Annotated in this window: 108 protein-coding genes, 1 tRNA gene and 1 pseudogene (1 of these 110 only partly in view); 64 read left to right on the forward strand and 46 right to left on the reverse strand. The window is 66.1% G+C overall.

The genetic code is table 11. The features are described 5' to 3' along the window. From QX048_RS05185 to QX048_RS05205, 5 genes are all read right to left on the reverse strand, one after another. Window positions 1-450, reverse strand: the 5' portion of a protein-coding gene (locus tag QX048_RS05185) for a sulfite exporter TauE/SafE family protein (RefSeq protein WP_315827299.1). It extends 312 nt beyond the left edge of the window; 450 of the gene's 762 nt are visible here — the first part of the coding sequence; its start codon is at window positions 448-450; its stop codon lies off the left edge, out of view. Between the two features lie 5 nt (window positions 451-455). Then, a complete protein-coding gene (locus QX048_RS05190) occupies window positions 456-1,883 on the reverse strand; it encodes an MFS transporter (protein ID WP_315827298.1) in 1,428 nt (475 codons plus the stop codon). Between the two features lie 99 nt (window positions 1,884-1,982). Then, on the reverse strand, window positions 1,983-2,321 hold the full coding sequence (locus QX048_RS05195) for a cytochrome c (protein ID WP_315827274.1): 339 nt from the start codon (window positions 2,319-2,321) through the stop codon (window positions 1,983-1,985). A gap of 27 nt (window positions 2,322-2,348) precedes the next feature. Continuing rightward, window positions 2,349-2,510 (reverse strand): hypothetical protein, encoded by a 162-nt coding sequence (locus tag QX048_RS05200; RefSeq protein ID WP_315804132.1) that lies wholly within the window; start codon window positions 2,508-2,510, stop codon window positions 2,349-2,351. Between the two features lie 53 nt (window positions 2,511-2,563). After that, window positions 2,564-3,520, reverse strand: coding sequence for a helix-turn-helix domain-containing protein (locus tag QX048_RS05205; RefSeq protein ID WP_315827273.1), 957 nt, complete (start codon window positions 3,518-3,520; stop codon window positions 2,564-2,566). 193 nt (window positions 3,521-3,713) lie between these two features. Between QX048_RS05205 and QX048_RS05210 the strand changes: the two genes are divergently transcribed. Further along, on the forward strand, window positions 3,714-4,730 hold the full coding sequence (locus tag QX048_RS05210) for a carbon-nitrogen hydrolase family protein (RefSeq protein WP_315827272.1): 1,017 nt from the start codon (window positions 3,714-3,716) through the stop codon (window positions 4,728-4,730). Between the two features lie 15 nt (window positions 4,731-4,745). Here the strand turns inward: QX048_RS05210 and QX048_RS05215 are convergent, their stop codons facing one another. Continuing rightward, window positions 4,746-5,207: a PEGA domain-containing protein gene (locus QX048_RS05215; RefSeq protein ID WP_315718380.1), complete on the reverse strand. Its 462-nt coding sequence runs from the start codon at window positions 5,205-5,207 to the stop codon at window positions 4,746-4,748. A gap of 114 nt (window positions 5,208-5,321) precedes the next feature. Further along, window positions 5,322-6,257, reverse strand: coding sequence for a glycine reductase (locus tag QX048_RS05220; RefSeq protein ID WP_315827271.1), 936 nt, complete (start codon window positions 6,255-6,257; stop codon window positions 5,322-5,324). Between the two features lie 192 nt (window positions 6,258-6,449). On the opposite strand from QX048_RS05220, the gene QX048_RS05225 reads away from it, so the two are divergent. The 8 genes from QX048_RS05225 to nadC all read left to right on the forward strand — a co-directional run bounded on the left by QX048_RS05225 (window position 6,450) and on the right by nadC (window position 13,610). Then, on the forward strand, window positions 6,450-7,415 hold the full coding sequence (locus QX048_RS05225) for a transglycosylase SLT domain-containing protein (RefSeq protein ID WP_409999256.1): 966 nt from the start codon (window positions 6,450-6,452) through the stop codon (window positions 7,413-7,415). A 121-nt stretch (window positions 7,416-7,536) separates the two neighbouring features. Next, window positions 7,537-8,283: an AzlC family ABC transporter permease gene (locus tag QX048_RS05230; RefSeq protein ID WP_315827269.1), complete on the forward strand. Its 747-nt coding sequence runs from the start codon at window positions 7,537-7,539 to the stop codon at window positions 8,281-8,283. Beyond that, on the forward strand, window positions 8,280-8,624 hold the full coding sequence (locus tag QX048_RS05235) for an AzlD domain-containing protein (protein ID WP_315718383.1): 345 nt from the start codon (window positions 8,280-8,282) through the stop codon (window positions 8,622-8,624). Before QX048_RS05230 ends, QX048_RS05235 begins: the two co-directional genes overlap by 4 nt. 78 nt (window positions 8,625-8,702) lie before the next feature. Next, on the forward strand, window positions 8,703-9,185 hold the full coding sequence (gene tsaA, locus QX048_RS05240; RefSeq protein WP_315827268.1) for a tRNA (N6-threonylcarbamoyladenosine(37)-N6)-methyltransferase TrmO: 483 nt from the start codon (window positions 8,703-8,705) through the stop codon (window positions 9,183-9,185). 15 nt (window positions 9,186-9,200) lie between these two features. Next, window positions 9,201-10,160 (forward strand): NrtR DNA-binding winged helix domain-containing protein, encoded by a 960-nt coding sequence (locus QX048_RS05245; RefSeq protein WP_315827267.1) that lies wholly within the window; start codon window positions 9,201-9,203, stop codon window positions 10,158-10,160. Window positions 10,161-10,228: 68 nt separating this feature from the next. Beyond that, window positions 10,229-11,215, forward strand: a complete 987-nt coding sequence (gene nadA / locus QX048_RS05250; protein ID WP_315827266.1) for a quinolinate synthase NadA — start codon at window positions 10,229-10,231, stop codon at window positions 11,213-11,215. Continuing rightward, entirely contained in the window at window positions 11,212-12,765 is a 1,554-nt protein-coding gene (locus tag QX048_RS05255; RefSeq protein WP_315827265.1) for an L-aspartate oxidase, read from the forward strand. Before nadA ends, QX048_RS05255 begins: the two co-directional genes overlap by 4 nt. Beyond that, window positions 12,762-13,610, forward strand: coding sequence for a carboxylating nicotinate-nucleotide diphosphorylase (gene nadC / locus QX048_RS05260; protein ID WP_315827264.1), 849 nt, complete (start codon window positions 12,762-12,764; stop codon window positions 13,608-13,610). The genes QX048_RS05255 and nadC overlap by 4 nt, the downstream gene beginning before the upstream one ends. On the opposite strand, the gene QX048_RS05265 is transcribed toward nadC, so the two are convergent. The 4 genes from QX048_RS05265 to QX048_RS05280 form a co-directional block, all read right to left on the reverse strand. After that, window positions 13,611-14,036 (reverse strand): HIT family protein, encoded by a 426-nt coding sequence (locus QX048_RS05265; protein ID WP_315752984.1) that lies wholly within the window; start codon window positions 14,034-14,036, stop codon window positions 13,611-13,613. A gap of 60 nt (window positions 14,037-14,096) precedes the next feature. Next, a complete protein-coding gene (locus QX048_RS05270) occupies window positions 14,097-15,305 on the reverse strand; it encodes a GNAT family N-acetyltransferase (protein WP_315827263.1) in 1,209 nt (402 codons plus the stop codon). A gap of 102 nt (window positions 15,306-15,407) precedes the next feature. After that, window positions 15,408-16,160, reverse strand: coding sequence for a glycerophosphodiester phosphodiesterase (locus tag QX048_RS05275; RefSeq protein ID WP_315827262.1), 753 nt, complete (start codon window positions 16,158-16,160; stop codon window positions 15,408-15,410). 75 nt (window positions 16,161-16,235) lie between these two features. Continuing rightward, window positions 16,236-16,703, reverse strand: a complete 468-nt coding sequence (locus QX048_RS05280) for a RidA family protein (RefSeq protein ID WP_315827261.1) — start codon at window positions 16,701-16,703, stop codon at window positions 16,236-16,238. A 205-nt stretch (window positions 16,704-16,908) separates the two neighbouring features. Between QX048_RS05280 and QX048_RS05285 the strand changes: the two genes are divergently transcribed. Further along, entirely contained in the window at window positions 16,909-17,766 is an 858-nt protein-coding gene (locus QX048_RS05285) for a cell envelope integrity EipB family protein (protein WP_315718393.1), read from the forward strand. Between the two features lie 8 nt (window positions 17,767-17,774). Here the strand turns inward: QX048_RS05285 and QX048_RS05290 are convergent, their stop codons facing one another. Then, on the reverse strand, window positions 17,775-19,082 hold the full coding sequence (locus tag QX048_RS05290) for a DNA polymerase IV (RefSeq protein WP_316200379.1): 1,308 nt from the start codon (window positions 19,080-19,082) through the stop codon (window positions 17,775-17,777). Continuing rightward, the gene (locus tag QX048_RS05295) at window positions 19,079-19,378 is read right to left on the reverse strand and encodes a DUF3572 domain-containing protein (protein ID WP_316165120.1); all 300 of its coding nucleotides are present in this window, start codon (window positions 19,376-19,378) and stop codon (window positions 19,079-19,081) included. Before QX048_RS05295 ends, QX048_RS05290 begins: the two co-directional genes overlap by 4 nt. 217 nt (window positions 19,379-19,595) lie before the next feature. On the opposite strand from QX048_RS05295, the gene QX048_RS05300 reads away from it, so the two are divergent. From QX048_RS05300 to QX048_RS05330, 7 genes are all read left to right on the forward strand, one after another. Beyond that, entirely contained in the window at window positions 19,596-19,961 is a 366-nt protein-coding gene (locus QX048_RS05300; RefSeq protein WP_008964019.1) for a response regulator, read from the forward strand. A 12-nt stretch (window positions 19,962-19,973) separates the two neighbouring features. Continuing rightward, window positions 19,974-21,395 carry a PleD family two-component system response regulator gene (locus QX048_RS05305; protein ID WP_315718396.1) on the forward strand — a complete coding sequence of 474 codons (1,422 nt, stop codon included), beginning with the start codon at window positions 19,974-19,976 and terminating at the stop codon, window positions 21,393-21,395. A gap of 878 nt (window positions 21,396-22,273) precedes the next feature. Then, window positions 22,274-22,444 (forward strand): hypothetical protein, encoded by a 171-nt coding sequence (locus QX048_RS05310; protein ID WP_315740306.1) that lies wholly within the window; start codon window positions 22,274-22,276, stop codon window positions 22,442-22,444. 465 nt (window positions 22,445-22,909) lie between these two features. Further along, window positions 22,910-23,317 (forward strand): DUF1127 domain-containing protein, encoded by a 408-nt coding sequence (locus QX048_RS05315; RefSeq protein ID WP_315752977.1) that lies wholly within the window; start codon window positions 22,910-22,912, stop codon window positions 23,315-23,317. Window positions 23,318-23,784: 467 nt separating this feature from the next. After that, on the forward strand, window positions 23,785-24,186 hold the full coding sequence (locus QX048_RS05320) for a DUF1127 domain-containing protein (protein WP_315827259.1): 402 nt from the start codon (window positions 23,785-23,787) through the stop codon (window positions 24,184-24,186). 254 nt (window positions 24,187-24,440) lie between these two features. After that, window positions 24,441-25,139: an aspartate/glutamate racemase family protein gene (locus QX048_RS05325; protein WP_316187310.1), complete on the forward strand. Its 699-nt coding sequence runs from the start codon at window positions 24,441-24,443 to the stop codon at window positions 25,137-25,139. A gap of 146 nt (window positions 25,140-25,285) precedes the next feature. Next, window positions 25,286-25,516 carry a hypothetical protein gene (locus QX048_RS05330; RefSeq protein WP_315827257.1) on the forward strand — a complete coding sequence of 77 codons (231 nt, stop codon included), beginning with the start codon at window positions 25,286-25,288 and terminating at the stop codon, window positions 25,514-25,516. Window positions 25,517-25,580: 64 nt separating this feature from the next. Here the strand turns inward: QX048_RS05330 and QX048_RS05335 are convergent, their stop codons facing one another. The 8 genes from QX048_RS05335 to topA form a co-directional block, all read right to left on the reverse strand. Next, window positions 25,581-26,933: a globin-coupled sensor protein gene (locus QX048_RS05335; protein WP_315827256.1), complete on the reverse strand. Its 1,353-nt coding sequence runs from the start codon at window positions 26,931-26,933 to the stop codon at window positions 25,581-25,583. A 222-nt stretch (window positions 26,934-27,155) separates the two neighbouring features. After that, entirely contained in the window at window positions 27,156-27,323 is a 168-nt protein-coding gene (rpmG, locus tag QX048_RS05340; RefSeq protein WP_006611239.1) for a 50S ribosomal protein L33, read from the reverse strand. Between the two features lie 120 nt (window positions 27,324-27,443). Then, window positions 27,444-28,769, reverse strand: a complete 1,326-nt coding sequence (locus QX048_RS05345) for an LLM class flavin-dependent oxidoreductase (protein WP_315827255.1) — start codon at window positions 28,767-28,769, stop codon at window positions 27,444-27,446. A gap of 324 nt (window positions 28,770-29,093) precedes the next feature. Further along, window positions 29,094-30,431: an amidohydrolase gene (locus QX048_RS05350; protein ID WP_315827254.1), complete on the reverse strand. Its 1,338-nt coding sequence runs from the start codon at window positions 30,429-30,431 to the stop codon at window positions 29,094-29,096. 44 nt (window positions 30,432-30,475) lie between these two features. Then, complete coding sequence (locus tag QX048_RS05355; RefSeq protein WP_315827253.1) at window positions 30,476-31,234, reverse strand: NUDIX hydrolase; 759 nt, start codon at window positions 31,232-31,234, stop codon at window positions 30,476-30,478. Window positions 31,235-31,274: 40 nt separating this feature from the next. Beyond that, window positions 31,275-31,721, reverse strand: coding sequence for a DUF983 domain-containing protein (locus tag QX048_RS05360; RefSeq protein ID WP_315711344.1), 447 nt, complete (start codon window positions 31,719-31,721; stop codon window positions 31,275-31,277). Beyond that, the gene (gene rnr, locus QX048_RS05365) at window positions 31,718-34,099 is read right to left on the reverse strand and encodes a ribonuclease R (protein WP_315827252.1); all 2,382 of its coding nucleotides are present in this window, start codon (window positions 34,097-34,099) and stop codon (window positions 31,718-31,720) included. The genes QX048_RS05360 and rnr overlap by 4 nt, the downstream gene beginning before the upstream one ends. Window positions 34,100-34,103: 4 nt before the next feature. Continuing rightward, on the reverse strand, window positions 34,104-36,875 hold the full coding sequence (gene topA, locus QX048_RS05370) for a type I DNA topoisomerase (RefSeq protein ID WP_315827251.1): 2,772 nt from the start codon (window positions 36,873-36,875) through the stop codon (window positions 34,104-34,106). 225 nt (window positions 36,876-37,100) lie between these two features. On the opposite strand from topA, the gene QX048_RS05375 reads away from it, so the two are divergent. Continuing rightward, the gene (locus tag QX048_RS05375; RefSeq protein ID WP_315712655.1) at window positions 37,101-37,310 is read left to right on the forward strand and encodes a hypothetical protein; all 210 of its coding nucleotides are present in this window, start codon (window positions 37,101-37,103) and stop codon (window positions 37,308-37,310) included. 336 nt (window positions 37,311-37,646) lie between these two features. Here QX048_RS05375 and QX048_RS05380 read toward each other — a convergent pair whose 3' ends face one another. Further along, entirely contained in the window at window positions 37,647-38,258 is a 612-nt protein-coding gene (locus tag QX048_RS05380; RefSeq protein ID WP_315827250.1) for an FMN-dependent NADH-azoreductase, read from the reverse strand. 97 nt (window positions 38,259-38,355) lie between these two features. Between QX048_RS05380 and QX048_RS05385 the strand changes: the two genes are divergently transcribed. Then, on the forward strand, window positions 38,356-38,754 hold the full coding sequence (locus tag QX048_RS05385) for a helix-turn-helix domain-containing protein (RefSeq protein ID WP_315711348.1): 399 nt from the start codon (window positions 38,356-38,358) through the stop codon (window positions 38,752-38,754). A 3-nt stretch (window positions 38,755-38,757) separates the two neighbouring features. Here the strand turns inward: QX048_RS05385 and dprA are convergent, their stop codons facing one another. The 5 genes from dprA to QX048_RS05410 all read right to left on the reverse strand — a co-directional run bounded on the left by dprA (window position 38,758) and on the right by QX048_RS05410 (window position 44,385). Next, window positions 38,758-39,876 carry a DNA-processing protein DprA gene (gene dprA, locus QX048_RS05390; RefSeq protein WP_315827249.1) on the reverse strand — a complete coding sequence of 373 codons (1,119 nt, stop codon included), beginning with the start codon at window positions 39,874-39,876 and terminating at the stop codon, window positions 38,758-38,760. Between the two features lie 62 nt (window positions 39,877-39,938). Next, entirely contained in the window at window positions 39,939-41,333 is a 1,395-nt protein-coding gene (locus tag QX048_RS05395) for a patatin-like phospholipase family protein (protein WP_315827248.1), read from the reverse strand. Between the two features lie 146 nt (window positions 41,334-41,479). Next, window positions 41,480-42,076, reverse strand: a complete 597-nt coding sequence (plsY, locus tag QX048_RS05400; protein ID WP_316200380.1) for a glycerol-3-phosphate 1-O-acyltransferase PlsY — start codon at window positions 42,074-42,076, stop codon at window positions 41,480-41,482. A gap of 30 nt (window positions 42,077-42,106) precedes the next feature. Next, complete coding sequence (locus QX048_RS05405; protein WP_315827246.1) at window positions 42,107-43,408, reverse strand: dihydroorotase; 1,302 nt, start codon at window positions 43,406-43,408, stop codon at window positions 42,107-42,109. A gap of 23 nt (window positions 43,409-43,431) precedes the next feature. Beyond that, complete coding sequence (locus QX048_RS05410) at window positions 43,432-44,385, reverse strand: aspartate carbamoyltransferase catalytic subunit (protein WP_231325127.1); 954 nt, start codon at window positions 44,383-44,385, stop codon at window positions 43,432-43,434. 151 nt (window positions 44,386-44,536) lie between these two features. Here QX048_RS05410 and QX048_RS05415 point away from each other — a divergent pair, with 151 nt between their 5' ends. Genes QX048_RS05415 through QX048_RS05425 form a run of 3 tightly spaced genes read left to right on the forward strand, consistent with a single transcriptional unit; the run spans window position 44,537 to window position 47,749 of the window. Next, entirely contained in the window at window positions 44,537-45,262 is a 726-nt protein-coding gene (locus tag QX048_RS05415; protein ID WP_315729364.1) for a M15 family metallopeptidase, read from the forward strand. A gap of 22 nt (window positions 45,263-45,284) precedes the next feature. Beyond that, window positions 45,285-46,928, forward strand: a complete 1,644-nt coding sequence (locus QX048_RS05420; protein ID WP_315827245.1) for an acyl-CoA dehydrogenase family protein — start codon at window positions 45,285-45,287, stop codon at window positions 46,926-46,928. Next, window positions 46,925-47,749: a CPBP family intramembrane glutamic endopeptidase gene (locus QX048_RS05425; RefSeq protein WP_315827244.1), complete on the forward strand. Its 825-nt coding sequence runs from the start codon at window positions 46,925-46,927 to the stop codon at window positions 47,747-47,749. The genes QX048_RS05420 and QX048_RS05425 overlap by 4 nt, the downstream gene beginning before the upstream one ends. Window positions 47,750-47,759: 10 nt before the next feature. Here the strand turns inward: QX048_RS05425 and QX048_RS05430 are convergent, their stop codons facing one another. The 3 genes from QX048_RS05430 to QX048_RS05440 all read right to left on the reverse strand — a co-directional run bounded on the left by QX048_RS05430 (window position 47,760) and on the right by QX048_RS05440 (window position 50,162). Continuing rightward, complete coding sequence (locus QX048_RS05430; protein WP_315827243.1) at window positions 47,760-48,683, reverse strand: AEC family transporter; 924 nt, start codon at window positions 48,681-48,683, stop codon at window positions 47,760-47,762. Between the two features lie 3 nt (window positions 48,684-48,686). Beyond that, window positions 48,687-49,172 (reverse strand): Holliday junction resolvase RuvX, encoded by a 486-nt coding sequence (gene ruvX / locus QX048_RS05435; protein WP_315711358.1) that lies wholly within the window; start codon window positions 49,170-49,172, stop codon window positions 48,687-48,689. A gap of 147 nt (window positions 49,173-49,319) precedes the next feature. Next, a complete protein-coding gene (locus QX048_RS05440; RefSeq protein ID WP_315711360.1) occupies window positions 49,320-50,162 on the reverse strand; it encodes an oxidoreductase in 843 nt (280 codons plus the stop codon). A 49-nt stretch (window positions 50,163-50,211) separates the two neighbouring features. On the opposite strand from QX048_RS05440, the gene QX048_RS05445 reads away from it, so the two are divergent. Next, window positions 50,212-50,811, forward strand: coding sequence for a helix-turn-helix domain-containing protein (locus QX048_RS05445; protein ID WP_316200381.1), 600 nt, complete (start codon window positions 50,212-50,214; stop codon window positions 50,809-50,811). A gap of 178 nt (window positions 50,812-50,989) precedes the next feature. On the opposite strand, the gene QX048_RS05450 is transcribed toward QX048_RS05445, so the two are convergent. Both QX048_RS05450 and QX048_RS05455 read right to left on the reverse strand, forming a co-directional pair. Further along, on the reverse strand, window positions 50,990-51,937 hold the full coding sequence (locus QX048_RS05450) for a cyclase family protein (RefSeq protein WP_315711362.1): 948 nt from the start codon (window positions 51,935-51,937) through the stop codon (window positions 50,990-50,992). Window positions 51,938-52,165: 228 nt separating this feature from the next. Then, entirely contained in the window at window positions 52,166-53,056 is an 891-nt protein-coding gene (locus tag QX048_RS05455; protein WP_315827239.1) for a LysR family transcriptional regulator, read from the reverse strand. A gap of 94 nt (window positions 53,057-53,150) precedes the next feature. On the opposite strand from QX048_RS05455, the pseudogene QX048_RS05460 reads away from it, so the two are divergent. The 11 genes and pseudogenes from QX048_RS05460 to QX048_RS05510 all read left to right on the forward strand — a co-directional run. Then, a pseudogene (locus QX048_RS05460) lies at window positions 53,151-54,146 on the forward strand (NAD(P)H-dependent flavin oxidoreductase); the annotation flags it as partial. Between the two features lie 9 nt (window positions 54,147-54,155). After that, the gene (locus QX048_RS05465; RefSeq protein WP_316171407.1) at window positions 54,156-55,232 is read left to right on the forward strand and encodes a nitronate monooxygenase family protein; all 1,077 of its coding nucleotides are present in this window, start codon (window positions 54,156-54,158) and stop codon (window positions 55,230-55,232) included. 107 nt (window positions 55,233-55,339) lie between these two features. Continuing rightward, window positions 55,340-55,627, forward strand: a complete 288-nt coding sequence (gatC, locus tag QX048_RS05470) for an Asp-tRNA(Asn)/Glu-tRNA(Gln) amidotransferase subunit GatC (RefSeq protein WP_315711367.1) — start codon at window positions 55,340-55,342, stop codon at window positions 55,625-55,627. Between the two features lie 64 nt (window positions 55,628-55,691). Beyond that, window positions 55,692-55,928 carry a hypothetical protein gene (locus tag QX048_RS05475; protein WP_315711368.1) on the forward strand — a complete coding sequence of 79 codons (237 nt, stop codon included), beginning with the start codon at window positions 55,692-55,694 and terminating at the stop codon, window positions 55,926-55,928. Further along, window positions 55,925-57,400, forward strand: a complete 1,476-nt coding sequence (gatA, locus tag QX048_RS05480; RefSeq protein ID WP_316194870.1) for an Asp-tRNA(Asn)/Glu-tRNA(Gln) amidotransferase subunit GatA — start codon at window positions 55,925-55,927, stop codon at window positions 57,398-57,400. Before QX048_RS05475 ends, gatA begins: the two co-directional genes overlap by 4 nt. Beyond that, window positions 57,391-57,687: a hypothetical protein gene (locus tag QX048_RS05485; RefSeq protein ID WP_316194871.1), complete on the forward strand. Its 297-nt coding sequence runs from the start codon at window positions 57,391-57,393 to the stop codon at window positions 57,685-57,687. Before gatA ends, QX048_RS05485 begins: the two co-directional genes overlap by 10 nt. A 5-nt stretch (window positions 57,688-57,692) precedes the next feature. Further along, window positions 57,693-59,171: an Asp-tRNA(Asn)/Glu-tRNA(Gln) amidotransferase subunit GatB gene (gatB, locus tag QX048_RS05490; RefSeq protein ID WP_315827234.1), complete on the forward strand. Its 1,479-nt coding sequence runs from the start codon at window positions 57,693-57,695 to the stop codon at window positions 59,169-59,171. A gap of 1,397 nt (window positions 59,172-60,568) precedes the next feature. Further along, a complete protein-coding gene (locus tag QX048_RS05495; protein ID WP_315711373.1) occupies window positions 60,569-60,835 on the forward strand; it encodes a hypothetical protein in 267 nt (88 codons plus the stop codon). Window positions 60,836-60,992: 157 nt separating this feature from the next. Continuing rightward, window positions 60,993-61,151 (forward strand): hypothetical protein, encoded by a 159-nt coding sequence (locus tag QX048_RS05500; protein WP_316159567.1) that lies wholly within the window; start codon window positions 60,993-60,995, stop codon window positions 61,149-61,151. Window positions 61,152-61,196: 45 nt separating this feature from the next. Beyond that, window positions 61,197-61,472 carry a hypothetical protein gene (locus QX048_RS05505; protein WP_316159555.1) on the forward strand — a complete coding sequence of 92 codons (276 nt, stop codon included), beginning with the start codon at window positions 61,197-61,199 and terminating at the stop codon, window positions 61,470-61,472. Between the two features lie 195 nt (window positions 61,473-61,667). Beyond that, on the forward strand, window positions 61,668-62,021 hold the full coding sequence (locus QX048_RS05510) for a hypothetical protein (protein ID WP_315752952.1): 354 nt from the start codon (window positions 61,668-61,670) through the stop codon (window positions 62,019-62,021). 130 nt (window positions 62,022-62,151) lie between these two features. Here QX048_RS05510 and QX048_RS05515 read toward each other — a convergent pair. Next, window positions 62,152-62,245: transfer RNA gene (locus tag QX048_RS05515), tRNA-Ser, on the reverse strand. Window positions 62,246-62,989: 744 nt separating this feature from the next. On the opposite strand from QX048_RS05515, the gene QX048_RS05520 reads away from it, so the two are divergent. Both QX048_RS05520 and QX048_RS05525 read left to right on the forward strand, forming a co-directional pair. Beyond that, complete coding sequence (locus QX048_RS05520; RefSeq protein WP_315711375.1) at window positions 62,990-64,519, forward strand: porin; 1,530 nt, start codon at window positions 62,990-62,992, stop codon at window positions 64,517-64,519. Window positions 64,520-65,087: 568 nt separating this feature from the next. Beyond that, on the forward strand, window positions 65,088-66,182 hold the full coding sequence (locus tag QX048_RS05525; protein ID WP_315827233.1) for a hypothetical protein: 1,095 nt from the start codon (window positions 65,088-65,090) through the stop codon (window positions 66,180-66,182). 65 nt (window positions 66,183-66,247) lie between these two features. Here QX048_RS05525 and QX048_RS05530 read toward each other — a convergent pair whose 3' ends face one another. Beyond that, window positions 66,248-66,787: a MarR family transcriptional regulator gene (locus QX048_RS05530; protein ID WP_315729363.1), complete on the reverse strand. Its 540-nt coding sequence runs from the start codon at window positions 66,785-66,787 to the stop codon at window positions 66,248-66,250. A gap of 382 nt (window positions 66,788-67,169) precedes the next feature. Between QX048_RS05530 and QX048_RS05535 the strand changes: the two genes are divergently transcribed. Both QX048_RS05535 and QX048_RS05540 read left to right on the forward strand, forming a co-directional pair. Continuing rightward, the gene (locus QX048_RS05535; protein WP_315752949.1) at window positions 67,170-68,699 is read left to right on the forward strand and encodes a porin; all 1,530 of its coding nucleotides are present in this window, start codon (window positions 67,170-67,172) and stop codon (window positions 68,697-68,699) included. 674 nt (window positions 68,700-69,373) lie between these two features. Continuing rightward, on the forward strand, window positions 69,374-70,903 hold the full coding sequence (locus QX048_RS05540) for a porin (RefSeq protein ID WP_315827232.1): 1,530 nt from the start codon (window positions 69,374-69,376) through the stop codon (window positions 70,901-70,903). A gap of 129 nt (window positions 70,904-71,032) precedes the next feature. On the opposite strand, the gene QX048_RS05545 is transcribed toward QX048_RS05540, so the two are convergent. Continuing rightward, entirely contained in the window at window positions 71,033-73,384 is a 2,352-nt protein-coding gene (locus QX048_RS05545; protein ID WP_315827231.1) for a lytic transglycosylase domain-containing protein, read from the reverse strand. Window positions 73,385-73,694: 310 nt separating this feature from the next. On the opposite strand from QX048_RS05545, the gene dapA reads away from it, so the two are divergent. Genes dapA through QX048_RS05565 form a run of 4 tightly spaced genes read left to right on the forward strand, consistent with a single transcriptional unit; the run spans window position 73,695 to window position 76,143 of the window. Then, window positions 73,695-74,585 carry a 4-hydroxy-tetrahydrodipicolinate synthase gene (dapA, locus tag QX048_RS05550; RefSeq protein ID WP_315711383.1) on the forward strand — a complete coding sequence of 297 codons (891 nt, stop codon included), beginning with the start codon at window positions 73,695-73,697 and terminating at the stop codon, window positions 74,583-74,585. Window positions 74,586-74,612: 27 nt separating this feature from the next. Continuing rightward, window positions 74,613-75,029, forward strand: a complete 417-nt coding sequence (gene mscL / locus QX048_RS05555) for a large conductance mechanosensitive channel protein MscL (RefSeq protein ID WP_315827230.1) — start codon at window positions 74,613-74,615, stop codon at window positions 75,027-75,029. Further along, a complete protein-coding gene (gene smpB / locus QX048_RS05560) occupies window positions 75,029-75,502 on the forward strand; it encodes an SsrA-binding protein SmpB (protein ID WP_315711387.1) in 474 nt (157 codons plus the stop codon). Before mscL ends, smpB begins: the two co-directional genes overlap by 1 nt. A 56-nt stretch (window positions 75,503-75,558) precedes the next feature. Further along, window positions 75,559-76,143, forward strand: a complete 585-nt coding sequence (locus tag QX048_RS05565; RefSeq protein ID WP_315827229.1) for a peroxiredoxin — start codon at window positions 75,559-75,561, stop codon at window positions 76,141-76,143. Window positions 76,144-76,159: 16 nt separating this feature from the next. Here the strand turns inward: QX048_RS05565 and QX048_RS05570 are convergent, their stop codons facing one another. Both QX048_RS05570 and QX048_RS05575 read right to left on the reverse strand, forming a co-directional pair. Then, complete coding sequence (locus tag QX048_RS05570) at window positions 76,160-76,843, reverse strand: uracil-DNA glycosylase (RefSeq protein ID WP_315827228.1); 684 nt, start codon at window positions 76,841-76,843, stop codon at window positions 76,160-76,162. Then, the gene (locus QX048_RS05575; protein WP_315827227.1) at window positions 76,824-77,477 is read right to left on the reverse strand and encodes an NYN domain-containing protein; all 654 of its coding nucleotides are present in this window, start codon (window positions 77,475-77,477) and stop codon (window positions 76,824-76,826) included. The genes QX048_RS05570 and QX048_RS05575 overlap by 20 nt, the downstream gene beginning before the upstream one ends. Window positions 77,478-77,824: 347 nt before the next feature. Between QX048_RS05575 and rpoZ the strand changes: the two genes are divergently transcribed. The 13 genes from rpoZ (at window position 77,825) to QX048_RS05640 (ending at window position 91,053) form a co-directional block, all read left to right on the forward strand. Further along, window positions 77,825-78,217, forward strand: a complete 393-nt coding sequence (rpoZ, locus tag QX048_RS05580) for a DNA-directed RNA polymerase subunit omega (RefSeq protein ID WP_006612728.1) — start codon at window positions 77,825-77,827, stop codon at window positions 78,215-78,217. Window positions 78,218-78,386: 169 nt separating this feature from the next. After that, window positions 78,387-80,687 carry a bifunctional (p)ppGpp synthetase/guanosine-3',5'-bis(diphosphate) 3'-pyrophosphohydrolase gene (locus QX048_RS05585; RefSeq protein WP_315711393.1) on the forward strand — a complete coding sequence of 767 codons (2,301 nt, stop codon included), beginning with the start codon at window positions 78,387-78,389 and terminating at the stop codon, window positions 80,685-80,687. An 81-nt stretch (window positions 80,688-80,768) separates the two neighbouring features. Next, window positions 80,769-81,551, forward strand: a complete 783-nt coding sequence (locus QX048_RS05590; protein WP_315827226.1) for a pyridoxine 5'-phosphate synthase — start codon at window positions 80,769-80,771, stop codon at window positions 81,549-81,551. Next, complete coding sequence (gene acpS / locus QX048_RS05595) at window positions 81,548-81,967, forward strand: holo-ACP synthase (protein WP_315711397.1); 420 nt, start codon at window positions 81,548-81,550, stop codon at window positions 81,965-81,967. Before QX048_RS05590 ends, acpS begins: the two co-directional genes overlap by 4 nt. Window positions 81,968-82,252: 285 nt before the next feature. Then, complete coding sequence (lepB, locus tag QX048_RS05600; RefSeq protein WP_315711399.1) at window positions 82,253-83,014, forward strand: signal peptidase I; 762 nt, start codon at window positions 82,253-82,255, stop codon at window positions 83,012-83,014. Beyond that, window positions 83,011-84,096 (forward strand): ribonuclease III, encoded by a 1,086-nt coding sequence (gene rnc, locus QX048_RS05605; protein WP_315827225.1) that lies wholly within the window; start codon window positions 83,011-83,013, stop codon window positions 84,094-84,096. Before lepB ends, rnc begins: the two co-directional genes overlap by 4 nt. Then, window positions 84,086-85,012, forward strand: coding sequence for a GTPase Era (gene era / locus QX048_RS05610; protein ID WP_316159549.1), 927 nt, complete (start codon window positions 84,086-84,088; stop codon window positions 85,010-85,012). Before rnc ends, era begins: the two co-directional genes overlap by 11 nt. A gap of 2 nt (window positions 85,013-85,014) precedes the next feature. Continuing rightward, on the forward strand, window positions 85,015-85,395 hold the full coding sequence (locus QX048_RS05615) for a hypothetical protein (protein ID WP_315711402.1): 381 nt from the start codon (window positions 85,015-85,017) through the stop codon (window positions 85,393-85,395). Window positions 85,396-85,638: 243 nt separating this feature from the next. Beyond that, complete coding sequence (recO, locus tag QX048_RS05620; RefSeq protein WP_315827223.1) at window positions 85,639-86,379, forward strand: DNA repair protein RecO; 741 nt, start codon at window positions 85,639-85,641, stop codon at window positions 86,377-86,379. Window positions 86,380-86,672: 293 nt separating this feature from the next. Next, entirely contained in the window at window positions 86,673-88,421 is a 1,749-nt protein-coding gene (locus QX048_RS05625) for a phospholipase D-like domain-containing protein (protein ID WP_315827222.1), read from the forward strand. A 30-nt stretch (window positions 88,422-88,451) separates the two neighbouring features. Beyond that, on the forward strand, window positions 88,452-89,498 hold the full coding sequence (locus tag QX048_RS05630) for a DUF2278 family protein (protein WP_315827221.1): 1,047 nt from the start codon (window positions 88,452-88,454) through the stop codon (window positions 89,496-89,498). 148 nt (window positions 89,499-89,646) lie between these two features. After that, a complete protein-coding gene (locus QX048_RS05635; RefSeq protein ID WP_315827220.1) occupies window positions 89,647-90,633 on the forward strand; it encodes a glutathione S-transferase family protein in 987 nt (328 codons plus the stop codon). Window positions 90,634-90,642: 9 nt separating this feature from the next. Next, window positions 90,643-91,053 carry an ACT domain-containing protein gene (locus QX048_RS05640; protein ID WP_315827219.1) on the forward strand — a complete coding sequence of 137 codons (411 nt, stop codon included), beginning with the start codon at window positions 90,643-90,645 and terminating at the stop codon, window positions 91,051-91,053. 21 nt (window positions 91,054-91,074) lie between these two features. Here the strand turns inward: QX048_RS05640 and QX048_RS05645 are convergent, their stop codons facing one another. Then, window positions 91,075-92,133, reverse strand: coding sequence for a LysR family transcriptional regulator (locus QX048_RS05645; protein ID WP_315827218.1), 1,059 nt, complete (start codon window positions 92,131-92,133; stop codon window positions 91,075-91,077). Window positions 92,134-92,288: 155 nt separating this feature from the next. Here QX048_RS05645 and QX048_RS05650 point away from each other — a divergent pair, with 155 nt between their 5' ends. The 3 genes from QX048_RS05650 to QX048_RS05660 all read left to right on the forward strand — a co-directional run bounded on the left by QX048_RS05650 (window position 92,289) and on the right by QX048_RS05660 (window position 96,288). Next, the gene (locus tag QX048_RS05650) at window positions 92,289-93,950 is read left to right on the forward strand and encodes an acetolactate synthase large subunit (protein ID WP_315711412.1); all 1,662 of its coding nucleotides are present in this window, start codon (window positions 92,289-92,291) and stop codon (window positions 93,948-93,950) included. Between the two features lies 1 nt (window position 93,951). Next, window positions 93,952-95,553, forward strand: coding sequence for an FAD-binding protein (locus tag QX048_RS05655; protein ID WP_316159548.1), 1,602 nt, complete (start codon window positions 93,952-93,954; stop codon window positions 95,551-95,553). Window positions 95,554-95,664: 111 nt separating this feature from the next. Beyond that, window positions 95,665-96,288: a glutathione S-transferase family protein gene (locus QX048_RS05660; protein WP_315827216.1), complete on the forward strand. Its 624-nt coding sequence runs from the start codon at window positions 95,665-95,667 to the stop codon at window positions 96,286-96,288. A 3-nt stretch (window positions 96,289-96,291) separates the two neighbouring features. Here QX048_RS05660 and QX048_RS05665 read toward each other — a convergent pair whose 3' ends face one another. The 6 genes from QX048_RS05665 to QX048_RS05690 all read right to left on the reverse strand — a co-directional run bounded on the left by QX048_RS05665 (window position 96,292) and on the right by QX048_RS05690 (window position 102,979). Beyond that, the gene (locus QX048_RS05665) at window positions 96,292-97,080 is read right to left on the reverse strand and encodes an IclR family transcriptional regulator (protein WP_315827215.1); all 789 of its coding nucleotides are present in this window, start codon (window positions 97,078-97,080) and stop codon (window positions 96,292-96,294) included. A 32-nt stretch (window positions 97,081-97,112) separates the two neighbouring features. Further along, window positions 97,113-97,874, reverse strand: coding sequence for a glucose 1-dehydrogenase (locus QX048_RS05670; protein WP_315752933.1), 762 nt, complete (start codon window positions 97,872-97,874; stop codon window positions 97,113-97,115). Next, window positions 97,871-99,604: an FAD-dependent oxidoreductase gene (locus QX048_RS05675; protein ID WP_315827214.1), complete on the reverse strand. Its 1,734-nt coding sequence runs from the start codon at window positions 99,602-99,604 to the stop codon at window positions 97,871-97,873. The genes QX048_RS05670 and QX048_RS05675 overlap by 4 nt, the downstream gene beginning before the upstream one ends. Before the next feature lie 10 nt (window positions 99,605-99,614). Beyond that, a complete protein-coding gene (locus QX048_RS05680) occupies window positions 99,615-100,826 on the reverse strand; it encodes an ABC transporter substrate-binding protein (protein ID WP_315752931.1) in 1,212 nt (403 codons plus the stop codon). A 254-nt stretch (window positions 100,827-101,080) separates the two neighbouring features. Further along, entirely contained in the window at window positions 101,081-101,536 is a 456-nt protein-coding gene (locus QX048_RS35215) for a hypothetical protein (protein WP_409999253.1), read from the reverse strand. A gap of 612 nt (window positions 101,537-102,148) precedes the next feature. Next, the gene (locus tag QX048_RS05690) at window positions 102,149-102,979 is read right to left on the reverse strand and encodes an alpha/beta hydrolase (RefSeq protein WP_315827213.1); all 831 of its coding nucleotides are present in this window, start codon (window positions 102,977-102,979) and stop codon (window positions 102,149-102,151) included. Window positions 102,980-103,376: 397 nt separating this feature from the next. On the opposite strand from QX048_RS05690, the gene parC reads away from it, so the two are divergent. From parC to QX048_RS05715, 5 genes are all read left to right on the forward strand, one after another. Further along, a complete protein-coding gene (gene parC, locus QX048_RS05695) occupies window positions 103,377-105,629 on the forward strand; it encodes a DNA topoisomerase IV subunit A (protein ID WP_315752929.1) in 2,253 nt (750 codons plus the stop codon). Between the two features lie 83 nt (window positions 105,630-105,712). Further along, window positions 105,713-106,675, forward strand: coding sequence for a cation diffusion facilitator family transporter (locus QX048_RS05700; RefSeq protein ID WP_315752928.1), 963 nt, complete (start codon window positions 105,713-105,715; stop codon window positions 106,673-106,675). 206 nt (window positions 106,676-106,881) lie between these two features. Beyond that, window positions 106,882-107,286 carry an arsenate reductase (glutaredoxin) gene (gene arsC / locus QX048_RS05705; RefSeq protein WP_315752927.1) on the forward strand — a complete coding sequence of 135 codons (405 nt, stop codon included), beginning with the start codon at window positions 106,882-106,884 and terminating at the stop codon, window positions 107,284-107,286. A 37-nt stretch (window positions 107,287-107,323) separates the two neighbouring features. Then, on the forward strand, window positions 107,324-108,598 hold the full coding sequence (locus tag QX048_RS05710) for an adenylate/guanylate cyclase domain-containing protein (RefSeq protein ID WP_315827212.1): 1,275 nt from the start codon (window positions 107,324-107,326) through the stop codon (window positions 108,596-108,598). A 63-nt stretch (window positions 108,599-108,661) separates the two neighbouring features. Further along, the gene (locus QX048_RS05715; protein ID WP_315711427.1) at window positions 108,662-109,096 is read left to right on the forward strand and encodes a universal stress protein; all 435 of its coding nucleotides are present in this window, start codon (window positions 108,662-108,664) and stop codon (window positions 109,094-109,096) included. Here QX048_RS05715 and QX048_RS05720 read toward each other — a convergent pair. Beyond that, a complete protein-coding gene (locus QX048_RS05720; protein ID WP_315711428.1) occupies window positions 109,093-110,319 on the reverse strand; it encodes an MFS transporter in 1,227 nt (408 codons plus the stop codon). The genes QX048_RS05715 and QX048_RS05720 overlap by 4 nt on opposite strands. Before the next feature lie 102 nt (window positions 110,320-110,421). Then, complete coding sequence (locus tag QX048_RS05725) at window positions 110,422-111,213, reverse strand: class I SAM-dependent methyltransferase (RefSeq protein WP_315827211.1); 792 nt, start codon at window positions 111,211-111,213, stop codon at window positions 110,422-110,424. A gap of 202 nt (window positions 111,214-111,415) precedes the next feature. Between QX048_RS05725 and QX048_RS05730 the strand changes: the two genes are divergently transcribed. Next, window positions 111,416-112,795, forward strand: a complete 1,380-nt coding sequence (locus QX048_RS05730) for an Nramp family divalent metal transporter (RefSeq protein WP_315827210.1) — start codon at window positions 111,416-111,418, stop codon at window positions 112,793-112,795. The last annotated feature ends 61 nt before the right edge of the window (window positions 112,796-112,856 follow it).

Consider the following 112,856-nt stretch of genomic DNA (forward strand, 5'->3'; position numbering starts at 1 on the left):
ATAGATCGCGATCACGAACTGCACCGCCTGGATGGTCCGCGGCCCGAACCAGCGCGCGCCATCCTTGGGCGTAAAACGCATGCCGAATGCAAACACGATCGTGGCGAACAGCAACAGCCAGGGCACCAGCCGGCTGAAGGCGGCTGACGGTGTGACCAAGAGCAGCACGGCGCCGAGCGTGCCACCGAGCAGGCTGATGATCGACAGCCGCACGAGGTCGTGGCGCCAGGGCGCCTTTGCGTCGTTCAAGATCTCACGGGAGGCCCAAGCGCTGACGAACTGGCCGGGGCAGAGCGCGACGGTGCTGGAAGCGTTGGCGTCAATCGCGGGAATGCCGGCGGCGAGCAGCGTCGGGAAGGTCAGGAACGCGCCGCCGCCGGCCAGCGCATTGACGATGCCCGAGCCGAAGGCGGCGAGGGCGAGCAGGGCCAGCATCGTCCAGTCCGTCATCGCTGTCACGACTCGCCCTTCAGCCGCTGGCCGTCCTGGACGCGGACGCGCTCGGCGCCGCGCGCGCCGGCCGGCGACAGCCTGAGCATGCTCAGGAACGCGCCGACCAGCGCGAAACCGACCCCGGTCAAGAGCGACAGCCGCGTGCCGTCGGTCGCGTCGATCGCGAGAAACATCGCGACCAGGGCCGCGCCCGTGGTCTGGCCGAGCAGGCGCGCCGTGCCGAGCATGCCGCTGGCGCCGCCGGCGCGCTCGCGTGGCGCAGCGGCGATCATGGTGCGGTTGTTCGGCGTCTGGAACAGGCCGAAGCCGCAGCCGGCCAGCGCCATGCGCCAGACGACATCCCATGCCGACGGCTCGCGCGGCAGCAGGCCGAGCGCACCGAGCCCGCATGCGAAGATCACGAGACCGATGCCACCGAGCAGCCCGGCCGGCACGCGCTCGACCAGCCGCCCCGCAATCGGCGCCGTCAGGCCGACCGCGATCGGCCACGGCGTGATCAGCAGGCCCATCTGCACCGGCGAATAGCCGAAATGGCTTTCGAGATAGAAGGGGATCGCGACGAAGGCGAGCATCTGGCCGCAGAACGACGAGATCGAGGTCGCGATCGACAGGGCGAACACCGGAATGCGCAGCAGGTCGACCGGCAGCAGCGGCGAGGCCATGTGGGTCTGGCGCCAGACCAGCCACACGCCGGCCGTGACGGCGACGACGAACTCGATCGCGCAGGTCACCAGCGCCTCGCCATGGCCGAGGCTGTCCACGGCGGCGATCAGGAAGCCGAAGGCGACCGCGCTCAGCGCCGCGCTCTGCCAATCGAACATGTGCGGCGCGCGCGGCGTATGCGGCAGGAAGCGGAAGCCGAAGACGAAGGTGACGATGCCGAGCGGCACGTTGATCGCGAACAGCCACGGCCAGCTACCGACGGCGAGGATGCCGGCGGCGATGGTCGGACCGAGTGCGGCGGAGACCGCGACCACCATCGCATTGATGCCGATGCCGCGGCCGAGCAGAGCGTGCGGATAGGTGAAACGCACCAGCGCCGAGTTGACGCTGAGGATGCCGGCGGCGCCGAAGCCCTGCAGGATGCGCGCGAGCGTCAGCAGTAGCAGGCTGTCGGCCAGCGCACAGAAGGCGGAGGCAGCCGTGAACAGCATGAGGCCGGCGAGATAGACCCGCCGATAGCCGATGATCTCGCCGAGCGAGGCCAGTGGCAGCAGCGAGATCGTCACCGCGAGCTGATAGCCGTTGACGATCCAGATCGAAAAAGCAGGACTCGCATGGAGGTCGCGGGCGATCGTCGGCAGCGCCACATTGGCGATGGCGCCGTCGATCACGGCCAGCACGATGCCGAGGGCGATCGTCACGATCGCCCAGGTGCGCTGCGGCAGCGGCAGTCCGTCGGCGTGCAGACCCGTGGTCGTCGGCGTCATCATGCGGGCTCCGGCCGCAGTCGGGCCGCGGACCATGAACGGGAACGGGCAACCGGGCCGTACAAGTCCCGTTCCATGCCAGAGGAGCGCGCCGGTGTGTCACCGCCGTTTGGGGCGGACCTGGATCGCCTTGAGGTAATTGACCGCGGCCTCTGCCTCGGCGCGATCGAACTGGAAGCTCGGCATGTCCTTGTGAATGGTCGACAGGCCGGCCTGCAGCCGTTGGGCGAAATCCTCGTCGTAGAGCTTGCTGTCACCGAAGGTCCTGAACGGGGGCGCGTCGGGGTGCCGGCTGGCGCCCGTGAGACCTACCGCATGGCATCGGCTGCAAAGGCTTTGCAAGAGCGCTTTTCCACGCTTCTGCTCGCTGTCCAGCGCATGGCTTGAGCCTGTGAGCAGGCACGTCAAAGCCAACCCGAGCCCCGCTCGCATGATCATGTCACGTCCACCCGACCTTATCCGGCCTTACCAGCGGCCAGTGGCCTTTCCATAGGCGTAAAGCCCGATCAGGCCAATGCTCACGATCGTCGAGCCGATCAGGATGATCAGATCCCAACGGGGAGGATCGTCATCATCCCGGTTCAGCGTCAGCAGGGTAAACAGAGCCTTCAAGGCAAAACGGCGCATCGCAGATCCGGTCCGGCCGGCCAGCGCATGCGGCCGGCGCGTTGCAAGGGAGTTTAGCGCTTCGAGGTGCTGCGCCGCCACTCGCGTGGCGACAGGCCGAACTGCTCGCGGAACACGCGGCCGAAATGCGAGAGGTCATTGAAGCCCCAGCAAAACGCGATCTCGCTGATCTGACGATGCGCCAGCATCGGCGAGCCGAGATCGCGCCGGCACTGCTTGAGCCGCTCGGCCAGCACGAAGCGTTGGAACGACGTCTCCTCGTCCGAGAACAGATCATTGACGTAGCGCGTCGATAGCCCGACCTCGCGTGCGATCTCCGGCAGTGAGAGGCCGGCGTCGGATAGTCGGGTGCGGATGTGCGCCTTGATCCGATAGAGCAGCGTTGCGCGATGGCTCGAGGCGGGCAGGGGTTGTGCGCGCAGCCGCTCGGCCAAGGTCATGGCGAGCAGGTCGGCGGCCTGGTTGGCCAGAGGTTCGGCATGCTCGGGGCCGATGTGCTCGGCGCGTTCGCAGAGCCTGACGATGAACTCATGGGCAAGGGGCTGGAGCGGGCTGTCGGGGCCGAAGCTGATCGCCGTCACGGTCTCCGTCGGGCCGATCCGGCGCTGCAGCATCTCGCGCGGGAGCTTGAACACGATCTGCTTGAACGCGGCGTCGAACTGCAGCTCATAGGGGCGGGTCGTGTCGTAGATCGCGAACTCGCCGGGCCGGATCACGGTGTCGCGGCCATCCTGGACGACGCCGCCGATTCCCTCACGTCCGAATGCGACGAGAACGAAGTCGGCATCCGCCCGGGAGATCCGCTGCGAGGTCCGGTGCACGCGCTGCCGGTCCGAGGCAACCTCGGAGCAGACAGCCCGTCCCAACGCGGTGTGGGTCACCGAGCCGCGAAACGCGCTGCCGAGATCGGACGTACAGTCGAGCCCGACATAGACGTCGCAGACGATGTCCTGCCACCGCGCCAGCCGGCGGTGGTCCGGGCTTCCGTCGGTGGTGAACAGGATCGGCATCGCTCCGTCTCCCCCTGCACCTGTGCCGGCTTGATCTGTGGCAATGCAGCAAATTCCGGGCCCGGCCGGGGTCTTCGCCTCGGCCGTAGTCGAATTTTCGTTCCGTGGGAGACGAGCGCGAAAGCCGGCTGGCGTCAATAGTTGGCCCGGTCGCGGCGCCACCGCCGCGCACGGGCATCAGGGAGCAGCAGCGATGGGACTGGCACATCCGAAATACAAGGTGGCGGTGGTGCAGGCGGCGCCGGCCTGGCTCGACCTGGACGCCTCGATCAAGAAGACCATCGCCCTGATCGAGGACGCGGCCAACAAGGGCGCCAAGCTGATCGCGTTTCCGGAGGTCTTCATCCCCGGCTATCCCTGGCACATCTGGATGGACTCGCCGGCCTGGTGCATCGGCCGTGGCTTCGTGCAGCGCTATTTCGACAATTCGCTGGCCTACGACAGCCCGCAGGCCGAGGCGCTGCGCGCCGCCGTGCGCAAGGCCAGGCTCACGGCCGTGCTGGGACTGTCCGAGCGCGACGGCGGCAGCCTGTACATCGCGCAATGGCTGATCGGCCCGGACGGCGAGACCATCGCCAGGCGCCGCAAGCTGCGGCCGACCCATGCTGAGCGCACCGTCTATGGCGAGGGCGACGGCAGCGATCTCGCCGTGCACGACCGGCCTGACATCGGCCGGATCGGTGCGCTGTGCTGCTGGGAGCATCTGCAGCCGCTGTCGAAATACGCGATGTACGCGCAGAACGAGCAGGTGCACGTCGCGGCGTGGCCGAGCTTCTCGCTGTACGATCCGTTCGCGCCGGCGCTCGGCGCCGAGGTCAACAACGCCGCCTCGCGCGTCTATGCGGTCGAGGGCTCGTGCTTCGTGCTGGCGCCGTGCGCCACCGTCTCGCAGGCGATGATCGACGAACTGTGTGACCGGCCCGACAAGCACGCGCTGCTGCATGTCGGCGGCGGCCACGCCGCGATCTTTGGTCCGGACGGCTCTTCGCTCGCCGAGAAGCTGCCGCCGGAGCAGGAAGGCCTGCTGATCGCCGAGATCGATTTGGGCATGATCGGCATCGCCAAGAATGCCGCCGATCCGGCGGGACACTATTCGCGCCCCGACGTCACCCGGCTGCTGCTCAACAAGAAGCCGCTCAACCGGGTCGAGCAGTTTGCGTTGCCGGTCGACACGGTCACTCCCGGCGAGGCGCCATCGGCGGCTGGCTGACAGGCTTGGCGGGCGCTAGGTCCCGGCCTCCGGTTGTGCCGGCGGCGGGGCCGACCGCCGCGGCGGCCGCTGCGGACGGCCTGCCGGCGCCGCCATGCGCGGCTGCAAGGTGACGATCACCGGGTTCGGCTTGTGGTCGGTCGCCGCGCCCGTCGCTGCGTCCACACCCATGCCGATCAGGCCGCCCGCCAGGATGTTGCCGGCGAAGCCGGCCGCGCCGGTCGCCGGGATGTCCTTGGTCAACGGGATGATCTGGGTCTCGTAGCCCGGTTTTTCGATGGTGACGGAGATGTCGGCATTGCGTTTGGCGACGAACGAGCAGGGCGTCGTGCAGGTCATCGGCGCTTCGAGACCGGCGATCGTGGCTTCGGCCCCGGACGGCGTCGACGCGACACTGATCGTCTCGGTTGTACCCCGCGTTACGGACGCGCAGCCTCCCAGCGCGGCGCACAGCGCCACCAACGCTACAACTCTCATTTGGTACTGCCCCCTTCAAACCCGGGGGAACTCAAGCGCAACTGGAGCGGGACGGCAAGCGCAATCAGCATTATCCGAAGAAATTCCCGGGCGAGTTTCGCGCGAGTGTGGCTTTCACACCTGCTTTCCACGAACCTGCCGCGCGATCGCCTTCTGCGCATCGAACTCGGCGCGCCGCCGCGCCAGCTCGTCCGGCGCGAGCATGGCCGGATTGCTGTAGTCGCGCTTCCAGCCGTGATCGTCGCTCCAGTGCAAAGGCGATTGCACGGTCGTGCGTGCGGCTGGTGAACTCTCGAGGACACGCAAAGCCAACTCGAGCGTGAAGGCCTGTGAGGCCGCGTCGTGCGGCTTGCCGGCGGAATTGCCCAGCGGAAAATCCGAGAACAGGAAGCGCGGCGCGGCGGCGTGCTCGACGATGTCCTTGGCGCAGCCCATGACGACGGTTGCGACGCCGTTCGCTTCGAGATGCCGTGCCACCAGGCTCACGGTCTGGTGGCACACCGGACAGTTCGGCACCAGCACGACGGCGTCGATCTCGTCGGCGCGGCAGCGCGCGAGAATCTCCGGCGCATCGGTCTCGATCGTGACGCGGTGGCTGCGATTGGTCGGCGCGCCGAAGAAGCGCGGTCCGACCGCGCCGATGCGGCCTTCACCTGCCAGCCTTAGGAGCTGTGGCAGCGGAAACCAGGTGCCGGAATCCTCGGCCGAGGTGTGCGCGCGATCATAGGCGATGTGGGAAATGCGCAGGTCGTGCTGCGCCGACGTGTCGCCGTCATAGACGGCGTAGAACTTGGCGCCGCCATTATAGGGCGCGCCGGGGCCTTGATCGCCTTTGGCGGGATCGAAAGGCGCGGCCGTGGTGACGACGGTGACGCGCGACTGCGCGAGCGGCTTGCGCAAGGGATGGAACGGCGCCGACGTGTAGTGAGCCCAGCGATAGGGCGTGTCATAGCCGATCGCGAGATAGTAGTCGCGCGTGCGCGCCATGTAGGACAATGGCGCATCGCTTTCGGGCGCGAAGCCGAGTCTGTCGTCGGTCGGTGCGGTCATCCGTCGCGCTCCCTGCGGCACTCGGGGATTGCTAGCCGGCTCGTTCGCTGTGTCAAGGCGCCGCGCGGTGGAACCCCGCATGGTCCTGGGCTTTGTCTGTCGGCAGAATTCAACCATTGCACCGCGCTCACGATGCTTTCCATGGTTTCGGTTGCTCGCATTGCCTGTCTCGGCCTTGCCTTGATGCTGACCATGCCCTTGTCCGGCGTGGCGGCGGAGCAGGCCTCCGACCGTGACGCTGCCGTGCCGGCTGATCCGAAGGACGGCGCCCGGCAGGATTCGCCGCAGGAGGCTGCCAAGCCGGCAGACGCTGCGGCAGAGAGCTCGGAGAACAAGTCCGAGGAGCCCAAGGAGAGCGGTACGCGCGAGGCAATCTGCCTGATGATCGAATCCGCAGCCAAGGCGAATGATCTGCCGCTCGAATTCTTCGCTCGCGTGATCTGGCAGGAGAGCCGCTTCCAGAGCGATGCAGTCGGGCCGGTCACGCGCAACGGCCAGCGCGCGCAGGGAATCGCGCAGTTCATGCCGGGCACGGCGAACGAGCGCCAGTTGCTCGATCCGTTCGATCCGGTTCAGGCGCTGCCGAAGTCGGCGCAGTTCCTGGCCGAGCTGCGCGACCAGTTCGGCAATCTCGGGCTCGCGGCGGCGGCCTACAATGCGGGGCCGCGCCGGGTGCAGGACTGGCTCGCCGGCAAGGGGCAGATGCCCTGGGAGACCCGCAACTACGTCTCGGCCATCACGGGAGCCACGATCGATGAGTGGGCGGCCGCCGGTAACGGCGGCAAGACGCCGCCAAGCCCGCCGCCGACCTCGTGTCGTCAGCTGATGGCGATGTTGAAGCGCGCGCCGAATCCGTTCGTCACGGAGCTCGAGCAGCATGTGGCGCTGTCGGCCGCGAAACCCTGGGGCGTCCAACTGGCTGCAGGCTTCGACCGCAACAAGGCGCTCGCGATGTATTCGCGGGCGATCAAGGGGCTTGGCCCGGTCATCGGCGACCGCGACCCGAGCCTGCTGTCGTCGGTGATGCGCTCGCGCGGCAACCGCGCCTTCTACCAGGTGCGGATCGGCGCCGAGACACGGGCCGAGGCCGACGCGCTCTGCAGTCGGATCCGCGAGGCCGGCGGTGCCTGCTTCGTGCTGCGCAATCGCTCCGGATAGAGCTGCCTCAGCGCTGCGTGTGGGGGATGGCTGCGCCGGACGCAGACCCGCGCGCGCCTGATGGCGGTTGACGCGAGCGGCTTTCACCAGCCTTATCGCGGTTCGTTCCGCTGGGCCGCCCGTGACACTTCCTCCGCTCGATTCGCCGCAATGGCATGGTTCACTGCGCGCCTTCGGCTGGGGGCTGCGCGCGACGTCAGCGACCATCCTGTCACTGGTGCTGTTCGTCACCTTCATCGGCATCGGCGCGCTCGCCCACGATACCCGTTTCAGCATGCTCTGGGCGATCCTGAGCACGGTGCTGGTTTGGGCCGGTCCAGCGCAGATCATCCTGGTCTCCACGCTCGGCTCCGGCCAGACCATTCTGCAATCTGCGATCGCGGTCACGATGAGCGCGATCCGGCTGTTTCCGATGGTGGTGGCGGTGCTGCCGCTGATCCGCTCGCCGCAGACCAAGCGGCGGCACCTGGTGCTGATCGCGCATTTCACCGCCGTGACCCTGTGGGTCGAATGCTATCGCTTCCTGCCGCATGTGCCGCGCGAGCGCCGCATCGCCTTCGTGCATGGGCTCGGCACCGGCCTGATGGGGATCGCGCTGATCGCGACCATCATCGGGTATCTTCTCGCCGCCAATCTGTCGCAGACATTCGGCGCCGCGGTGCTCTTGCTGACGCCGCTGGCCTTCCTGTTCTCGACCCTGCGCAACGCCAGGGAGCTTGCCGACGTGCTCGCGCTCGGTCTCGGCCTCGTGCTGTATCCTCTGGCCGCCCAGCTCGACAGCGGCGTCGACATCCTGGTCAGCGGCGTCGTCGCCGGAACGCTCGCGTTCGGGGCGCACAAATGGCGCGAGCGGCGGGGGCTGGCATGAGCGACTTCATCGGCGATTGGCATGCGCTCGTGGTGCTGCTGGTGGCGGGCGTGATCCCCAACCAGATCTGGCGCCTGCTCGGACTTTGGTTCGGCAGCGGGCTCGACGAGGGCTCGGACCTGCTGATGTGGGTCAAGGCGGTCGCGACCGCCATCTTGGCGGGGGTCATCGCCCAGATCCTGGTGCAGCCGCCGGGCGCGCTCGCCAGCGTGCCTTGGGGGCTGCGCTACGGTGCCGTCGTTGCCGGCCTTGCGGCCTTCATGGCGAGCCGCCGCTCGATCTTTGCCGGTGTCGTCTGCGGCGAAGCCGCGATGCTGGCCGGCAAATGGTGGCTCGGCTGAGTTGCGCGATCTTGCGCGACCGCAATTGCGGTGAGCCGAGGTTCGGATAGATTGCCGGGAGGATCCAAGGACTCCGCAATGACCACTGATTCCGATCTCCGTCCGGGAGAAGTTGCCGTCGACGCGCCCCAGCCGCGCGACGCCACGCTGTATTTCATCGGCCGCATCTGCACGCCCTGGACCTCGCGGCTCGAGACGCCGCGGCAGGGCAGCTTCGAGGGGCCGGTGTGCCGACTCGAGATCTTCGAGCCCTGGGTGCCGGCGCTGCAGGGCATCGACGCCTTCAGCCACCTCCAGGTGCTGTACTGGCTCAACCGGGCGCGCCGTGATCTCGTCAAGCAGAGCCCGCGGCATCATGACGGCGAAACCCGGGGCACCTTCGCGCTGCGCTCGCCGGTGCGTCCCAATCCGATCGGCGTGTCGACCGTCCGCTTCGTCGCGTTGGAAGGCAACACCGTGCTGGTGCGCGGTCTCGACTGCCTCGACGAGACGCCGCTGATCGACCTGAAGCCGGATCATTGCGCGTTCACGCCGGCGGCGGCGGGTGAGGATGACAAATAGGACCGACGGATCCGGATGTCGAAGGTGAACAAGCGGCCGCAGAAGACGGTGACGGCTCTGGATGCGATCACGGCGGACCTCGTCGCCGTGCTGGTGGCGGTGACCGACGGACACCCGAAGATCATGACGATCGAGCATGCTGCGGCGCTGCCGAGCGGACCGTTTCAGTTCGCGCACCGCTCACTGCAGATGGGGCTGCGCGCCTGGGTCGAGGCGCAGACCGGTCATCCCCTCGGCTATGTCGAGCAGCTCTACACCTTCGCCGACCGCGGTCGCGGCGGCGATCCCGACGCGCCGCACCGCATCTCCATCAGCTATCTCGGCCTGACCCGCGAGGAAGAGGGGCGTGAGGGCGCGGATGCGCAATGGTCGTCGTGGTACGACTACTTCCCGTGGGAGGATCATCGCGACGGACCGCCGACGATCCTGGCCAAGATCATCGCGCCGGAGCTGAAGGCCTGGGCGCGAGCCGCCGACGAGCCGGCGCTGCAAAAGACGAGGTGGCAGCGCGCCGCCATCACCTTCGGTCTCGATGGCCGCGAGTGGAACGAGGAACTGACGCTGCAGCGCTATGAGTTGCTGTATGAGGCGGCGCTGATCCCCGAGAGCGTGCGCGAGAAGGGGGCCAGCCAGCCGATGCTGCCCGGGCGCGCCATGATCGGTGATCACCGTCGGATTCTCGCCACCGGCATTGCCCGCCTGCGCGCCAAGATCAAATACCGGCCGGTCGTGTTCGAGTTGATGCCGGAAGAATTTACACTGCTGCAATTGCAGCGCAGCGTCGAGGCTCTCGCCGGCCGGCTCGTGCACAAGCAGAACTTCCGCCGCCTCATCGAGCAGCAGGAACTGGTTGAAGAGACAGGCGCAATTGCTGCCGACACGATTGGCCGGCCGGCCAAGCTGTTCCGCTTCCGGCAGGGCGTGCTGGCCGAGCGGGCGGTGGTCGGAACCAAGCTGCCGCTCTCGCGATCTTGATCTCCCGCTCTTGACACAGCTTATGCTCAGGATAAGTATAAGCCATCTTATGCTCACGGAGAGTATAAATGGTCGATCTTGTCCTGCCCGCCGTCGCGCCGAATGCATCGCTTGCTGAGCGTCTGAGCCGGGTGATCCCGCCGCCGGAATGGGCTGTCTTCGAGGACGATGTCGAAGCCATTCTGGCGCTGAAGCGCCGGCGCAATGCCGTGGTGCTGGCGCACAACTATCAGACGCCCGAAATCTATCACGGCGTCGCCGACATCGTCGGCGACAGCCTGCTGCTGGCGCGCGAAGCGACCAAGGTCGATGCCGAGGTGATCGTGCTCGCCGGCGTCCACTTCATGGCCGAGACCGCCAAGCTGCTCAATCCCGACAAGACGGTGTTGATCCCCGACGTAGAGGCGGGCTGCTCATTGGCGGAGTCGATCACCGCCGACGACGTGCGGCTGATGCGCGCGCGCCACCCGGGCGTGCCCGTGGTCGCCTATGTCAACACGTCGGTGGCGGTGAAGGCCGAGTCCGACGTCTGCTGCACCTCCGGCAACGCGCGCGCGGTGGTCGAGTCGCTCGGTGTCGATCACGTCATCATGCTGCCGGATGAATATCTCGCGCGGAACGTCGCCGCACAGACGAAGGTCAGGATCACGGCTTGGAAAGGGCATTGCGAGGTGCATGAGCGCTTCAGCGCCGAGGACGTCCGCACGCTGCGCGACAACCATCCTGGTGTCACCGTGCTCGCGCATCCGGAATGTCCTCCAGAGGTCGTGGCGGAGGCGGACTTCGCCGGCTCCACCGCGGCGATGTCGGACTTCGTCGGAGCAAGAAGGCCGGCCCGGGTGGTGCTGCTGACAGAATGTTCGATGAGCGACAATGTCGCCGTGCTCCATCCCGACATCGAGTTCATCCGCCCCTGCAATCTGTGCCCGCACATGAAGCGGATCACCCTGAAGAACATCCGCCACGCGCTCGAGACCAACACGCACGAGGTCACGATCGATCCCGCGATGGCCGAGCGCGCGCGGCGCGCAGTGGAAAGGATGCTGGCATCATGAGCATCGATGTTTCGAAGTTGATCGGCCGTCCCGTGATCATCGGCGGCGGTGCCGCAGGTCTGATGACGGCGCTGCAGCTTGCGCCCGAGCCGGTCGTGCTGTTGTCGAAGTCGCCGCTCGGCGCCGAGGCGTCGAGCATGTGGGCGCAGGGTGGACTGGCCGCCGCGGTTGGCGATGACGATGATCCGGGGCTGCATCTGAAGGACACGCTCGCCGCCGGAGCCGGATTGTGCGACGAGCCCGCCGCGCGCCGCATCATCGATGCGGCGCCGGCCGCGGTCGAGCGCCTCGCGCAGCTTGGCGTTGCGTTCGACCGAGGTGCGGATGGACGTTGGCGTCTGGGCCTGGAGGCCGCACACAGCCGCAACCGGATCGTGCATGCGACGGGCGACGGCACGGGACGCGAGATCATGCGCGCGCTGATCGCGGCTGTGCGGCGTTGTGCTTCGGTGACCTTGCTCGAAGGCGTCGAGGCGCGCCGGCTGATCGTCAATGACAACGCGATCCAGGGCGTGGCTGCGGCGCGCGGCGATCAGGCTCTGATCCTCGCCACGACACGCGTCGTGATCGCAACCGGCGGCATCGGCGGCCTGTTCCTCGACAGCACCAATCCGGCCGGCTGTTTCGGCCAGGGCCTCGCGCTGGCGGCGCGGGCCGGGGCCGTGCTGTCCGATCTCGAATTCGTGCAGTTTCACCCCACCGCGTTCGACGGACCGTCGCGGCCGCTGCCGCTGCTCACCGAGGCGATCCGCGGCGATGGCGCCGTCCTGATCGACGACACCGGCACGCGCTTCATGGCCGACGAGCCCGGCGCTGAGCTGGCGCCGCGCGACGTGGTGGCGCGGGCGGTATGGCGCCGCCGTGCGCAAGGCCGCCGCGTGTTCCTCGATGCGCGCAACAAGCCGGGCAAGGATTTCGCCGCGCGCTATCCCGTGATCAGCGCGTTCTGCCGCATGGCGGGCATCGACCCCGCGCGCGATCCGATCCCGGTGCGGCCGGCCGTGCACTATCATATGGGCGGCATCGCTGTTGACACGATGGGACGCAGCACGGTCGAGGGCTTGTGGGCCTGTGGCGAGGTCAGCCGCACCGGCCTGCACGGCGCCAACAGGCTCGCCAGCAACTCGCTGATGGAAGCGATCGTCTGCGCGCAATGGGTGGCCGAAAGCGTGGCAGGCGCGCCGCAGCGTGCGGGCAAGCCGTGCGCGGTGGCTGCCATTCCGCCGGCGTCCGATCCGTCGGCCGCACGGCCGCTGCTGTCGCATGCGCTCGGCGTGATGCGCGAGCGTCGCACGATCGCGGCTGCCGTCAGCGGCCTGCTTCCGCTGGCAGAGCAGGCCGGGTCCATGGCTGACCCGGCGGTGGTCGGCCTGATGCTCGCGGTCGCGGCCCATGCGCGGGAGGAGAGCCGCGGCGCGCATTTCCGCAGCGATCATCCGGGCACGCTGCCCGTCGCGCAGCCATCCAGCCTCACTCTGCCCGAGGCGATCGCGGTTGCCCGCGACATTGTCGACGCCGAGCAGACGCCGTCCAGGAGCGCAGTGCCATGAGTCTCAATCCTCTCTCGCCCTTGCTCTACGAGCCGCTGGTGCGCATGGCGCTGCTCGAGGATCTCGGCCGCGCCGGCGACATCACCACCGATGCCATCGTCCCCGCCGAGCAGCGCGCATCGCTGAAGCTGCGGGCGCGCCAGCACGGCGTGATCGCAGGCCTCGATGTGGCGCGCTGCGCCTTCCAGGTCGTCTCGCCGGACGTGCGCATGGAGATCGTGCGGCCCGACGGCAGCCCCGTGGCGCCGGGAGACGCGATCGCGACCATCAGCGGCCCGGCACGGGCGCTCCTGACCGGCGAGCGCGTGGCGCTCAACTTCCTCTGCCGCTTGAGCGGGGTCGCCAGCGCGACGGCGTCCCTGGTATCGGCGGTGAAGGGGACGAAGGCGCAGATCGTCTGCACCCGCAAGACCACGCCGGGCCTGCGCGCGCTGGAGAAATATGCGGTGCGCGCGGGGGGCGGCGGCAATCACCGGTTCGGGCTCGATGACGCCGTCCTGATCAAGGACAACCACATCGCCATCGCCGGCGGCATCCAGGCTGCCATCACGCGCGCAAAGGCCCATGCCGGCCATCTCGTCAAGATCGAGGTCGAGGTCGACACTCTGGCTCAGCTCGAGCAGGCGCTGACGCTGGGCGTCGATGCGGTGCTGCTCGACAACATGACGCCGGCGGAGCTCGAAACCGCGGTCGGCATGATCAGCGGCAAGGCCATCTCCGAAGCCTCGGGCCGGATCACCGTGGAGACCGCGCCCGCGATCGCCGCGGCCGGCGTCGACCTGATCTCGGTCGGCTGGATCACGCATTCGTCGGCCGCGCTCGACATCGGGCTCGACGAGGCCTGATCAGCCCTTCAGCGCCGCAATCAGCTTGGCGGCGTTCTCCTCCAGCACCTTCGGATCTTCCTTGCGGCTCGCCGGCGGCAGCAGGGAATCGCCGTTGCGGCGAGGCATGATGTGGACGTGCAGGTGGAACACCATCTGGCCGCCGGCATGCTCGTTGAACTGCTGCACCGTGATGCCGTCGGCGGCGAACGCGGTCTTGGCGGCACGGGCGATGGTGCGCACGGCACGGCCGACGTGGAGATAGTCCTCCTCGGTGATGTCGAGGATGTTGCGTGCAGCGGCCTTCGGGATCACCAGGGTGTGGCCGGGCACGCGCGGCATGATGTCGAGGAACGCCAGCACGTGGTCGTTCTCATAGACCTTGGTGCAGGGGAATTCGCCGCGCAGGATCTTCGCGAACGGATTGTTGGGATCGTAGGCGGTCATGGGCAGTCCCTTAAGCGGTTCCTCTTGGTGCGCCTTACTCTCACCGGCACGTGTCGCCGGTCAAGACGGCTCGTCCATGCCTTTCCGGAACGGGGCGGATTCGGCGAGTTCGCGGCCGGCTTCCTCGACATAGGCGCGCTCGCGCTTGAGATAGTCGTCAATGGCCCGGCGCAGGCCGCGGTCGGCGATGTAGTGCGCGGAGTAGGTGGTCTGCGGCAGGTAGCCGCGCGCGATCTTGTGCTCGCCCTGAGCGCCAGCTTCGACGACTTGGAGCTTGTGCTGGATCGCAAAGTCGATCGCCTGGTAGTAGCAGACCTCGAAATGCAGGAACGGGTGGTGCTCGATGGCGCCCCAGTTGCGCCCGAACAGTGTGTCCGAGCCGATGAAGTTGATCGCGCCGGCGATCCAGCGGCCCTCGCGCTTGGCCATGACCAGCAGCACGTCGTCGGCCATGCTCTCGCCGATCAGCGAGAAGAACTTGCGGTTGAGATACGGCCGGCCCCACTTGCGTGAGCCGGTCTCCATGTAGAATTCGAAGAATGCGTCCCAGGCGTCCTCGGTGATGTCCTTGCCGGTCAGCCAATGGATGGTGATGCCGGCGGCCAATGCGTCGCGCCGCTCGCGCTTGATCGCCTTGCGGTGGCGCGAATTCATCGTCGCCAGGAAATCGTCGAAGGTGGAAAAACCCTGATTGTGCCAGTGGAACTGCTGATCGGTGCGCTGCAGGAAGCCCTGCGCGGCGAGCCGCTCCCATTCGGCCTGCCGGGCGAAGGTGACGTGGACCGAGGACGCCTCGCTGATCCCGCACAGCGCCTTCAGTCCCTGGGCGAGGGCATTGCCGATCATGTCCCGGTCCTGGTCGGCGCGGATCAGCAGCCGCGGCCCTGTGGCCGGTGTGAACGGCACCGAGACCTGCAGCTTCGGATAGTAGCGCCCGCCGGCCCGCTCATAGGCATCGGCCCAGCCGCGGTCGAAGACATATTCGCCCTGGGAGTGGGACTTGAGGTAGCACGGCACGACGCCGAGGACCTCGTCACCCATCTTCGCCACCAGATGGCGCGGCGCCCAGCCGGTGCGCAGGGTGGCCGAGCCGGAGGCTTCGAGCGCCGAGAAAAACGCGTGTGAGATGAAAGGATTGTAGCCGCGCCCGCAGGCGGAAGATGAGCCGGGACTGACGCGGCCCTCGGGATTGGCACAGGCGTCCCATGCTGCGGCCGGGACCTCGTTGATCCCGGGAACGGCTTCGAGCGTGATCTCAGGCGATGCCATCGAATCCTTGTCAAACGGGCCGGCACGGCACGCCCCGGCCGGGACGCCCCAGATGCCACGCCCTGAAGATCGTGCATCGCAGCAGCGAGTTCAAGGCCGGCGTCACGTCTCCGGCGTAAACCCCTCGAAGATCATCTGATCCGCATAGCGGGCTGCGGCGGCGCGCTGCTCGGGGGTGCGGACGGTCCAAGTCAGCAGCGGGCAGCCGAACACGTTGCGCGCGATCCAGGGGGCAGGCGCAGGCAGCTGCTCGACCCAATAGGCGACGAAATGCGGCTGGCTGCTGAAGCCATGCTTGAGATGCAGCATGCTGTCGCGCTGCGCCTGGGTCAGCTTGGCCCAGTAGCCGTCCTCGTAGCTGCGCTGCGCGACGATGCCGCGCGTCAGCGTCGGCATGGTCTCGCGCAAGGCGCGGACCTGGTCCGGATCGAACGACATCCCGACCACCGGGCCGGAGTAGGACGCCAGCACCTCGGCCATGCGCCGGACCAGCCGGCGATCGCCCTGGAACGTGCTCTTGACCTCGATGACCAGCGGCACGCGCCCGGCGATCAGGTTGCAGAGGTCGCCGAGCGTCATCATCTGCTCGTCGGTCTGCTTGAACTTGATCGCTTTCAGCTCTGCCGCGGTCTTCTCGATCAGCGGGCCGGTGCCCTCGGTGAGGCGGCCGAGATCATAGTCGTGATGCACCATGGCCTCGCCATCGGCCGACAGCTGGATGTCGCATTCGATGGCGAAGTTGCCGGCCACGGCGCCGCGTGCGGCGGCCGGCATGTTCTCGATGATGCCGCGATCAGCATCGTGCAGGCCGCGATGGGCGACGGGGCGGGCCGTCAGCCAGTCAGGTGCGCGCATTCGCCCCGTCCGTTTTGCTGGCGCATGATCTCGTCGGAAAACCGCCGCGCACTATTCCGGATCATGCGCTCTCTCTCACTCAACCTCGAACACACCTTCGACTTCCACCGCCGCGTCCGACGGCAGCGCCGACACGCCGACGGTGGTGCGGGCGTGCCGGCCCTTGTCGCCGAACGCTGCGACCATCAGGTCGGAGGCGCCGTTGAGCACCTTGGGCCCGTCGAGGAAATCGGGCGCCGAATTGACGAAGCCGCCGAGCCGGACCACGCGCACGACCTTGTCGAGATCGCCGACCGCCGCCTTGACCTGGGCGAGCAGGTTGATCCCGCAGCCCTCCGCGGCCGCATAGCCGTCCTCGATCGACACGCCGCCGCCGAGCTTGCCGGAGGCGATCATCTTGCCGTCGGCGCCGAGGCAGACCTGGCCCGACACGAACAGCAGGTTGCCGGTGCGCACGAACGGGACGTAATTGGCCACCGGCGCCTTTGGTGCCGGCAGTGTGATGCCCTGTGCCGCCAGATTCTGTTCAACCGTACCCGCCATCTCGAATCCCCGTTCTGTCGCCTGAAAGCCGGTCCCGTGCCGGACCGAGGCCCTGTTTGGCGCAGTTGCCAGTGACATGCAAGCAGCCAGCACCGACGCGATTCCGGCGCTTTAAGCGCACGTTTCCGTGAGACAGCCGCAGTTGCGACGCAATGCAGCGATCTCTAATGTGACGGTTCAGCGATACGTCCTCCGAGGAAAACTCATGGCTCATTCGTTCCGACTGTCGATGGGAGCGCTCGCCGTCGCGGCGATCACGTTCGGTCCGGCGCAGGCCGGGGCGGCGGTGCCGTTCCTGCCGCATCAGGCGCTCTATGACCTGAGCCTGGTCAAGTCGCGCGGCTCGAGCCCCGTCAACAGCGCGCGCGGCCGCATCCTCTACAATTTCTCCGGCAACGCCTGCAACGGCTACACTTCGGAATTCCGCCAGGTCTCCGAACTCGATCTCGGTGAGGGCAAGGTGACCCTGAGCGACCTGCGCTCCACCGCGTGGGAGGACGGCGCCGGCAAGAGCTACCGCTTCAAGATCGACTCGCGCATGAACGAGCAGGCCTCCAGCCCGGTCGACGGTATCGCCGAGCGCACCGGCGATCACATCACCGTCAAGCTCAAGCAGCCCGAGGCGAAGACCTTCACGCTCGACGGCTCGACCGTGTTTCCGACCGAGCAGATTCATCGCATCATCGCCGCCGCGCGCGAGGGCAAGTCGCTGCTCGAGCTGACGGTCTATGACGGCTCGGACAATGGCGAGAAGGTCTACAACACGCTGACCGTGATCGGTGCGCCCGTGCCGGCCGACAAGGCCGCCGCCAAGCCCGACGCCTCGACCGACAATGACGAGATGAAGAAGATGACGCGCTGGCCGGTGACGGTCAGCTATTATGACCGCGACGCCAAGCGGGCCGAGGGCGAGCAGACGCCGGTCTACGCGATGTCGTTCGAGCTCTACGAGAACGGCGTCTCGCGCGCGCTCGTGCTCGACTACAATGATTTCGTCATCGCCGGCGCGCTCGGCAAGTTCGACGTCAAGGACGTGAAGGACGGCAAGCCCTGCAGCAATTGACCGGGGCATCATTCCGTCTGCTCCGGGCCGTCATAGGCGATGCCGCGGATGACCGCGGCCTGGCCGAACTTCTTGCGTAGCGCATCGATCGCGCGCTCGGCCGAGGCCGAGCGGCGGTCGAGCATGTCGGTGTCGGAGGCCTCCGAGCCCGGGCGCAGCGCGCTGACGCCTGCGCCCATCAGCCGGAACGCCGTGCCGTCGGTCTCGCGCGCCAGCATCTCCTTGCAGATTGCGAAGATCTTGCCGGCGAGCTGCGTCGGCGCCGCGATCGAATGCGAGCGCGTTCGTTGGCGGAAGTCCGCGGTCTTCAGCTTCAGCGTGATGGTCGACCCGGCGAGCTGGCTCGCCTTCAGCCGTGCCGACACCTTCTCCGACAGCCGCCACAGGGTCTTTTCCAGGGTCGCGTAGTCGCGGATGTCGGTGTCGAAGGTGGTCTCGCTGGAGATCGTCTTGGCGCCGCGATCAGCCACGACCTTGCGGTCGTCGATGCCGCGCGCCAGCCGCCACAGCCTGCGGCCGTCACCGCCGAACTGCTTCATCAGCTCGATCTCGTCGGCACGCTGCAGGTCGGCGATGGTGCGGAAGCCCTGGTTCGCCAGTCGCTGCTGCGTGGCGGGGCCGACGCCGAAGATGAAGCCGACCGGCTTGTCGGCCAGCATCGCCGGCGCCTCGTCCTGGCCGAGCGCGGCGAAGCCGCGGGGCTTGTCGAGATCGGAGGCGATCTTGGCGAGGAACTTGTTGCAGGACAGCCCGACCGAGACGGTGATCCCGATGCGCTGCTCGATCTCGCGGGCGAAGCGCGCCAGCACCTTTGCCGGGATCATGCCGTGGACGCGCTCGGTCCCGGAGAGATCCAGGAACGCCTCGTCGATCGACAGCGGCTCGACCAGCGGCGTCAGCGCCTGCATGGCCTGCCGGACCTCGCGGCCGACGCGGACATATTTCGCCATGTCCGGGGGAATCACGACCGCCGCGGGACACAGCTCCAGCGCCTTGAACATCGGCATCGCCGAGCGCACGCCATAGGTGCGGGCGATGTAGCAGGCGGCCGACACCACGCCGCGCTTGCCGCCGCCGATGATGACGGGCCGGTCGGCGACCTCGGGATTGTCGCGCTTCTCGACGGTCGCATAGAACGCGTCGCAGTCGATATGGGCCAGCGTCAGCGCGGGCAGGGCGCGATGGCGGACGAGGCGCGGCGAGCCGCAGACCGTACAGCGGCGCGCGCCATCATCGAGGTCCGTCAGGCAGTCGCGGCAGAAGCAGGCCGGCCCGGCGACCGCGCGCGACCCGCTCGCTGGCGCCCGCTCGGTCACGGCACGTCGCGCTCCCACTGCCGGTCGCCCAATACCTGCCGTGCTGCCATGATATTGGTCGGATGTAACTTGGAGTGGGCGGCAAAAGCCTTTACCGTCTCGTCGTCGCGCAGCATGAAATCGAGCACGCTGACCAGGAAATTGGGGTCGGCCGCCGAGGATCGCAGCGTCTCCGGCCCAATCCCGGTCTCGGCCAGGAAGCGGCCCAGCCGCTCCGGTTCGCCGGCCAGGAAGCCGAGGGCCTGAACTGCAACGATTTCAGCGACTTCGCGCGGATTTCGAACGGGCTTTTTCAACGGCGGATTTGCCTTTCCGTTAACTTGTCGGCTCTACTTTGCGCCCATCATGCCCGAGTCTTCGGAATGGGTTCAAGCAAGTGGAAACCATCTCGGGGAAAGATCGAATACCGACTTAACGGCTTAGAACGAATCTGGGGCTAGTTTGAATTAGATGAGTAGCGGTGGACAGGCGTCCGCCAGAGGACATGCCGGTGTCAGTGATTCGGAGGGGCGGATGGGCAAGACCGTCCTGATCGTGGAAGACAATGAGCTCAACATGAAGCTCTTCCGCGATCTGTTGGAAGCCCACGGGTACCAGACGTCCGGTACGTCCAGCGGCGTGGAGGCGCTCGACATCGTGCGCCGGACCCGCCCCGATCTGATCCTGATGGACATCCAGCTGCCGCAGGTCTCGGGCCTGGAAGTGACGAAATGGATCAAGGACGATCCGGATTTGCGTGCCATCCCGGTGGTGGCAGTGACGGCCTTTGCCATGAAGGGCGACGAGGAGCGCATCCGCGAGGGTGGCTGCGAAGCCTATCTTTCCAAGCCGATCTCGGTCGGAAAATTCATTGAAACGGTACGCCGCTTTATCGGCTAAGGAGTTTCTGCAGTGTCCGCGCGTATCCTCGTCGTCGACGACGTCCCGGCCAACGTCAAGCTGTTGGAGGCGCGGCTGTCGGCCGAATATTTCGACGTGCTGACCGCCGCGAACGGCGCCGAGGCGCTGCAGATCTGCCAGCGCGCCGAATGCGACATCATCCTGCTCGACGTCATGATGCCGGACATGGACGGCTTCGAGGTCTGCCGCCGGCTGAAGTCGAATCCGGCCACGCATTTCATTCCGGTTGTCATGGTGACGGCGCTCGACAGCCCGTCCGACCGCGTGCGCGGCCTGGAGGCCGGTGCCGACGACTTCCTGACCAAGCCCGTCTCCGACGTCGTGCTGATCGCGCGCGTGCGCTCGCTGACGCGGCTGAAGATGATGACGGACGAGCTGCGCATGCGCGCGCTGACCTCGCTCGAGATCGGCGTGCAGGCGCCCGAGCGCAACGCGGTTGCCGACGCCGGCAAGGGCGGGCGGGTGCTGCTGGTCGACGACCGGCCGTCGTCCTACGAGCGGCTCGGGCCGATGCTGGCGACCGAGCATGCCATCGACGTCGAGACCAATCCCGCCGAGGCCGTGTTCAACGCCGCCGAAGGCAATTACGACCTCGTCATCGTCTCGCTCGACCTGAACGATTACGACGGCCTGCGGCTGTGCAGCCAGCTGCGCTCGCTGGAACGCACCCGGCAGGTGCCGATCCTCGCGATTGCGGAAGCCGAGAACAATTCGCGGCTGCTGCGCGGCCTGGAGATCGGCGTCAACGATTATCTGCTGCGTCCCGTCGACAAGAACGAGCTGCTGGCGCGCGCCCGCACCCAGATCCGCAAGCGCCGCTACACCGACCATCTGCGCGACAACGTCCAGAACTCGATCGAGATGGCGATCACCGACGCGCTGACGGGCCTGCACAATCGCCGCTACATGGAGACGCATCTTTCGACGCTCGCCGACCAGGCCGCGAGCCGTGGCAAGCCGCTGGCGCTGATGATGCTCGACATCGACTACTTCAAGTCGATCAACGACAATTACGGCCATGATGCCGGCGATGACGTGCTGCGCGAGTTCGCCATGCGCGTGCGCAAGTCGATCCGCGGCATCGATCTCGCCTGCCGCTATGGCGGCGAGGAGTTCGTCATCGTGATGCCCGAAACCGACCTGCACGTCGCCGGCATGGTCGCCGAGCGCTTGCGGCGCTCGGTCGCCAACGAGCCGTTCTCGGTGCACAAGGGCGAGAAGCGCATCGAGGTCACGACCTCGATCGGGCTGTCGACCCTGGAGCAGAAGGGCGAGCCGATCGCCGACGTCATGAAGCGCGCCGACAATGCGCTCTACCGCGCCAAGAACGAGGGCCGCAACCGCGCGGTGGCGATCGCCCCCGTGCATCAGCCGGCGCCGTTCCTGCCGCAAGCCGCCGGCCGCGGCCGCTAGAGGGGCAGGGCGGCGGTCCCGTGTGACCGCCGCTGAGCATCCGTTGCTGGCGAATAGCGTCATCTTTCTCCACATCGTCATTCCGGGGCGCGCGGAGCGCGAGCCCGGAATCCATAACCACGATCGGGAGTATGGATTCCGGGCTCGCCCTCCGGGCGCCCCGGAATGACGGCGAGTGCGGAGCCGATTGTTTCCACACATCACTCTTCATCCTCGCCGCGCCTCCGCGCCCGAGTTGTGCCATTCAAAGCCCTCTTCGAGAACAGAGGGCGCAGGGAAGGCCGGGTGCTGGTCGCACCCATGGTCCGCGTGCAGAAAGAAAGCACGCGGCAGAACCACAGGTACGAGCCGGACATCCGGCCCTCCCTGCGCGATGGCTTTACGGCTTACTCCGCGCTCTCCCCGGGGACCGGCGTTCTTGCCCCCGTCGCGAGCGCGCTTCGTCGCAGCGCCCGCTTGGCCTCAGCATCGGGAGGCCAGGACCACACGGCTTCACCGTGCGCATCAGGATGTTCGTCGGCGCGGACAAGCCACGCTGCAACCCGACACGCCCACCGCAGCCCACCTCACGCTCGTGACGATCGCGATGCGCCCCTCTTGGCGAGGTGGGATGTGCAGGGGGATAGCATGAATTCTGGAAAAGCGAAAGTAAAAAAATGCGATCTGGATAGCCGGCGAGAGCGATCTCGTTGAAAGCGTTCGAAAAGTTAGTCTTCGGCGCAGGACCGTCTCGGGGGCGCTCGATGGGGAGATCGCTTCCTCATCTCAATGCTTCAGGATGGACCCCTGATGATCAGGCCGACGCTGATCGGCCCTACGAACTTCAGGCGTCTCATGTTAGCTTGGTTGCGGCGTTGCTCTCTTGTTAGGGAAAAGGCATGAAGCCGCTTCGCATGGGTGTTTTGGCCGGCGTGCTGATGTTGTGTGGAGTCTTGGTCCTCGAAGCGCTCGGTGTGCAGACCAACCTTTTGGTTTTCATGGTCTTGGGAGGCGTTTCGGGCTCGCTGGCTGACATCTTGGATCGGTTCATGGCGGGGCGCGGTACGTAGCGCTGGTCAGCGCGCAAGGCCGGATGGTTGTGGACTCATTCCGACGTATCTCGGACGAGAGAGCGTCTGATGTTTGTGGAGTGTGCCCGATGTGGACATTTCAGCTGGTAGTCCGCACTCCGTAGGGCGGATCAGCGCGCCGCTTCACGTTCGCCGCAAATCGGCAGATTGAGCTGACGCCAATCCGCCCGCCGTGCTCGCGCGGTCGATCTACAACAACTCGCCGCCAGGATGTGGGGCGCCCAAATATCCCTTGATGTTGCGTGCGTGCCATGATACCTTATGTGATATGAGCAAATCGGTCCGCATCGTCAACTTCTATCACATGACCCGCTTCGGCTGGGCCGTGGAAGGAGTCGCGCGCTAGGAATTGGACGTTGCGATCGTTTCACCAGGCCCCGCCGGCATCGGACGGGGCCTTTTGTTTGGCCACGCTCCCTGCCGGCATAACAGCAGGAGCAGAGGATGCCACCCCATCAGACCAACGCGACGATCGACGCTGCGCACGTGTCGGCGCTCAACGTCGATCTCTCGATCGCGTCAATCACCGACGCGATCGACAGCGTGCAGCCATCGATGCAGTCCGAAGCGTCGATCGCAGCGTTGCGAGACGTGTCGCCAGAAAAGGACGCGGCCGGTCCGCCGGCAACGCCGACCTGGCCGATCATCCGCTTGATCGGCTGGTGCTGGCGCGCGATCCAAGAATGGCAACGCCGCGAGAGCGTGCGGGACTGCCTGCATGACCTGAGCGAACGCGAGCTCACAGATATCGGCATCACGCGCGCCGAGATCGAGCACATCGCCGCGCTGCGGACGCTCGACAGGTTGAGGGATGATCCATATCCGGGCGGCGTCTCGCGTCGGGGAATGTAGTTGGTCGTTGAAAGTGGCGACGCAGGGATAACCGACCAACAGCGCGAGATGGTCGCCGCGACGTCATTGCGAGCGTCAGCGAAGCAATCCAGGGTCCCGCACACGACTCTGGATTGCTTCGCTGCGCTCGCAACGACGGAGGTGAGATCGCGCTTATCTATGGACACTATCCTGCCGGAGACGTCGTCTGCGGGAGTTCGGCGGGACACGAGCCTCGCATAGGTGCTCATCTGCGAGCGCAGGAACTACATGCCTTGATCTGGCGCAATCATCGTGGTACCGACAAACCATGATCAACGTCGTGCGCAACTCCAACCGCAAACATGCGGCCCGCCGCAGCTGGGCCGTGGGAGGAGTCGTGCGCTAGGATTTCGACGACACGATCATTCCACTAGGCCCCGCCGGCATCGGACGGGGCCTTTTGTTTGGCCACGCTCCCTGCCGGCATCACGCAGCAGGAGCGACCGATGCCACCTCAGACCCATCTCACAGACGAGATCGCGCGCAATGCCGCCACGCGCGATCGCCCCCTCTCATTGGTGAAGAACGCGGTGCACCAGGCGCCAGCCGCGCCGCGACCCAACGCATCCGTCACGGTGCTGCGTGACGCGTTGTCGGAAAAGAATGCGGCCGGGCCGCCGGGCATCTCGGCTCCGGGGCTGTTCGGCCTGCTCGCGGGCTATTGGCTGGTGTTTCAGGAAGGCCGTCGGCTCAGGCGGATGAGAGTCCAGCTATGCGACCTGAGCGAGGCGCAACTGGTGGATATCGGCCTGACGCAAGGCGATCTCGACCATATCGCAGCCCACCGCGCGCTCGAGCGCCTGAGATTCGACATAGCGAACACCATGATGTCCCGCGGCGTGATGTAGCTGCGAACAGGCCAGTGCGAACAAATGTCTCGGCAGGGCGGATCAGCGTGTGATCGGCCCTGGCGATGTCGTGCGCGCGATCTGTTGCAACCGCGTCATTGCGAGCACAGCGAAGCAAGCCAGGGCTCAGCAAGGACTCTGGATTGCTTCGCTGTGCGCGCAATGGCAGAGGATGGTGCGCGGTGGGGTGATGTTCACCCTCGGCCGCTTTTCGCGCTATCATCGTCGGCAACGTTGATGGAATGGAACGACGAATGGCAAAACATATCGGCATCGTCGGCTGCTCCGCCGAGGGCGCGGCGCTCTGCTATCGCACGATCTGCAAGGAGGGCGCCGACCTGCTCGGGCCGCATGGCCATCCCGAGGTGTCGATGCACACGCCGTCGCTCGCCGACTACGTGGCCTGCCTCGATCGCGGCGATCTCGCTGGAGTCGCCGAGCTGATGCTGACCTCGGCGCGCAAGCTCGCCGCGGCCGGCGCGGATTTCCTGATCTGCCCGGACAACACCATCCACCAGGCCCTGCCGCTGGTGCTGCCGCGCTCTCCGCTGCCGTGGCTGCACATCGCCGACGTGGTCGCGACGGAAGCGGTCAGGAGAGGCTACAGGCGTATCGGCATCACCGGCACCAAATGGCTCGTCGACAGCAATGTCTATCCGGATAGCTTGACCGCACACGGGCTGGCGTTCGCGCGTCCGGAAGAAGCCGATCGCGTCGAAGCCAACCGCATCATCATGGATGAGCTGGTCTACGGGCGGTTCGAGCCGCCCTCCGTCGCCGCGTTTCAGGCGATCATCACGCGGCTGAAGGAGGAAGGTTGCGACGCCGTCGCGCTCGGCTGCACCGAGATTCCGCTGATCATCGACGATGCCAACTCGCCTCTGCCGACGTTGGATTCGACGCGTCTGCTCGCGCGTGCTGCGCTGGCGCGGGCCACGTCCTGCGCCGGCTGAGAATTGCGGCAAGGCGCTGACCGTTCAGAGCGGGATGTGCAGGCAGCATTGGCTGCGACGCTCGCCATCCGGCCTTCGGACGCGCAGTTCCGTCGGAACCCCCTTGGGTGGGAAACGTTTTGTTTCAGCCCAAGGAGGAGCGCCCAATGAAGAAGCTGATGTTCGCGGTTGCCGTGTCGCTGTCCGTTCTGCCGTCGTTCGCCATGGCTCAGGGCCATATGGGGACGCCGCAGGAGCAGAAGGCGTGCGCGCCCGACGCCAAGCGTTTCTGCCGCGCTCAGCTCGGCGACGACTTCGGGGTCCAGAACTGTCTGACGCAGAACCGGGCCAAGCTGAGCAAGCGCTGCTCGGCGGTGTTCCTGAGCCACGGAATGTAAGCCGGCGCGCAGCGTCGCGACGTCGCAGGGCGGACGGCCAACGCCGATCCGCCCTTCTTTGTAGTCAGGCCGCACGGACCCTGCGCAAGAATTTCTCCAGCTCATCCTTGAGGTGATCGCTCTCGCGCGACAGCGAGTGCGCGGATGACAGCACCTGCGCGGAGGCGGTGCCGGTGGCGCTGGCGCCCTTGCTGACGTCGCCGATGTTGCCGACGACGCGCGCGGTGCCGCCGGCGACCTCCTGCACGTTGCGCGAGATCTGCCCCGTCGCGGCGCCTTGCTGCTCGACGGCGGCGGCGATGCCGGCGGCGATCTCCGAGATCTGCTGGATGGTGCCGCCGATCTGCTTGATCGAGGCGACCGAGGACTGCGTCGCGCTCTGAATGCCTTCGATCTGCTGGCCGATTTCCTCGGTGGCCTTGGCGGTCTGCGACGCCAGCGCCTTGACCTCGGAGGCCACCACCGCGAAACCGCGGCCGGCGTCGCCGGCGCGCGCCGCCTCGATGGTCGCGTTCAGCGCCAGCAGGTTGGTCTGGGCGGCGATCGAGGTGATCAGCTTGAGCACGTCGCCGATGCGCTCGGCGGTGCGCGACAGCTCGCTGATGCCGACATCGGTCTGCTCGATCTGGCGAACGGCCTCCTTGGCAATGGTGGTCGATTCCCTGACCTGCCGCCCGATCTCATGGACCGAGGAGGTCATCTCCTCGGCGGCCGAGGCGACCGACTGCACGTTGGTCGAGACCTGGCCCGAGGCCGAGGCCGCGCTGGCCGACAGCTGCTGGGTCTGCTCGGCGGTCTTGCTCAGCGTGTTGGCCGAGACCTCGAGCGTGCGCGCGTCCGCATGGACCTTGTTGATGATCTGGCCGACGGTGGCTTCGAACTCGTCGGCCATGCGTTGCATGGCGACGTGCTGCTCGGTCTTGGCCGCATCGAGATAGACCGAGATGGCGAGATCCATGTCGATCATTGCCGCCTTGGTGATCGCAGCCTGCAGCGCGGCCTTCTTCTCGCGGGCCGCCTGGCCGCCGAACCAGCCGTCCGCGATCTCCGTCTCGATCGCCTTCTGCAGCCCGGTCACGATCAGCGAATAGCCGGCGATGTACCAGCGCGGCTCCAGCCCCATCCGGTTGTGCGCCTGGCCGATCCTCGTCACGGACTTCACATAGGCATCGTCGAACTTCGCGGTCGCCAGCGACATCCAATGGTCGAGCTGGGCCTTCGAGGCGTGCCGCATCGCGGCCTGGCTGGAGAACATCTTGGCGAGATGCGGGACCTTGCCGACATGGGCGTAGAACTGCTCCAGCAGGCCGGGCAGCACCTTGCCGATCAGCGGCCGGAGCTCCCGCAGCGCCTCTCGGGTCGCATTGTCGATGCCGATGAAATCGAGACGGGACTGCAAAGTCTGAGGATCGGTCATCACTGGTCTGCCGGTAAGATAAGGAGGGAGACGCTACGGGGGTGCGCCGCTACCCCAAATCGCATGGGTTTGGTTGATGGCTCCTTAAGTCGGGAACCAGATTCAGCCGCAGCCAATGGACCGATCAGATGGGGGACGGCCCGTGCCACAGGAGTGGCAGCATCGCGCGCAATAAAAAACGGGGCCGAAACGGCCCCGTTGAAGTCGCAGCAGACCGCGATCTTACTTGATCTTGGCTTCGCGGAATTCGACGTGCTTGCGCGCGACCGGGTCATACTTCTTCTTGACCATCTTGTCGGTCATGGTGCGCGAGTTCTTCTTGGCAACGTAATAGAAGCCGGTGTCGGCCGACGACACGAGCTTGACCTTGATGGTGACCGCTTTGGCCATGTCTTGAACCTCTGGAATCGGGATCGGGGGTGGGCACCGGCCAAAGAGGGGGCGCCGTTGGCCGGCAACCTACCCAGCCAGCCCCCAAAGTCAAGGTTTGAGGGCCAGATTCTGGGGTCCCTAGGCCGCGAAGAAGCGGTTTTTCGGTCGGGGCAGGCCGAGATTGTCCCGCAGGGTCGGCCCCTCATACTCCGTCCGGAAGATCCCGCGGCGCTGCAGCTCGGGAATCACCTTGTCGACGACGTCGTCGAGCCCTGCGGGGAGGAACGGGAACATGATGTTGAAACCGTCCGACCCACGGCTTTCCAGCCACTCCTGCATCTGGTCGGCGATCGTCGTGGCGGTGCCGACGAAGGACAGACCGCCGTAGCCGCCGACCCGCTGCGCCAGTTGCCGCACCGTGAGCTTGTCGCGTGCGGCGACATCGACCAGGCGCTGGCGGCCGCTCTTGGAGGCGTTGGTCTCGGGGATATCAGGCAGCGGACCGTCGGGATCGAAGCCGGACGCGTCGGTGCCGAGGATGACCGAGAGCGAGGCGATGGCGCTGTCGTAATGCACCTTGCTGTCGAGCAGCGCGCGCTTCTCCTTCGCCTCGTCGACGCTGTCGCCGACCACCACGAAGGCGCCGGGCAGGATCTTTAGATGCTCAGGATCACGGCCGATCTTGTCCATGCGGCCCTTGATGTCGGCATAGAGCTTCTGTCCATCCGCGAGACTGCCGCCGCCGGTGAACACGGCCTCGGCGGTTTCCGCCGCGAGCTGCTTGCCGTCCTCCGAGGCGCCGGCCTGTACGATCACCGGCCAGCCCTGCACGGGGCGTGCGATGTTGAGCGGGCCGCGGACCTTCAGATATTTGCCCTTGTGGTCGAGCACGTGCATCTTGTCGGGATCGAAGAACAGCCCGCTCTCGACGTCGCGCACGAAGGCATCGTCGGCGAACGAATCCCACAGGCCCGTGACGACGTCGTAGAACTCGCGGGCCCGCTTGTAGCGCTCGGCGTGCTCCATGTGATCGTCGAGCCCGAAATTCAGCGCGGCATCCGGATTCGACGTGGTGACGATGTTCCAGCCGGCGCGGCCGCCGGAGATGTGGTCGAGCGAAGCGAAGCGGCGGGCGAGGTGATAGGGCTCGTCGAAGGTGGTCGATCCCGTCGCGATCAGGCCGATATTCTCGGTCACCGCCGACAGCGCCGAGAGCAGCGTGAAGGGCTCGAACGAAGTCACGGTGTGGCTGCGCTTGAGCGCATTGATCGGCATGTTCAGGACCGCGAGATGGTCGGCCATGAAGAAGGCGTCGAACTTGCCGGCCTCCAATTTCCGGATGAGCTGCTTGAGATGCGCGAAGTTGAAATTGGCGTCCGGCCAGGCGCCGGGATAGCGCCACGCGCCGGTGTGGATGGAGACCGGGCGCATGAAGGCGCCGAGCTTGAGTTGACGGGGAGCCATGGGGTGTCCGTGGATGGTTGATCTCTTGAGCAGATAGGAACTCGCCCGATCCGCGTCAGCAACCCACGGCAGAACACGATTTCGTTTTTGCGGTCGTGCGCAGCACGCTCATTCTGTCGTGAGGCAATACAGGTTACGCAGCAAATGGTGTCGTCCCGGCCTTGAGCCGGGACCCATGCTCCGTGAACTACGCCATGTGAGCACAGTCTCGACCACCGGGGCCCACGACAGATTCCGCGGTATGGGTCCCGGCGTTCGCCGGGACGACACTTTTTGGTGGCGTAGGGCTGCCCGTCTCATGGCAAGTCATTCGTGGCCGGACAACTAATGCCTCCGTGCGCGTGCATCGAACGCCGACAGCACGGCGAGCGTCATCGCGGTGACGCCGGTCTCGATGGTCGGCTTGGGCACTGGCGCGAATTGCGGGGAATGGTTCGGCGGCAGCGGCGGGCCGCTGCCGTCGCGCGCGGCGGCGACGCGCTCGGGCTCGTAGACGCCGATGCCGAAGAACATCGAGGGCACGCCGGCTGACACGAACTCAGAATAGTCCTCGCTGGTCGTGCTCGGCGGCACCAACATCAGCTTGTCGCCGAAGGCGGCGCGCAGCACCTTCTCGCCGGTCGCGACGACGCCCGGATCATTCATGACGGCCTTCGCGCCCTCGCTAATCTCGATCTGCGGCGGCGGCGCATCGGCCATGGCGGCCACGGCCTTCGCGGTGCGCTCGATGCCCGCCACGAGCTTGGCGCGGACCTCAGGCTTGAAGCTTCTGATGGTGCCGACCACGAGCGCGTTGTCGGGGACGATGTTGCCGGCGGTCCCGCCATGGATCGCGCCGATGCTGACGATGCCGAATTCGGTCGGGTCTTTCTCGCGGCTGATCACGCTCTGCACATCGATCACGAAGCGCGCCGCCATCATCACCGGATCGATCGTCTGATGGGGAGCTGCGCCGTGCCCGCCACGGCCGTGGAAACGAACGAACAGTCCATCCACGCTGGAAGAGCCGATTGCCGTGCGATAGGTCAGCGAACCGTAGGCGAAGCCGCCGTCGTGGAGCGCGAAGCCGACATCGGGCTTCGGAAACCGCGTGAACAGGCCGTCGGCCAGCATCGCCTTTGCGCCCGCAACTTCTTCCTCCGCGGGCTGCGCGATGAACATCAGCGTGCCCTTCCATGTGTCTCTCAGGCCGACGAGCGTCTTGGCCGTGCCGACCCAGCTAGCCATGTGCACGTCGTGGCCGCAACTATGCGCGACGAAGGTCTCGCGTCCGTTCCAATTGGCCTTGTCGCGGCTGGCATAGGGCAGGGCGGTCTTCTCCTCCATCGGCAGCGCATCGAGCTCGGTGCGCACCATGACCGTCGGTCCCTCGCCATTGCGATAGAGCGCGACCAGACCCGTCTTGCCGACCTTCTCCGTCACCTCGAAGCCGAGCGCCCGCATCTGCTCCGCGAGCTTTGCGGCGGTCTTGACCTCCTGGAAGGCCAGCTCGGGATGGGCGTGCAGATCCTTGTAGAGCGCGTCGAGCGCGGGATAGTCGCGCTCGAGCGAGGCGGCAATCGTGCTTTTCAGTCCTGAGACATCGAGCTCGGCCCGCGCGGGTGCCGCGGCGAGGGCGATCAGGGCGGCGGAGGCGAGCAGAAGGCGGCGAGGCTGCGTCATGGATCGGCTCTCCGATGAACGCAGCCAGTCTAGCCCCGTTCAGCTCACGCGCCCAGGACGTCCTTCTGCATCTTGCCGCCGTAGAAATGGAAGAACGGCACGTCAGCGTCATGGCGCAGCGGGCCGGTGGCGAGGCGGCGGTCGAGCTCGTGGAGCACGTTCTTGGTCATCGGGTGCAGATCGGCGAGCGGCTTGGAGCCGAGCTCGACCCAGACCAGCTCGACCAGCTCCGCATCGGCGTGGATCACGCCGTCGACGCGATGGGTGATGGCGGAGGCATCGGCGGTGAAGAAGCGCGTGTCGAAGCGCTTGATGCGGCCGGGCGGGGTGATGGCGCGGGCGATCAGGAACAGGCCGGAGGGATCGGGCAGCAGGCCGGCGTCAGCGAACGGCGCCCATGGCCCGTCCAGTTTCGGCGCGGAGCCGCCGACCTTGCGTCCGAGACAGAGACCGGTTTCCTCACAGGCCTCGCGGATCGCGGCGACGGCGAGCGACTTCGCGCGCGAGGCCGTCGTCTGCGGCTTGCCCTTGAACAGATTGGCTTCGAGCTCGGCCGGCATCGGCGCTGCGACGGGGATGCGATGATCTGACTTGTCGACGCGGCCGCCCGGGAAGACGAACTTGCCGGGCATGAACACGACCTTGTCGTGGCGCTTGCCGACCAGCACCTTCGGCACCGTGCCGCTGCGATCCACCAGGATCAACGTCGCAGCATCCTTCGGCTTGGTGTAGGGATGATGGTCGGCTTCCTTCTCGGCCGGCTTGCCCGCCGCTGCGCCCGTGGCCTGTGCCGTCTCGCTCATGTCCTCCCCGCTTTTTCTTATTCGTTGATTGTCTGGTCGCTCAGACCGGCGGAATGCCTTCCACCGGATTGTCGTCGAAGCCGTGCATGCGGAACGCCCATTGCAGCCCGACGACGGCGCCCTTGACCGGCTGAATCAAGGCGAGCGCGGCGACCAAGGTCACCGGCAGATAGATCGCGAGCTGCAGCGCCACCGGCGGCGCGTAGTTGGTCTCGATCGAGAGCACCAGCGGCACGATGATGTGGCCGACGATGACGATCACGAGATAGGCTGGAAGATCGTCGGCGCGATGCCCGGAGAAATCCTGGCCGCAGCGGTCGCAGTTGTCCGCGACCTTCAGGAAGGCGCGGAACAGCTTGCCCTCGCCGCAGCGCGGGCAGCGGCCGCGCAGGCCGCGCTTCATCGCTGTCCAGACGTCGCGCTTCTCGGCGAGGCCGGTGTCGCGCGTCCACGTCTGCGGGGGCAATGTGCTGGGCGTTGAGGTCATGGCGTCCACGATCTGCCTTTCTTCGATGTGCCGGGCTTGCGTTTTGCCCCTGCCGTTTGACTTTCCTTGCGGTTCTTCTCTTTGTGCTTCGGCCGCGCCTCGGCCTTGGCGCGCTTCGTTGCCTTGCTCTTGGCCCTTGCCTTGATCCCGGCCTTGCCCTTCGGCCGCTCGCGGCGGCCGTGGCGCGAGACAAGCACGTCGGCCTGCGTCAAGAGTTCGAAGCGCAGCGCGCCGGCCACCGGCTGAGCTTCTACCAGACGCACGTCGACGACGTCACCCAGCCGGTGCATGGCACCGCTGCGCTGGCCGATCAGCGCATGCCGCGTCTCATCATAGTCGAAATATTCCGTGCCGAGGGTCCGGATCGGAACCAGGCCGTCAGCGCCGGTCTCGTCGAGCTTGATGAACAGGCCGGCGCGGGTGACGCCGGAAATGCGGCCCTGGAAGGTGGCGCCGACGCGGTCGGCGAGATGATGGGCGATCAGCCGGTCGGCGGTCTCGCGCTCGGCCTTCATCGCGCGCCGCTCGGTCACCGAGATCTGCGCCGCGACCTCGGCGAGATGATCCGGCGTCTCGCTGTCGGGCAGGGCGCCGTCGCCGAGGTTCAGCGCGCGCAGCAGGCCGCGGTGCACGACGAGGTCGGCATAGCGGCGGATCGGCGAGGTGAAATGCGCGTAGCGGCGCAGGTTCAGGCCGAAATGTCCGTAATTGTCGGTCGAATATTCCGCCTGCGCCTGCGAGCGCAGCACGACCTCGTTGACGAGATGCTCGTAGTCCTGGCCGGCCACCAGCGTCAGCACGCGGTTGAACAGCGATGGCCTCAGCGCGCCGCTCTTCGCAAAGGGCACGTCGAGCGTCTTCAGGAATTCCTGCAGCGCATGGATCTTCTCCACCGTCGGCTCGTCATGCACGCGGTAGATCAGCGGCAGTGCCTTCTTCTCCAGCAGTTCGGCCGCGGCGACGTTGGCCGAGATCATGAACTCCTCGATCAGTCTGTGGGCGTCGAGGCGCTCCGGCACGACGACGCGATCGACCGTGCCGTCTTTCTTGAGCAGGATCTTGCGTTCGGGAATGTCGAGGTCGAGCGGATCGCGCGCGTCCCGGCCGCGCTTGGCGACCTCATAGGCGGCATAAAGCGGCTTCAGGATCGGCTCGAGCAGGGGACCGGTGACGTCGTCCGGCTTGCCATCGATGGCGGCCTGCGCCTGTGCGTAGGATAGTTTGGCGGCCGAGCGCATCAGCACGCGGTGGAACGAGTGCGAGCGCTTGCGGCCGTCGGCCCCGAGCACCATGCGCACGGCGAGCGCGCCGCGCGCTTCGCCCGGCACCAGCGAGCACAGGTTGTTGGAGATGCGCTCCGGCAGCATCGGCACGACACGGTCGGGGAAATACACCGAGTTGCCGCGGATGAGCGCGTCGCGATCGAGCGCCGAGCCCGGCCGCACATAGTAGGCGACGTCGGCGATGGCGACATGGACAATGAAGCCGCCGACATTGCTCGGATCGGGATCCGGCTCGGCATGAACCGCGTCGTCGTGGTCCTTGGCATCGGGCGGATCGATCGTGACCAGCGGCAGCTCGCGCCAGTCCTCGCGGCCTTTCAAGGTCGCGGGCTGCGCGGCTTCGGCTTCCGCCACCGCCGCGGCCGAGAAGTCCATCGGGATCTCGTGGGCATGGATCGCGATCAGGCTGATCGCCTTCTCGGTCGCGACCGAGCCGTAACGCTCCTTCACCCGGCCCGAGGGCAGGCCGTAGCCGCGGCCGCGCAGCAGGTCGATGCTGATGAGATCGCCGTCCTTGGCGTCCTTGGTGTCGGCGGGGGCGATGGAGAGCTCGCGTCCGGCCTGCTTCTTGTCGACCGGAATCAGGCGGCCGCCGCCGCCGGGGTTGCTGCGGAAAATGCCGAGCACGCGCGGCCGCGCCTGATCCAGCACCTTGAGGACGCGGCCGCGATAGGACACGCCGCCATCATCCTTGATCGGCTCGACCCGCAGCAGCGCGCGGTCGCCGACGCCGGCCACCGAGCCCGGCCCGGCATGACGCGGCGTGTGGATGCGGATGCGCGGCGGCTCGGACTGCTCGGCCTCGTCCCACTCGGCCGGCTTGGCGATCAATTCGCCGTCGCTGTCGCGCCCGGTGATGTCGGCGACCAGCGTGGCCGGCAGGGTCGCGGTCTCGACGACTTTCTTGCGGCCGCTCTTCTTCACCGTGCCGTCGGCGACGAGCTCGCGCAGCAACTGCTTGAGCGCGACGCGATCGGCGTTCTTCAGGCCGAACGCGCGGGCGATGTCCTTGGTGCCAACCTTGCCCGGATTGGCGCGGATGAAGGCGACGATGGCCTCCCGCGAAGGGAAGCCGATGTCGCGCTTTTGGGTCATTTTCTCATCCGCGGGCCTTGCCGGCGCTTTTCTTGGGGGTCGCCTTGGTCGCAGGCTTGGCCGAGGTCTTGGCGGCCTTGGCGACCGGCGCACGCGCCTTGCTGGTGGAGTCTGATTTCGGTTTGGCGGCCGCCTTCTTCGCCACGGCCTTTTTCGCCGGCTTCGGCGTGTCGTCGTCGCCGCCGGTCTTCGGCTTGGCCTTGCTGGCAGCCGCTTTGCTGGCAGCCTTGGCCGGCTTCGCCGCAGCCTTGCCCTTGGCCTTCTTGCCGCCGCCCTTGGCGGCGCGCTCGTCGAGCAGGGCGATCGCCTCGGCGAGCGTGATCGTATCCTTTTCCTTGTCGCCGGGAATGGTGGCGTTGACGCCGCCGGCGGTGACATAGGCGCCGTAGCGGCCGGCCTTGACGGCGACGGGGCCGAGCGAGGGATGGTCGCCGAGCGCCTTGCCGGGATCGGCGCCGAACCGCTTGCTCGGGCCCTTGGCGATCTTCTCGGCGATCAGGGTGACGGCGCGGTTGAGGCCGATGTCGAACACCTCGTCGCCGGCCTCCAGGCTCGCATACGTCTTGTCGTGCTTCACGAACGGCCCGAAGCGGCCGAGATTGGCGATGATCGGCAGACCCGTCTCCGGATGGATGCCCACCTCACGCGGCAGCGACAGCAGCTTCAGCGCATAGTCGAGCTCGAGGCTCGCGGGCGACGTCCCTTTCGGGATGCCGGCGCGCTTCGGCTTCTCGCCCTCGGCGTAATCCTTCTGCTCGCCGAGCTGGATGTAGGGGCCGAAGCGGCCGGCCTTGACGACGACGTCGAGGCCGGTGTCCGGATCCTGGCCGAGCACGCGGTCGGCCGCGGCCTCGCTGTCGGCGGCGAGCGGGCGGGTGTAGCGGCATTCCGGATAGTTCGAGCAGCCGACGAAGGCGCCGAACTTGCCGGCCTTGAGGTTGAGCCGTCCGGTGCCGCAGGTCGGGCACTGCCGGACGTCGCCGCCATCGTCGCGCGGCGGGTAGATGTGCGGCCCCAGCATCTCGTCGAGCGCGTCGAGCACCTGCGCCACGCGCAGATCCTTGATGTCGTCGACGGCGCCGATGAAGCCGGTCCAGAAATCCTTCAGCACCTGCTGCCAGGCGATCTCGTTGTTGGAGATGCGGTCGAGCTGCTCCTCGAGATCCGCCGTGAAATCGTACTCGACGTAGCGGCGGAAGAAGTTCTCCAGGAAGGCAATGACGACGCGGCCCTTGTCCTCGCCGTGCAGCCGCTTCTTTTCGAGCTTCACATAGCCGCGGTCCTTCAGCACCTGCAGGATCGAGGCATAGGTCGAGGGCCGGCCGATGCCGAGCTCCTCCATGCGCTTGACCAGCGAGGCCTCCGAGAAGCGCGGCGGCGGCTCGGTGAAATGCTGGGTGACCGCGAGATCCTGCCGCTTCAGCGGCTCGTTCGGGCTCATCTGCGGCAGGCGGCGGCCGTCCTCGTCCTCCTCGTCGTCGCGGCCTTCCTGATAGAGGGCGAGGAAGCCGTCGAACTTGATGACCTGGCCAGTGGCGCGCAGCTCCAGGGTACGGGCGCCGGCCTTGGCGACGATGTCGACGGTGGTGCGCTCCAGCTCGGCGGATTCCATCTGGCTCGCGATCGTGCGGGTCCAGATCAGCTCGTAGAGCTTGGCCTGGTCGTCATCGAGCCGCTTGCGTAGCTCGGCCGGCTTGCGCGACAGGTCGGTCGGGCGGATCGCTTCGTGCGCTTCCTGGGCGTTCTTGGCCTTGGCCTGGTACTGGCGCGGGCTCTCCGGCACATATTTGTTGCCGTAGATCTCGCCGATCACCTTGCGGGCCTGGGTGATCGCCGAGCCGTCGATCTGCACGCCGTCGGTTCGCATATAGGTGATGAGACCGGTGGTCTCGCCGCCGATGTCGATGCCTTCATAGAGACGCTGCGCGATGCGCATCGTGTGCGCCGGCGCGAAGCCGAGCTTGCGGCTCGCCTCCTGCTGCAGGGTCGACGTCGTGAAGGGCGCCTGCGGGTTGCGGCGCGCCGGCTTGGCGTCGACGGTCGCGACCGTGTAGCTCGCCGTGTTGAGCGCGGTCTTGAAATCCTCGGCCTCCGCGCCGGTGCCGATGTCGAGCCGCTGGATCTTCTTGCCATCGGCGCCGACGAGACGCGCCTCGAAGGTGTCGCCGCGCGGCGTCGCCAGGGTTGCGATCAGCGACCAGTATTCGCGCGGCACGAACTTCTCGATCTCCAGCTCGCGATCGCAGACGAGGCGCAGCGCGACCGACTGCACGCGTCCGGCCGAGCGGGCGCCCGGCAGCTTGCGCCACAGCACGGGAGAGAGAGTGAAGCCCACGAGGTAATCGAGTGCGCGGCGCGCCATGTAGGCGTCGACCAGCGCACCGTCGATCTGCCGTGGGTGCTTCATCGCCTCCGAGACGGCCTGCTTGGTAATGGCGTTGAAGACGACGCGCTCGATCTTCTGATCCTTGAGCGCGCGCTTCTCCTTCAACACCTCCAGCACATGCCAGGAAATCGCTTCGCCCTCGCGATCAGGGTCGGTGGCGAGAATCAGCCGGTCAGCGCCCTTCAGCGATTTGGCGATGTCGTTGAGTCGGCCCGCCGCCTTGGGATCGACCTCCCAGATCATGCGGAAATTCTCGTCCGGATCGACGGAACCGTTCTTGGCCGGAAGGTCGCGGACATGACCGAAAGAGGCCAGAACCTCGTAGGAGGAGCCCAGATACTTATTGATCGTCTTGGCCTTGGCAGGCGACTCCACGATAACGATATTCATGTATTTCCAATGGCTTAGTGGAAGGGTTGAAGCTGGTTTCGCGGGATTCGCGCACGCCTCGTTGACCCGAACATGGGTGGTGAGGGGGTTCCTGTCAAATCGAGGGATGTTGAAAGGCGATTGCGTTGGACCGGCGAAGTACCTATCAGGTTGTACGGAGCACGATGAGAACCGCGCGCTCTTGAGGTTGTTTTTCGTCAAATTCCTTATGCTGGGTGACGGTTGTTGGCCAAGGCAGCGGACAAAAGCGACCCGGACGTCGAGGCGATGGTGGAGGATCCCGACGCCGCGGCGGCGCTGATCGCCGAGGTGACGGCCAGCCTGTCGCATCTGGCGCAGCGCCATCGTCTCGACATGCTCGATTACCTCCTGCGCATGGCGAACCTTGAGGCCGAGGAGCATCTGAGGCTGCGCAGCCGCCGCAGGCTCTGCTGACGGCCGCCCGCGCTCACCGCCGCGGGGCGAGGGCGGTTTCTCCGGCGCCAGCACCCGGCCGTCCTCAGCAGTCAGCAGCAGCTTGCGAACCGGCCTGCGGGTCGCGCGGTCGACGAGCGCGGTGGCGATCTCGTCGGGGTGCTCGTCGAATTCCTCGCTCCACTGCCGCAGCGCGACCAGGATCGGAAACAGGCCGCGGCCCTTCGGCGATGGCGGTGCCACGAGCTCGCCGGCCGGAGCGCCGATCTTTCGGAGCTAACCGGCCGGGTCGGTGGCGGTTTGAGACCTGCCCCCGGGATTGAAAGCGGTGGCTGCCGGCGGCAGCCACCGCGGGATTCAAGCGGCGAGACCGCCGGCCGTCTGAATCGCCTTCGCCAGCGCCTGCTCGCGATGCTCCGGGCCGATCTGGACACCGTCGGCCGCAACGAATTCGAGATCCGTGACGCCGATGAAGCTGAAGACACTGCGCAAATAGGTCTCCAGGTGTTCGAATGCCGCCATCGGCGTGTCCGCGCCGTAATGGCCGCCGCGCGAGACCGCCACGATAATACGCTTGCCGCCGGCCAGGCCTTGCGGGCCGTTCGGGCCATAGCTGAAAGTCTTGCCCCTGACAGCGATGCGGTCGACCCAGGCCTTGAGCTGGCTCGGGATGGAGAAGTTGTACATAGGGGCGCCGATCACGACGATATCGGCGGCCAGGAACTCCTCCAGCACGGCCTGTCCGGCCGCGACATCAGCTTTCACTGCGGGATCCTCAACGGGCGCACCGTATGCGACGGCGACATGCGTTCCGGACAGATGCGATAGCGGCTCGGCTGCGACATCTCGGTAAGTCACCTCCAGCCCCGGCGTGATCTGGCGCAACCGTGCGACGATCGCGGCGGACACCTGACGGCTGACGGAGTTGGGGCCGAGCACGCTGGAGTCGATGTGGAGGAGTTGGGTCATTGGTCAGTTACCTCGGTATTGGTTTGTAACTGGCGCACTATGAGTGACTGTGCTGTAACCCCACAAGAACGCACATTTTTGAAACCCGGGCACAGCCATGACCCCTGCTGACAGCGATGATCCCGACCTCCCGACGCAGCCAAATCATAATGATTGCCGGGGCGTGGCCTCGATCCTGGCGCGTGTCGGCGACAAATGGAGTGTGTTCGTCATCATGATGCTTCAGGACGGGCCGAAGCGCTTCAATGAGCTGAAGCGGCTCGTCGGCGGCATCTCCCAGCGGATGCTGACCTTGACCCTGCGCGGCCTCGAGCGCGACGGGCTGGTGACGCGGACGGTGTTTCCGACCATCCCGCCGCGGGTGGATTATGAGCTGACCGATCTCGGCCGCGGGCTGTCGCAGCCGGTGCAGGCGCTCGGACAGTGGGCCATGCAGCACCAGGAGCTGATCGAGCAGGCGCGCTCGCGCTTCGACGCGCGCAGGGATGCTGACTGAGCGTCAGGTCAGCGACACCATCCCGCCGCCGTGGCGCTCCAGGCGGCCGGCCAGCTCGAGCTCGAGCAGCACCATGCGCAGCACGGCGGGTGACAGGCCGCTGATCCGGATCAGGTCGTCGATCGACACCGGGGTCGGGCCGAGCAGGGCTGTGATCTGCGCGCGGTCGTGGCTTTCGGGATCGGGGGCGAACAACTCCTCCTCCGGCTCGCGCAGCGAAAAGGGCAGCGGCCGCTCCATGATCGGGCCGACGGCCTGAATGATGTCTGCGGCTTCGGTGACGAGCGCGGCGCCCTGCTTGATGAGATCGTTGGTGCCCGCGCAGCGGGGATCGAGCGGCGAGCCCGGGACGGCGAAGACCTCGCGGCCCTGTTCGCCGGCCATGCGCGCCGTGATCAGCGAGCCCGATCGATGCGCGGCCTCGACGACGACGACGCCGAGCGAGGCGCCTGATATCAGCCGGTTGCGGCGGGGAAAGTCGCGGGCGCGCGGCTCGTGTCCGAGCGGCATCTCGGAGATTGCGGCGCCGCTGCCACTGATGATGGCGCCGAGCAGGTCGACGTGCTCCGGCGGATAGATCCGGTCATGGCCGCCGGCGAGCACCGCGACCGTGCCGCTGCCGAGGCTCGCGCGATGCGCAGCCTGATCGATGCCGCGGGCGAGGCCGGAGATGACGACGAAGCCGGCCTGGCCGAGCTCATGAGCGATCTGGCCGGCGAATTTCAGCCCGGCGGCCGAGGCGTTGCGCGAGCCGACGATGGCGATCATCGGGCGCATCAACGTCTCGCGGGCGCCACGCACCGCGAGCAGCGGAGGCGCATCCTCGCAGGTGGCGAGGCGGGGCGGATAGCCGTCTTCGTCTGGCGCCCGCAGTTCGACACCTTGCCGTTTGCAGGCTTCGAGTTCGGCCTCGGCTTCGCCGACCGTGCAGATCCGGCCGGCTCCGGCCGCGCCGCCGCGGCGTGCCAGATCGGGCAGCCGGTCGAGCGCTACGCGCGCGGTGCCGAAATGGTCGAGCAGCGAGCGGAAGGTGCGCGGGCCGACATTGTCGGACCGGATCAGGCGCAGCCGGTCGCGCCGCTCGGTGTCGCTCAGCTCGATCGTCGTGTTGATGGCATCCACGCAAAGCCCCCTTTACCGGGGACTAGAATGGAGCAACCCGAGGACGCAGGGAAGAGGGCGCGCTACGCCGGCGCGACGTCGCGCACATCCTCGGACTCGGACACCGGAGACGATAGCACCGGCTGTTCGCCCTGGATGGCTGGCGTGGTGCCGACCGGAGCTTCGCGCAGCCAGCGCTCGGCTGCGTCGCGTCCGCGCTGGTACAGCAGCTCGACGAAGTCGCTGCCGAGATCGGTCGCATCGCGCTGTGCCAGGGCTTCGATCTCGTCCTCGGCCGCAAGCCGATGGACGCGCGGCGGATGCAGGCCGTCGCTGCGCGCCCATTCGAGCGCCGCGAGCTCGGCGTTCAGGACCGCATTGCCGGCGATCTGGTCGAGGCGGCGATCGATCGCGGCCGAGGTCATCGGGACATGGCCGTCGCGCGCGGGCGTGACCTGAACGACCAGCAGGTCGGCGGCGCTGGACTCATGCGCGATCTGGATCAGCGGCGGATTGGTGACGTAGCCGCCGTCCCAATACGCTTCGCCCTCGATGTCGACAGCGGCGTGCAGTTGCGCGGGACAGGTGGAGGCGAGCAGTGCATCCGGCGTGATGCCGGCATTGCGGAAGATCTGCGGCAGGCCGTCACGAGCCCGGGTCGCCGCAACCAGCAGGCGGGGCGCGGCCGGGCCCTGCACGGCGTCGAAATCGATCGTCTCGCGGAGGATGTCGCGGAGCGGATCGAGATCGAGCGGGTCGGCGCGTCCGCCGCGCAGCCCCGCACCGAATGACACCGAGCTGCTCGCCGGCGAGTACGCGCCGATCACCAGCAGCGATCGGAACGACGCCTCCTCCATCAGCCGGGTCCAGAACAAAGCGAGCCGGTTGCGCGCCTCGTCGCGGCCGCCCTTGGCGAGCCCGCTCGCGAGCAGCGCGGCGTTGACCGCACCGGCGCTGGCGCCGCTGATGGTGTCGAAGTCGCAACCGGGTTCCTCGAGCAGGCGATCGAGCACGCCCCAGGTGAAGGCCGAGAACGTTCCGCCGCCCTGCAGGGCCAGCGACAGCTTGCGCGGCGGCCATGTCCGGGGCGGCGGCGGCAGCGTAACCGTTGCGATCGTCTCCGCGAGCGTTCGCTCGGGCGCCTCTGCGGTCTTGGTCTCGCTGATCACGGGCGTGCTCGTGGCCGCCATGATCATCTCGGCGACGGCCGGCGCGCCATCGGCTCGTTCCGGCGCAGGGCTGGGCTCGGATATTTCGGCGGGGAGCGCGACGTCCGACATGACCGGCCCGGCAGGCGTCTCGGGCGTCTGTGCCGGTTCTGCAGCGGCCGTGATGCCGGTCGACCAGATCTCAGCGGCCGATAGCAGCAGGCTGGCGTTCGACCGGGCCGGGGCCGCCTTCTGCTGCGCCGGAGCCTGATCAGTACGGTCATCGTGCGTGGCCGACGAACCGCTGGAACTGGTCTTGCGTAACCACATGCAGGAATCATGACAGGCAATCATGATTCACGCCAGAGTCCCGCGTTAACTTATGAGCTGATGAATCGCCGGTGTTGCCGTGCAGCCGCTGTGAAATCAGGCGCAACACAGGTTTTCCGTATTTGCTCCGTATTTGTCCGGAGCGACTACTTCTTCGCCCCGATCTTGCCCTCGGTGCCCGACTGCAACCGCTTGATGTTTTCGCGATGCATGTAAATGAGCAACAGTGTGAGCAGGGCGAACAAGGCCGCCAGCGCGGTGTGGCCGAATGCCCACAACACGATGGGTGTCAGCACGCTGGCGACGAGTGCCGCGAGTGATGAGTAGCGGAGCGCGAATGCGGTGGCGAGCCAGACCAGGCAGAAGAAGATCGCGCCCGGCCAGAACAGACCGATCAAAATACCGATGTAAACGGCGACACCTTTGCCGCCGCGGAACTTCAGCCACACCGGGAACAAGTGACCGAGGAAGGCGCCGAGGCCCGCGATCATCGCGGCATTCGGGCCGCCGAGATAGCCCGAGATGATGACCGCCGCCGTGCCCTTCAGCGCGTCGCCGAGCAGGGTTGCTGCCGCGAGCCCCTTGCGTCCGGTGCGCAGCACGTTGGTGGCGCCGATATTGCCGGAGCCGATGCTGCGCAGATCCTGCGTGCCGGCCAGCTTGGTCAGGATCAGGCCGAACGGGATCGACCCCAGGAGATAGCCGATAATGAGAGCGACCGGCGGGAAGGCTTCGGAACCCATCACACCACTCCTTCCAAGCTTCGCCTTGCGTCAGACATGTTCGAACACGGTGCGGCCGCCGACGATGGTGCGGACCACGCGGCCGGTGAAGCGGGCTTCGTCGAACGGCGTGTTCTTGCACAGCGATTTGAGGTCGGCCGGATCGAGGATCCAGGGCACGTCCGGATCGATCACGATGATGTCGGCCGGCGCGCCTGCCCGCAAGGTGCCGCCGGGCAGGCCGAGCAGCTCGGCGGGCCGCGTCGACATGGCGCGGATCAGGGTCGTCCAGCTCAGCTCGCCATTGTGCACGAGCCGCAACGCCGCCGGCAGCATGGTCTCGAGCCCGACCGCGCCGCTCGCAGCCTCCGCGAACGGCAGCCGCTTGACCTCGACGTCCTGCGGCGTGTGGTCCGACATGATGACGTCGATGAGGCCCGAGGCCAGCGCTTCGACCAATGCGCGGCGGTCGGCCTCGGTGCGCAGCGGCGGCGTCAGCTTCAGGAAGGTGCGGTAGGGGCCGATGTCGTTCTCGTTCAGCGTCACGTGGTTGATCGAGACCGACGCGCTCACGGTGAGGCCAGCTTCGCGCGCGCGCCTGAGAATGTCGAGCGAGTCCACCGAGCTCAGCGCGGCCGCGTGATAGCGGCCCTTGCTGAGCGCCACCAGGCGCATGTCGCGTTCGAGTACCACGGCTTCCGCTGCAGGCGGGATGCCGTAGAGGCCGAGCCGCGAGGCGAACTCGCCTTCGTTCATGACGCCTTCGCCGACGAGATTGGGATCTTCGGTGTGATGCACGATCAGGGCGTCGAAATCCCGCGCATAGGTCAGTGCGCGGCGCATCACCTGCGCGTTCATCACGCTGGTGTGGCCGTTGGAGAAGGCGACGGCGCCGGCGGCGCGCAACAGCCCGATCTCGGTCATCTCCTCGCCGCGCAGGCCCTTGGTCAGCGCCGCCATCGGCTGGATGTTGACGATCGCGGTGTCGCGGGCGCGGCGCAGCACGAAGTCGACGGTCGCCGAATTGTCGATCACCGGCTCGGTGCCGGGCTGGCAGATGATGGTGGTGATGCCGCCGGTCGCCGCCGCCTGACTGGCGCTGGCAAAGGTCTCGCGATGGCCCAGACCCGGCTCGCCGACGAAGGCGCACATGTCGATCAGGCCGGGGGCCACGATCTTGCCTGCGCAGTTGACGACATCGGTGCCCTCGGGCACGCCCGCGGCGCCGATGCCGCGCTTGAGGTCACGGATCACGCCGTCGGCGATCAGCACGTCGCCGGGGCCGTCGAAGTCGCGGGAGGGATCGATGACGCGCGCATTGGCGAGCAGGATCGGGCGGCGGTCGGTCAGCATGGCGTTTGGTCCCGACTTCTGTATCACGCGTTGGGCAGGTTGCGGGCCAGTGCTTCGAGCACGGCCATGCGCACGGCAACCCCCATTTCGACCTGTTCCCGGATCAGCGATTGCGCGCCATCGGCAACGATGGACTCGATCTCGACGCCGCGGTTCATCGGTCCCGGATGCATGACCAGCGCGTCGGGCTTGGCGTAAGCGAGCTTCTTCTGATCGAGCCCGAAATACTGGAAATATTCCGATGAGGACGGCACGAACGAGCCGTTCATGCGCTCGCGCTGCAGCCGCAGCATCATGACGATGTCGGCGCCGTTGAGCCCTTCGCGCATGTCGCGCGCGACCTCGACGCCCATCCGCTCGATGCCCGGCGGCAGCAAAGTGGAGGGCGCGACGACGCGGACGCGGGCGCCCATCGTATTCAGCAGCAGGATGTTGGAGCGCGCGACGCGCGAATGCAGCACGTCGCCGCAGATCGCGATCACCAGCCCCTCGATGCGGCCCTTGTTGCGGCGGATGGTCAGCGCATCGAGCAGCGCCTGGGTCGGATGCTCATGCGCGCCGTCACCGGCATTGATCACGGAGCCGTCGACCTTGCGCGCCAAGAGCTCCACCGCGCCGGAGGCGTGGTGACGGACGACCAGGATGTCCGGATGCATCGCGTTCAGGGTGACCGCGGTGTCCATCAGGGTCTCGCCCTTGCGCATGGACGAGGACGACACCGACATGTTCATGACGTCGGCGCCGAGCCGCTTGCCAGCGATCTCGAACGACGACTGGGTCCGCGTCGAGGCCTCGAAGAACAGGTTGACCTGGGTGCGGCCGCGCAGCACGGTGCGCTTCTTGTCGACCTGACGATTCAGTTCGACATACTCCTCGGACAGATCGAGGAGGCCGGTGATGTCGTGGGCGGAAAGGCCCTCGATTCCCAGCAAATGCCGGTGCCCGAGGACGAAAGTCGATTTCGGAGAGGTTGCCATTAAAGCCAGAGCTATAGGCGCGGTTTCCATGGGGGGCAAGGCCGAAAGCCGGGGTTCCGAGTTTTCCCCCGTTCCGTCTTCCGAGCCTCTCGGGCGGCTCCAAACCGGGGACTGGCGGGCCATCGCCGGAAGAGGTCCGCTCCGATATGCCCTGATCCTGCTGGCGGCGATCGTGCCGGCCGGTGCGGCCGCGTTGCCGTTCGATTTCGTCTATCTCCGCGACATCGACCCGACGATCCTCCAGGACATCCGTTATGCCGGCAGCAACAATTTCGTCGGCCGCCCTTTGCCGGGCTACGAGGCGGCCGAATGCGTCGTGACGCGTGACGTGGCGCGGCGGCTGCAGGCGGCTCAGGCCGAGCTGCGGCCGCGCGGCCTGTCGCTGAAGATGCTCGACTGCTACCGGCCGGTGCGTGCGGTCGCAGAGATGCTGGCCTGGTCGCAGGACGGCGTCGAGACCGCGGCCGGCCGCCGCTACACTCCGCGCATTGCCAAGCAGGACCTGTTCCGTCTCGGCTATATCGCCGTGCGTTCGGGCCATTCGACCGGTGCGGCGCTCGATCTCACGCTGGTCGAGCTCGCGGCCGACAATTCCGCGGCGTTCGACCCGGCCAAGGACTACGCGGACTGCACCGCGCCCGCAGCGCTACGCGCGCCCGAGGGCAGCGTCGACATGGGAACCGGCTACGATTGTTCCGACGTGAAGGCTCATACCGCCGCGCAGAACCTGACACCGGAGCAGCGCCGCTGGCGCAACGAACTGGTCGCGGTGATGGCGCGGCAAGGTTTTGTGAACTATGCCAAGGAGTGGTGGCACTTTTCGCTGCCGGGCGCTGGCGCGACGACTTATGTTTTTCCCATTCGGCCGCGCCGATGATCGATCTCTGTAGGGCACGGCCATGACGCAGTCTTCCTTCGCGACCCATGAGGTCTTCAACCAGTCGCCGCCGTTCGAGGACGTCAACCTGTTCACGGCCGACCGGCCCTTGATGGATGCCTTGAAGGCCAATGATGGTGCCGGGGCCGAGCAGGAGCTGACAGCTTTCGGCAAGCTATGGGGCTCGGCTGCGATGGCCGAGCAGGGCCGGCTCGCCAACGAGAACACGCCGAAGCTGCGCAGCTTCGACGCCAAGGGCTTTCGGCGAGACGTCGTCGAATTTCATCCGGCCTACCATGCGATGATGACGCGCTCGGCCGCAGCCGGCCTGCACAATTCGACATGGACGGCAGAAGGCCAGCCCGTCGGCGGCTGCTCGGAGGTGGTGCGCGCCGCGAAGTTCTATATCGCCTCGCAGGTCGAGAGCGGCCATCTCTGCCCGATCACCATGACGCGGGCCTCGGTGGCGGCGCTGGCCGCCCAGCCTGATCTGCTGGCAAGAGCGATGCCGGTCATCGCGACCGATGACTACGATCCGGCGTTTGCGCCGTGGTGGCAAAAGCGCGGCATGACACTCGGCATGGGGATGACCGAGAAGCAGGGCGGGACCGACGTGCGCGCCAACCTGACGCGCGCTGAGCGTACCACCGATGGCTATCGCATCACGGGGCATAAATGGTTCATGTCGGCGCCGATGTGCGACGCCTTCCTGGTGCTGGCGCAGGCCGATGCCGGCCTGACCTGCTTCTTCATGCCGCGCTTCAAGCCGGATGGCTCGGTGAACGCGATCCAGTTCCAGCGCTTGAAGGACAAGCTCGGCAACCGCTCCAATGCCTCGTCGGAGGTGGAGTTCGTCGGCGCCTATGCCGAGCGGGTCGGCGACGAGGGCAGGGGCATCAGCACCATCATCCAGATGGTGCAACTGACGCGGCAGGATTGCGCGATCTCGTCTGCTGGCCTGATGCGCTCGGGGCTCGCGCACGCGCTGCATCATGCGCGCCATCGCAGCGTGTTCCAGAAGCATCTCGCCGACCAGCCGCTGATGCAGGCGGTGCTCGCCGACATGGCTCTCCATGTCGAGGCGACGGTGGCGCTGGTGATGCGGCTGTGTCAGGCGTTCGATCGCGCGCCTCTGTCGCCGCGGGAGGCGAACTACGTGCGGCTGCTGACACCGGCGATCAAATACTGGGTCTGCAAGAGCGCGCCGCCGTTCCTGTATGAGGCGATGGAATGCCTGGGCGGCAACGGCTATGTCGAGGACGGCATCCTCGCCCGCCATTTCCGGGAGTCGCCGGTCAATGCGATCTGGGAAGGCTCGGGCAACGTCATGTGCCTGGACGTGCTGCGGGCGCTGGCGCGCGAGGCGGAGGCGGCCGCGCACGTCCTGATGCATCTGAAAGCAGAGACCAGCGGGTTGCCCGGCGCGGCGGAGTCGCTCGCCTTCATCGAGACCAGCTTCCGCCGGCCGGATTCCGAGCGCGTCGCGCGCCTCGCAGTCGAGAAGTTGGCGCTGCTCGCAGCCGCCGCCGCGCTCAACCTCGTTATGCCCGCTCATGCGGAGCTGTTCGCCGCCACGCGGCTCGCCAATGTTCACCCGAGCATGTATGGCGCGGTCGATCTCGATCGCTCAGACATCCGTAGCTTGCTGGAGCGCGCGCTGCCTTGACCGACACTCCCGAAGCCGCCGTGATGGATTCGCTCGATCCGGGCAACCCGCCGCAGCAGGTCGCTCCGGCGCAGCATCAGCCGCGCACGCTCGGCTTCTGGCGCACCTTGCTGTGGGGCCTCCTCATCATCGTCGTGTTCTTCATCGGCCAGCTGACTCCGATCGTCTATTTCCTGCTGCGCCATGAGGGTCCAATCGACAGCATGGCCGCGTTTCAGTTGGCCATGATCCAGATTGCGAGCCGGTCGCTCACGGTCTCGCTGTCGGCGATCATGGGCGTTCCGGCCATTTTGATCCCGATCTATTTTGCCGTCCGCCACACCCGCATGTCGTTCGTCGACTATCTGGGCCTGCGCTGGACCGGCTGGAAGAATTTCGCCTTTGGCGTTGTCGGGATGGTCGTGATCCTGGGCTGCTGGGAGCTGGCGGCGCAGCTGACGGGACGCGAAGAGAAGTCGGCGAGCTTCATGGTGGACATCATGAAGACCGCCAGAGGCGACGGCGTGGTCTGGCTGATGGTCATCGCCTTCTGCGTCGCCGCACCGGTGTCGGAAGAGTTGATGGCGCGTGGCTTTCTCTACCGCGGCTGGTCGGACTCCTTCCTGCGCGTGCCCGGCGCCATCGTGCTGTCGTCCTTGCTGTGGACCGTGCTGCATCTGCAGTACGACTGGTTCGCCCTGATCAACGTGTTTTCCCTCGGCGTGTGGTTCGGCTATCTGCGCTCTCGTACCCACTCCACCTATCTGACCATGGTGCTGCACGGCCTCAACAACCTCGCCGCCACGGTGCAGACCATGTGGCTGGCCAGCGGTTCTTCCTGAACGGACGCGTTCAGCTCGCCCAGGCGATCGCGAGCGGCATGGTCAGCGCCGCCAGCACCGTTTGCAGCGAGATGATCTGCGCCAGCAGCGGCGCGTCGCCGCCCATCTGCTTGGCCAGCACATAGGCGCTCGGCGAGGTCGGCACCGCCGCGCAGATCGCGACGACGACGAGGCTCGGGCCGGTGACGCCGAACCATCCGGCGAGCCCGATCGCGAGAAGGGGCATCAAGACCAGCTTGAGCACGACGCCGAGCGCAGCGGCCGGGCCAGCGCGGCGCAAGCCTTCGAAGTGCAGGCCGGCGCCGGTCACCAGCAGGCCGATCGGCAGCGAGGCCTGTCCGAGCGCATCGGCGGCATCGTGCCAGAGCTTTGGCAGCGGCATATGCGCCACGTTCAGTGCGAGCCCGGCGATGCAGGCCCAGATCAGCGGATTGCGCACGATGGTGGCAAGGATCTCACGGATCGAGCGGCGGGTCGGCGAGGCGTAGTGGGCGAGCACGGCGACGCTGAACACGTTGACCATTGGGATGATCGCGATCATCGCCACCGACGCCGCCGCAAGCCCGGACGCGCCGAACAGGCTGCCGGCGACGCTGAGCGCGACGTAGGTCTGCCAGCGGGTTGCCCCTTGGAAGATCGAGGTGAAGGCCGGACCATCGATGCCGGAGCGGGTGAGCAGCGGCCGCAGCGCGAGGCACAGCGCCGACATCGCCAGCATCGCCAGGAACAAGGCGCCGCCGATGCCGGCGACCGGCACCTTGCCGAGATCGGCCTTCACCAGGCTCTGCATCAGCAGCGCCGGAAACAGCACATAATAAGTCAGCCGCTCGAGCCCGTGCCATTGCGTATCCAGCCGGATCAGGCTGCGCCGCAGGCCGAAGCCGACCACGATCAGCAGGAATACCGGCGCGAGCGCCGCGGCGACGGGGCTCATGGGCTAGCGACCGGACTGGCGCAACGTCGCAAGCCGATCGAGCGCTCCCTGCAGGATGAAGATCGCCGCATGCGTGTCGATCACCTCGGCGCGCCTGGCGCGGCTGACATCCATGCCGATCAGCTCGCGCTCGACCGCCGCCGTCGACAGCCGCTCGTCCCACAGGCCGATCGGCAGGTCGGTGAGGCCGGCGAGATTGCGCGCGAACGCCCGGGTCGACTGCGCCCGCGGCCCCTCGCTGCCATCCATGTTGATGGGTAGGCCCAGCACCAAGCCGACCACCTTGCGCTCGGTGCAAATCGCCAGCAGTCGCGCCGCGTCGGCCTTGAAGGCCTTGCGCTGGATCGTCTCGACGCCGGTGGCGAGCCGCCGGTCCGGATCGGACACGGCGACGCCGATGGTCTTGGTGCCGAGATCGAGGCCGACGAGCGCGCCGCGCTCGGGCCAGCGGCCAGCGGCTTCGATGAGGGGGAGGATGGGGGCGGGCATGGCAATGCGCTTAACACGCAGGTGCGTGGCGGGCCAGCAGGTGAGGACGTGCATCGCTTCGCCGCCCCGATGAAGCTCACGCACGCGAGTCGACCGGCCCAGATGTCGAGCGTTGCAGTCTTTCCCGGATGCGCCGGCTTTGGATCATCAAGCGAAGCTGGTGGAGCGCGAGAGCTTGTTCCAGGCACTCACTTCGGCTTTCATGCCCTCGATCTTCTGCTCGACCAGGGCCAGCGCGTCCTCACCGAGGAACAGCCGCACAGGCGGTTTTTCGGCTTCCACGAGGGCAAGCAATGCCTGTGCGGCCTTCGCGGGATCGCCGGGTTGGTTTCCGCTCTTGGCCAATCGGGCGGCGCGAATCGGATCCATGACGGCGTCGTAGTCCGAGATGCTGCGCGGCGTGCGATCCATGGACCGTCCTGCCCAATCGGTACGAAACTGACCGGGCGCAAGTGCAATGACGCGGATGCCGAAGGGGGCCACTTCCTTGCCGAGCGACTCCGAGATGCCCTCCAGCGCGAACTTGCTGCCGCAATAGAAGCTGATCCCGGGCATGGTGATGAAGCCGCCCATGGAGGTCACGTTGACGATATGGCCGCGCCGCCTCGCGCGCATCCCCGGCAACACGGCCTTCATCATCGCGACAGGGCCGAACACGTTGGCGGCGAACTGCCGCTGCAGATCGTCGAGCGAGGACTCCTCCAGCGTGCCCTCGTGACCGTAGCCGGCATTGTTCACCAGGACGTCGATCGCGCCAATCTGCTTCTCGGCCTCTGCCACAGCAGCCGGGATTGCATCGAAATCGGTAACATCGATCACGAGAGGATGAGCCTTGCCCGCTGCAAGCGCGGCAAAAGCCTCGGCATCCCCGACCCTTCGCACGGTCCCGATCACCCGATGGCCGGCGGCCAGCGCGCCCTTTGCGAACGCTCGGCCCAAGCCCGAACTGACGCCAGTGACGAGGAAAATCTTCGATTCGGCAGCCGCCATCGTACAACTCCGCATGACAAGGTTATCTATATCATGATATAGATATTGCATGGTACCTCGCAAGACCGAACATTCATCCATTGGCATGAGAGGCGAGCCGCTTCGTCGGCACGTCCTCGATGCGGCAGAGCGGCTTCTCCGTCAGGGCAGGGCCGATTTCTCGATGCGAGACCTTGCCGCTGAGGCGGGGGTCAGCTTCGCGACGCCGTTCAATCAGTTTGGCAACAAGGCGGCGATCATGCAGGCTCTCTCCATACGTCGGATCAACACCATGGAGACGCGGTACACCGCCGCGCCACCATCGAGAGATGCGAAGACACGCGTGCTATTGGCTATTGATACGGCGGTGGCGGTGATGTTGGAGAATCCAGACGTGAACCGGACCGTGATGGGATGGCTGGGTGCCGCCCAGGCTTCGCCCGGTCAGACGCTTTCCCGATCGACTGCCTTCTGGGCACTGGCCTTGGGAAAGGGAGAGGGACTGACGGCCAGCCGGCGAGAACAAGCGCTGTGCTGCCTTCCAGAGCAACTCGCCTTCAGTTTCCGCGGCGTGTTGTCCTTCTGGACTGCGGGCGAATTGTCGGACGCGGCGCTCGCCCCGCGTGCGCGAGACATGGCGAGTGCCTTGTTGCTCGCCTACCTCCATTAACGTCCGATAGGGGCGGCTTGGTCGACTGACCGACCGATCCCAGGTCTGTGTCGGCCGGCTCGCTCCAGGCGCGCCTGCGGCGGACTCCTTGTCCAAGGCTTGCTTTCGCAGGACGATTCCAGACTCCTCGTGAGGACGCGGCGCTCCCGGGATGCCCTCACGAGGAGATCGGCGGAGCTTAACGGATCGCGATCGGGTTGATCATGCCCTGGACGCCGCCGCGCCAGCGCGGCTGACCCAGCACGAACAGGAACTCGTAGCCCTTGTCCTTGGCGAGGTCGGCCGTGTTCATGTTCTCCAGGATGTAGGTCCCGTTCATGGCGAGCAGGATCTGGTGCACCTCGAACAGGTTCGGCGACTCGAACGGGATCGCCTCCACCGCCCAGTTGTCGGCCCCGACCGCGACCACGCCCTTCGAGGTCAGGTATTTGGCGCCCTCGACGCCGAGACCGGGCTCGCCGGCGCCGTAACGCTTATCGTCCTTGCCGATCAAACCAAGCCAGCCGGTGTGGAAGATCACGATGTCGCCCTGGCGGATCTCGACGCCCTGCTTCTTGGCAGCTTCCTCGATCTCCTTGACGTTGAACGCGGTGCCTTCCTTGACCACGTCGGTGTTGTAATAAGCCGCCATGTCGAGCAGCACGCCGCGCGCCACCAATGGCGGCACCTTCTCGATGCCGAGCTTCTTCAGGCCGGTCGGATCGGCGAAGTCGAGCAGCTTGTTGCCGTTGTAATAGACGTGCTCGATGCCGAGATGGCCGAGCCCGTCGATCTGGCTGCCGACGCCGACCCAGCCTTCGACGATGTCGTCATTGTAGGTCGCCTTGTTCGGGCCGAGGCCGGGAATTCCGGCCTGGCCCGGCTGCACCACGGTGATCTTGAACGAACGCGGCGGATAGGCCGGCGTCTTGGAATCGACGATCATGCCGAGCGGGTAGGTCTTGCCGGTCTTCACCAGCGAGGCGGCTTTGACCACGAGCTCCGGCGTGATGTAGTTGGCCGCGCCGATCTCGTCCTGTGGGCCCCATTTCGATTTCGTCCAATCCGGGGTCTTGTCCTGGGCATTCGCCGTCCCGATCGCACCCATCATGGCAATCGAGCAGCACAACACGAACGCGTTGCGCATCGCATTTCCTCCGACATGTTGACGTTTGTTCTGTTTCGCGCTGGCCAGCGCTGCATCCTAACGTAGTAGAGGATGGCCAGACAAAGCTATTTCGCGCGCGTGCGCTGCACAGCGCCCGAAAGTCGCATCGGTCGAAATGGCTGTTTTTCCCTGCGCGAAAACGTCATTTCGCGCAATGGAATGCGCCGTTCGCTGGCGATGCTCAGCACAATCTTTGAATGAATCGCGTCAGGCTGCGATGTCGTGGTCCCGGCCGGCGAGTCCGGCCATGAAGGCCGAGAGGCCGCTGCTGCGATGCGCCGCGCGGCGGTGGATGAACAGGGTTTCGACGCGTCCATGACTTGGATCGAGCGTGTGCAGGCTGACGCTGCCGATCATCTCGTTTCGCGTCACCACAGCGCGTGGCAGCAGCGCGACGCCCATGCCAGCGGCGACGCAGCCGATCATGCCGTCGAGCGTACCGAGCTCGATGCGCGCGGCCGCGGGCCAGCCGAAATCGTTGAAGACCTGCTCCAGCCGCTGCCGGTAGGTGCAGCCGGCCCTGAACACCAGCGCCGTCGGGCCGGAGGCAGCCGTGGCCGCACGCAAGGCTGACAGGCTTTCAAAGCGCCGGGCCGTCACCAGCACCAGCTCTTCCTCGAAGGCGATGATACCCGAGAGCTCGGGATGTTCGATCGGGCCGGCCACGAAAGCGCCCTCGAGCGTCCCGTCGAGTACGGCGGCCACCAGCTCGGCGGTTGGCGCCGTGCGCAGACCGAGGGCGACAGCCGGGAAGCGCCGATGAAAATCCGCGAGCAGCGTCGGCAGGCGCACGGCGGCGGTCGTCTCCATCGAGCCGATCGTCAGCGGTCCTCTCGGCTCGCCGTCATCGCGCGCGGCGAGCAGCGCTTCGCGCGACAGCGCCGCCATCCGGTCGGCGTAAGGCAGAAGTCGCAGCCCGGCATGGGTCAGGGTCATGCCGCGGCTGTGCCGCTCGAACAGTGCGGTGCCGATCTCGCCTTCCAGCGCCTTGATCCGCTGGGTCACGTTGGACTGCACCGTGTTGAGGGCCTCAGCAGCGCGGGTGATGCCGCCGCTGCGCGCCACGGCTGCAAAGGTTTCGAGGTCGCTCAGTTCCACGCCGATCTCCGTTTTGAATCTGCGATGGCAGAGTTCTCAAGTATTCATTTTGAGAGAATGCTAGCCGCGCCTAAAGTCGCCGTCCAGAGTTGAGGAGACTTTCATGGCACTGCGGACGGCGTTGACGGAGAAGCTCGGCATCAGCCAGCCGATCCTGCTGGCGCCGATGGATCTGATTGCCGATGCGCGCCTCGTGCGCGCGGTCAGCGACGCCGGGGGATTCGGTATTCTCGGTGGCGGCTATGGCAACCGAACCTGGCTCGCGCAAGAGACCGCAAGGCTTGAAGGCCTGCATGCGCCGTTCGGCATCGGCTTCATCACCTGGTCGCTGGCGAAGCAGCCCGATCTGCTCGACGTGGCGCTCGCCGCGAGGCCCGCGGCGATCATGCTGTCATTCGGCGATCCCGCGCGGTTCGCGCCGGCAATCAAGCGGGCCGGTGCGTTGCTGATCTGCCAGGTACAGGACGAGGCGATGGCAGAGCAGGCGATCGCGGCGGGTGCCGACATCCTGGTTGCACAAGGAACCGAGGCGGGCGGCCATGGCGCGTCGCGGACCACGCTCGATATCGTGCCGGCGATCGTCGACCTCGCCGCGGGGCGAGTGCCGGTGGCGGCGGCCGGCGGCCTTGCCGATGGCCGCGGCCTTGCTGCGATGCTGATGCTGGGGGCGGATGGCGTGCTGCTCGGCACGCGCTTCTATGCCAGCCGTGAGGCGAACGGTGCCGACGAGGCCAAGCGGCGCATCTGCGCGGCGAAAGCCGGCGATACCGTGCGCGGCATCATCTTCGACCTGTCCCGCAACAATGTCTGGCCGGCGCCGTTTACCGGACGCTGCCTGGTCAACGACCATGCGCGCCGCTGGAAGCGGCGCGAGGTGGAGCTGCTGCAGCAGGTCGAGAACGTGTCGGCGGACTATGTGAAGGCACGGACCGAAGGCAATTTCGACATCGCCGCCGTCATTGCCGGCGAGGCCGTCGGCCTGATCCATGATATCCCGCCGGCCGCCGAGATCGTCGCGCGCATCGTCGATGAGGCCGCGCAGATCCTGCAAGGGCGGCGCAACTCGTCCGCCGTCTTCGCCAAGCAATAGGAGCAGCCCATGTGGCCCGACCGCCGCTTCCTGGATCTCGTCAAGACCGAGCACCCGATCGTGCTCGCGCCGATGGCCGGCGTGATGGATGCCGATCTCGTCATCGCGGTGGCGCAAGGCGGGGGGCTCGGCTCGCTGCCCTGCGCCATGCTCTCCGCGGACAAGGCGCGTGAGCAGGTCAACATCATCCGCCAGCGCGTGTCGGCGCCGATCAACGTGAACTTCTTCTGCCACACGCCGGTCGAGGCCGATGCGGCACGTGAGGCCGCATGGAAGCAGAGGCTCGGCGCCTATTACCAGGAGTATGGCGTGGATCCGGCGGCTCCGGTGACGGCCGCGAACCGCGCTCCGTTCGATGCCGCGATGTGCGCCGTCGTCGAGGAACTGGGGCCGGAGGTCATCAGCTTCCATTTCGGCCTGCCTGAGCCGTCGCTGTTGGCGCGCGTGAAGGCGACAGGCGCGGTCGTGATGGCGTCCGCGACCGTGGTGCGGGAGGCGGTGTGGCTGGAGCGGAACGGCGTCGACGTCATCATCGCGCAAGGTGCGGAGGCGGGCGGTCATCGCGGCATGTTCCTGACCGACAAGCTTGCCGAGCAGGTCGGTACGTTCGCGCTGGTGCCGCAGATCGTGGATGCGGTGAAGCTGCCTGTCATCGCCGCCGGCGGCATCGCCGATGCGCGCGGCATCGCCGCGGCGTTCGCGCTCGGCGCCAGCGGCGTGCAGATCGGCAGCGCGTTTCTGCGCTGCCCCGAGTCCAAGGTCAGCGCGATGGCCCGCGCCGCGCTTGCCGCGGCCGATGACGAATCCACCGTCATCACCAACGTGATGACCGGCCGGCTCGCCCGCGGCGTCGCCAACCGGGTGATGCGCGAGGTCGGGCCGATCTCGCCGGATGCGCCGGCGTTTCCGCATGCCGCCACCGCGCTCGGTCCGCTCAAGGCCGCCGCGGAGAAGCAGGGAAGGGTCGATTTCACCAATCTCTGGGCCGGGCAGGCGCTGCCGCTCGGGCGCGCGCTACCGGCCGCCGAATTGACGCGGACACTGGCCGAACAGGCCCAGGCGCGCTTGCGGCGGATGGCGGGCTGACGCTGCGGGCAGGGCGCTGCCCCAGAAAGTCCGGAGGCTGCCGGTTGCGGCGCGAAAGCGGGCTCTGCTATAGGGCGGGTTCACCTTGTCCCGTGAGGCCCTATATAATGTCGGTCGATGCCGCCACCGTCCGCCGGATCGCGCAATTGGCGCGGATCGCTGTCACTGACGCCGAGGTCCCGCATCTGCAGGGCGAGCTCAATGCGATGCTTAACTTCGTCGAGCAACTGTCGGAGGTCAATGTCGAGGGCGTCGAGCCGATGACCTCGGTGACACCGATGGCGATGAAGAAGCGCCAGGACGTCGTCACTGACGGCGAGATCGCCGACGACATCGTCAAGAACGCGCCCATGACCGAGAACAACTTCTTTCTCGTGCCGAAGGTCGTGGAATAGCCAGGGCAGGTCCGCGCTTATCGCGCGTGATCCGCTCCTTCAAACCGACAAGCGAGCCAACGCCATGTGCCTGCTCTGCGACGATGAAGCGGCCTACAAGGCCTATATGGACTATCTCGACGCCATGGAGCGGCAGGGCAAGGCCGCCGATCCGGACAAGACCGTCAACGAGATCCTCGACCAGCTCGAAGCGGCCGCCAATACCAAGAAAGCCTCCCCTGCGAAGAACAAGTTCTTCGCGGACGACGCGGCCGACGACAAGACGCTTTCCCCTTTCTTCTGCAGCCCGATCAACAAATGACCGATTTGACGTCCCTGACGCTCGCCGAGGCCCGCAAGGGTCTCGCGAGCAAGACCTTCACGTCGCTGGAACTCACCGACGCCCATCTCAAGGCGATCGAGGAGGCGCGGGCGCTCAATGCCTTCGTGATGGAGACGCCGGACCAGGCGCGCGCGATGGCGCGCGACGCCGACGCCAAGATCAATAGAGGCGAGGGTGGGCCGCTGGCCGGCATTCCGCTCGGGATCAAGGACCTGTTCGCGACCAAGGACGTCCGCACCACGGCCTGTTCGAAGATCCTCGGTAATTTCGTGCCGACCTACGAGTCGACAGTGACCTCGCAGCTCTGGCGCGATGGCGCGGTGATGCTCGGCAAGCTCAACAATGACGAGTTCGCGATGGGCTCGTCGAACGAGACCTCGTACTTCGGCCCGGTCGGCAACCCCTGGCGCCGCGAGGGCTCCAACACCACGCTGGTGCCGGGCGGCTCGTCCGGCGGCTCGGCGTCGGCGGTGGCCGCGCTGCTCTGCATGGGCGCGACCGCAACCGATACCGGCGGCTCGATCCGCCAGCCGGCCGCGTTCACCGCCACCGTCGGCATCAAGCCGACCTATGGCCGCTGCTCGCGCTGGGGCATCGTCGCCTTCGCTTCCTCGCTCGACCAGGCCGGGCCGATCGCGCGCTCGACCCGCGATGCGGCCATCCTGCTGCGCTCGATGGCCGGCCACGACCCGAAGGACACGACCTCGGTCGACATCCCCGTGCCGGACTACGAGGCTGCGATCGGGAAGTCCGTGAAGGGCATGAAGATCGGCATTCCCAAGGAGTATCGGCTCGACGGCATGCCGGCCGAAATCGAGAAGCTCTGGAGTGAGGGTCGCAAGTGGCTGGAAGCCGCCGGCGCAGAAACCGTCGAGGTGTCGCTGCCGCACACCAAATACGCTCTGCCGGCCTATTACATCGTGGCGCCGGCGGAGGCGTCCTCCAACCTCGCCCGCTACGACGGCGTCCGCTACGGCCTGCGCGTGCCCGGTAAGTCCATTGGCGAGCTCTACGAGAACACCCGCGCGGAAGGGTTTGGTGCCGAGGTGCGCCGCCGCGTCATGATCGGCACCTATGTGCTGTCGGCCGGCTATTACGACGCCTATTACATCCGGGCGCAGAAGGTCCGCACCCTCATCAAGAAGGACTTCGAGGACTGCTTTGCGAGGGGCGTGAACGCGATCCTGACGCCGGCGACGCCGTCGGCCGCGTTCGGCATCGGCGAGAAGGGCGGCGCTGACCCGGTCGAGATGTATCTCAACGACATCTTCACGGTGACGGTGAACATGGCGGGCCTGCCGGGCATCGCGGTGCCGGCCGGCAAGGACGGACAGGGGCTGCCGCTCGGGCTGCAACTTATCGGCCGTCCGTTCGACGAGGAGACGCTGTTCTCGCTCGGCGAGGTCATCGAGCAGGCGGCGGGACGCTTCACGCCGGTCCGGTGGTGGTAAGCGTCGCCGAGTTCAAGACGAGTCTCGCGGGCGACGCGCCCGCGGCCGGCCTGACGCCGGTGCTCACCGGCTTGTGGTGGCTGGCGAAGGGCGACTGGGACCGGGCGCACAAGATCATCCAGGACGAGACCGGCCGCGACGCGGCCTGGGTGCACGCGCATCTGCATCGCGTCGAAGGCGATCTCGGCAATGCCGCCTACTGGTATCGGCAGGCCGGGCAGCCCGTCGCCAAGGATGCATTGGATATCGAATTTGAGCGGATCGTCTCCGCGCTGATGGGGAGTTGAGGGCCATGACGGCAACCAGCGGCAAGCTGATGAAGGGCGCCACCGGCGACTGGGAGGTCGTGATCGGCATGGAGATCCACGCCCAGGTCACCTCGAAGTCGAAGCTGTTCTCGGGCGCCTCGACCGCGTTCGGCGGCGATCCCAACAGCCACGTCTCGCTGGTCGACGTGGCGATGCCGGGCATGCTGCCGGTCATCAACGAGGAGTGCGTGCGCCAGGCCGTGCGCACCGGGCTTGGTCTGAACGCCAAGATCAACCTGCGCTCGGTGTTCGACCGCAAGAACTATTTCTATCCCGACCTGCCGCAGGGCTACCAGATCAGCCAGTACAAGGACCCGATCGTGGGCGAGGGCGAGGTCACGGTCGAGCTCGACGGCGGCAAGACCGCCACGATCGGCATCGAGCGCCTGCACATCGAGCAGGATCCCGGGAAGATGCTGCACGACCAGTCGCCCTCGCTGTCCTATATCGACTTCAACCGCTGCGGCGTGGCGCTGATGGAGATCGTCTCCAAGCCTGATATCCGCGACGCCGAGCAGGCCAAGGCCTATGTGACCAAGCTGCGCTCGATCATGCGCTATCTCGGCACCTGCGACGGCGACATGGAGAAGGGAAGCCTGCGCGCCGACGTCAACGTCTCCGTGCGCAAGCCGGGCGGCCCGCTCGGCACCCGCTGCGAGATCAAGAACATCAACTCGATCAATTTCATCGGCCAGGCGGTCGAGGCCGAGGCGCGGCGCCAGATCGAGATCATCGAGGACGGCGGCGTGATCGAGCAGGAAACCCGCCGCTTCGATCCCGACAAGGGCGAGACGCGCTCGATGCGCTCCAAGGAGGAGGCGCACGATTACCGTTACTTCCCGGATCCGGACCTGCTGCCGCTCGAATTCAGCCAGGCCTTCGTCGACGAGCTGAAGGCTGCGCTGCCGGAGCTGCCGGACCAGAAGAAGGCGCGCTTCATCGCGGATTTCGGCCTGTCGCCCTATGACGCCTCCGTGCTGGTGGCCGAGCGCGAGAGCGCTGCGTTCTACGAGGCCGTCCTGGAGGCGCTGTCCGAGCGGGCACGCGATGGCAAGCTCGCCGCCAACTGGGTGATCAACGAGCTGTTCGGCCGGCTCAACAAGGAGGGCCGCGACATCGCGTCCTCGCCGGTGTCGGCTTCCCAGCTCGCGGCGATCGTCGCGCTGATCGGCGAAGGCACCATCTCCGGCAAGATCGCCAAGGATCTGTTCGAGATCGTCTGGAGCGAGGGCGGCGACCCCCGCGAGCTGGTCGAGAGCCGCGGCATGAAGCAGGTCACCGACCTTGGTGCCATCGAGAAGGTGGTCGACGAGATCATCGCCGCCAATCCGGACAAGGTCGCGCAGGCGAAGGCCAAGCCGCAGCTCGCCGGCTGGTTCGTCGGTCAGGTGATGAAGTCGTCGGGCGGCAAGGCCAACCCGCAGGCGGTCAACGATCTCCTGAAGAGCAAGCTCGGCATCTGAACGACGATCGCCCGTCTTCGTTCCAGCGGCGCGCACATGGTGCGCGCCGTTTGTCTTGGCGTCGCGGTCCGGCGAATCGCCGCACGCGATTCGCAAAAAAGCCACCATTGCCGAGCGTTCGAACGCACACGAGGGCGTGTGCAATGAAAATTTTTTCATTGCCAAAATTTACGACTCAGAGTCCGCGCGTTGCTCTCACCATGCGAGTCTGCACGCCGACACGCCGGCGTCGTCGCGTGCGCCGTGCCGTTCAGCCGTTCAGAAAAATACTTGCAGCACAGGCTTTTTGCGCAATCTCGATTAGTTGCGATCGCGGCCTTGCGCAGGGAGACGTTTGTATTTTCTCGATCGATCGACGCGCTGCTTCGCGCGTTTCGTCAGCCGCACACGCGCGCGCCTGTCAACACTTCCTTAAGCCGGAAGCTGTTTTTTTTCACTCGTTGGTGTATCGATGAGGAGTGCAGCTCGATTCCCGAGTGCACGCATCGACTAAGCCATCTCACATCGGAGGGCAACATGGCCAAGAAAGCGAAGAAGGCGAAGAAGGCAGTGAAGAAGGTCGCGAAGACCGCGGCGAAGAAGACTGCCAAGAAGACCAAGAAGGTCGCCAAGAAGAAGTAACTCTCGCAGTCCTCTGCGAGATGAGTCCGGCAACTGATGCCGGCACGTCGTTGGAACGCAGGTCGGCATAGCTCCTCGAGAGCCGGGCGGATCTCCTGAAGCTCCAACAGACGATAGAGGGTGTCGGCGAGACATCAGGTCAACGGTCGGATCGAACTCGAGAGCGGCTTCGCTCGCGGTACGGTCCGGCAGAAGAAACAGGATTTCTTCGTTCGGTGCAGATCGCGTTTCCGGTCTGCAATCTCACGAGCGGCTATCAGCCAGAGTGGGATCTGATCCTGACGTGTTCGCCGACGCCCTCGATCCTTGAGCACTGCGCCTTTGGCGACTGTGTGCCTCCAACCTTCCCATAGACGAACGGCATCATCATCGGCAGCTCGGCGCAGCCGTGCTCGTACCGCGCTGCGCAATCCCCCGCACGTGCTGTCGAGACGTGTCCAGTCCCGGTGCGGCTGTTGACCAACGGCGTGGTGCGCTCCGCGCCAGCGCGGTGAGGCGCTTTCGCGGATGGTTATGAGTTTGCCAAACAGAACGGTAAACCGCTCTTTGCCGAGTTGAAGAATCCATTTCGAATCAATGCATTGAAGCCGGCCCGGGAAAATGCGGGGCTCCGCGTTCAGGGCTCGTTCAGCACGATGTTTAAACTGCCTTTCAAACTTGATCGGTCATCCTTCGCGCATAAGCCGCGAGACGGCATGGGGATAACCAGGCGTTGAACAGTTGGACGGGGGCGTGCTCGGGTGACCGGCCGCCTCCTCGAGCGAAGGAGAGCGACGATGTTTCAGGGACAACTCAATTTTGATGACGTGACCACCGCGGAGCAGGGCGCCAGCGGCGATGTGCTGTTCGAGCTCGGCATGCTCTATGCGAGCGGTCGCGACGGCATGGTCGATCTGATCGCCGCGCACAAATGGTTCAATCTCGCCGCCCTCAGGGGGCGCGTCGACGCCGTGGCAATGCGCCGCGAGGTCGCCGAGCAGATGTCGGATGCCGAGATCGCGACCGCGCAGCGCGAGGCGCGCGCCTGGATGACCGCGCACTGAGCGAGCTCAGCCGCGGCTTGGCGGCTCTCGCTTTCGGCGCGAGGTATGCCGCACGCGCCAGAGTTGCCGGCCGCGAACCGGGCGCTGGGTGACCCGCGCCCGATCGCTCATTCTCGTCGGAAGCGGGCCTCGTCGCGTTGCGAGCGGTCGCGACGGTATGGTCGATCTGATCGCTGCGCACAAATGGTTCAATCTCGCCGCCCTCAGGGGGCGCGTCGACGCCGTGGCAATGCGCCGCGAGGTCGCCGAGCAGATGTCGGATGCCGAGATCGCGACCGCGCAGCGCGAGGCGCGCGCCTGGATGACCGCGCACTGAGCGAGCTCAGCCGCGGCTTGGCGGCTCTCGCTTTCGGCGCGAGGTATGCCGCACGCGCCAGAGTTGCCGGCCGCGAACCGGGGTGCTGGGGTGGCCACCCGCGCCCGATCGCTCATTCTCGTCGGAAGCGGGCCTCGTCGCGCTGCGAGCGGTCGCGACGGTATGGTCGATCTGATCGCTGCGCACAAATGGTTCAATCTCGCTGCCCTCAGGGGGCGCGTCGACGCCGTGGCAATGCGCCGCGAGGTCGCCGAGCAGATGTCGGATGCCGAGATCGCGACCGCGCAGCGCGAGGCGCGCGCCTGGATGACCGCGCACTGAGCGAGCTCAGCCGCGGCTTGGCGGCTCTCGCTTTCGGCGCGAGGTATGCCGCACGCGCCAGAGTTGCCGGCCGCGAACCGGGGCGCTGGGTGACCCGCGCCCGATCGTTCATTCTCGTCGGAAGCGGGCCTCGTCGCGCGCCGATAAATCTCCTATCTGTCGTTCGGTGTGACGCAGACAAGCGGGATTGACGGCATGGGCCAGGCACGGCGACAGGCGCGGCGGCAAGAGCTGATCGACTGCCATGACTGCGGCAGCGGTGTCTCCTTCAGCGCAGTGGCGTGCCCGCATTGTGGATCGACCGAGCCGGCCGGGCCTGCGGTGCAGAGCCGGCGCGAGTTGAAGCGTCTGCGGGTCGAGGCCCATAATGACCGCCGCCTCGTCGTGGTGACCGCCCTCTGTGCGGGTCTCGGCGCCATCTATGGTGCCGTGATGGGAGCAGGAGGCGCAGCGTCATGGTGGGCTGCGCTCGGCTATGGGTTCGTCGGCACCATCATCGGCGTGCCCGCCGCCTTCGTGATCAACATCAGCCGTGGCTTGTTCGATTGAACCGCGCGTGATTGAGCGGCAACCGTGATCGCGACGGCCACGGTCCGTTGCGATCCGGCAGGTGCGTGAACGGCTCGGCGTTGAGGCGGATGATCAGGGGGAGGGGCTGTTGGCCGCGCCCACGGGCGGCTGGCGGAGACGGAGGGATTCGAACCCTCGATAGGGCTTTACAACCCTATAACGGTTTAGCAAACCGCCGCCTTCAGCCACTCGGCCACGTCTCCGGCGAGGGTCGGTATGCCCGACGCCGCGCTGAGCCGCAAGCGGCAGATTGCATGCGGTTTCGAAATCCTCACAAGGCCGCGGCTTCGCTGGACCGGTGCGGACGGTGCTCTTCACCTTCGGCCATCGATGCGAGCTGAGCCTGCCGTTGATCGGCGGCGGCACGGCGTGGAAGTCGACGGGCGGCGCCGGCCCTCTCGATGGTCCCTGACACGGAGGCCCCCTAATATAGAGGGTCGTCTGCAAAGGCGGCCGGTGGCAGGGGGCGCAGACGGCATCGTCCTCCAGCCCGATTCTCGTTCAGCGCGTGGGCTGGATTCGTGGCCCAGACGCCTGACTTGGGGCGGGTTCCTGGCGGGCGAGTGCTCGCGGCCTTAAGCACCCCAAATTGCGTTGTCACAAAACGACAACATAAACAGCCACTTAGGTGTTCCCGCAGAACCACGGTTCCGTGCCTTTTGTGCAACACCGGTCCGAAAAGGCGCCGCTCGAGCGCCGCAATGATGGTTCCTTTGTTGCGTGTGCAAAGGCCTTCGGTAATTCTGCTCGCACGACGAAGGGGGGCATCCCAACGTCGTCCCGTTTAGGTCGTTCGCTCAAGTCCCTCGCGTTCATGCGGGTGTGTCCGATAGCGCGAAGCGGCTGAGCGACGGGTCGAAGAGGGATAACGGGTCCAACCCCAAGGGTGTCTCTCACCCAGCGGAGGCGGAACCTTCCCTGACTGAGCAACTTGGAGGTTTAACATTATGAACACGATCAAGAGCCTTGTCCTGGGCTCGGCGGCCGCTCTCGTCGCCATGTCTGGGGCTCAGGCAGCTGACCTTCCGATCAAGGCCAAGGCGGTCGAATATGTGAAGGTCTGCTCGCTTTACGGCGCCGGCTTCTACTACATCCCCGGCACCGACACCTGCATCAAGCTGGGCGGCTACCTGCGTGCCGAAACGTCGTTCGCCAGCAACGGCCAGTACAACAACGCCGTCAACGGCGTTGCCGGCGGCATGAACCGTAACAGCAACTACTACTACAGCCGCGCTCGTCAGGACCTCAACATCGACACGCGCACCGCGACCGAGTACGGCGTGGTCCGCACCTTTGCTGACCTGACGTTCACCTGGACCAGCGGCACCTACGCTGGCTCGGGCTCCGCGACCGGCGCGACCGCCTACTCGACGGCTGGCGCTCCTGGCGCTCAGGCCGACGGCAACATCGCCCAGGGCGGCATCGGCGTGTACTACGCCTTCATCCAGTTCGCTGGCTTCACGATGGGTAAGGCCGTGTCGCAGTTCGACGCGCCCTGGACCAACTACCCGGGCAACAACTTCGACGGCCTGTGGGGCGGCGGCGGCACCGTGACCGGTGTCAACCAGTTCACCTACACCGCCGACTTCGGCTCGGGCATCACTGCGGCGATCTCGGCGCAGGACGCGACCCAGTACTACACCACCAACATGTGGAACGTGTCGGGCATCACCGCGGCCGGCATCATCGGCGGCTCGTATGGCACCAACAACTTCGGTGGCAACGTTTCTCCGGACATCGTCGGCATGGTTCGTGTCGACCAGGCTTGGGGTCTGTTCCAGGCGTCGTTCGCGGCGCATGACAACCACACCGGCTACTACGGCGCCACCGAGCTCACCGGTCACCCGGCTGACAAGTGGGGCTGGGCTGCTCAGCTGGCCTTGTCGATCAAGAACATCCCGACCGGCCCCGGCGACACCATCAACATCCAGGGCGTCTACACCAACGGTGCGAGCCGCTACAACGCTCAGAGCCTGGTGCCGACCACCTACGCGATGTACGGCGGCAGCAGCACGGCTGGTGTTTACGGCACGCTCGGCTTCGCTGGCGTCAGCGATTCGGTCTTCGTGACCGGCGGTGAGCAGCAGCTGACCACGACCTACGGCTTCCGTGGCGCCTACACCCACAACTGGAGCCCGACCTGGAACTCGGCGATCTACGGTTCGTGGGCTGCCGTGAGCTACAACAACACTGCCAAGGGCCTGATCTGCGGCAGCGCGGCGATGGGTGCGATCGCGGGCGCAGGCTTCACCTGCAACCCCGACTTCAACATCTCCTCGCTCGGCTTGATCACCCGTTGGACCCCGGTCAAGAACCTGACCTTCTCGGCCGACGTGGCCTGGACCAACCTGGACCAGAAGTACTCGGGCAACATCGTTTCTCCGGCCACGACCACGACCTCCAAGCCGGCTGCGGTCTATCAGCTCAAGGACCAGAACTCGGTGTCCTTGCTGCTCCGCGCTCAGCGCAACTTCTGATCCTGATCGTCTGATCGGGTTCAAGAGCCCCCGGCAGGAAACTGCCGGGGGTTTTTGCTTGTGTGCGGGCGCTCATTCCGGCGCGGCATCGGGTCTGGTTCGCTCAAGCAGCGATCGATGCAAATCGGCGGATCGAGGCAATTGAGCAAGAGATCCGATTGCCTGTGGCTCGAAAATCGCATTCGTTTCAGTAGTTTGGCTGCGTGCTGGTATTTTTTTAAAAATGGTGTTGAAAACAGATGAGTTGATAAGCTAATTTTGTCATGCCTGAGTAATCATTCACCACCGACGTAAGACGACGATCATACGATGTTAGACCCCAGGAAGCCTCTGGCGATGCCCCGCCGGAGGCTTCTTCATGTCGGGATCTCCTCGCCGCCCAGCATCTGACGTTGCGTCTCGATTGCAGAGCCTCGGCGTGATCTCCGCAGGCCGTGCCGTCAGCGCAAACATCGATCGTCTCTCCAAAAATCGTTGCGCATCGGCTTGACCGGGAAATGCCGGATGGTCACCATGACCGCCAGATGACGGGGCCACACCGTCACGCCAGTGAGGAATGAGTCCAAAGATGAGTTCGGAAGGCTCTGTGGGAGTGCTGCGTCCGTGGTCCGACCAAGACGATCTGGCGGGCGCCATCACGCGGCTGCTGGAAGCGCGGCCCGAGGGCCGGGCCGAGCTTGCGGAATGTCTGGCGGTTGCGCAGCGGATCGAGGCCAGCGACGACGAGTCCTGGTATCGCGAGTGGATGCAATGCGCGGATGCGATGAAGGCTGCCGCCGCCGACGCCGTGAGCAGCGGCCGTCCCGAGCTGGCGTTTCGCAAATGGTCGCGCGCGATCGATTGTTATGAGGCTGCGGCCTGTCCGTTCAGCAGCTCACGCTCCCGCCAGGCCGTCGTGCTGTCCCGCATGCGCGAATGCGCGCGCGAATTCCTGCGCGGTGCCGATCCGCAAGGAGAGGTCGTCACAATTCACTGGCGCGCCGACTATCCGCTCGAAGCCTATTTCCTGCCGGCGCGTTGCGAGGCAGGCAGGGCGCCCACCGTCATCTGCATCGGTGAGCCCGGACGTCGCAAGGAAACCTCCCTGTTCAAGCTTGCAGCCCATGCGGAGCAGCGCGGCTTGGCGCTGCTGGTGGTCGATCTGCTGGGCAGCGGACCGGACTGCCGCTTCGAGGAGATCGTCGGCCGTCGCGATCTCGAATCAGCCATCGCAAGCGTGATGGACTACGCGACGTCCCGTGACGACGTGGACGAAGGCCGGATCGCGATCCTGGCGGATGACTGGAGCTCGTCCTTCGTCGCGCGCGGCATCGCACTCGATCCGCGCTATGCTGCAGCGGTCTGCGACGCCGGCTTGTGGGATATTCACGAGCGCGTCTTCCTGTCACGCCGACCCGGTGCGGGCGAGCGGGGCAGGCTGTCGATCGCCAGCGATGGGCTGGCGGCGCGGCAGATCATGTGTCCGCTGCTGGTGACGGTGCCGGAGCGTGGCTGGCTGCGGGCCGACATCGCAACCCGGCTGATCGCGCAGATCAAGCGCGAGCACCCGGACATCACTCTGAAGATCGTCTCCAGCGCGGGCGCCGATTGGCTCGAGGCCGATGCCTTCGTCTTCGACTGGATCGCCAAGCGTCTGGCGGGGTCTCAGCGGCCTCCAGGCTGACGCGACCGCATGTCTGTTCCAGCTCCCCCGTAAGAGGCGGTCGAGCCGTGACCGCCTCGGGGGGCTCAGAGTCCCATCGTGAGTCGCGCGCTGGCCTTCTCGAAACGGTCCTTGAGGCCAGCCAGCTTGTCCGTGAAGGTCGCCAGCTCGCGAGCGTCGAATTCCTCGAAGATGAAGCTGAAGATCTGCGCCTGCTGAGCTTCCAGCTCGGCGAACTGCTCCGATGTCTTGGTGGTGAGCGACATCCGGACCACGCGCGCATCGTTGGGGGCGGGCTTGCGTTCCATGAAGCCCTTCTTCTCGAGCAGCTTCGACTGAGTCGTGACGAACGAAGGGTCGACGTGCAGCCGCTTGGCCGCCGCATTCACGGCGACTCCCTCGCCTTGATCCAGCTCGGAGATCGCCATCAGGATCATCCATTGCGGGCCACTGATGCCGATTCTCTTGGCCCAGAAGTACCTCAGCTCCTCCAGATGGACGTTGATCGTGGAGATCTCCCGGGCGAAGCGAAGAATGGCGTCGCGATTCTTCGGCAGATGTTCGGCAGTCTTCGGTTGCGCGTCCGCTTCCACAGGTGCGGCAGACATGTTCTTCAAGGGCGCCATTGCTCAGGAGTTCCAGTACGAAGCTCGACCCTAAAGAAAAAAAATCCGCAACAAAATCACTTATCTAGGAGGACATCGGCCGTCCCCCGTGCGCTGCACAACAAGCTGCCATTGTGTTGCCCCCAAGACACATTTCGGCTTCATTCAATTACCTGACTGCATAAACTATTTTGCTTACCGAATGAGCGAAGGCATAGTTCCTGATGACGGTGGGGGGTTACTCGATCGTCCCGTGACAGGTGGTTCGCTTAAGTCCCTCGCGTGATGCGGGTGTGTCCGATGGCGCGAAGCGGCTGAAGCGGTTTTTCGGGAGCAGAGGAAGCGGATCGTCCTGGGGGATCTTGGTCCGGTTCTTTCTCAAAAGAGCAACTTGGAGGTTTAAATGAAGACGGTTAAGAGCCTTGTCCTCGGCTCGGCGGCAGTTCTGCTCGCCATGTCCGCGGCTCAGGCGGCCGACCTTCCGATCAAGGCCAAAGCGGTCGAGTATGTGAAGGTTTGCTCCCTGTATGGTGCGGGCTTCTACTACATCCCCGGCACCGACACCTGCATCAAGCTGGGCGGCTATCTCCGCGCTGAAACGGCGATCGCCACGAACAGCGACTTCAACGGCACGTTCAGCGGCCAGGGTGGTGCGCATAACCGCCTGAGCAACTACTACACGGCCCGCGCTCGTCAGGACATCAACATCGACACGCGCACGGCGACCGAGTACGGCGTGGTCCGTACCTTCGCTGACCTGACCTTCAGCTGGACCTCCGGCGGCTATGCCGGCACGGGTTCGGCCACCGGTGCGACCGCTTACTCGACGGCTGGTGCGCCGGGCGCACAGGCCGACGGCAATATCGCGCAGGGTTCGGTCGGCGTGTACTATGCCTTCATCCAGTTCGCCGGCTTCACCATGGGTAAGGCCGTGTCGCAGTTCGACACGCCCTGGGTGAACTATCCGGGCAACAACTTCGACGGTCTCGCCGGCGGCGGCGGCACGGTCACTGGCGTCAATCAGTTCAGCTACACCGCTGACTTCGGCTCCGGCATCACGGCCACCGTTTCGGCTCAGGATGCGACCGCCTACTACCAGAACAACCTCTGGAACGTGGCGGGTTCGACGGCGGCTGGCGTGATCGGTGGTGCTTACGGCACCAGCAACTACGGCGGCAACGTCTCTCCGGACTTCGTCGGTATGGTCCGTGTCGACCAGGCCTGGGGTCTGTTCCAGGCGTCGTTCGCGGCGCATGACAACCATGTCGCTTACTACGGCGCGTCCGAGACCTCCGGCCACCCGGCCGACAAGTGGGGCTGGGCGGCTCAGCTGGCCCTGTCGATCAAGAACATCCCGACCGGACCTGGCGACACGATCAACGTGCAGGGCGTCTACACCAACGGTGCGAGCCGCTACAACATCCAGAGCCTGATGCCGAACAGCTACGCGATGTACGGCAGCACGGGTCTGGCTGGTGCCTACCAGAGCCTCGGCATTGCCGGCGTGGGCGACTCGGTGTTCACCACGGGTGGCGAGCAGCAGCTGACCACGACCTACGGTGTGCGCGGTGCGTACACCCACAACTGGAACCCGGCCTGGAACACTGCGATCTACGGGTCTTGGGCTGCCGTCCGCTACAACGGCACGGCCAAGGGCCTGATCTGCACCAGCCCCGGCGTGGTTGCGACCTTCAACGCGGGTTCGACCTGTAATCCGGACTTCGATCTGGCCACCATCGGCCTGATCACGCGCTGGACCCCGGTCAAGAACCTGACCTTCTCGGCCGACTTCGCCTACTCGTGGCTCGACCAGAAGCACTCGGGTTCGGTCACGGCCCCGGCTGCCGCCGCTGTCGCCAAGCCGGCTGCGGTGTATGAGCTGAAGGATCAGCAGTCGGCTGTCCTGCTGCTCCGCGCTCAGCGCAACTTCTGATCCAGACCGTCTCACGACGGTTTGACCAACCCCCGGCAGGCAACTGCCGGGGGTTTTTCTTTGCCTCGCCAGCGCGTGCTCCAGCACCGAGACCCGCATTCCTCACCGTGCCGCTTTGTCGCTGACAAACATGCTGCCGACCCGCCCGAGAACCACACCGCGCGGCCACGCGACGCAATACGATCTGGATGGAATTTCGCGACCGCCTCGTGGCCATGCGGCTCAAACATCCGTGAGAGGCGGTCAGCGGGTTCGCTCGGTTCGACCGCGCGTTTGAGCCAAGCTTGGCCTGCGTGATCTCGGGCGGGCGAGGGCCCGTGCCACGATCGCCGGGATGACGGGGCCAGAGAGTTTGAGCCTCGCGCTCGCCGCGGTTCTCGACGTCCGTCCTGCTGCATTCCCGCCACGACCGCGACACGCATTCGGCGGCGAAAGTCTTCCCCGACACATTACTCTTGGAGATCCGGCGACCGCGCGCCGTGCCGCGGCCGTGCCACATGCGTGATCCGGCCGGTCACGAGAATGGTCCGATAAAGCACCAACTCTGCCTCGCGATCGTTCCCACTGCAACGCTATGCGCGGGCACTGTGGTGCAGCTGGAGACGGGCTGACCGTTGGGGCGGTCGTTCGATGTCGAGCCGGGCCGGTCTGAACTGAGCAATTTGGAGGTTAGTATGAAGACTGTGAGGAGCCTTGTTTTGGGCTCAGGGGCGGCGTTGCTCGCCATGGGTGGGGCTCAGGCCGCCGACCTTCCGATCAAGGCCAAAGCGGTCGAGTATGTCAGGGTCTGCTCGATGTACGGCGCCGGATTTTTCTACATTCCGGGCACCGACACCTGCATCAAGCTCGGCGGCTATCTGCGGGTCGAGGCCGGCTTCGGCACGAATACGATCTTCCAGAATGCCGTGAACGGCGTCGCCGGCGGGCGAAATCGTCTCAGCAACTACTACACGACGCGTTCGCGCGCCGACCTCAACATCGACACCCGCACCGCGACCGAATATGGCGTCGTGCGCACCTTCTTCGACGGTGTCTTCCAGTGGACCGGGGGCAGCTATGCCGGGACCGGCTCCGCCACGGGCGCAACTGCCTATTCGACGGCGGGCGCGCCTGGAGCGCAGGCTGACGGCAACATCGCACAAGGCGGGATCGGCGTCTTCTATGCCTTCATCCAGTTCGCCGGCTTCACCATGGGTAAGGCCGTGTCGCAGTTCGACGCGCCCTGGGCCAACTACCCCGGCAACAATTTCGACGGTCTGACCGGAGGCGGCGGCACCATCACCGGCGTCAACCAGTTCACCTACACCGCGGACTTCGGTTCGGGCATCACGGCCGCGATCTCGGCCCAGGATGCGACGCAGTATTCGCAGTCGCAGATCTGGAATACGGCGGGACAGACGGCCGCCGGCGTGCTCACCGGCAGCTATGGCACGTCGAATTTCGGCGGCAACGTCGCGCCCGACATCGTCGGCATGGTGCGCGTCGATCAGGCCTGGGGCCTGTTCCAGGCGTCCTTCGCGGCACACGACAATCACGCCGCCTTCTTCGGTGCCAGCGAGACGACCGGGCATCCCGCCGACAAATGGGGCTATGCCGGTCAGCTCGCCCTGTCGATCAAGAACATCCCGACCGGCGCCGGCGACACCATCAATCTGCAGGGCGTCTACACCAACGGTGCCAGCCGCTACAACTTCCAGAGCCTCGCGCCGATCAACTATGCGATGTACGGCGGCAGCAACATGGCCGGCGCTTTCCAGAGCCTGGGCTTCGCCGGCGTGTCGGATTCGGTGTTTGGGGCGAATACCCAGCAGCAGCTGACCACCACCTACGGCTTCCGGGGTGCCTTTACCCACAACTGGGATCCGTTCTGGAACACGGCGGTCTACGGCTCCTGGAGCGGCGTCAGATACAACAACACCGCGAAGGGACTGATCTGCAACGGTGCGGGCATGGTCGCTCTCGGAATCACGCCTGCGAATTGCAACCCCGACTTCAACATCTCGACGGTGGGTGTGATCACGCGCTGGACGCCGGTCAAGAATCTGACCTTCTCTGCGGACGTCGCTTGGACCCGGCTGGACCAGAAGTTCACCGGCGTGGCGAACGCACCGGCGGTCGCGGCGGTCGCCAAGCCGGCCACGACCTACCAGTTGAAGGACCAGGACTCGGTCTCGCTGCTGGTGCGTGCCCAGCGCAACTGGTAAGTGCGGGCGAATGGCGAATAGGGAGTAACGAACAGCAGTTGACGACGGAGCGGAGCCCAGGCTTCGCTACTCGCTACTCGCTACTCGCTACTCGCTACTCGCTACTCGCTACTCGCTACTCGCTACTCGCTACTCCACCACAGCGCCGCGGCGCAGATCGGCCTCGATCTGCAGCCGCGAGCCGCCGCCGAAGCGGGCGCGATAGACCTGCAGGTTCTCCATCACCCGCTGCACGTAGTTGCGGGTCTCCGCGAACGGAATCAGCTCGACCCAATCCACCGCGTCCACCTTCGGATCGCGTGGGTCGCCATACCGCTCGACCCATTTCCGTACGCTGCCGCGGCCGGCATTGTAGGCCGCGAACGTCATGATGTACGAGCCGCGATAGTCCTCGAGCAGGCCGCCAAGCTCAGCCGCGCCGAGCTGCGCGTTGTAGACCGGGTCGGTCTTCATCCGGTTCAGATCGAAGCTGACGCCGGCGCGCTTGCAGACGTAGCGACCCGCATCCGGCGTGACCTGCATGAGCCCGTAGGCCTGAGCCGGCGAGACCACGGCCTGGTTGAAGGCGCTCTCCTGGCGCGCGATCGAGAAGATCACGCTCTGCTCGACCTCCGGCCCGAGCGCCCGGAACGCGGGGATGCCCGTGACCGGATAGGCGTAATGATCGAACGGCAGTCCGCGATTGAGCGCGGCCTTGCCAACCAGCAGCATCGCTCGCGCATCGCTGTTTCGCGCGGCGATTTCCGCGATTCCGACCAGCACGTCGGGGTCGCCGTTGTCGCCCATGTCGGCGAAGATCGGGATCGCGACCTCGCCCTCGTCGAGCTCGTAGAGCAGTTGCACCGCGCGCACCACCTCGAGCCGTTCGACGCCGCGTCCGCGGCCGCTCGGCGCGGCATTGAGGCCGAGCTGCGGCAGGCCGAGCTTCGCGCGCGCCAACTGTCCGTAGTAGCTCGTGGACTGCTCGGCGGCCGACGTATAGGCCGCGCGCGCCTCCTGCATGCGCCCCATCGCTTCTGCCGCGCGGCCCTGCCAATATCCGGCCCGCGCCAGGGTGGTCGGATTGACGCTGCCGACGCCGATCCGTGCAAAGTGCTGGGCCGCGGTGGCCGGATCGTTGAGGAAACGCAGCGCGATCCAGCCCGCGGTGAATTCCTGCTCGGTCTTGTAGATGTCGCGGTTCGGCAGCGCCGCGTCGCGCGCGATCAGGTAGGCGCTGCGATATTCGCCGGTGTCGATCATCTTGCGCGCCAGCAGTCGGCGCTCGATCCACCATTCGTCCAGATTGTGCAGGCGGCCGGGATCCTTGGGCGCGTTCAGCATCAGCTGCGCCGCCTCGGCGAATTTTTCATCGCGCCGCAGCAGTTGGATGCGGCTGAAGATGTAGCCTGCATCGCCGTGGAGTTCGCGCGGCACGGCATCGAGCAGGCTCTGGCTGTTGGAGGCTTTGCGGTAGGCCGCGATTCGCGCTTTTGCCAGCGCCACGTGGCCCGAGCCAAGCCGCCGGGCAGCGCGCATGGCGGCCTCGTGCTCGCTGCCATACAGCAGCGTGTCCATCCGCGCCTTGTGATCGCCGCCGGACAGCAGGGCACCGTACTGGTCCAGGATGTTGTTCTCGGTCTCCTCGGACATCGCGTCGTTGCGCCAGGCATCGCGCACCAGGCGCTCGGCATTGGCGCGGTCGCCGCGATTGAGCATCACCCGGGCCAGCGCGAACTTGCCCTTGGCCGACAGCGGCGATTCGTTCTCGAACCACGACCACACCACGGCATCGTCGCGCTTGTCGTCCCACAAGGCGGCCTCGAGCCGGCGCCGCAGGAAACTCTGTGACGGCCAGGACGGATTGGCGGTGATGAACGCGCGGTAGCGCTCCACGCTGGCATCGTTGTTGTCGCTGCGCAGGATCACCCACTCCGCGAGCTTGCGCGCCACGGGATCCGAGATCGCCTGCACGACCTCGGTGGCATCGCTGGGCTTGCGCTTGCGGACGAGCTCGATCACGTTTTCGAGCGCGTCCTTGTCGGACTGCGAGGTCGAGGACGTCACGGCGATCGCAGCCGGCACCACGAGCTTACGGGAGGCGGGCAGGGCGGCATGCTGGCGGGCCGGCAGGCTTGCAGCCGCCGCGCTGGGGGTGATGTCCCTCGGGGCCGCGCGCGGCGTCTCGCCGGCGCCTTTGGGGCTGCTCTTGACCTCGGCCTTCGCCTCGGCCCGCGCGTCGACCTCGCTCTTGGTCCCGGCGGCCTCGTGGGTGTTCGTCTTCGGAACCGCGCTGCGCGCGATCGGACGCGCCTTCGGCACCGGAACCTTGGTCGCGGGAGCCTTGGATCCCGAAACCTTGGACCCAGCGGCCTGGTCCTTGGCGAGAGCGCTATGTCCGGCGAGAGCCCATCCGAGTGTCAGGCCGGCGGCCAAGGACACCGAGAGTGACACCGACAGGGCGGTCGATCGCAATGCAGTGGCGCGGGCAGAAAAGGGCACGGCGTTCCTTTTGCGGCGGATGACTTCGATCCCCTGACCAACATGGGTCTATCGAAAAGGTGAACAAATCCTAAATATACCGGGAAGGACTGCAACCTGCGCCAACACCGCGGCGAAATCACGACCGAAGGGCGGCGTGCGGGCCGCGGGGCTTCAGCGAAGGGTGATCGCGGGCCTCGGCAAGGCGATTCGCGCGATTCGTGTGCCTGTTGAGAAGGCAGCCCAGCCGCGGGCGGGCCTTCCGCCCCGTCGGTAGACCCGGTATGAAGTGGCTCGCACAGGGGCCAAACGGCGTTTGGGAGGGAGTTTCATGGCAGCCAAGACGAATTTCCGGGGTTCTTTCACCGCCTTGGTCACTCCTTTCAAGAACGGGTCCGTGGACGAGGCCGCTTTTCGCAGCCTTGTGAACTGGCAGATCGACGAGGGCACCAACGGCCTCGTGCCGGTCGGCACGACGGGCGAGAGCCCGACGCTCAGTCATGACGAGCACAAGCGGGTGGTCGAGTGGTGCATCGCCGAGTCCCGGGGACGCGTGCCCGTCGTCGCCGGCGCCGGCTCCAATTCGACCAAGGAGGCGGTCGAGCTCGCCCAGCACGCCGAGAAGGCGGGGGCGGACGCGGTGCTGGTGGTGACGCCCTATTACAACAAGCCGACGCAGGAAGGCCTGTATCAGCACTTCAAGGCGATCAACGACGCGATCGGCATTCCGATCATCATCTACAATATTCCGCCGCGCTCGGTGATCGACATGTCCGTCGACACCATGAAGCGCCTGTTCGAGCTGAAGAACATCGCCGGCGTGAAGGATGCCACCGCGAGCATGGTGCGGGTGTCGCAGCAGCGCGCCGCGATGGGCGAGGAGTTCAACCAGCTCTCGGGCGAGGATGCGACGATCATCGGCTACATGGCGCATGGCGGCCATGGCTGCATCTCCGTCACGTCGAACGTCGCGCCGCGGCTGTGCTCGGAATTCCACCAGGCCTGGCAGAAGGGCGATGTCGCAACGGCGCTGAAGATCCACGACAAGCTGATGCCGCTGCACACCAATCTGTTCATCGAGTCCAACCCGGCCCCGGTGAAATACGCGCTGTCGCTGCTCGGCAAGATCGAGGAGAAGCTGCGGCTGCCGATGGTGCCGGTGTCGGAGCCGACCCGGGTCGCGGTGCGCGAGGCGATGGTTCATGCCGGACTGATCAACTGAGCCGGCGTATCTGAGGGGGACGCGAGCATGTTGAAGGAATTCCGTGAATTCGCGATGAAGGGCAACGTCGTCGACCTCGCCGTCGGCGTCATCATCGGCGCGGCCTTCGGCGCCATCGTCACCTCGCTCGTCGCCGATGTCATCATGCCGATCATCGGCGCCATCACCGGCGGCCTCGATTTCTCGAACTACTTCATCGCGCTGTCCAAGACGGTCAATGCGAGCAACCTTGCGGACGCGAAGAAGCAGGGTGCCGTGCTGGCCTATGGACAGTTCCTGACCTTGACCCTGAACTTCTTCATCATCGCTTTCGTGCTGTTCATGATCATCCGTGTGATAAACAGGTTGAAGCGGAACGAAGCGGCAGCCCCCGCGGCGCCGGCGAAGCCCTCGGCCGAGGTCGAGCTGTTGACCGAGATCCGTGATCTCCTGAAAAAGTCCTGATGGCTGAAAAGAACGAACCCAAGATCACGGTCGCCGCCGAGAATCGCAAGGCGCGGTTCAACTACGCGATCGAGGACACCATCGAGGCCGGCATCGCGCTGACCGGCACCGAGGTGAAGTCGGTCCGCGGCGGCAAGTCGACGATCGCGGAATCCTATGCGGATTCGCGCAACGGCGAGATCTGGCTGATCAACGCCAACATTCCCGAATATCTGCAGGCCAATCGCTTCAATCACGAGCCGAAGCGGCCTCGCAAGCTGCTGCTACATCGCAAGCAGATCAACAAGCTGATGGGCGCCGTCGAGCGCGAAGGCATGACGCTGATCCCGCTGAAGCTCTATTTCAACGAGCGGGGCCGCGCCAAGCTGCTGCTCGCCGTCGCCAAGGGCAAGAAGCTGCACGACAAGCGCGAGAGCGAGAAGAAGCGCGATTGGGGCCGCGAGAAGGGCCGGCTGCTGCGGGCGCGCGGCTAATGAGACCTTTGCCGCGCGCTCCTCGGCGGCACGCCTGAGCCTTGGGAAAGCATCCGATGAATCAGAAGAACCTCTTGGACGTCGACTGGAGCCGGATTCCGGCTCCGACCGACGACGGCGCAGCCGATCATCTGGTCGGGACGATCATTCCCGCGATCGGACTGCGTGCGACCGACGACACGCTGGTCACGTTGTCCGACCTGGCAGGACGGACCGTCGTGTTCGCCTATCCGCGGACCGGCGAACCCGGCAAGGTGTCGCTGGTCGAGGACTGGGACATGATCCCGGGTGCGCGCGGCTGCACGCCGCAGACCTGCAGCTTCCGCGACCTGTTCGGCGAGTTGAAATCGGCCGGCGCCGCGCATGTGTTCGGCCTGTCGACGCAGAGCAATGCCTATCAGACCGAGATGGCCTCGCGCCTGCACCTGCCGTTTCCGGTGCTGTCGGACGAAAAGCTCGAGCTGACCAATGCCCTGCGGTTGCCGACGATGGAGATCGCCGGGCTGACCATGATCAAGCGGCTTGCCATGATCGTGGACGACGCCCGGATCACCCACGTGTTCTATCCGGTGTTTCCACCGGATAGGAACGCGGGCGACGTGCTGGCGTGGCTGAAGGACAACCGCGCATCTGCCGCGTGAGGGTGGGGCGGCCGAACTAATCCAGATCCGCCTTCACGCGCGCGAACACGGCGTGGAACATCTCGGTCGTGAGCACGCCGGTGTTCGTATTGTAGCGTGAGCAGTGATAGCTGTCGTACAGCCGGATCCCGCCGGCCTGGTGCACGGCGCCATGGGCGAAGGGCGCCGCGACCGCGCGCAAGCCCAGCAGCTTCAGCAGCGTGTCGTGGGAGATGCGGCCGAGCGCGACGATGCTGCGCAGCCGAGGCATCGCGGCGATGGTGGCGCCGAGGAAGCTCCGGCATTGGTTGATCTCGGCCGGCAGCGGCTTGTTCTGCGGCGGCACGCAGCGCACCGCGTTGCTGATTCGGCAGTCCATCAGCGTCAGCCCGTCGTCGGGGCGGGCTTCGAAGCGGCCTTTTGCAAATCCGTAGTGCAGCAGCGTCCCGTAGAGCAGCTCCCCGGCGTAGTCGCCGGTGAACGGGCGCCCGGTGCGATTCGCACCCTGCAGCCCTGGCGCGAGGCCGACGATCAGGAGGCGCGCGTCGGAATCGCCGAACGACGGCACCGGGGCGTTGAACCATGACGGCTCACGCGCGCGCTGCGCCTCGCGGAACTCAACGAGGCGAGGGCACAGCGGACAGTCTCGATCGGGATTGGTCGAAGACGGGGCAGGCGGCGCAGGCTGAGTGCCCGTCCGCCTAGTCCTCGAAATCGTCATCGTTGGGCGTGGTGGTGGCGGTGGTCGTGGCGCGGGCGGGCGGCGTGGTCGAGCGCTGCAGGAATTGCGGGGAATGGTGGCGCGGCTCACGCGGGGCGGGGCGCTCCGACGGGTCGCGGCCGAGCTTGGACTGCAACTCCATGAGGTCGGTGAAGACGTCGGCCTGGCGGCGCAACTCGTCGGCGATCATCGGCGGCTGGCTGGAGATGGTCGAGATCACGGTGACGCGAACGCCGCGGCGCTGCATCGCTTCGACCAGCGAACGGAAGTCGCCGTCGCCCGAGAACAGCACCATCTGGTCGATATGCTCGGCGAGTTCCATGGCATCGACGGCGAGCTCGATGTCCATGTTGCCCTTGACCTTGCGCCGGCCGCTGGCGTCGATGAATTCCTTCGTCGCCTTGGTGACGACCGTATAGCCGTTGTAGTCGAGCCAGTCGATCAAGGGCCGAATCGACGAGTACTCCTGATCCTCGATGATCGCGGTGTAATAGAACGCGCGGAGCAGCGTGCCGCGGCTCTGAAATTCCTTGAGCAGGCGCTTGTAGTCAATGTCGAAGCCGAGCGTCTTGGCCGTGGCGTATAGGTTGGCGCCGTCAATGAAGAGCGCAATCTTGTTGGTCGAAGATGACATTCAGTGTCTCGCGTTCAGTTAGATTCTATTTTTGGCGCGACTCCAGTCGGTCGCGCATTCCATTTCAAGATACTGCCAAGGCGTCGGCGGTCCATCTGGTGTGAGGTTACCGCAAACAGGAGTGGTCGGGGCAACAAAGGCGCACTTGTGACGACGTAATGAAGCGTTTTCTTGTCCAAGGCCCGAATTCCACGGGTCTGGACGGAGCGCCAGTCAAGGTTGCCGAATTCGGTACTCCTTGCCCCTTACCGAACCCTGACGCCAGTTTTGCCTTGCGAAAGCCGGCCAGCCTCTATAACTAGCCCAGCATAATCAGCATATTAAGCACACAAAGGACCGGAGCGACAATGGCGCGCGTCACTGTGGAAGATTGTATCGATAAAGTCGACAACCGGTTCGACCTGGTTCTCCTGGCCGCGCATCGCGCGCGCATGATCTCATCAGGATCGCAACTTACAATTGATAGAGATAATGACAAGAATCCCGTCGTCGCACTCCGGGAAATTGCGGATTCGACCATTTCTCCCGAGGATCTGAAGGAAGAGCTGGTGCATTCGCTGCAGAAGTTCGTCGAGGTCGACGAGCCGGAGCCGGACACGGTGCCGCTGATCGGCTCGGCCGGTGCCAGCGTCGATGCCGACGACACCGAGGTCGCCGTCGAGCGCATGACCGAGGAAGAGCTGCTGAAGGGCCTCGAGGGCCTCGCTCCGCCGGAAGAGCAGCCGGAAGAGGACGAGTGACGGTCTCGTCACCGTCAGCGCGAGCTCCAGCTAACTTGTGAGAATGTGAAGGCCCGGACCACGTCCGGGCCTTTGCATTTGAACGTGATTCCGTGATTACCATAGGGCTGCGCCAAGCGCCTGCCATCCGGCAGATTTGGTCACGAAGATAAAGGTTTAGTCATTTTCCATGGTGGTTTCGGGCCACACTCCTCAGCAGATGCAGGCGGCGGCCGAATCGGCCGCGTTGGCGCCTCCGCCGCCGGCTGAGCGGCCGCGGCCGCCGAAGCCGCGCTCCCGCATGATGCGGCAGTACGATCTCGTGGAACGGGTCCGCTCCTACAATCCGGATACGAACGAGGATCTGCTCAACCGCGCCTACGTGTACGCCATGAAGGCGCATGGGTCGCAGACCCGCGCGTCGGGCGACCCGTATTTCACGCATCCGCTCGAGGTCGCGGCCATTTTGACCGACCTGAAGCTGGACGACGCCACCATCGTCGCGGCGCTGCTGCACGACACGATCGAGGACACCGAGGCGACCCGTGCCGAGATCGACCGCTTCTTCGGCCCCGAGATCGGTGCGCTCGTCGAAGGCTTGACCAAGCTGAAGCGGCTCGAGCTGGTCTCGCGCGAGGCCAAGCAGGCCGAGAATCTGCGCAAGCTCCTGCTGGCGATCGCCGACGACGTGCGTGTGCTGCTGGTCAAGCTCGCGGATCGCTTGCATAACATGCGCACGCTGGAGTTCGTGCCGGAGGCATCGCGGCGGCGGATTGCCGAGGAGACGCTCGACATCTACGCGCCGCTGGCGGGCCGGATGGGCATGCAGGAGATGCGCGAGGAACTCGAGGATCTCTCGTTCCGGACGCTCGACCCGCAGGCCTATAGCGTGGTGATGCAGCGGCTCGATGCGCTGGCGGAGCGCAACCGCAACCTGATCGGCGAAATCGAGAGCCAGCTGGCCCGCAAGTTTCGCGAACACGGCCTCACCGCGCGGGTGTTCGGCCGCCGCAAGCGGCCGTTCTCGATCTGGACCAAGATGGAACGCAAATCCATCGGCTTCGAGCAGCTGTCCGACATCTTCGGCTTTCGCGTCATCATGCCGGATCTGGAATCCTGCTATCGTGCGCTCGGTATCGTGCATACGACCTGGCCTGTCGTGCCCGGCCGCTTCAAGGACTACATCTCGACGCCGAAGCAGAACGACTATCGCTCGATCCACACGACCGTGATCGGCCCGGGCAAGCAGCGCGTCGAGCTGCAGATCCGCACCGAGGAGATGGATCAGATCGCCGAACTCGGCATCGCCGCCCACGCCTTCTACAAGGACGACCTCGCCTCGCCGACGGAACGGCTGAAGCGCGAATCGAACGCCTTCGCCTGGCTCCGCCACACCATCGGCATCCTTTCGGAGAGCGCCAACCCCGAAGAGTTCCTCGAGCACACCAAGCTCGAGCTGTTTCACGATCAGGTGTTCTGCTTCACGCCGAAGGGCAAGCTGATCGCGCTGCCACGCCACGCAAACGTGATCGACTTCGCCTATGCCGTGCATACCGACGTCGGCAACAGCGCCGTCGGCTGCAAGATCAACGGCAAGTTCGCGGCGCTGTCGTCGGAGCTGCAGAACGGCGACGAGGTCGAAGTGCTGACGTCGGATGCGCAGTCGGCGCCGCCCTCGGCCTGGGAGACGCTCGCCATCACCGGTAAGGCACGCGCCGCCATCCGGCGCGCCACCCGAACCGCCGTGCGCGATCAATATGCCGGGCTGGGCCGGCGCATCGTCGAACGCCTGTTCGAACGGACCAAGCTCGAATATGCCGACGACAAGCTCAAGGGCGCGCTGCCGCGTCTGGCGCGCGCCTCGATCGAGGACGTGATGGCGGCGGTCGGCCGCGGCGAGATCAAGGCCTCCGACGTCGCGCGCGCGATGTATCCGGACTACAAGGAAGAGCGCGTCGTGCGCTACGGCGCCAAGAAGACGGCCGCCGCGCCGGCGGCCAAGGCTGCCGCGCCCGCGGCCGAGCCTCATCGCGGCCCGTTCGCCATCCCGATCAGCGGGCTCAATTCCGGCCTGCCGGTGAAGTTCGCGCCGAACGGTGGCGCCGTGCCGGGCGACCGCATCGTCGGCATCGTGACGCCGGGCGAGGGGATCACGATCTATCCGATCCAGTCGCCGGCGCTGAAGGATTTCGAGGAGGAGCCGGAGCGCTGGCTCGACGTGCGCTGGGATGTCGACGAGACCTCGCCGCAGCGCTTTCCGGCGCGCATTCGCGTCGAGAACGTCAACGAGCCCGGCAGCCTCGCCCAGGTCGCCACCGTGATCGCCGAGCATGACGGCAACATCGACAACATCAGCATGAGCCGCCGCTCGCCTGACTTCACCGAGCTCACGATCGATCTCGAGGTCTACGACCTCAAGCATCTCTCGGCGATCATCAACCAGTTGCGCGCCAAGACCATCGTGGCGCGGGTCGACCGGGTGAATGGCTAATCTGCGGGGATGGCTGCGGCGTTCTGCTTCGGGATGCGCTAAACAAGCCGAAGTCTATTCGAAAGTCCTGCGAGCCGGCCCATGTCCGATCCGTCGAAGTCACATCCTCCGAAGCTGCGCCTCGGCGTCAACGTCGACCACATCGCCACCTTGCGAAATGCCCGCGGCGGCCGCAGCCCCGATCCGGTGCGCGCCGCGCTGCTCGCGATCGAGGCCGGGGCCGACGGCATCACGGCGCATCTGCGCGAGGACCGCCGGCACATCCGCGACGACGACATGGCGCGGCTGAAGGCCGAGATCTCCAAGCCGCTGAACTTCGAGATGGCGGCCACCGAGGAGATGGTGCGGATCGCGCTCGCGACGCGCCCGCATGCCTGCTGCCTGGTGCCGGAGCGGCGCGAGGAGCTGACCACCGAGGGCGGCCTCGACGTGGTCGGCCAGCACAAGGCGCTGGCGCCGGCGATCGCCCGGCTGAGCGATGCCGGCATCCGGGTGTCGCTGTTCATCGCCGCCGACCCGGCGCAGATCGAGATGGCGGCGCGACTGCGCGCGCCCGTGATCGAGATCCACACCGGCGGCTGGTGCGATGCCATCACCGACGGCCACCACGACAAGGCGGAGGTGGAGTGGGAGCGGATCGTGACCGGCGCCCGGCAGGCCTATGCGGCCGGGCTCGAGGTCCATGCCGGCCACGGGCTCGACTATGTCACCGCCGAGCGGATCGCGGCGTTGCCGGAGATCGTCGAACTCAACATCGGCTACTTCATGATGGGGGAGGCGCTGTTCGTGGGCCTCGCCGAGACCGTCCGGACCATGCGCGCGGCCATGGATCGTGGCCGGGCGCGGCTGGGGACATCGGCATGATCATCGGCATCGGCTCCGACCTGATCGACATCCGCCGCGTGGCTGAGGTGATGGACCGGCACGGCGAGCGCTTCCTGAACCGGATCTTCACCGCGGCCGAGCGCGCCAAGGCCGAGCGGCGGGCCAAGAACGAGAAGATGGTGGTCGCCACCTACGCCAAGCGGTTCGCCGCCAAGGAGGCCTGCGCCAAGGCGCTCGGCACCGGCATCCGTCACGGGGTGTGGTGGCGCGACATGGGCGTCGTCAATCTGCCCGGCGGCCGGCCGACCATGCAGCTCACGGGTGGCGCAGCCGAACGGCTGAAGGCGCTGACCCCCGAGGGCCACGAGCCGCGCATCGACCTGTCGATCACCGACGACTGGCCGCTGGCGCAAGCCTTCGTCATAATTTCGGCGGTGCGCCGCGAGACATCCTGAAGGGCGGCCGCCCGCAGGAAAAACAAAAATGCGATCGATTCCAGCAAGTTATGTAGTTTTGATACGGCGATTGATTGCGCGGCCCCGCGCAGTCGTCTAAAACCCGCCGGGATCGAACCGGCTGCATCACGGGCGGATTCTGGGTCAAACCGGAGTTGGCCTTAACCACCAGAATCAGGACAGACTCCCTTAAGCCGCGGAACGGTATGGTGTTCGCGGACGGAGGGGTGTTCGGCAACGGCTGGCGAATCGTCGGACCATTCGCCAAGGGACATTGAAAGAGCGATGAGCGTGACCTCCGGAACCAAGACTGAGAGCGGCCTCGGTGAAACCGTTCGTGTCGTCGTTCATGCGCTGCTGATCGCGTTGGTGATCCGCACCTTCCTATTCCAGCCGTTCAACATCCCCTCGGGATCGATGAAGGCGACCCTGCTGGTCGGCGACTATCTGTTCGTATCGAAATATTCGTACGGCTATAGCCACTACTCGATTCCGCTGTCGCCCCCGATTTTCTCGGGCCGCATCTTCGGCTCGGAGCCGAACCGCGGCGACATCGTCGTGTTTCGTCTGCCCAAGGACGATACCACCGACTACATCAAGCGCGTGATCGGCCTGCCTGGCGACCGCATCCAGGTGCGCGAAGGGCTGCTCTACATCAACGACAAGCCGGTGCAGCGCGAGCGGCTCTCCGATTTCATCGGCGAGGATCCCTGCGGGCAGCCGGACTCGACCGCGCGCGTCAAGCGCTGGAAGGAGACCCTGCCGAACGGCGTCAGCTATGAGACGCTGGACTGTGTCGACAACGGCTATGTCGACAACACCGCAGTGTATACCGTGCCGGCCGGCAACTTCTTCATGATGGGCGACAACCGCGACAACTCGACCGACAGCCGCTTCCTCAGCCAGGTCGGCTACGTGCCGTTCGAGAACATCGTCGGCCGTGCGCAGCTGATCTTCTTTTCCATTGCCGAAGGCGAGCATGCCTGGGCGTTCTGGCGCTGGCCGGTATCGGTGCGCTGGAATCGAATCTTCAAATTCGTGCGATGATCGACGACTCACCCGAAATCCAGACCACGCAGGCTGCCGCATCGAGCCCGCAACCCGGCACGGGTGCGCTGGAGGCAACGCCCAAGGCCGCGTCGCGGCCGAAGTCCGAGATCAAGCCTGAGCAGAAGAGCGAGCCCAAGACCGAGCTCAAGACCGAGCCAAAGGCCGATTCCAAGACCGACGCGAAGCCGGTCTCCAAGCCAGACATGAAGACCGTCGAGTCCGAATCGGTGCCCGCTCGCCCGACCGAGGATGGGGCGGACCCGACCGCGCTCGTTGCCGAGGCCGATTCCGACGGCAAGCCGCGCAGCAAGGCGAAGGGCGGTCGCCGTACCAAGAGCGCGGGGACCAGCGCCGCCAAGGGCGCCAAGGCCGCGGACAAGGCCGCCAATGCCGCGATCGAGGCGCGCATCGGCCATCACTTTGCCGATCCGTCGCTGCTCAGCACCGCTTTTACCCACGTCTCGGCGCTGAAATCGTCCAAGAAGCGCGGCGACAGCTATCAGCGGCTCGAATTCCTCGGCGATCACGTGCTCGGCCTGATTGTGTCCGACATGCTGTACCGCTCGTTTCCGAGCGCGGACGAGGGCGAGCTGTCGAAGCGGCTCGCCGATCTCGTGCGCAAGGAGAGCTGTGCCGACGTCGCCAAGTCGCTCGGCCTGCTCGACGACATCAAGCTCGGCGCGGTCGGCGCCGGCGCCGGGGCGCGGTTGCGCAAGTCGGTGCTGGGCGACGTCTGCGAGGCGGTGATCGGCGCGATCTTCCTCGACGGCGGCTACACGGCCGCCGCTGGATTCGTCGAGCGCAACTGGACCGAGCGCATGCACAAGCCGCGGCGCCCGCTCCGCGATCCGAAAACGGTGCTGCAGGAATGGGCGCAGGGCAAGGGCCTGCCGACCCCGGTGTACCGGGAGGTGGAGCGCACCGGCCCGCATCACGATCCGCAGTTCCGTGTCGCCGTCGACCTGCCGGGGCTGGAGCCGGCCGAAGGCATCGGCGGCTCCAAGCGGGCGGCAGAAAAGGTGGCGGCATCGGTCATGATCGAGCGCGAAGGCGTCAGCGGCGGCAGCAATGACGGCTGAACAACAATCGGTGCCGGCTGCCGGGACCCGCTGCGGTTTCGTCGCGCTGATCGGCGCGCCCAATGTCGGCAAATCGACGCTCGTCAACGCGCTGGTCGGCTCCAAGGTCACGATCGTCTCGCGCAAGGTACAGACGACGCGGGCACTGATCCGCGGCATCGTCATCGAAGGCGCGTCTCAGATCATCCTGGTCGACACCCCCGGCATTTTCGCGCCGAAGCGCAGGCTGGACCGCGCCATGGTCACGACGGCCTGGAGCGGGGCGCATGATGCCGATCTCGTCTGCGTGCTGCTCGATGCCAAGAAGGGCATCGACGACGAGGCGCAGGCCATCATCGACAAGGCGGCTGCGGTCGCGCACGAGAAGATCCTGGTGGTCAACAAGGTCGACCTGGTGCCGCGCGAAAAGCTGCTGGCGCTGGTCGCGGCTGCCAACGAGAAGCTGCCGTTCGCGCGCACCTTCATGATCTCGGCGATCTCCGGCGACGGGGTCGACGATCTCAGGCGGGCCTTGGCGGAGATGGTGCCGCCCGGTCCGTTTCACTATCCCGAGGACCAGATGTCGGACGCGCCGATGCGGCACCTCGCGGCCGAGATCACCCGTGAGAAGATCTATTCGCATCTGCATCAGGAGCTGCCCTACCAGTCCACGGTCGAGACCGACAGCTGGACCGAGCGCAAGGACGGCTCGATCCGCATCGAGCAGACGATCTTCGTGGAGCGGGACAGCCAGCGCAAGATCGTGCTCGGCAAGGGCGGTGCGACGATCAAGTCGATCGGCGCGCAGGCGCGCAAGGAAATCGCAGAGATCACCGGCGTGCCGGTGCACCTGTTCCTGTTCGTGAAGGTGCGTGAGAACTGGGGCGATGATCCCGACCGCTACCGGGAGATGGGGCTCGAGTTCCCCAGGGAATGACAATGAGCGTGCCGCGCAACGTGTTGTGGTTCGAAGTGCTGCTCTACATCTCGCTGATGCTGGACGCGCTGTCGGTTGCGGTCTCCGACCGGACGCCGACCTTCGACGTAACCGAGGACATGATCACCACGCAGACCGTGCTCAACGGGGTGGTCATCCTGCTGCTGTTCTATTTCGTCTATCTGGCGGCGCAGCGCCGCAGGAACTGGCCGCGCTGGGTGCTGCTGGGGGCGCTGGTGCTGTCCGACATCTTCCTGGTGCAGGTGATCGGGCAGAAGGGCATGACGCTCGATGCCGGCATCGAGGTCATTTCCTGCGCGCTGACGACGATGGGCTTGTACTATTCGTTCACGGGCGATGCGCGCGGCTGGTTCAACGCGTGATGGATGGAATGCAGATTGCGGGGTGGGCAAGCGCAGCGCGCCCCCCTGCGTTTGGCGCTTAACGATCATTCCGTCATTGCGAGCGCAGCGAAGCAATCCAGGGCTGCGCGTGAAACTCTGGATTGCTTCGCTGCGCTCGCAACGACGGTGTTTGTGGCGGCAGCACGCGCGAGCAACGTTGGAGCTTGATCGTCGACTGGCGCTCACGGCTTGGCGTCTGCGAGTGGTGGAGATCCCACACCGATGGAATGGACCGACGATGGCATCGTGCTGGGCGTGCGGCGGCACGGCGAATCCTCGGCGGTCGTCGAGCTGCTGACCCGCGAGCATGGCCGGCATCTCGGTCTCGTGCGCGGGGCGAGCGGCAAGCGCATGCGGCCGGTGCTGCAGCCGGGCAACACGGTGCGCGCGATCTGGCGCGCGCGGCTCGACGAGCATCTCGGCATGTACGCCATCGACGCGCTGACCTTGCGGGCGGCGGGGCTGATCTCCGCGCAACACGGCGCCTACGGCGTGACGCATCTTGCCTCGCTGGCCCGGCTGTTGCCGGAGCGCGATCCGCACGAAGACATGTACCTGCGGCTCGAACATGCGCTCGATGATTTCGAGGATGCGGGCGGCGCCGCCGCCCACATCGTGCGCTTCGAACTGGCGATCCTCGCCGAACTCGGCTTCGGGCTCGATCTCGACTCTTGCGCTGCGACCGGCGAGACCTCGGACCTGATCTACGTATCGCCGAAGTCGGGCGGCGCGGTGTCGCGCACGGCCGGGGCGCCATGGGCCGACCGGCTGCTGCCGCTGCCGCCCTTCCTGCGCGAGAGCGAGCAGGGCCATGGCTGGTCGCAGCAGGATCTGCTCGACGGTTTCCGGCTGACCGGCATGTTCCTTCTCCGTCACGTGTTGGAGCCGCGCGGGCAGGGCCATTCCGACGCCCGCGAGGGCTTCATCAACGCCGTGACGCGGGCAAGGCCCGCCTCGCGATAGGGCTCGTTTTCGACGTTCGTCGTCATGCGCCCGCGCGCTCGTTCGCCAACGTCGAGACTGACGACACACGCGCCGGCATCACGGCAAAGCTGATCCGGATACCGTCTCCGACTGTGACGTCATTCACATCCGCCTTCACATGACCGACGTAGGATCATGCAACAATCCTGGTTGATGAACATTTTCACATCATTTTGAAGTTGCGTCGTCCGCGGCTCATGGCGAAGATTGCAGCCCTTCGGCGAGATGCGTTTCGTGCGCGCCTTTTTTCATCACCGTGGGGCATTTCGATCATGAGCGATTTCGAGAACAGCAAATCCAGCAACGGGTTCACGTCCAAGCTGTGGCGTGGAGAGCGCATGACGATGATCGGCTTCGACGTCGCCGAGCCCGAACCCGATCTTGTCGGATTCTCGATCGAGGTGAAGTCGCCGGGCGCGCGGGATTTTTCCCAGTTGCGCAACAGGATCGCGTTTTCCTATCCGGCCGGGGCCGGCGCGGAGGTCGACGGCAACCGGAATTTCCCGTCGACCGAGGCACCGTTCCAGAAATTCCGCTGGATCCACTTTCCCTACCGGCCCAAGGATGGCGTCTATACGTATCGCGTCGCCAAGCAGCACATGCGCAACGACGGCACGCTCGTGGCAGGGACCAGCCTCACGCTCGACATTGCGCAGAGCGCGGTCACCTATGATGGCCTCATCGACATCGGTTTCACCCGCAACTTCGCCTCGTCTCAGGCCTATCGCGATCAGTTCGGCAACAATGCCGAGATCATCCCCGTCGAGAGCCGCGACGGGCCGAGCTTCGAGAAGCTCGACCTCGCCAACGAGGCCGGCGACAGCGTCTATGAGTGGCTGGGGTTCGAGGCCTACGACCTCCTGTTCGGCTTTTTGAAAGACGCCCTGGCGGATCCCGGGCTCACGCTCGACGTGATGGCCTATGACCTCAATGAGCCCGACGTGATCGGCCTGCTGGAGCAGTTCGGTCCGCGGCTGCGCGCGATCATCGACGACTCCAACGCCAAGGATAACAGCCACAAGCTGCCCGGCAGCGCGGAATCGCGCAGCGCCAAGCGCTTCAAGCAGGCGGGTGCTGCCGTGCTGCGCACGCATTTCAGCAATCTCCAGCACAACAAGGTCCTGATCACGCGCCGCAACGGCAAGCCCGAGAAGGTGCTGTGCGGCTCGACCAATTTCACGTTCCGCGGCCTCTATATTCAGGCCAACAACATGCTGGTCTTTCATTCGCCTGATGTCGCCGGGCTGTTCGGCGAGATGTTCGACATCGCCTTCGAGGACCCCTCGCTCTTCCGGAAGAATGATTTCTCCAAGAAATGGCACGCCGTCCATTCCGAGGGAAAGCCCACCGTGCAGCTCTGCTTCTCGCCGCACCAGGCCACCGATCTCTCGCTCAATCCGATCCGGGCCGCGATCGATCAGGCCACCTCGTCGGTGTTCTACTCGGTCGCGTTTCTGAGCCAGCTCGGCGACGGTCCGACCAAGGAGGCGTTCGACCGCGTGATGGAGCGGCCGATCTTCAGCTACGGCACGGTCGACAAGCGCGGCGCCCTGGAGCTGCGCAAGCCCGACGGCTCGATCGGTCTCGTCGATTTCGCCTATCTCGCCAGCAAGGCGCCGGAGCCGTTCCGCAGCGAATGGTCCGGCGGCAAGGGCCGCAACATCCATCACAAATTCCTGGTGACCGATTTCAGCCTGCCGACAGCGAAAGTGTTCACCGGATCGAGCAACTTCTCGCCGAGCGGCGAGAAGGGCAACGGCGACCATCTCATCATGATCGAGGACCGAAAGATCGCGACCTCCTATGCGATCGAGGCCACCCGCGTGTTCGATCACCTGCAGTTTCGCAATCGGATGCGCGACGCGTTCCACGGCAAGTCCGAGCGGCAGCGCGCTGCATCCGCGCCTGCCGCGATCACGCTGCGCAAGCCGACCGCATTGTCCGGCAAGCCGGCCTGGTTCGAGCGCTTCTATGTCGAGGGGTCGCAGGCTGAACGCGATCGATTGCTGTTCTCGTCCTAGATGTCGCTACGGACAGAGTTGGAGACGACCATGCCATTGAATGACTATTCGCTTCTCAAGGGTCGGCCCATCAACAATCGTCTGGCGACGGGAAGCAGTCCGCACTATCAGGTGCAGGTCTCGGCCGGCGGTGAGCTCTATCGGATCGCCATCAATGTCCGCTCCCAGGATGGCAGCGAGGTCGAATTCCTGGTCCGCTCGCGCTTCGAACATCCAATCGTCGACGACCTGAAGGCGTTTTCGGAAGGGCTGCATCCGTTGGAGAGCAAGCCCGGCGGCGTGGCGCTCGATTTCATCCGGGGCAATCTGATGCAGCCATGGGAGCTGAAGCCGCTGCCGCTGTCGGCCGCGGGCCCCGACAACGATCTCAACGAGAAGATCGACGCCTACGTTCAGCGCGCCATGTCCGACGAGACGGCTCTCATCTATGCCTTCGGCGTCGCATGGGGACCGGAGGAGAAGGCGGACCGCTATTTCGGCTTCAAGCCCGGCCGCGGTATCCACGACATCCATTTCAACCAGGGCAATCCGCCCGGCCAATATGCCAAGGACAACGGTCCCTGGCAGGATGGCGGACTGCTCTTCGAGTTTCCCGACCAGCAGCAATGGGTCGCCATCTTCCTGAAATTCCAGACCCAGGCCTGGCATTCGGACGATGCCAGCGGAGGGGTCATCCTTCCGCCCGATCCCGATTACCCGAACGCGCCGCATACGCCTCCCGACCGCGACCACATTCCGCCGCTCGACGTGCCCGACGGGCTGGTGCGGATCATCGCGGCCTATGTCAACGACGTGCGCACGCCGGAGCACGAGACGGTCACGCTGCTGAACACCGCCGATGTCGACGTCGATCTCACCGGCTGGCAGATCAAGGACAAGCAGAAGAACGCCATGCAACTGAGCGGCATGATCGGGCGCGGCGCCACCCTGGTGGTGCCCATCGTCGCGCCGGTCGCGCTGTCGAACCGGGGCGGCATCATCACGCTGTTGAATGCCGCGGGCGTGAAGGTGCACGGCGTCTCCTATACGCGGGAACAGGCGGCGCAGCCGGGGCGCACCATCCCGTTCCAGTCGTGACCGCGTGTTCGGCGGAGCCGTCTTCTCGGAGCGTGCTCTCTGCTGGCGCAGCGGCGGGGTGACGTGTACTCCTGTCACGTAAGGGCCCAGGCGAAGGGGCTGCAGGTTGCAGTCCTGCGCACAGGCCACGGTGTGAGAGGAGAGCGTCATGGGAGTCCTGGTCGACGGCCAATGGCACGACGTCTGGTACGACACGGCGGCGTCCGGCGGCCGTTTCATCCGCAAGGATTCGGCGTTCCGCAGCTTCATCACGGCTGACGGCCGTCCGGGCCCATCCGGCACCGGCGGCTTCGAGGCCGAAGCGGGCCGCTATCATCTCTATGTCAGCCTGGCCTGCCCGTGGGCTCACCGCACCCTGATCATGCGCGCGCTGAAGGGGCTCGATGACATGATTTCGGTATCGGTCGTGCACTGGCTGATGCGCGAGCAGGGCTGGACGTTTGCCGAGGGTCCGGGCGTCGTGGCCGACAGCGTCAATCACGCCGGCCTTCTGCATCAGGTCTACACCGCCGCGGAGCCGCGTTATTCCGGCCGCGTCACCGTGCCCGTGCTCTGGGACAAGCAAAACCGCACCATCGTCAACAACGAGTCGTCAGAGATCATCCGCATGCTGAACTCGGCGTTCGACGGCGTCGGCGCCAGGCAAGGCGACTATTATCCGCAAGCCCAGCGCGATGAGATCGACGCCATCAATGCGCGCGTCTACGATACGCTGAACAACGGCGTCTACAAATGCGGCTTCGCGACCACGCAATCCGCCTATGAGGAGGCGATCGGCCCGCTGTTCGCCACGCTCGACTGGCTGGAGGAGCGGCTGTCGGCGCGCCGCTTCCTGCTCGGCGACACCATGACCGAGGCCGACATCCGGCTGTTCACGACGCTGATCCGCTTCGATGCCGTCTATGTCGGCCACTTCAAGTGCAACATCCGCCGCATCGCCGACTATCGGCATCTTTCAGCCTACACGCGCGATCTCTACCAATGGCCGGGGATCGCCGCGACAGTGAATTTTGAGCACATCAAGCGGCACTACTACGAGAGCCATCGCACCATCAATCCGACCGGCATCGTCCCGGTCGGGCCGCGGCAGGATTTCACCGCGCCGCACGACCGTGCGCGCCTCGCCGGGTCCTGACGAGCTCCGATGTCCGGCGAGCGCGATCTCGACACGCTGCTGCGCACGATGTCGCCGGAGCTGCAGGATGGCGTCTTCGTGTTCTGCACGCTCAGCGCCAGCGATGCGATGGCCGCGATGCTGTCGCCGCTGATGCTGTTCCGGGAGCGCGAGGGTGACACTCTCATCGTCCGGCGCGAGGACGCCGAACGGGCAGGGCTGGCGTATCGCTTCACCTCGCGCCTGATCACGCTGTCGGTGCTATCAGCGCTCGACGCGGTGGGCTTCCTCGCCAGGGTGACAGCGGCGCTGGCTGCTGCTGGCATCAGTGTCAACGCGGTCTCGGCCTTTCATCATGATCACCTGTTCGTACCCGAAGCGCAGGCAGAGCAGGCAATGCGGGTTCTGGAGGAGATGTCGCGCCGCGCGGCCGTCGGATGATGGCGCAGGGCCACGCCCCGGTCAGGCTTTGCTCCTGGTATGACTTCGCGACCGGTTGCGCTGGGGTGCACCCGGCTTCTTGCGTGATCTCGGCCGAGATCGATGCGCGTTGCGTGCGGCGCGCGGAGCCGGCGGCCGGCGCGGTCCGGTCAGCATTTGCGCGGCTTGCGCGCGCACCATGTCCATCAGCATCATCGCCGCCGGCGACAGGGTGCGGCCCTTTAGGCGCAGGATGCCGAACTGCGCCAGCAGCAGGTCGGATGCGCGCGGCTCTTTCAGCTCGGCCACATTGAGCCGGACCAGCTGACCGGAGGCCAGCTCGTGGGTGACGACCGCATCCCCCGCGACGAGCACGACGTCCGAGCGGACCGCCATTTGCACCAGCAGGCCGGCGTTCTCGGATTCGAGGGCGACATTGAAACCGCGTCCCCGTGGCGCGGCGATCAGGTCGTCCAGCCGCCGGCTGAAGTCCGGCGGCAGCGCGACGGAGGCGAAGTGCTGGCCGGCCAGATCGCGCGCCGACAGCTCCCGTCGCCCCGCCAACGGATGGGTCGGCCGGCAGTAGAAGTAGCCGGGAAGGCTTCCGAGCGGCTCGAGGTCCAGGCTGTCGTCGGTCCTGATGTCGGTGATGTGCGCCAGGAAGAAATCGAGCTTGCCTTGTTGCAGCACGTCCATCAGGGCGCGCCAATTGTCCTGCACCAGCTTGATGCGCACGGATGGATGCTCGGCATACAGCTGCGCCATCGCATCCGGCAGCAGCACTAGGCCCGTGAACGCGCCGACGCCCACCGTCACCTGGCCGGCATCGCCCGAGCGCAACAGCCGCATCTCGCGGCCGAGATCGTCGGCGCCCGACAACAGCGAGCGGGCCCGCGCCACCAGCCGTTCGCCGACCGCCGTGATCTCCACCGAGCGCGAGCTGCGGTCGAACAGCCGCATCCCCGCTTCGTCCTCCAGGGTCTGCAGGCTGCGGCTCAGCGCCGACTGGGTGACATGGGCGCGCTTGGCGGCCCGGGCGAAATGCCGCTCTTCCGCGAGGTAGACCAGCTGCTGCAACTGACGCAACGTTGGTGTGTGCATCGATGATCCCAGCTCATTGATCAAAGCATAACAATTCATTGGATTTCTGAGACCGTCAATTCCAAAATGGCACAAATACAAACAGGGGAAATGCCATGGCGGGGCCGGCCAAGTCGCCCCGAGCTGCGGCAGTTTCCCCGCAACAGGCTTTTCTCATGCCCAACGGCGCACAAGCTCTGATACGGACCCTGGTCAATTCCGGCATTCGGGTCTGCTTCACCAATCCTGGCACCTCCGAGATGCATTTCGTCGCGGCGCTGGACTCCGCGCCGGAGATGCGCGCCGTGCTGTGCCTGTTCGAAGGGGTGGCGACCGGTGCGGCGGACGGCTACGCCCGGATGACCGGCACGCCCGCGGCAACGCTGCTGCATCTCGGTTGCGGCCTCGGCAACGGCCTCGCCAATCTGCACAATGCGCGCAAGGGCAAGGTGCCCGTCGTCAACATCGTCGGCGACCACGCCACCTATCATGTCCCGTATGACGCGCAGCTCCAGTCCGATATCGAGACCGTCGCGCGCAACGTCTCGCCGGAATTCGTCTGGACCTCGCAGGTGACGTCGGAGCTGTGCCGCGATGCGGTGGCGGCCGTGAAGGCGGCGTGCTCCTGGCCCGGACAGGTCGCGACGCTGATCCTGCCGGCCGACGTGTCCTGGGGTGAGGGCGGCGTCGCCGAGCCGGCGCCGGTGATCGAGCCGCCGGCGCCTGCGGACGATGCGACCGTGCAGGCCGTCGCCGAGGCGATCAGGGCGGGCGGCCGCAGCGCTTTTCTACTCGGAGGCACGGCGCTGCACGAGGAGTCGCTGCTGGCGGCCGCGCGCATCGCCGCGACCTGCGGTGTGAAAGTCTATGCCGAAACGTTTCCGACACGCATGCAGCGTGGAGCGGGCCTGCCGGCCGTCGAGCGGATCGCCTATCTCGCCGAGATGGCGCAGATCCAGCTCAAGGAGATCGACACCCTGATCCTGGTCGACGCCAAGGCGCCGGTGTCGTTCTTCGCCTATCCCGGCAAGAAGAGCTATCTGCCGCATGACGGCTGCAAGGTGCTGACCTTGTCGACGCCGGCGCAGCACGCCGCGTGCAGCCTGACCAGGCTTGCCGCCGCCCTGGAGGCCGGGCGCGCCACGCCGGCATTGTCGCCGGCCTCGCGGCCCGGGCGTCCGCGCGGCAAGAAGCTGACCGCGGAAAAGGTCTGCAAGGCCGTTGGTCACCTCCTGCCCGAGAACGCCATCATCATCGACGAGGCGATCAGCTCCGGCCTGATGCTGTCGAAATTCACCGCGGGCGCGCCGCGCCACGATCTGATCACTTTGACCGGCGGCGCCATCGGGCAGGGGCTGCCGAATGCGATCGGGGCGGCGATCGCCTGTCCCGACCGGCCGGTGATCGCGCTGATCGGCGACGGCAGCTCGATGTACACGATCCAGTCGCTGTGGACGATCGCGCGCGAGCGGCTCAACGTCACCGCCATCATCTTCAACAACGCCTCCTACTCGGTGCTCAACGTCGAGCTGGAACGGGTCGGCGCCGAGGAGATCGGACCGAAGGCGCGGGCGCAGCTCGACCTGCACGGGCCGGTCCTCAAGCTCGCGCAGATCGCCGACGGCATGGGCGTGCGATCGACCCGCGTCACCACGCCGGACGAACTCACCAGCGCCTTGCAGGGGGCGCTGGCGCGGCCGGGGCCCCATCTGATCGAGGCGATGGTGCCGCCGGCGCTGACCGGCCTCAAGCTGAAGCTCCTGCCGCACCTCCTGGGATCGCTCGACCGCGTTCCGCTGCCGGTGGCGCGGATGCTCAAGCGCAAGATCGCGCCGTGACATGAGCGCGACGCTGCAATCCGATGTTGTCATCGCCGGCGGCGGTCTTGCCGGCATCGTCACCGCGCTGGAGGCACTGCGCGCCGGCAAGTCGGTGACGATCGTGGACCGGGACACGCCCGAGCGGCTCGGCGGGCTGGCGCTGTGGGCATTCGGCGGCATGGCGCTGATCGGCACGCCGTTGCAGGCGCGCATGAAGATCCCGGATACGCCGGAGATCGCGTTGCGCGACTGGATCAGGTTCGGCGAGCTCGATGCCGCCGAGCACTGGCCGCTGCAATGGGCGCGCTACTACGTCGCGCATTCCCGCAGCGAGGTCTACGACTGGCTGCTGGCGCACGGCGTAACGTTCATGCCGGCAGTGAACTGGGTCGAGCGCGGCCGGTACGGCGACGGTAATGCGCTGCCGCGCTATCACATCGTCTGGGGCACCTCGCAGCGGCTCACGCGCGTAATGATCGAAGCGATGCGCGCGGCCGACGGTGGCGGCAGGCTGACGGTGCTGCACCGTCATCGCGTTGTCAGCCTCGATCGCGCTGCCGGCGCGGTATCGGGCGTGGTCGCCGTCAACGAGGAGACGGGCGCCGAAATCCGCATCGCCGCGCCGGTGACGGTGCTGGCGATGGGCAGCCTCAATGGCAGCCATGCGGAGGCCCGCGCCAACTGGATCAAGGGCCGGCCGCTGCCGGCGGCGATGCTGAATGGCGCGCATCCGTTCTCCGACGGCAAGTTGCATCACCACGCGGCCGAGGCGTTCGGCGCCGAGATCACGCATGCCGGCGAGATGTGGAACTACGCCGCCGGCATCCCGCATCCGTTTCCGCATTTCGAGGGCCATGGCCTGTCGCTGGTGCCGTGCAAATCGGCGCTGTGGCTCAATCACAGGGGCGAGCGCATCGGGCCCGAGCCGCTGGTGACCGGCTTCGACACCCATGATCTGTGCCAGCGCGTCGCGGCGCAGGAGAAGCCGCATACGTGGCATCTGTTGAACTGGCGCATCGCCGCCAAGGAGTTCGCCATCTCCGGCGCCGAGCACAATCCGCGCATCCGCGACCGGCAGATGCCGATGTTCCTCAAGGAGACCCTGCTCGGCAATCATCGCCTGGTCAGGCAGATGCAGCGCGAGAGCCGGCATTTCCTGGTCGACGAGGCGCTGACCGGTCTCGCCGCCAAGATGAATGCGCTGACCGGCACCGGCGACGTGAAGCCGGAGGTGCTGCAGGCTACCGCCGACGCCTTCGACGCGAACTTTGGGAATGGCGACAAGCTTCACAACGACGATCAGTTGCGCCGCATCCTGCACGCGCGGCAATGGGGCCCCGACAAGCTCCGCACCTGCAAGCCTGCGCCGCTGCAGGCCCCGGGCGCCGGGCCTTACATCGCCATTCATATGCAACTGATCACCCGCAAGAGCCTCGGCGGCCTCAAGACCGATCTGCAGAGCCGGGTGCTCGACACCACGGGTGCGCCGATCGGCGGGCTCTATGCGGTCGGCGAAGCCGCCGGCTTCGGCGGCGGCGGCGCGTCGGGCAAGCGTTCGCTGGAGGGCACGTTCCTGCCGGGTTGCATTCTCACCGCACGGGCGGCGGTGCGCGCGATGTGACGGCTACGGGAACCGTAGGAGTCGGCGGAACCGCCGCTGAATTTTTGCTCCGTCACTGTCGATCCGGTGCTGCGACGTTCGTCTTCAAGGCACAGGAGATGGAGACCCGTCATGAAGATCTACTGGATCAAGGCCCAGGCGCCGCGCCGCGTGCTCGCACTGGTCAAGCATCTCGGCGTGCCCGCCGAGTTCATCGACATCAGCCGCGGCCTGAAGACGCCGGAGTTCGCCGCGCTCAACCCGAATATGAAGGCGCCGGTGCTGGTCGACGGCGACACCGTGCTGTGGGAGTCGACCGCCATCATGGCGCACCTCTGCATCCGCGAGAGCTGCGACATGTGGCCGGCGCGCAATCCGCAGGAGCAGATCGAGGTGCTGCGCTGGCTGGCCTGGAACGACTGCCACTGGGCGCCGGCGGTCGGACCGTTCTATTTCGAGCACATCGTCCGCAAGACGTTCGGCCTCGGTGCGCCCGACCGTGCCGCGCTGGTCGGCAAGGTCGCCAACCTGAAGACCTTCGCCGCCGTGCTCGATGCGTATCTGCGGGCGCGCAGCCACATCGCCTGCGACCGGCTCACCATCGCCGATTTCGCGGCCGCCTCGATGGCGACCGACTGGCGCGAGGCCGAGATGCCGATGGAGTCGTTTCCGAACATCGTGCGCTGGCTCGATGGCCTGATGCGGCTGCCGGCGTGGGCCGAGCCGTGGCCGGAGAAACGCTCGGTCGCGGCCTGAGCGTCACGGCTGCGCGATGCCGTGGCCGAGCTGCTTGGAGATCTCGGCTGCACACGCGCGCAGCCGCGTCGCCAGCGGTGACTGCCAACCGGCGTCGAAGGTGCCGGCCGGGCCCATCGCGGTGATGACCAGTGCGACGTGGCCGGCGTGATCGAACACCGGTGCGGCGAAGGCATTGACGCCGGGCAGCGGATCGCCGACGGCGCGCGCCAGGCCCTGTGCGCGCACCTCAGCCAGCATCTCCGCCACTTTCGGGCTCTTCGGCGCGCGCTTCGGATTGTAGCCGACACCGAGATGATCGAGGCCGGTGTCGAGCGCGGCCTTCACGGTCTTCGGCGGCAGGAACGCCGCGAACGCGCGGCCGGTCGCGGTCTCCAAGAGCGCCATGATCGAGCCGACGCGCATCACGATGTGCACCGGATGGCTCGGCTCCTCAAGCCGCACCACGGTTGGGCCATTGGTGCCCCACACCGCGAGCGACACCGCGTGATCGATCGCGCCGGCGAGCGCTGCGATCTTCGGCGTCGCGATCCGGACCGCCGACAGCCGCCGCAGGCTGATCAGGCCGAGCTCGAGCGCCAGCGGGCCGATCTCGTAGCGTCCGGTGGTTTCGTCCTGTTCGATCAGGCCGATGCGCGAGAAGCTGACGAGGTAGGGATGTGCCTTGGCCGGCGGCAGCCCGGCCTCGCGCGCGAGGTCGCGCAGCATCATCGGCTCGCCGCTGCGGGCCAGTGCCTGCAGCAAGGTGCCGCCGACCTCGATCGACTGGATGCCGCGGCTCTCTCGTCCCATGTCTCGTTGTGCCCCCTGGTCCGGCGCCGTGCCTACACCGCCAGGAAGCCGCCGTCGACCGGCAAGGTCACGCCGTTGACGTAGGACGCCATGTCCGAGACCAGGAACGCCACGGGGCCAGCGAGCTCCTCGGGCTGGCCGACGCGGCCGAGCGGCGTGCGGCTCATGAAGCCGGCGAGCCGCTCGGGATCGTTGCGGGTCGACTCCGTCATCGCGGTGGCGATCACGCCTGGCGCGATCGCGTTGACGCGGATGCCGTCGGCGGCGAGCTCGCGCGCCAGCGCCTGGGTCAGCGACTTCACGCCGCCCTTGGACGGCGAATAGCCGAGCGTGTTGCTGATGCCGATGAAGGAGGCGACGGATGCGATGTTGACGATCGTGCCGCGCGTCGCGCGCAAGGCGGCAAGGAAGGCGTAGGTGACGTTGAACACGCCGTTGAGATTGACGTCGAGCACGCGCTGCCAGTTCGCGGCCGCGCGCGGGGAATCGATGTTCTCGCGGATGATGATGCCGGCATTGTTGACGAGGATCGAGATGGCGCCGACCTCGGCCCGCAATTGCGCCGCCAATGCGGTGCAGCCGGCGGCGTCGGTGACATCCAGCCGATGCGCCCACGCCTTGCGGCCGTGCTCGCGGATCTCGGCGGCGCAACGCTCGGCACCATCAGTGTCGATGTCGGTGATGACGACGTCGGCGCCGCGGCCCGCGAGACCGAGCGCGATCGCGCGGCCATTGCCATGCGCCGCCCCCGTGACCAGTGCGAGCTTGCCGGCCAACATCTGACTGTCGCTCATGAGGCGCTCCTTTGGCCAGCGCGTTCGGCGAGATGCCGGCCGGCAATGTAGCCGAAGGTCAACGCCGGTCCCAGCGTGATGCCGGCGCCAGGATAGTTGCCGCCCATGATGCTCGCCATGTCGTTGCCGGCGGCATAGAGCCCCTCGATCGGTTGGCCCTGGGCGTCGAGCGCGCGGGCGTGCGCATCGGTGCGGATGCCGGCATAGGTGCCGAGATCGCCGATCACCATCTTGATGGCGTAGAACGGCCCGTCCTTGATCGGCGCGACACACGGGTTCGGCCCGTGCAGCGCATCGCCCTGATAGCGATTGTAGGCGCGCGAGCCCTTGCCGAATGTGGGATCCTGGCCCAGCGCGGCATCGGCGTTGAACGCGGCGACGGTTGCTTCGAGCCCCCGCGGATTGATGCCCGTCGTGCTCGCGAGCTCGGCGAGCGTCGTGCCGCGCTTGAGATAGCCGGTGCTGAGATGGTGCCCGAGCGGCATCGGGAACGGCGGCACGCAGCCGAGGCCGTAGCGGCGCAACGAGCGGTGATCGGTGATCAGCCAGGCCGCGATCTCGCGGCCGGGCTTGGCCGCCTTGACCATCGCCTGCACGAAGTCGTGGTAGGAATTGCCTTCATTGGCGAAGCGCACGCCGTCCGCGGTGACTGCGATCACGCCGGGTTTGGCACGGTCGATGAAGTGCGGCATCACGCCCGTGCTGCCGTCCTTGCGCGTGGTGACGGAGACCGGCACCCAGGCCGCCGCGTGCGGCAGGCCGTCCTCGACCCGGCCGCCGACGGCCTCCGCGAGCCGCAGGCCGTCACCGGTGTTGCCGACCGGGCCGGGCGACACATGCTCCTGTCCGGTCGGCGCATGCGGAAACATCGCCTTGCGCCGCTCGACATCATGCGGGAAGCCGCCGCAGGCCAGCACCACGCCGAGCCGCGCATTGACCCTGATGCGCTTGCCCTGTCGCGTCACCACGGCGCCGCGCACGGCCTCGCCGTCGCGGATCAGCTCGGCCACCGGCGACGACAGCCACAGGGGAATGCCGAGATCGAACGCGGACTTCGCCAGCCGTCCCGCCAGCGCATTGCCGTTGGTCAGCGTCATGCCGCGGCCATGGCGCAGCACGTCCAGCGCATGCTTCGACAGCCGCTTGGCGACATAGAACGCCGACGCCAGCGACTTGGTCGCGCGCATGAAGTGGATGATCTCCTTGCCGGAGCCGAGCATCATGCCGAACACGGTGAGCTCGGGCAGGGGCTGGCCGAGATCCTCGATGTGACGCCCAAGCTCGCGGCCGTCGAATGGCCGGGTCACCATCGAGCGGCCGCCTTGGGTGCCGCCCGGCGCCTCCGCGTGGTAGTCCGGAAAGGTCAGCGGCATGTCGAACTTCAGCGCCGTCTTGCTGGTGAAGAAGTCGACGGCCTCCGGGCCCTTGGTCAGGAACGCGTCGACGCGCGCCGCATCGAAACTGTTGCCGGCCTCATGGCGCAGATAGGTGCGTGCCAGCTCGGGTGGCTCGTCGATGCCCCAGGCCTTCGCCAGCGATGTGCCGGGAATCCACAGCCAGCCGCCCGAGCGCGCCGTGGTGCCGCCGAAGCGCGGCTCCTTCTCGGTCACGATGACTTTCAGCCCGGCATGGGCGGCGGTGACCGCCGCCGACAGCCCGGCGCAGCCGGAGCCGACCACCAGCACGTCGCAATCATGGGTGTCGCCGGCCGGGTGATCTGCTCCGCTCATGCGCGCGCTCCTACTTCTTCAGCAACGGGCACTTGGATTCGGAGACCGGCCGGAACGCATCCTCGCCCTTCACGGTCTTGACGATCTCCAGATAGTCCCACGGCTCCTTCGATTCCGACGGCTTCTTCACGCGGGCCAGATACATGTCGCGGATGACGCGGCCGTCCTCGCGCAGCTTGCCGCCGTGAACAAACGTATCCTCGATCGGCAGCTCGCGCATCTTCGCCATCACCGCCTTCGGATCGTCGGTACCGGCCGCCTTGATGGCCTTGAGATAGTGCAGCACGGAGCCATAGACGCCGGTCTGGATCATCGTCGGCATCACCTTGGCGCGGGCGAAGAACTTCTTCGACCAGGCGCGGGTGTTGTCGTCCATGTTCCAGTACGACGCCGTGGTCATGTAGGTGCCTTGCGCGGCCTCGAGCCCGATCGCATGCACGTCGGTATCGAACATCAACAGGCCGACCAGCTTCTGGCCGCCCTTGACCAGGCCGAACTCGCCGGACTGCTTGATGGCGTTGTCGGTGTCCTGCCCGGCATTGGCGAAGGCGACGACGTCGGCCTTCGAGCTCTGCGCCTGCAAGGCGAAGGAGGAGAAGTCGGCGGTGTTGGTCGGATGCTTGACGCCGCCGAGGATGGTGCCGCCGAGCTCCTTGATGAAGCGCGTGGCGTCCTTCTCCAATTGCTGGCCGAAGGCATAGTCCGCGGTGATGAAGTACCAGGATTTGCCGCCCTGGCTGATCACGGCCGAGGTCGTCACTTTGGACAGCGCATAGGTGTCGTAGGTGAAGTGCACGGTGTTCGGGCTGCACAGCTCGTCGGTCAGCGAACTCGCGCCGGGCCCTGACAGCAGCGCGATCTTGTTGCGCTCGCGCACCATGTTGTGCACGGCGATCGCGATACCGGAGTTGGGGATGTCGACGACCGCGTCGACCCTGCCGTTGTCGAACCAGTCGCGCACGACCGTCGTTCCGACGTCGGTCTTCATCTGGTGATCGGCGCTGATGATCTCGATCGGCTTGCCGAGCACGGTGGGGCCGAACTCTTCGACCGCCATTTTCGCCGCCTCGACCGAGCCCGGGCCGCTGTTGTCGCGGCCCCAGCTCGAGAGATCGGTGAGCACGCCGATCCGCACGACGTCGTCAGAAACCTGGGCTGAAGCGCCTGTCGCGATGAATGACGTCGTTGCCAGGAACGCGCAGGCGAGCAGCTGCCGTCGCATGAAGATCCTCCCCGTTTTGCTCCGCTCTGTCGGCGGCGATGGGAGTTAGACATTGACGAATAGATTTGTCAATTGCGAACGGGTGGGACGTGGCGCAGGGGCCGGGGGATGGACGCGGAAGGCCGGCGGCGCGTCAGGCGCGACCCCACATCCTCATGGTGAGGAGCACCGCATGCAGCGCATCTCGAGCCAGGAGGTCCGGAAGTGAGCGCGTTGGGAATGCTCTACGCTTGTAGGAAAGCCTGTGATCCGCTCTACATGCGCGGCATGATCTGCAGTTCGAGCAGCGCGAGCCGCTGCATCGCGGTGACGTCGCGCTCGCCGGCCTTGGCGGCCCGCAGCACGGCTTCTGCAAGCAGGTTCACGTTCGTCGAACTCACCGGCTCAGGCAGCGCGGCGACCGACGCGTTGAGGGCTTCGGTCATCAGCGCGATGACGTCAGGCGAAAAGGATGCATCGGAAAAATTCTTCATGCAAAGATGCCCGCCAGCAGGTCGTGCTTCGGTGGATATCGCGTACGCATTACGTTGATGGTGAGAGAACGCGCCTCGGGCGCCATCGGTTCCCGCGGTCGCGCCGAGCCTCAGCCGGTCCGGTTTCTGATATGCAGAATGGCGCGATCTCCCATGCGCCAATTGCCCGTCGAGCCAATCTGCCGCAGGGGGCTCGCCTTGTGTCGTCGGGCAAATCAGGACGATGTTTCCCGGCATCCCGCCTCCACAGGAGGGGCGCATCGCGATCGTCACGAGACGTAGGAAGCGGGGAGCGGTGGCCTGTCGGATCGCAGCGCGCATGTGCGCGCGGACGAACGAGTCCAGCAGGACGACGAAATCGCAGCGTCCCGGCGCCCCGATGCTGGCGCCAAGTCCGTGGGTGATGATCCCAGGGGCGACGGTGGCTCACAAGCCGGACACCGGGGAGACTGCGTATAACTCGTAAGCCCATCGCACAGGGAGGGCCGGGTCGTCCGGCTGAACCTGTGGTACCTGCCGCCTGCATTTTTTGAGCAGGCGGGCCACGGGCCTCAGTCGAGGTCCGGCCTTCCCTGTGCCCTCTGTCCGAAGAGGGTAATCGATCTTGATAGCTCGGGCGCGGAGCGCGTCGCGAGAAGGCAGGACGACGTCTCCGACGCGGAAATTGAGATAGTGGATCAATGGTAGCCCCGAACTCGTCGTGCCCGGGCTTGTCCCGGGCATCAACGTCGTTCGGCGTGTGCAGTGCTGCGTGGATGGCCGGGACAAGCCCGGCCATGACGAGCAGGATTTGAGATCTATCGCTTCATCGGCATCGGAATGCGCATTCGGCGAAGTGCAATGATCGAGCTACCCCCTGACGAACGCCAGCAGGTCCGCATTGATCACGTCCGCATGCGTCGTCGCCATGCCGTGCGGGAAGCCCGCATAAGTCTTCAACGTCCCATGCTTCAGCAGCTTGATGCCGAGGCGCGCGGAATCGTCGATCGGAACGATCTGGTCGTCCTCGCCATGCATCAGCAGCACCGGCACGTCGATCGCCTTGAGGTCCTCGGTGAAGTCGGTTTCGGAGAACGCCTTGATGCAATCGTAATGCGCCTTGGCGCCGCCCATCATGCCCTGGCGCCACCAGTTGCGGATCACGCCTTCGGAAACCTTGGCGCCATTGCGATTGAAGCCGTAGAACGGGCCGGTCGGAATATCGAGGAAGAATTGCGCGCGGTTGGCGGCGAGCGCCGCGCGGAAGCCGTCAAACACCTCGATCGGCAGCCCGCCGGGATTGCTCTCCGTCTTCAGCATGATCGGCGGCACCGCGCCGAGCAGGGCAGCCTTGGCGACGCGGCCCTTGCCGTGCTTCGCCACGTAGCGCGCGACCTCGCCGCCACCGGTCGAGTGGCCCACATGGACCGCGTCTCGCAGGTCGAGCTTGGCGGCGAGCGCGGCGACATCGGCCGCATAGGTGTCCATCTCATTGCCGGTCTCCGTCTGGCTGGAGCGACCGTGACCGCGCCGGTCATGCGCGATGACGCGAAAGCCCTTGTCGAGGAAGAACAGCATCTGCGCGTCCCAGTCGTCGGACGACAGCGGCCAGCCGTGGTGGAAGACGATCGGCTGGCCCGAGCCCCAATCCTTGTAGAAGATCTGCGTGCCGTCCGATGTCGTCACGAATCCTGAGCTCATGGAGTGTCTGCCTTTCTCACTGGATGGAATCTGCCGCGTTCAAGGCGCGGCGTGATGGCGCGCCTCGTCGCGTCGGTACGCAACGAAGGATGCCCGCTGCCACCTTAGCGACGGAGCGTGACGATCTCAGCAACACAGACTCGTGTGCGACAGCGTTGCACCTCAACGGGACCCGCGTTGGCTGCTCAATCCGTGAGCGGAGCCACATGCATCTGCGGCGCGTGATCTGCATGATTTGCGGGCTACTTTGCGGTTCCGCGGCCGGACACCCGGCTTTTTCCTTCTGGAACCGGGCAGGGCCGTCATTGCGCCCCGGCGCGTCATCGCATAAAGCCTGTTCCCAAATCGTTCACGCCAGCTCAAGCTCCTGGGCTAACCCACTGAAAGCTAAACGCTAATGGGAAAATCACTGATTCCGCCGGAGCCGGCGGAGATTCACGAGGTCGCGCTGCGCGAGGCGCTGGAGGAGCGCTATCTCGCCTACGCGCTCTCGACCATCATGCACCGCGCGCTGCCGGACGCGCGCGACGGCCTCAAGCCGGTCCACCGGCGCATCCTTTACGGCATGCGGCTGCTGCGGCTCGATCCCGGTACCGCGTTCAAGAAGTCCGCCAAGATCGTCGGCGACGTGATGGGCTCGTTCCATCCGCATGGCGACCAGGCGATCTACGACGCGATGGTTCGCCTCGCGCAGGACTTTTCCTCGCGCTATCCGCTGGTCGACGGCCAGGGCAATTTCGGCAACATCGACGGCGACAATCCGGCGGCCTATCGCTACACCGAAGCGCGCATGACCGACGTCGCGCGTCTGCTGTTGGACGGCATCGACGAGGACGGCGTCGAGTTCCGGCCGAACTATGACGGCCAGTCGAAGGAGCCGGTGGTGCTGCCCGGCGGCTTCCCGAACCTGCTTGCTAACGGCGCGCAGGGCATCGCGGTGGGCATGGCCACCTCGATCCCGCCGCACAACGCCGCCGAGCTGTGCGACGCCGCGTTGCATCTGATCGAGAAGCCCGACGCCAAGTCGCGCGCGCTGTTGCGCTGGGTGAAGGGCCCGGACTTCCCGACCGGTGGCACCGTGATCGACTCCAAGGAATCGATCATCGAGGCCTACACCACCGGCCGCGGCTCGTTCCGTGTCCGCGCCAAGTGGAAGCAGGAGGAGGGCAACCGCGGCACCTGGATCGTCGTCATCACCGAGATTCCCTATCTCGTGCAGAAGTCGCGCCTGGTCGAGAAGATCGCAGAGCTGCTCAACGAGAAGAAGCTGCCGCTGGTCGGCGACGTCCGCGACGAATCCGCCGAGGACGTGCGGCTCGTGATCGAGCCGAAGTCGAAGAACGTCGATCCGGCGCTGATGATGGAATCGCTGTTCCGGCTCACCGATCTCGAGAGCAAGATTCCGCTGAACCTCAACGTGCTGATCAAGGGCAAGATCCCGAAGGTGGTGGGTCTCGCCGAGTGCCTGCGCGAATGGCTCGACCATCTGCGCGACGTGCTGCTGCGACGCTCGAACTACCGCAAGAAGCAGATCGAGAACCGGCTGGAGATTCTCGGCGGCTACCTGATCGCCTACCTCAACATCGACGAGGTGATCCGGATCATCCGCACCGAGGACGAGCCCAAGCCGGTCCTGATGAAGACGTTCAAGCTCACCGAGGTCCAGGCCGAGGCCATCCTCAACATGCGCCTGCGCTCTCTGCGCAAGCTCGAGGAGATGGAGATCCGCACCGAGGACAAGAACCTGCGCGGCGAGCTGAAGGGCATCAATGCGCTGCTCGGATCCGAGCAGCTGCAATGGGCCAAGGTCGGCGAGCAGGTCAAGACGGTGCGCGACATGTTCGGGCCGAAGACGCCGCTCGGCAAGCGCCGCACCAATTTCGCCGACGCGCCCGAGCACGATCTCGCCGCCATCGAGGAGGCCTTCATCGAGCGCGAGCCGGTTACGGTCGTCGTCTCCGACAAGGGCTGGGTGCGCACCTTGAAGGGCCACGTCGCCGACCTGTCGAACCTGCAGTTCAAGACCGACGATCAGCTCGGCCAGGCGTTCTTCGCCGAGAACACCTCGAAGGTGCTGTTGTTCGCCAGCAATGGCAAGTTCTACTCGCTCGACGTCGGCAAGCTGCCCGGTGGCCGCGGCCATGGCGAGCCGATCCGCATGTTCATCGACCTCGACCAGGACGCCTCGATCGTGTCGATGTTCGTCGCCAAGGGCGAGCGCAAGTTCCTCGTGGCGGCCTCCGACGGCCAGGGCTTCGTGGTCAAGGAAGAGGACTGCGTCAGCAACACCCGCAAGGGCAAGCAGGTGCTCAACGTGACCGCGCCAGCGGAAGCGCGCGCGATCACCACCGTCGCGGGCGATCAGGTCGCAGTCATCGGCACCAACCACAAGATGGTGGTGTTCGGGCTCGACCAGGTGCCGGAGATGGCGCGTGGCCGCGGCGTCCGGCTGCAGAAATACACCAGCGCGCAGCTGTCCGACGTCACCACGTTCGAGCAGAAGCAGGGGCTGGCCTGGAAGGATTCCGCCGGCCGCGATCAGGGCCTGAGCTGGAAGGAATTGGCCGACTACCGGGGCAACCGCGCCGACGCCGGCCGCATCGCGCAGGGCCTGCCGAAGTCGAACAAGTTCAACCGGCCGATCGAGTAGCGACGTAATAGTATCCGTCCGGCGGCCGTCTATATCAGACAGCGGGCGATCGCGAGGTGCGCGATCGCCCGGGGACACGTTGGATGGCGCACTCGCATTCTCATCATCACGTCCATGGCCATTCTCATGATCATGGTCCCCCACATGCCCACGGCCACGCCGGCCACAGCCATGCGCCGGCGAGCTTCGGCGCGGCCTTCGCGATCGGTGTGTCGCTCAACACCGGCTTCGTCATCGCCGAGCTCGTTTTCGGCTACGCCGCGCATTCGCTGGCCCTGATCTCGGACGCGGTCCACAATCTGTCCGACGTGATGTCGCTGCTCCTGGCCTGGGGCGCGCTGTGGTTGTCGGGCCGGCGGCCGACCGATCGCCATACCTACGGCTATCGCCGCGCCTCGATCCTGGCGGCGCTGATCAATGCCGGTCTGCTGCTGCTGGTCGTCGGCGGCATCGCCGTCGAGGCGTTCGACCGCCTGCGCAATCCGGGGGAGGTGGTCGGCACCACTGTGCTGTGGGTCGCCGCGCTCGGCATCGCCATCAACGGCGCCACCGCGCTGCTGTTCATGCGCGGCCGCGACACCGACCTCAACATCCGCGGCGCCTACCTGCACATGGCCGCCGACGCCGCGGTGTCGTTCGGCGTGGTCGTCGCGGCACTGGTCACGATCTGGACGGGGTGGCTGTGGGTCGACCCGGCGGTCAGCCTGGTCATCGCGCTCGTGGTGCTGTTGAGCGGCTGGGAGCTCGCCCGCGACAGCGTCAATCTGGCGCTCGACGCCGTGCCGCGCGACATCGCGCTTCCCGAGGTGCGCGATTATCTCGCCTCCCTCGACGGCGTCAGCGAGGTGCACGACCTCCATGTCTGGGCGATGAGCACCAACGAGACCGCGCTGACGGCGCATCTGGTCCGGGCAGGCGGAACGGATGATGCGTTCCTGCATCGCGTCTGCGCCGAGCTGTCACATCGCTTCAACATCCAGCATCCGACCCTGCAGATCGAGGCCGATGGCTGCGCCTGCAAGCTCGCTCCTGCCGACGTGGTGTAAGCCGCGATGGGTCAGCTCCTTCCTGCCAGTCTGCACATCGCGCCGGCGATTTCCCTCGACCGGCGGAGTTCCCATTCCGGCCGGCGGCGGCGCCGTGATAACAGTGACCATCTCCCGCATCGCGGCCGCACCATCAGGCACACGATGTCTGGGGTGAGACGCACGGCACGGAAATGTGCCTTTGGAATGCAACGACTGGACAGCCCATGCCCGTGACGATCTTTCACAATCCGGCCTGCGGCACGTCGCGCAACACGCTCGCGATGATCCGCGCCTCGGGTGAGGAGCCTGAGGTGATCGAATATCTGAAGACGCCGCCGAGCCGCGAACAGCTGATTGCGCTGATCAACGCGATGGGCGTCAGGGTGCGCGACGTGCTGCGTGAGAAGGGCACGCCCTATGCCGAGCTTGGTCTGGGCGATCTCAAATGGACCGACGACCAGCTGATCGAGGCGATGCTCGCGCATCCCATCCTGATCAACCGGCCGATCGTGGTGACCAGCAGGGGTGCGCGGCTCTGCCGCCCGTCCGAACTTGTGCTCGACCTGCTCGATCATCCCGTCTCCTCCTTCACCAAGGAGGACGGCGAGGTGGTGAGCCGGCCTGCCTGAAGCCTTCCGGATCGTGACGCGTTGGTGAGTTGAAACGATGGATACGGCGACCCGTCTCGAAGTGGCGAGCTGGCTCGTAGGTCAGAGCCTGACCGGAATGCCGGAGAACGAGATCCTGCGCGGCTTCTGCGAGCGCTGTCGCGCGGCCGGGCTTGAACTGTCGCGCAGCCTTGCGATCATCGATACGCTGCATCCGATTTTCGAGGGGCGTGGCTTCCGCTGGAACGATTTCGACACGAACGAAGCCGACAGCTTTGAATATGGCTCCAGCAATGAGGGAGAGGCGGCACAGAATTGGCGGCGCTCGGTCTTCCACCACATGCTGGAGAACGGCCATGACGAGTTCAGCATTGACTTCATGAATTGTGCGCATCTCGATTTTCCGATCATCGAGGAGCTTTCCGCACAGGGACATCGGCACTATCTCGCCTTCGTGCACCGGTTCGGGGAAGCCGGCACGCTCGGCCAGATGGACTGCTTCTATTCGAACTGGCTGACGCGGCGTGACGGCGGCTTCACCGACACGCAGGTCGGCGCATTGCGCGACCTGGTCCCGCTGCTCGCGCTGACGATCAAATCCGCGCAGCAGGTCGACATCGTGCGAACCCTTGGCCGCGTCTATCTCGGCCGCGATGCGTCGGAACAGGTGCTGCGCGGCCGGATTTCCCGCGGTGTCACCGAGCGCATCAATGCGGTGCTGTGGTTCTCCGACCTGCGCAGTTCGACCGCGATCAGTGAGAGCATATCGCCGGACGAGATCATCCCGCTGCTCAACGACTATGCGGAAGCCTCGATCGACGCGATCTACGAGTCCGGCGGCGACGTGCTGAAGCTGATCGGCGACGGCGTGCTGGCGATCTTCACCGGGGGCGACATGGCCTCGGCCCGTCGGGCTGCGCTGCGTGCCGAGCATCGCTTTCGGCTGAACATCCTGAAGCTGAACGCACGGCGCGCCGGCGAGGGACGGCCCGTCACCTCGGCCTATGTCGGCCTGCATGTCGGCGAGGTGTTCTACGGCAATATTGGCAGCGAGGACCGGCTCGACTTCACCGTGGTGGGACCGGCCGTCAACGAGGTCAGCCGCATCGCCTCGATGTGCCGCTCGGTCGATCGCGAACTGTTGGCGTCCGCCGAATTCTGCGAGGGGCTCGACGACGAAGGTCGCCGCTACCTGGTGTCGACCGGCCGCTACGCGCTGCGCGGCATCGGCCGCGCGCAGGATCTCTTCACGCTCGATCCGGAAATTGCCGGCAGCGCCTCGGCCACGCGGGACTACGAGAACTACTTGGCGGACGAGATGTCGCACCCTTGACCCACGTCAATGCCCAGCCGAAGCGAGTCTGCCCAGCATCCCTCTGCCGGGAGATGAAAGCTCATGTACAAACATATTCTGCTGCCGACCGATGGCTCCGATCTGTCCAAGGCCGCGATCAAGCACGGCATTGCGCTCGCCAAGGCGACCGGCGCAAAGGTCACGGCGCTGGTGGTGTCGACGCCGCTGCATTCGCTGGTCGTCGATCCTCACGCTGCGACCAAGGCGCTCGCGCAATACAAGTCGCTGGTGGCCGATCAGACCGCGAAATATCTCGATCATGTGAAGGACGATGCCGAGCGGGCCGGCGTCGCCTGCGCCACGCTCTGCGTCGAGCACGACAAGCCCTATGAGGCGATCGTCGAGACCGCCCGCAAGCAGCATTGCGATCTGGTGCTGATGGCCTCGCATGGGCTGCGCGGCGTCTCGGCGATCCTGGGCAGCGAGACCTTGAAGGTGCTGACGCATTCGACCGTGCCGATCCTGGTCTATCGCTAGGCGGGCTGCGGCTCCGGTTGCCGCGCGATCGCCACGACCGGCGAGGCGAGGATGACGAGCGCCTGCAGGCCGAAGATGGCGGCGACGAGGTAGAGACACGTGTCGGCGCCGTAGCGGCCGCCGACGACCGCGCCGAGCAGCGAGCCCAGCGGACGGGCGCCGTAGCTCAGGATGTTGATGGCCGACACCCGCCCGAGCAGGCCGGCCGGGGTCACCGACTGCCGCAGCGTCGTGGTCGAGATCACCCAGAGGATCGGCCCGGCGCCGAGCAGGAAGAAGCTGAGCCCGGCAAGGACAGGCGAGGGAACGAACGTGGTCAGTGCCATCACGAGCGCCGCGGCGAAGCCGGTGACGGGGCCGAGCCCGATGACGGTGCCGAACGGCAGAAGCCGCATGATGCGCGTCGCCAGCAGCGCGCCGCACACCATGCCGACGCCGAACATCGACAGCACCGAGCCGACGCCTCCTGCCGACAGGCCGAGCCGGTGGACTGCATAGGGCACGAACACCGCGAGCAGCAGGAAATGGGCCGTGTTGAAGATGAACTGGGTGGCGAACACCGGCCGCAGCAGCGGATGATGCAGCACGAAGGCGGCGCCTTCCCTGATGTCGGCCAGCGGATGGCGGCGCGGCACGGGCGCGCGGGCGGGCTCGGCGATGCCGGCCAGGCAGACGGCTGCGACCAGCGAGAGCGCAGCGGCGCAGCCGAAGGCGGGCGCGCCGCCGATCCAGCCGACCAGCACGCCGCCGAGCGCGGGCCCCGCGGCGAAGGCGACGGTACGGGCAAGCTCGATGCGCGCATTCGCAGGCGCCAACTGGGCGGGGGCGACCAGGCTCGGCACCAGGGCCGGCGCGGCGACGCTGAACACCACCGTGCCGCACACCGCTGCGAATCCAAGCGCGGCCAGCAACGGCAGCGTGAGCGCGCCGGCCGCGAAGGCGATGAGGATCGCGAGCAGCGCCAGCGCGCGAAGCATCTCTGCCAGCGCCATCAGCAGCCGTCGCGACATCCGGTCGGCGAGCAGCCCCGCAGGGATCGCGAACAGCACGAAGGGCGCGGTCAGCGCCGTCTGCAAGAGTCCAGTCTCGCCCTCGCCGACACCGAGCGCGAGCACCGCGACGATCGGCGCTGCGGCGAGCGCGATCTGCTCGGCCGATTGCGCGGTGAGGTTCGACCAGGCGAGGCGGTGGAAGGCGGCGGGCAGGGCGGGCGAGGGAGTCATGAAGAGGAACCTGATGTGATGATGTGGCCATCATCGCCGCTCAGCCTCCCTGCGCCCACCCGCTTCCTGATCTCCGGCATCGGCCGTCGTGCTGCGGACGGCCTACGCCGCGGTCGGTGCCTCGGCCAATCCCCATTCCGGCGGCAGCGTGCGGAACGCCAGATGCGTGCCGGCATTCAGCGGCGCCGTCTTGAAGCCGAACCGGTGCCAGGCCAGCGCCAGCGCATGCTGGGTGTAGATCGAGATGTGGCCGTTGCGCGGCGCGATGTACCACCAGGACATGCCCTGGCTGTCGAAGTCGTCCGGCTGGGTCAACGTCGAGTAGAACACCGCGCCCGGTTCGGCCACGCAGGCCGCCATGGCTCCGATCGTCGCCAGCGGATCGGGCACGTGCTCCAGCGTCTCGAAGCAGGTGACGAGATCGAACTTGCGATCGGGTTGGGTTGCGTGCTCGGCCACCATCGGATCATAGGTGATCGCTTCCGCGAAGCCTTGAGCGCGCAGGCCGGTGCAGAACAAGTCGTTGCCGCCGCCGAAGTCGAGCACCCGCATTCCGGCCTTGTGTGGCGCCCAGAAGCGGGCCACGGCCGCCGCATTGTCGGTTGGCCGCTTGATCCGATAGTCCGGATCCACGGCTTCGTAGCCGTCGTTGTAAATGTGGGTCTTGAACTGCTCGATGCTCCAGTCGTCGAAGGCGTCCGTGAACAGGAAGCCGCAATCCGCGCAGCGCCGGTAGTAGATGGGCACGCCGGCCAGCGGCGGGCGATGGGCATGGGCCGTCTGGCAGGGGCGGTTCATGTCGACCACGCCGTAGAGATTGGCAGGACCGTCACAGATCTTGCAAGGCACGGGCGCGTTCGTGACCGGTCGGAGCCCGAGTTGGGTAGAGAGCATGGTGGATCCCGTCAGTGGGGTAGTGGGACCCGTCGCCGATGGGCCGCCTCGAGGAGGCGGGCCGCGAATCGGCAGGGACGAGCTTTCGCAATGATGAAGCGGTATCGGAGGATTTCCAGCATCTCTATGTGGCACCGCCACATGGGCAAGTCGCACTTGCAAGTAAGTTGCATTAAACGTCGGTTTCGTCCAGGATAGCGCCATGGACGCAAAATCGTCAGACCTTTCGCAACTGCACGCCATGGTTCCGCCGAGCGACCGCCTGAACGGAGGCTGGCGCGGTGAGCGCGGCGATCCGTCTCTCGGCGACATGTTCGCGACGGTACGAACCGCGACAAAAGGGTCGCTCTGGCGCAAGCTGCTGGCCTTTCTCGGACCCGGTTACCTCGTCGCCGTCGGCTATATGGACCCCGGCAATTGGGCAACGTCGCTGGCCGGCGGTGCCAAGTTCGGCTACGTCCTGCTCTCGGTCGCGCTGCTGTCCAACCTGATGGCGATCGTGCTGCAGTCGCTGTGCACGCGGCTCGGCGTCGCCACCGGCCGCGACCTCGCCCAGGCCTGTCGCGACTCTACCCCGCGCTGGGTCTCGGTGCCGCTTTGGCTGTCGGCGGAGATCGCGATCACGGCCACCGACCTCGCGGAAGTGATCGGTACTGCGATCGGTCTCAGCCTGCTGTTCGGGCTGCCACTGTCGATCGGCGTCTGCGTCACCGCACTCGATGTCTTCCTGATCCTGGCGCTGCAGGCGTTCGGCTTCCGCTGGATCGAGGCGTTCGTGGTCGCGCTGCTCGGCATCATCGCGCTGTGCTTCGCGATCCAGATCGCGATGGCGCAGCCGGACTGGGCCGAGGTGGTGAAGGGCTTCGTTCCCAGCGGACAGCTGATCGCCAATCCGGAGATGCTCTATCTGGCGCTCGGCATTCTCGGCGCCACCGTGATGCCGCACAATTTGTATCTCCACTCGGGCCTGGTCCAGACTCGCGGCTACGGCGACAGCCCAGAGGACAAGCGCGAGGCGATCACGCTCTCCACGATCGATTCCACCATCGCGCTGTGCCTGGCGCTGACCATCAACGCCTCGATCCTGATCCTGGCGGCGGCGACGTTCCACCGCACCGGACAACGCGACGTCGCCGAGCTTGACCAGGCGTATTCCTTCCTGGCGCCGCTGCTCGGGTCGACGCTGGCGCCGACGCTGTTTGCGATCGCGCTGTTGTGCTGCGGCCTGAATTCGACGATCACCGCGACACTGTCCGGCCAGATCGTGATGGAGGGCTTTCTTCACTGGCGGATCGCGCCCTGGCTGCGCCGGCTGATCACCCGCATGATCGCAATCGTGCCGGCCGTGGTGGTGACGATCTGGGCCGGCGAGAAGGCGACCGGGCAGCTCCTGATCCTCAGTCAGGTCGTGCTCAGCCTGCAACTGCCGTTCGCCATCGTGCCGCTGGTGCTGCTCACCGCGAGCCGGGCCAAGATGGGGCAGTTCGTGGCGCCGCGCTGGCTGACGGCGATTGCGACCTTGATCGCGGTGGTGATCATCGCGCTCAACGCCAAGCTGGTGTGGGATCTGGCCACTGGATGATGAGGAGAGGCGAATAGCGAGTGGGGAGTAGCGAATAGAGCGCTTCGAACGTCCCTATTCG

The organism is Bradyrhizobium sp. SZCCHNS30572 (assembly GCF_032484415.1).
Taxonomy (GTDB): Bacteria; Pseudomonadota; Alphaproteobacteria; order Rhizobiales; family Xanthobacteraceae; genus Bradyrhizobium.

Coding starts and splice junctions, on each gene's coding strand:
- QX048_RS05325 (WP_316187310.1), top strand. CDS start 24,441: ATGGCAAAACATATCGGCATCGTCGGCTGCTCCGCCGAGGGCGCGGCG.
- QX048_RS05715 (WP_315711427.1), top strand. CDS start 108,662: ATGTACAAACATATTCTGCTGCCGACCGATGGCTCCGATCTGTCCAAG.
- era (WP_316159549.1), top strand. CDS start 84,086: ATGACGGCTGAACAACAATCGGTGCCGGCTGCCGGGACCCGCTGCGGT.
- QX048_RS05265 (WP_315752984.1), bottom strand. CDS start 14,036: ATGACCGCCTACGATCCCAACAATCCGTTCGCGAAGATCCTGCGCGGC.
- QX048_RS05225 (WP_409999256.1), top strand. CDS start 6,450: ATGCCCTTGTCCGGCGTGGCGGCGGAGCAGGCCTCCGACCGTGACGCT.
- rpmG (WP_006611239.1), bottom strand. CDS start 27,323: ATGGCCAAAGCGGTCACCATCAAGGTCAAGCTCGTGTCGTCGGCCGAC.
- QX048_RS05465 (WP_316171407.1), top strand. CDS start 54,156: ATGTGGCCCGACCGCCGCTTCCTGGATCTCGTCAAGACCGAGCACCCG.
- QX048_RS05625 (WP_315827222.1), top strand. CDS start 86,673: ATGAGCGATTTCGAGAACAGCAAATCCAGCAACGGGTTCACGTCCAAG.
- QX048_RS05655 (WP_316159548.1), top strand. CDS start 93,952: ATGAGCGCGACGCTGCAATCCGATGTTGTCATCGCCGGCGGCGGTCTT.
- parC (WP_315752929.1), top strand. CDS start 103,377: ATGGGAAAATCACTGATTCCGCCGGAGCCGGCGGAGATTCACGAGGTC.
- QX048_RS05585 (WP_315711393.1), top strand. CDS start 78,387: ATGGTGGTTTCGGGCCACACTCCTCAGCAGATGCAGGCGGCGGCCGAA.
- QX048_RS05410 (WP_231325127.1), bottom strand. CDS start 44,385: ATGGCAACCTCTCCGAAATCGACTTTCGTCCTCGGGCACCGGCATTTG.
- gatB (WP_315827234.1), top strand. CDS start 57,693: ATGACGGCAACCAGCGGCAAGCTGATGAAGGGCGCCACCGGCGACTGG.
- QX048_RS05345 (WP_315827255.1), bottom strand. CDS start 28,769: ATGGCTCCCCGTCAACTCAAGCTCGGCGCCTTCATGCGCCCGGTCTCC.
- QX048_RS05640 (WP_315827219.1), top strand. CDS start 90,643: ATGTCCGGCGAGCGCGATCTCGACACGCTGCTGCGCACGATGTCGCCG.
- QX048_RS05190 (WP_315827298.1), bottom strand. CDS start 1,883: ATGACGCCGACGACCACGGGTCTGCACGCCGACGGACTGCCGCTGCCG.
- QX048_RS05205 (WP_315827273.1), bottom strand. CDS start 3,520: ATGCCGATCCTGTTCACCACCGACGGAAGCCCGGACCACCGCCGGCTG.
- QX048_RS05665 (WP_315827215.1), bottom strand. CDS start 97,080: ATGGGACGAGAGAGCCGCGGCATCCAGTCGATCGAGGTCGGCGGCACC.
- QX048_RS05700 (WP_315752928.1), top strand. CDS start 105,713: ATGGCGCACTCGCATTCTCATCATCACGTCCATGGCCATTCTCATGAT.
- QX048_RS05530 (WP_315729363.1), bottom strand. CDS start 66,787: ATGGCGCCCTTGAAGAACATGTCTGCCGCACCTGTGGAAGCGGACGCG.
- QX048_RS05710 (WP_315827212.1), top strand. CDS start 107,324: ATGGATACGGCGACCCGTCTCGAAGTGGCGAGCTGGCTCGTAGGTCAG.
- nadA (WP_315827266.1), top strand. CDS start 10,229: ATGGTCGATCTTGTCCTGCCCGCCGTCGCGCCGAATGCATCGCTTGCT.
- tsaA (WP_315827268.1), top strand. CDS start 8,703: ATGACCACTGATTCCGATCTCCGTCCGGGAGAAGTTGCCGTCGACGCG.
- QX048_RS05510 (WP_315752952.1), top strand. CDS start 61,668: ATGGGCCAGGCACGGCGACAGGCGCGGCGGCAAGAGCTGATCGACTGC.
- lepB (WP_315711399.1), top strand. CDS start 82,253: ATGAGCGTGACCTCCGGAACCAAGACTGAGAGCGGCCTCGGTGAAACC.
- nadC (WP_315827264.1), top strand. CDS start 12,762: ATGAGTCTCAATCCTCTCTCGCCCTTGCTCTACGAGCCGCTGGTGCGC.
- QX048_RS05650 (WP_315711412.1), top strand. CDS start 92,289: ATGCCCAACGGCGCACAAGCTCTGATACGGACCCTGGTCAATTCCGGC.
- QX048_RS05535 (WP_315752949.1), top strand. CDS start 67,170: ATGAAGACGGTTAAGAGCCTTGTCCTCGGCTCGGCGGCAGTTCTGCTC.
- QX048_RS05730 (WP_315827210.1), top strand. CDS start 111,416: ATGGACGCAAAATCGTCAGACCTTTCGCAACTGCACGCCATGGTTCCG.
- QX048_RS05540 (WP_315827232.1), top strand. CDS start 69,374: ATGAAGACTGTGAGGAGCCTTGTTTTGGGCTCAGGGGCGGCGTTGCTC.
- QX048_RS05570 (WP_315827228.1), bottom strand. CDS start 76,843: ATGACGATTTCGAGGACTAGGCGGACGGGCACTCAGCCTGCGCCGCCT.
- QX048_RS05380 (WP_315827250.1), bottom strand. CDS start 38,258: ATGACCCAACTCCTCCACATCGACTCCAGCGTGCTCGGCCCCAACTCC.
- QX048_RS05670 (WP_315752933.1), bottom strand. CDS start 97,874: ATGAGCGACAGTCAGATGTTGGCCGGCAAGCTCGCACTGGTCACGGGG.
- topA (WP_315827251.1), bottom strand. CDS start 36,875: ATGAATATCGTTATCGTGGAGTCGCCTGCCAAGGCCAAGACGATCAAT.
- QX048_RS05270 (WP_315827263.1), bottom strand. CDS start 15,305: ATGGCATCGCCTGAGATCACGCTCGAAGCCGTTCCCGGGATCAACGAG.
- QX048_RS05505 (WP_316159555.1), top strand. CDS start 61,197: ATGCCGCACGCGCCAGAGTTGCCGGCCGCGAACCGGGGTGCTGGGGTG.
- rnr (WP_315827252.1), bottom strand. CDS start 34,099: ATGACCCAAAAGCGCGACATCGGCTTCCCTTCGCGGGAGGCCATCGTC.
- QX048_RS05630 (WP_315827221.1), top strand. CDS start 88,452: ATGCCATTGAATGACTATTCGCTTCTCAAGGGTCGGCCCATCAACAAT.
- recO (WP_315827223.1), top strand. CDS start 85,639: ATGGAATGGACCGACGATGGCATCGTGCTGGGCGTGCGGCGGCACGGC.
- plsY (WP_316200380.1), bottom strand. CDS start 42,076: ATGGGTTCCGAAGCCTTCCCGCCGGTCGCTCTCATTATCGGCTATCTC.
- arsC (WP_315752927.1), top strand. CDS start 106,882: ATGCCCGTGACGATCTTTCACAATCCGGCCTGCGGCACGTCGCGCAAC.
- QX048_RS05330 (WP_315827257.1), top strand. CDS start 25,286: ATGAAGAAGCTGATGTTCGCGGTTGCCGTGTCGCTGTCCGTTCTGCCG.
- QX048_RS05680 (WP_315752931.1), bottom strand. CDS start 100,826: ATGCGACGGCAGCTGCTCGCCTGCGCGTTCCTGGCAACGACGTCATTC.
- QX048_RS05245 (WP_315827267.1), top strand. CDS start 9,201: ATGTCGAAGGTGAACAAGCGGCCGCAGAAGACGGTGACGGCTCTGGAT.
- smpB (WP_315711387.1), top strand. CDS start 75,029: ATGGCTGAAAAGAACGAACCCAAGATCACGGTCGCCGCCGAGAATCGC.
- QX048_RS05320 (WP_315827259.1), top strand. CDS start 23,785: ATGCCACCTCAGACCCATCTCACAGACGAGATCGCGCGCAATGCCGCC.
- QX048_RS05310 (WP_315740306.1), top strand. CDS start 22,274: ATGAAGCCGCTTCGCATGGGTGTTTTGGCCGGCGTGCTGATGTTGTGT.
- QX048_RS05660 (WP_315827216.1), top strand. CDS start 95,665: ATGAAGATCTACTGGATCAAGGCCCAGGCGCCGCGCCGCGTGCTCGCA.
- QX048_RS05720 (WP_315711428.1), bottom strand. CDS start 110,319: ATGACTCCCTCGCCCGCCCTGCCCGCCGCCTTCCACCGCCTCGCCTGG.
- QX048_RS05575 (WP_315827227.1), bottom strand. CDS start 77,477: ATGTCATCTTCGACCAACAAGATTGCGCTCTTCATTGACGGCGCCAAC.
- QX048_RS05405 (WP_315827246.1), bottom strand. CDS start 43,408: ATGCTGACCGACCGCCGCCCGATCCTGCTCGCCAATGCGCGCGTCATC.
- QX048_RS05315 (WP_315752977.1), top strand. CDS start 22,910: ATGCCACCCCATCAGACCAACGCGACGATCGACGCTGCGCACGTGTCG.
- QX048_RS05200 (WP_315804132.1), bottom strand. CDS start 2,510: ATGCGCCGTTTTGCCTTGAAGGCTCTGTTTACCCTGCTGACGCTGAAC.
- QX048_RS05445 (WP_316200381.1), top strand. CDS start 50,212: ATGGTACCTCGCAAGACCGAACATTCATCCATTGGCATGAGAGGCGAG.
- QX048_RS05725 (WP_315827211.1), bottom strand. CDS start 111,213: ATGCTCTCTACCCAACTCGGGCTCCGACCGGTCACGAACGCGCCCGTG.
- QX048_RS05430 (WP_315827243.1), bottom strand. CDS start 48,683: ATGAGCCCCGTCGCCGCGGCGCTCGCGCCGGTATTCCTGCTGATCGTG.
- dapA (WP_315711383.1), top strand. CDS start 73,695: ATGGCAGCCAAGACGAATTTCCGGGGTTCTTTCACCGCCTTGGTCACT.
- QX048_RS05645 (WP_315827218.1), bottom strand. CDS start 92,133: ATGCACACACCAACGTTGCGTCAGTTGCAGCAGCTGGTCTACCTCGCG.
- QX048_RS05220 (WP_315827271.1), bottom strand. CDS start 6,257: ATGACCGCACCGACCGACGACAGACTCGGCTTCGCGCCCGAAAGCGAT.
- QX048_RS05590 (WP_315827226.1), top strand. CDS start 80,769: ATGTCCGATCCGTCGAAGTCACATCCTCCGAAGCTGCGCCTCGGCGTC.
- QX048_RS05525 (WP_315827233.1), top strand. CDS start 65,088: ATGAGTTCGGAAGGCTCTGTGGGAGTGCTGCGTCCGTGGTCCGACCAA.
- QX048_RS05565 (WP_315827229.1), top strand. CDS start 75,559: ATGAATCAGAAGAACCTCTTGGACGTCGACTGGAGCCGGATTCCGGCT.
- QX048_RS05500 (WP_316159567.1), top strand. CDS start 60,993: ATGGTCGATCTGATCGCTGCGCACAAATGGTTCAATCTCGCCGCCCTC.
- QX048_RS05350 (WP_315827254.1), bottom strand. CDS start 30,431: ATGACGCAGCCTCGCCGCCTTCTGCTCGCCTCCGCCGCCCTGATCGCC.
- QX048_RS05395 (WP_315827248.1), bottom strand. CDS start 41,333: ATGTGGTTACGCAAGACCAGTTCCAGCGGTTCGTCGGCCACGCACGAT.
- QX048_RS05210 (WP_315827272.1), top strand. CDS start 3,714: ATGGGACTGGCACATCCGAAATACAAGGTGGCGGTGGTGCAGGCGGCG.
- QX048_RS05255 (WP_315827265.1), top strand. CDS start 11,212: ATGAGCATCGATGTTTCGAAGTTGATCGGCCGTCCCGTGATCATCGGC.
- QX048_RS05420 (WP_315827245.1), top strand. CDS start 45,285: ATGACGCAGTCTTCCTTCGCGACCCATGAGGTCTTCAACCAGTCGCCG.
- mscL (WP_315827230.1), top strand. CDS start 74,613: ATGTTGAAGGAATTCCGTGAATTCGCGATGAAGGGCAACGTCGTCGAC.
- rnc (WP_315827225.1), top strand. CDS start 83,011: ATGATCGACGACTCACCCGAAATCCAGACCACGCAGGCTGCCGCATCG.
- gatC (WP_315711367.1), top strand. CDS start 55,340: ATGTCGGTCGATGCCGCCACCGTCCGCCGGATCGCGCAATTGGCGCGG.
- acpS (WP_315711397.1), top strand. CDS start 81,548: ATGATCATCGGCATCGGCTCCGACCTGATCGACATCCGCCGCGTGGCT.
- QX048_RS05450 (WP_315711362.1), bottom strand. CDS start 51,937: ATGCGCAACGCGTTCGTGTTGTGCTGCTCGATTGCCATGATGGGTGCG.
- QX048_RS05280 (WP_315827261.1), bottom strand. CDS start 16,703: ATGGCGGGTACGGTTGAACAGAATCTGGCGGCACAGGGCATCACACTG.
- QX048_RS05195 (WP_315827274.1), bottom strand. CDS start 2,321: ATGATCATGCGAGCGGGGCTCGGGTTGGCTTTGACGTGCCTGCTCACA.
- QX048_RS05275 (WP_315827262.1), bottom strand. CDS start 16,160: ATGCGCGCACCTGACTGGCTGACGGCCCGCCCCGTCGCCCATCGCGGC.
- QX048_RS05385 (WP_315711348.1), top strand. CDS start 38,356: ATGACCCCTGCTGACAGCGATGATCCCGACCTCCCGACGCAGCCAAAT.
- QX048_RS05235 (WP_315718383.1), top strand. CDS start 8,280: ATGAGCGACTTCATCGGCGATTGGCATGCGCTCGTGGTGCTGCTGGTG.
- ruvX (WP_315711358.1), bottom strand. CDS start 49,172: ATGCCCGCCCCCATCCTCCCCCTCATCGAAGCCGCTGGCCGCTGGCCC.
- QX048_RS05475 (WP_315711368.1), top strand. CDS start 55,692: ATGTGCCTGCTCTGCGACGATGAAGCGGCCTACAAGGCCTATATGGAC.
- QX048_RS05440 (WP_315711360.1), bottom strand. CDS start 50,162: ATGGCGGCTGCCGAATCGAAGATTTTCCTCGTCACTGGCGTCAGTTCG.
- QX048_RS05615 (WP_315711402.1), top strand. CDS start 85,015: ATGAGCGTGCCGCGCAACGTGTTGTGGTTCGAAGTGCTGCTCTACATC.
- QX048_RS05495 (WP_315711373.1), top strand. CDS start 60,569: ATGTTTCAGGGACAACTCAATTTTGATGACGTGACCACCGCGGAGCAG.
- QX048_RS05300 (WP_008964019.1), top strand. CDS start 19,596: ATGGGCAAGACCGTCCTGATCGTGGAAGACAATGAGCTCAACATGAAG.
- QX048_RS05520 (WP_315711375.1), top strand. CDS start 62,990: ATGAACACGATCAAGAGCCTTGTCCTGGGCTCGGCGGCCGCTCTCGTC.
- QX048_RS05355 (WP_315827253.1), bottom strand. CDS start 31,234: ATGAGCGAGACGGCACAGGCCACGGGCGCAGCGGCGGGCAAGCCGGCC.
- gatA (WP_316194870.1), top strand. CDS start 55,925: ATGACCGATTTGACGTCCCTGACGCTCGCCGAGGCCCGCAAGGGTCTC.
- rpoZ (WP_006612728.1), top strand. CDS start 77,825: ATGGCGCGCGTCACTGTGGAAGATTGTATCGATAAAGTCGACAACCGG.
- QX048_RS05215 (WP_315718380.1), bottom strand. CDS start 5,207: ATGAGAGTTGTAGCGTTGGTGGCGCTGTGCGCCGCGCTGGGAGGCTGC.
- QX048_RS05690 (WP_315827213.1), bottom strand. CDS start 102,979: ATGAGCTCAGGATTCGTGACGACATCGGACGGCACGCAGATCTTCTAC.
- QX048_RS05335 (WP_315827256.1), bottom strand. CDS start 26,933: ATGACCGATCCTCAGACTTTGCAGTCCCGTCTCGATTTCATCGGCATC.
- QX048_RS05675 (WP_315827214.1), bottom strand. CDS start 99,604: ATGAGCGGAGCAGATCACCCGGCCGGCGACACCCATGATTGCGACGTG.
- QX048_RS05285 (WP_315718393.1), top strand. CDS start 16,909: ATGGCTCATTCGTTCCGACTGTCGATGGGAGCGCTCGCCGTCGCGGCG.
- QX048_RS35215 (WP_409999253.1), bottom strand. CDS start 101,536: ATGCCGGGAAACATCGTCCTGATTTGCCCGACGACACAAGGCGAGCCC.
- QX048_RS05635 (WP_315827220.1), top strand. CDS start 89,647: ATGGGAGTCCTGGTCGACGGCCAATGGCACGACGTCTGGTACGACACG.
- QX048_RS05360 (WP_315711344.1), bottom strand. CDS start 31,721: ATGACCTCAACGCCCAGCACATTGCCCCCGCAGACGTGGACGCGCGAC.